The organism is Amycolatopsis jejuensis (assembly GCF_000717335.1).
GTDB classification, from domain to species: domain Bacteria; phylum Actinomycetota; class Actinomycetes; order Mycobacteriales; family Pseudonocardiaceae; genus Amycolatopsis; species Amycolatopsis jejuensis.
Window position 1 is genome coordinate 115,343 of sequence record NZ_JNYZ01000010.1, and the last position, 113,738, is coordinate 229,080.

Sequence of the window (113,738 nt, forward strand, 5' to 3'; positions counted from 1 at the left end):
CGGCGCCTGCACCGGGCTGCCCGGCACCGGAGCGCCGCCACCGCAACCGGTCACCACGACGGCCCCGCCGGCGACCGCCGCCGCGACGGCGAACGGGCGCGTCTTCGGGAACGCAACCATCGGATCCTCCCCACAACATTCGGTTACCGGCCGGGACGCCATCCTCGCGTGGGCTGTTCCCGAACGCCGGACACCGGGGGACAAACGGGCACTCAGCGTGTACGCGTGCACCATCAGCCAAGGTCACGACCACCCGAACGTGTTCGCTTACGATAGGCGGATGACTGTGCGTGGCTACAACCGCCGGGAGCGTCCCGCCAAGCCGGCGTTGAGCCGCGAGAGCATCGTCGCAGCCGCGCTCGACGTCGTCCGCCGCGAAGGCGCCGAGCGGGTCACCATGCGGCAGCTGGCGAAAGAGCTGGACACCGGCCCGGCGTCGCTCTATGTCTACGTCCGCGATACCGACGAACTCCACGCCGCCGTACTCGACGAACTCCTCGGCGAAGTCGCCGCACTCTCCCTCGACGGCGACTGGCGGACGCGCTTGTGGACAGTCCTGTCCGCCTACCGCGACGTGCTGTACCAGCACCCCGGCCTCGCCCGGGTGGCCCTCGTGTCGCCCCTGAACGGCCCGAACTACCTCACGATCGTCGACACCGTGCTCGGCCTGCTCGCCGGTGCGGGCGTTCCGGCCGGACCGGCGGCGTGGTCGGTCGACCTGCTGCTCCTGGTCGCCACCGCGAACGCGGTCGAACACGGCACCCGCCGCACGCACCCCGACGCCGACCGCAAGCACGACGCACTGGCCGAAACCGTCCGCACGATCTCCGCGGACACCCACCCGCACATCGCCGCCGTCCGCGCCGAACTGATGTCGGGCACCGGGGAATCCCGCTCGCGATGGCTGATCGACACCCTGTTGAGCGGCGCCCGCACCATCCCGCTACCGGACTGAAAACGTCCGTGAAGGGAACCATCACGGAATCAGATTCCCTGATGGTTCCCTTCACGGACAAGCAAAATCAGACCAGGTCGTACCGGTCGTTGTTCATGACCTTGTGCCACGCGGCCACGAAGTCACGCACGAACTTCTCCTTGGCGTCGTCGCTGCCGTAGACCTCGGCGACGGCGCGCAGTTCGGAGTTCGAGCCGAACACCAGGTCGTTGCGGGTACCGGTCCACTTGACCGCGCCGGTGGCGAGGTCGCGGCCCTCGAAGGTCTCCGCGTGCGGGCCTTCGCCCTCCACCGGCTTCCACTCCGTGTTCAGGTCGAGCAGGTTCACGAAGAAGTCGTTGGTGAGCGTGCCCGGCCGGTCGGTGAGGACACCCTGTGCCGACTTCTGGTAGTTCGCGCCCAGCACGCGCAGGCCGCCGACCAGCACGGCGAGCTCCGGCGCGCTCAGGTTGAGCAGGTTCGCCTTGTCCACCAGCAGGTACTCCGACGGCAGCGGGTTGGCCTTGCCGCGGTAGTTGCGGAAGCCGTCGGCCGCAGGTTCGAGCGGCGCGAACGAATCCGCGTCCGTCTGCTCCTGCGACGCGTCCGTGCGGCCCGGCGAGAACGGCACCGTGACGGCGACGCCACCGTCCTTCGCCGCCTTCTCGACCCCGGCCACCCCGGCCAGCACGATCAGGTCGGCGAGCGAGATCTTCTTGCCGCCACTCTGCGCGCTGTTGAACGCCTCCTGGACGCCCTCCAGCGTGCGCAGCACCTGGGCCAGCTCGTCGGGCTCGTTGACCTCCCAGCCGCGCTGCGGCTCGAGCCGGATGCGGGCCCCGTTCGCGCCACCGCGCTTGTCGCTGTGCCGGTAGCTCGACGCCGACGCCCACGCCGTGGACACCAGCTGTGCCACCGAAAGCCCCGACTCGAGGATCTTCGCCTTGAGGCCGGCGACATCGGCGTCGGTGACCAGCTCGTGGTCGACCGCGGGCACCGGGTCCTGCCAGATCAGCTCCTCCTGCGGCACCAGCGGGCCGAGGTAGCGCTGGATCGGGCCCATGTCGCGGTGGGTGAGCTTGAACCAGGCCCTGGCGAACGCGTCCGCGAACTGGTCCGGGTTCTCGTAGAACCGGCGCGAGATCGGTCCGTAGATCGGGTCGAGGCGCAGCGCCAGGTCGGAGGTGAGCATGCTCGGCGCGCGGTTGAGGTCACCGGTCTCCGGGTCCGGAACGGTGCCCGCGGCCGCGTTGTTCTTCGGCTTCCACTGGTGCGCACCCGCGGGGCTCTGGGTGAGCTCCCACTCGTAGGTGAAGAGGTTGTGGAAGAACCAGTTGCTCCACTTGGTCGGCGTCGGGGTCCAGGTGACCTCCAGCCCGCTGCCGACCTGGTCGCGGCCCTTGCCGCTGCCGAAGCCGTTCTTCCAGCCGAGGCCCATCTGCTCGATCGGGGCGGCTTCGGGCACCGGGCCGACGTGCACGTCCGGGTCCGCCGCACCGTGCGTCTTGCCGAAGGTGTGGCCACCGGCGATCAGCGCGACGGTTTCCTCGTCGTTCATCGCCATCCGGGCGAACGTCTCGCGGATGTCGCGCGCGGACGCGATCGGGTCCGGGTTGCCGTTCGGGCCTTCCGGGTTCACGTAGATGAGACCCATCTGGACCGCAGCGAGCGGGTTGTCGAGCTCGCGGTCGCCCTTGTACCGCTCGTCACCGAGCCAGGTGCGCTCCGGGCCCCAGTAGATGTCCTCGTCCGGCTCCCATACGTCGGCGCGGCCGCCACCGAAGCCGAAGGTCTTGAAGCCCATCGTCTCGAGCGCACGGTTGCCCGCGAACACCATCAGGTCGGCCCACGAGATCTTCTTGCCGTACTTCTTCTTCACCGGCCACAGCAGGCGGCGCGCCTTGTCCAGGCCGACGTTGTCCGGCCAGCTGTTGAGCGGCGCGAACCGCTGCTGGCCACCGCCGGCCCCGCCGCGGCCGTCGTCGATCCGGTAGGTACCCGCGCTGTGCCAGGCCATCCGGACCATCAGCGGGCCGTAGTGGCCGAAGTCCGCGGGCCACCAGTCCTGGTTGGTGGTGAGCAGCGCGTCGACGTCCCGGGTGAGCTCGTCCAGGTCGACGCTCCGGAACTCCTTGGCGTAGTCGAAATCCCCGTCCATCGGGTCCGCCGCGGGCGCGTGCTTGCGGAGGATCTTCAGGTTGAGCTGGTTGGGCCACCAGTCACGGTTGGCGGCCCCCTCGGACGGGTAGCCCATGCGTCCGGCCGAAACCGGGCACCCCACGTTCGTCTCGCCGGCAGCGGCGTCAGGCGTCTCGGACAACAGAAATCCTTCCGGGAATCGAATCTTTAGCTCAGGAACTGAGCGCGGCGGAACAACCGGGGCATCGGCCCCAGTAGACGACCTCGGCCTCGTCGATGACGAAACCGTGGGTCTGGGCAGCGGTCAGGCAGGGTGCGTCGCCGACCGCGCAGTCGACATCTTCGATGGCACCGCACGTGCGGCACACGACGTGGTGGTGGTTGTCCCCGACCCGGGCCTCGTACCGCGCGACCGAACCGGGCGGCTGGATGCGCCGCAGCAGCCCGGAGTCGGTGAGCGCGCGCAGCACGTCGTACACGGCCTGGTGGGAAACCTCGCCGAGGTCCGCGCGCACCATGCCGATGACGGACTCCGTGTCCACATGCGAATGGGTGTGCACCGCCGCGAGCACGGCCACCCGAGGGCGCGTGACCCGCAGCTGCACACCACGCAGCATCGCTTCGAATTCCGAGGTCGTCGGCACACCCGGAGTCTGCCGCATTTTCTGGAATGAATCAAGAATCTGTCACCCGGTCCGGTTGTCCTCCGCCTGGCGGTCGCTTGACAGCGCGGTCGCGCTACGGTGAGTAGACCCAGGAGACGCACGACACACCCGAGGTGACGCCAGTATGTCCGAGGCCGTCGAATCACCCAGCTCGCACCCCGTCGGGGTCGACACCACGCGCGCGAGCATCGCCCGGGTGTACGACGCAGCGCTGAACGGCACGAACAACTACGAGATCGACCGCCGCGTGCTGGAGCAGGTGGCCACCGTCGCGCCCGAGGTCAACGACCTGGCGTGGGCGAACCGCAACTTCCTCATCCGCGCCTGCCGCTTCCTCGCCACCCAGGGCAAGGTCACCCAGTACCTGGATTGCGGTTCCGGCCTGCCCACGGCGGAGAACACGCACCAGGTGGTGCAGCGGATCATCCCCGAGGCCCGCGTGCTGTACGTGGACAACGACCCGGTGGTGCTCGCCCACGGCCGCGCCCTGCTCGAGGAGAACGAGAACACGCGCTTCATCGACGCGGACATCTTCAAGCCCGAGCAGGTCCTGCAGAACGAAACCGCACGCGAGTTCCTTGACTGGACCCAGCCGATCGCGTTGCTGCAGAACGGAACCCTGCACCACTATCTGGGCGACGACTACGAAGAACTGATGCAGACCTATGTGGACGCCCTGCCGTCCGGTTCGTTCGTGGTGATCGCCCACTTCATGGACCCGCAGACCCCGGAACACAGCGAAATCGCGCGCCGCATGGAAGACAAGTTCACCCACAGCCCCATGGGCAGCGGCCTCTTCCGCACCGAGGACCAGATCGCGCACATGTTCGGCAACACGGAACTGGTGGACCCAGGCCTGGTCCTCTGCGAAGACTGGTGGCCGGACGGCCCCCGCTACACCCCGTTGAACCAGGTCCAGGAATGCATCGCAGGCGGCGTAGGCCGCAAGGCCTGACTCTTTTCACCAGCCGCCAGAAGTCCGTGAAGGGAACCATCACGGAATCAGATTCCCTCATGGTTCCCTTCACGGACCTTCACAGCCCTTCACCACCCACCCGAGCCGCACCCGTGCATCCAGCGGCCCCGGGCACCCAGACCCGGCCCTGCACCCCGATACGAAGCCGAAACACGGCCCGAGGGGGCTTGTCAAGGCATCTTTCCCGCCTTGACAAGCCCCCTCGGGCCGTAGTCACAATCCCGGCTTCGGGGTGCCCCAAACGCAACATTCACAACCGACGGAAATCCAACTCCGACAACGGCGAATCCGGATTCAACACAATCCCCACCGATCGCAAAGTGTCGTCCAGAATCGACCACACCCACCGCCCCAGAAGATCGCTCAACTCCCCCCGGTCAAACCCCCCAGGCGCGTCCAGCCAGTGTGCCGTGCTGGACTCCACCAGCCCCACCAGCCCATACGCGATGGTCTCCGCCACCCGCTGATCCGCCCCGAACAACCCCAGGTAGTACTCGAACAACACCGTCAACTGCCGGGCAATAGCCGCCTTGACATCGGCAACCACATCCCGCGGCCCGGTAACCGACTGCCGCATCAAATACTGATACAACGCCCGATGCTCGGACAACCAGCCGATATGCGCACCAATAGTCGCCTGCACCATTTCCCGCGGCGTCCCCGAAACTCCCCACAACGGCGCGAACTGTGCCCCGATCATTTCCGCCGCCCGCAGCGCAATCGCCCGCTGAAGGTCCGCAGTGTCGGAGAAGTGCTTGTAAATGCGCGTGCGAGCAACGCCGGCCTCGTCGGCGATCTGCTCGGTGGACACCTCCGGCCCGTACCGCGCGATCGCCCGCATCCCGGCTTCCACGAACTCCCGGCGCCGGCGTTCCCGCTGCCCCGCCCACCGCGTGGCCCGGCCGTCGGGCGGAGTACCTGACGACGTCATCCGCGCGAGTGTATCGCCGGGTCAGGTACCGGATACGCCGCTGTACCTGTTACTTTGTGTGGTGAGGGATGACCGTGGGTACCCGGGTTGCGTCGATGTGACCCGGATCACCGGCGGGGAGTGCGTCATCGGCACGCGGGGAGCGAGTCGCGTCGGTGGAGCGAGCGTCGCCCACACGGGTGGCGTGCAGGGAGGAACGCATGGACGGCGAACAGCACCGGCCGGAACTTTCCACCGGCCACCGGGTCACCTACCTGGTCGGCAAGCACACCGGCAGGCGGCAGCTCTGCCGGCGCGGGGTGGTCACCGGCAACCCGGTGGTGGACGAAGGCACGGCAGTCACGTGGGTCCCGGTCCAGGTCGACGGACAGGCACGGGACGCAGACCCGCAGTGGATCGCGGCCGACGCGATCATCGACGTGGTGCGCGCACCGTGACCGCCGACCAGTCCACGGCCACCCCGATTTTCGACGGGGTGGTCGCGGAGTCGGGCGTCGTGTGGACGGAGGAGGACGTGCCGAAGAAGCCGTCCGCCGACGACCAGCGCCGGGGCCAGGGCAAGTAGCTCGCCCCCGGTGTCACGCGCCGGTCCGGCAAGACCGGCGCGGTATTGCCATGCCCGGGTACGAAGTCAGCGGCGAGCCTCGTCCAGATACCGCAGCACGGCCGTCACCCGGCGGTCTGCGCGGTCGTCCGGGGGAAGGTCCAGCTTCGAGAAAATGCTGCGGATGTGTTTGTGCACCGCACCATCGGTCACGACCAGGCGTTCCGCGATCGCGCCGTTGCCGAGGCCTTCCGCCATCAGCGCGAGCACGTCCCGTTCCCGCGGGCTGAGCCGTTCCAGTCCCGAATCCGCGCGAGTGCGGGTGAGCAGCTGGGCCACCACTTCCGGGTCGATGGCCGTACCGCCGGACGCCACGCGGTTGAGCGCCTCCATGAACTCGGTGACCCGGCCGACGCGTTCCTTCAGCAGGTAACCGAGCCGCGCGCTGCCGCCGCCCAGCAGTTCCGTCGCGAAGGCCTGTTCCACGTACGCCGACAGCACCAGCACTGCGAGCCCCGGGCGGCGGCGCCGCGCTTCCACGGCCGCGACGATGCCCTCGTCGGTGTTCGTCGGCGGCATCCGCACGTCGACGACGGCCGTGTCCGGCTCGTATTTGTCCACCGCAGCAAGGAAATCGTCCGGGTTGTCGGTGGTGGCGACCACGTCGAGACCCTCTGCGCGCAGCAGCAGCGCGAGTCCCTCGCGCAGCAATGGGTCGTCCTCGGCGATCACAATCCGCATGGCAGGCTCACAGTCAGGGTGGTCGGTCCGCCGGCGGGGCTCACCAGCGAGAAGGTTCCGTCGAGCGCTTCGACCCGGCGGCGGATCCCGCCGAGTCCCGAACCACCGGTTTCGACCGCGCCCCCGTGGCCGTCGTCGGTGATCCGGACGTGCAGCATGTCCTCGTGGCGGCGCAATACCACGTGGACACTGCGGGCACCGCTGTGCTTCGCGACATTCGTGAGCGCCTCGGCAACCACGAAATACACCGAAGCCTCCACCGAAGCGGCGTAACGGCCGGGCAGTTCCGCGTCGATCGTGCACGGCACCGGGCAGCCGGCGGCAAGTGCGGTGAGCGCGTCGGCGAGGCTCCGGTCGGCCAGCACGGGCGGCAGAATACTGCGTACCACGGCACGAAGCTCGGCAAGCGCCGCCTCGGTGGCGTCCTGTGCCCGGCCGAGGATTTCGTCGACGTCGGCCGACCCGCGGGCCGCCGCCCGCCGCGCCGCACCCACTAGTACGTTCACCGCGACCAGCCGGTTCTGCGTGCCGTCGTGCAAAGCGCGTTCGATCCGCCGCAGCTCGATGGAATGCGCGTCGAGCGCGGCGGCCCGGGTGGCGGTGAGGTGGGCGATGCGCAGGGCGACGTCGGCGTCCGAGCCCGCGGGCAGCAGCCGCCGTCCGGCCAGCGCCTGCAGCCGGGCCATCGCCGGCAGCAGCGCGACCGACAGGAAAACCCAGGCAACGCCGAGCAGCGACACCGAAAACGCGCCGACCAGGTTGTGCACCGGCCACCCGAGCGACGCCGTGGCATCATCCGGCGGCAACAGGTACCAGTAGAGCGGGAAAAGCCCGTCCCGCACGGTGTTGAGCACCATCGTCAGCGCGACGAACCCGAGCGTGAAACTCGCCGGACCGTGCACCAGCACCCACAGCAGCTCACGCTGGGTCGCGCGGTCGCGCAGCGCGGCCCCCAGCCGGGCCGGGCCGGGGCCGGGGCTGATCACGTCCGGTTTCCAGGCGGTGAGCCGGATCCGCTCGCGGTCGGCGACCGCGTGCACGAAGCTCAGCATCGGCCGCGCGAGCACGAGCCCAACGCCGACGAGACACAGCACCGCGACCACGCACACGCCGACCAGCGCCACCAGCGCCAGCACCGCGGTGCCGATCCCGCCGACGAGGTGTTCCAGCGCGTCGAGGGCGGCCCTGGCCCGCGCCGTCCAGGGTCGCGGCCGCGGTTCACCGTCGGCTGACATGGCACCTCCCATGCCGCGGAACCCTAGCCGAGGGGACGCCCGCGCCGACATCGCACAGCGCGAAAGTACAGCCTGCTGTACCTCTAATTCTCCCGCGCACGGGATCGGCGCGGGGCCTGCGGATTCGTAGCGTTAGCGGCATGACGAAACCGACTCCGCAACAGCCCGCCACCGAACCGAGCAACACCCGCCCACTGCTGTGGGGCGTGCTGGTCCTGAGCGCCGGCGGCAACGCCGTCACCTCGGCACTCGGCCTGAACGTCGCCGTCAGCATCGTCTTCGGCGTGGTCACCCTCGCCGCCGGCATCGCACTCATCGCCAACTACCGCAAGCACCGCTGACCCGCTGTCCACAACGGACCCCCCAATGACCGTGCGGACCTTCGACACCACGACCAGGAAGACAGCCATGACGACCACTCCCTCGCTCCGCGCTTTCATCGGCCGGCGTCCGATCTCGAGCTTCTTCACCCTCGCAATCACGCTGAGCTGGCTCGCGTGGCTGCCCTACGTGCTCTCCGACAACGGCCTCGGCATCCTCCATTTCTCCTTCCCGAAGGTGCTCGGCACGTCCCAGATCCTCGGCATGCTGCCGGGTGCCTACCTCGGCCCGCTCGTCGCCGCCTTCGTGGTCACCGCGCTCGGCGAGGGCAGGCCGGGCCTGCGCCGCTGGGCCAGCCGGCTCCTGCGCTGGCGCGTGAACTGGCGCTGGTACGCGGTCGCGCTGCTCGCCATGCCGGTCATCGTGACGGTGGCGACCGTGCCCTTCGCGGGTACCTTCCAGGCCCCGGCCGTCTCGCTGATCATCGCCTGGGCGGTGGGTCTCGTCCTGCAGGTGATCACCACCGGTCTCGCCGAGGAGCCGGGCTGGCGTGACTTCGCGCTCCCCCACCTGCAGCCGAAGTACGGCGCACTGCGCGGCACCATGATCCTCGGCCCGATCTGGGGCATCTGGCACCTGCCGCTCTTCCTCACCGAATGGGGGCACTGGCCGAACACCTCCGTGGTGGCCGTCCTCGAGTTCATCGGCACCGCAATCGCCATCAGCTTCGTGATGACCTGGGTGTTCAACCGCAGCGGCGAAAGCCTCCCGATCGCGCTCCTGCTGCACGCCGGGATCAACAACTACATGTCCATCGCCTGGTCGGAGCTCTTCCCCGGCGTCGACCCGCGCCTCGGCGAGCACGTGCTGTTCATCGGCTTCGTGGTGGCGGCGGTGGCCGTGGTCATCGGGACCAAGGGGCGGCTCGGGTACCGCGGCCGTACGCCGGAGCCGGCGCTCGCGAGGGCCTGATCAGCCGGAAAGCCGTGGCGGACCGTCGGGGGCGCCACGGCTTTCTCCTTGCCCTGCTCAGTAATGAATAGCACCGGGGACGCCACCGCCCACCGCGATGGCGTCCCCGTTGATCGCGGCACTGCGCGGGGAAGCCAGGAACGCGATGACGTCGGCGACCTCGGCCGCCGTGACCAGGCGGCCGATGCTCACCCCGGCGACGATTCCGCGTTCCACCTCGGCCACCGGAATCCCGCGGTCCTGCGCCATCGCGGCGAACTTCTCCGGCGTCCGCTCGGTGACGGTCTGCCCCGGATGCACGACGGTGACGGTGATCCCGTCAGGACCCAGCTCGTCGGCGAGATTCTTCGTCATCGCGGCGACGGCGACGTTCCGGATCGAGCCGAAGGTGGACCCGGACAGCCGCGCGTTGAGCCCGCTGACGTTCACGATCCGGCCCCAGCCGCGGTCCCGCATCCCCGGCGCGAGCGCCCGCGCACAACGCAGGTACCCGAGCACTTTCGTCTCGATCTCGGTGCGCAAGTCTTCGTCCCGCAGGTCCTGTAGCGGCGTCCGTACCCCGCTCGACGACGGGGCCGCGCAGTTGACGAGCACGTCGGCCGCGCCGAATTCCGTGGCGACCCGCTGCGCCATCGCCGTGACGGCCGCGTTGTCCGTGGTGTCAGTGGGAATCGTGACGACCTTCGTCCCGTACCGGCCGACGCGTTCTGCCGCCGTGGCAAGGCTTTCCGCGTCCCGGGCGACGAGCGCAACGTCGGCGCCTTCGGCCGCGAGCACGTCGGCCACCGCCAGCCCGATGCCCCGGCTCGCCCCGGTGACCACTGCGCATTTGCCCTGAAGACCGAGGTCCACGTGTGCTTCCCTTCCCGATCAGCGACGACGGCGCGGCTTGCCGGGCTTCGGCGCCGGACGGCGGGCCCTTCCTGGTTTTGCCGTCGGTTTCACCTGCGGTTTTACGCCTTTCGCCCGCGCCTCCTGCTGCCCGCGGGTGCTGTTCACCGTGCGGCCACGGACGATCCCGATCAACTGCTCCACCAGCGCCGTGGTCTGGTCCTCCTGCCACGACAACGCCACCTGCGACTGCGGCGCATCGACGACCGGGCGATACGTCAGGTCACGCCGATGATGCAACCGCGCCAGCGACTGCGGTACCACGAGCAGGCCGACCCCCGCGGCCACCAGCTCGATGGCGTCCCCGGTGGTTTCCGGGCGTTCGAGCGCGGGACGGCCGGGCGGCTGCCAGCCGAGGGTGTCGTCGAGCGGGTGCAGCACGACGTCGTCCGCGAGGTCCTCAATGGACACTTCGTCGGCAGCCGCGAGGAGGTGGTCCTTCGGGACGACGACGACCGTGGTCTCGGTGTAGAGCGGGATCGCGTGCAGCCCGGTCCGGTCGATCGGCAGGCGCAGCAACGCGGCCTCGGCGGCACCCGCGCGCACGAGGTCCGCGGCCTCGGCGGCGGTGACCGCGACCAGGTCGAGCGGCACCCCCGGTTCGCGTTCGCCCCAGATCCGCACCCACTTCGCCGGGGTCGCGCCCGGGACGTAGGCGAGCCGGAACGCCGTGGGCTGGTCCGCTCCTGTCACCGGGCCAGGCTACCGGCGCGACCGCCCCGGTTACCCTGGTGGGCATGAAGACTCCCCAGACCATGAAGCCGGCCACGGCGGCCAAGAAGCTGGGCGTCTACCTCGAAGCCACCCCCGCCGAGTTCCAGGCCGGTGCGGTGTCGCGCGACGAGCTGAACGCCCTGCAGGCCGACCCGCCGGAATGGCTGCGTGACCTGCGCCGCAACGGTCCGCACCCGCGTCCGGTGGTCGCGGCGAAGCTGGGGGTCTCGATCGGCGGCCTCGCCCGCGGCGGCGTCACCGAAGCGCTCACCACCGAGCAGATCGAAGCCCTCAAAGCGGACAACCCGGACTGGCTGCGGCGCGAGCGCGACACGCAGGCCGACGTCCGCCGGGAAGCCTCGCGGCTCAAGGCCGACAAGACCGGCTGACCGTCCACTCCGGACCGGCCCCGGCCCTGCTGTTCGTCACGACGCTGCTACCGGCACCGCCCGGCCGAAATCATGCGCACGTACCTCGACGCGCTGCCTTCCGGTTCGCAGGTCGGCATTTCCCACCTGCTGGACCCGGCGAGGGACGTGACGGCTAGTGGATCCCGTCGATGGCCAGGTCCAGCAGCCGGTTCGTCTCGTCGGTGTCCGCGTTCTCCTCGGTGACCAGGGAAATCGCGTTGACGAGCGTGAGCAGGTCGCCGATCGCGACCCCGGCCCGTACCGTCCCCGCTTTCTGCGCGCGGTCGAGCAGGACCCCGCCCGCCTCGGCGATCAGCACGTGGCAGTCGTCGTCCTCCTGGCCGGAGTCCCGCAGCAACGCCGCGAGGCCGCGTGTGGTCGACGCGTAAACCCCCAGGTCACGCAGCCAGGTGGCGAGCGCCTGCCCGGGGTCGGGATCGTCGGCGTGCTCCTGGGCCCGCCGGCAGAGCACCTCCACCTCCTCGCGGAACACCGCCCGCAGCAACGCGTGCCGGGACGCGAAATGCCGGTGCAGCGTGGCCGAACCCACGCCGGCGCGCCGGGCGATGTCCTCCAGCGAGGCGTCCGCGCCGTGCTGCGCGAAGGCCTCCGCGGCCACGTCGAGGATCCGCTGGTAGTTGCGCTGGGCGTCCGCGCGTAACGGCTTCACCTCGGGGATCCTTCCGCTCGGTAAACGGGGTGCCTCCCCAGTTTATCAGGAAGCAGGTCAGAGCCAGCCCCGGTCGTCCGCGACGCGCAGGGCTTCCATCCGGTTGCGGGTACCCGTTTTCGCGATCGCGCCGGAGAGGTAGTTGCGGACGGTTCCTTCCGACAGGTACAGGCTTCCCGCGATTTCCGCGACCGACGCACCAGACCGAGCGGCGATCAGCACGTCCCTTTCCCTTGCGGTGAGCGGAGATTCGCCCGCCGCGAGGGTGGCGACCGCGAGCGCCGGGTCCACCACGCGTTCGCCGCGTACCACCCGGCGGATCGCGTCGGCGAGCGCTTCCGCGGGCGCGTCCTTCACGACGAAACCCACCGCACCCGCTTCCATCGCGCGGCGGAGGTAACCCGCGCGGCCGAAGGTGGTCAGCACGACGACGCGGCAATCCGGCACCTGCTCGGCGAGCACCGCGGCCGCGGCGAGACCGTCCAGACCGGGCATTTCGATGTCGAGCAGGGCGACGTCCGGACCGTGCTCGCGGGCCGCGGCCACCACCTCGTCACCGCGGCCGACCTCGGCGACCACGGTGAAGTCGTCCTCCAGTTCCAGTAGCGCGCTCAATGCCTGCCGGACCAGGGCTTGGTCGTCGGCCAGCAACAGCCGGATCGTCATTGCTCCCCCACGGTGACCTTGAGCCGCCATCCGCGCGGCCGGATCGGACCGGCCTCCATCCGCCCGTCTGCAGAGGTCACGCGGTCGCGCAGCCCGGAAAGTCCGTTGCCCTGGCCCGCGGCGGCGCCGATCCCGTCGTCGCGGACCTCCACGGCGGTCCCGGAAACCGTCACCGTGCAGGACGTGGCCCGCGAATGCCGGACGACGTTCGTGAGCCCCTCGCGCACGACCCAGCCGAACAACTCCTGGTGCGGCCCGTCCGCGGCAGTCGGCAGGTCGGCGGTGATTCCCGCTGCCCGCAACAGTTCCCGTCCGCGCGCGAGTTCACCGGCGAGCGTCACGTCGCGGTAGCCGGACACCGCCGCCCGCACGTCCGCGAGCGCCTGCCGCGACAGTTGCTCGACCTCCCCGATCTCGTCGACGACCCGCTCGTCCCCCTTCGCCGCCAGCCGGCGGGCGAGATTGCTCTTCACCGTGATGGCGGTGAGCGAATGCCCGAGGAGATCGTGGAGGTCGCGGGAAATCCGGGAGCGCTCGGCGTCCGCGGCGAGCCGCTGGACCTCCGCGCGAGCCTGCACCAACGCCCGGTTTGCCCGCAATGCCTCCGCGAACGCGACGACCACGAGCACGGTGAACACCATCGCGGCGGCTTGCCCCCAGCCCGGGTCGGTGTGCCAGACCGCCCAGGGCACGACGATGGTAGCGGCCACCGAGGCCACGATCACCGCGATCCCGCCGCGCGGAAGCCGCGGCGCAGCAACGGAAACGACGACGGTGAGCAGGTAGAACGCATCCGCGTGGGCAATCGGCAGGACGGCAGCGAAGAGGACGGTAAGCACCCCGGTGAGCACCCAGAAGAGGCGCCCCCGGAACGCGTACGCGGCAAATGCGGCGGCGATGTAGGCCCCGCAGAACGCCACCAGGAGCGCTACGGCGACCGGCTGCCACGCGATCTGGGTGAGGACGATGAGGGGGTAGACGAGGAGTCCGGCATCCAGCACGAGGCGACGCCAGCCCAGTACCCAGCGCTGAGCGTCGGAATCGGGGCCACGGTCCACTTCGGACACCCTACCTGCGGCTCGCCAATACCACGACGGCCAGCAGCAGCGCCCCGCAAACGCCTTGCTCGATCCGGACCCACGACGGCAGAAACCCGGGAATCACGACGATCACGACAATCGCGACGGTCATGATGGCCGTGACGATCCTGAGCCGCAACAACCCCCGCCGCGACCCGCGGGCTGCGCTGACGGCGAAGGCGAACGTGAGACATGCGCTGACCGCGACGATGGTGGCGCGCACCCAGACGACGTCGGTGACCAGGGTGTGGTCGTTACGGAGGAGAACGGCGACGCCGAGGGTGAGGATGCTGAGGGCCAGGTAGGCGGCGGTGAGGGTGCGGATGGCACGGAGGGTTGTGTGGCGGCTGGGGGTGCGGCTGGGCCCGGTGGCCGAGGCCGCGGGTGCGGTTGGTGGCCGGGGCTGCGGTTCTCCCGGCAATCGGGAGGGTGCTTTGTCGAGCGGGGGGTTGTTCGGTCACCGGGCCGGTGCCCTGCTGATCGGGGGTTTGCTTGGCAACCGGGCCAGTGCCCTGCCGATTGGGGGTTTGCTGGCCACCCGGGCCGGTGCCCATCCGATCTGAGGCGCGCCCGGCACTCCGCTCGAAAACCTTTACGGGACGCGGTTTCATGACTGTCCTTTCCGGACCACCGGCGGCCCGGCGGATCCGGAACCGCTTCACCCGTCCCATGGTCGGGCGAAGCGGCCGCGGCCCGTAGTGTCACCGCACACCGGTGCGCGGTGACATTTGTCAGAACCCGGGCATCCCCGGCGGCGGCGCAGTCGCGTTGAGCCGCGGCCCGACCGCCGCCCCCGCGACGACGATCACCGCCCCGGCCAGCAGCAGGTACGCGCCGAGCCCGATTTGGGAGAGATCGTCCCAGAACATGGTCGCGACGCCGGCGGCGTGAATGATCAGCATGACGGTCGCGCGCCCGGCGAAGACCGTCCGGTACCACCAGAAGTTGGCCGGCGTCAGTTCCCGGGTACGGATCCCGCTGAGCAGGAACGCCGACCGCTTGGTGCGCAAAGCGCCGAGCACCCACGGAAGAGTGGACAAAAGCGTAGCGGCGATGACAATGAACGCCAGAAACCGTACGTACGCCCCAGCAAAGCCGGAGGCGGCGTCGGTGAGCTTGGTGAGAATGTCGATGAAGCTCAACGACGCCGACCGCGACCCGGACGTGAACGTAATCCACGGAATGAACAACGCGACGATCTCCAGCACGACCCCGATCCCGACCGGAATCGCCCCGATGCCGACGGAGGTCAGCGGCTGCTGGGGATTCGGCGCCCCGTACCCGGTCGGAGGCGGCTGGCCGGGAAAGCCGGGTTGCCCGGGATAGCCGGGTTGCCCGGGATGTGCTTGCTGAGCAGGGTAACCGGGCTGGTTCGCTGGATAACTCGGCTGACCGGCCTGCGGCGGAGCTTGCCCTGCCCCGCCGGAGTAGGGCGGCTGACCAGAGTACGGCGGCTGGCCCGGATACTGCGACTGGCCCGAATGCGGCGGCTGGCCCGGATACTGCGGCTCGCCGGAATACGGCGGCTGGCCCGAATACTGAGCCTGCGCGGGATACGGTGCCTGCCCCGGCTGAGCGGGATAGCCTTGCGGCGCCGGATAACCCTGCGGTGCCGAGTCTCCCGGCTGTGCCGAATAACCCTGCGGTGCTGGATAACCCTGCGGGGCCGAGCCGCCCGGCTGGGCCGGATAACCCTGCGGTGCTGGATAACCTTGCTGTCCCGGCTGCCCGAACTGGGACGGCAGCCCCGCCTGCGGCGACGGGTCCTGCGGTGGCAGCCCGGGCTGCCACGCTTGCTGCGGCTGCCCGAACTGCCCACCCGGCTGCACCTGCCCACCCGGCGTCTGATCACCCGACTGCGGCTGACCACCCTGCGACTGCGCGCCCGGCTGCGGCGGCCCAGACTGCCCACCCAGCGGTGCCTGCCCACCCAGCGGTGCCTGACCGCCCGGCGCCTGACCACCCGGCTGCGGCAACGCGGGCTGCCCACTCGGTTGCGACTGTGCGCCCGACTGCCCGGGCTGCCCACCCGGCTGCGCCTGACCATCCGGCACCTGCCCACCCGGCTGCAGGTTCCGCGCCACCGTCGACTGCTCCACCGTCTGCGCCGCAGCCCCAGCATCCGCAGCCCCGGCTTCAGCCGTCGGTGGTTGCCATCCCGGTGGGGTCGTGCCCTCCTCCGGGTTCGGCGTGGCCGGTTGCTCCGTGGGACCCCCTGAGGTGCTCATGGCGGCGATCGTAGTGGTCCCGGCGCCGGGATGACGGGTGAACGGGCCCCAGCAAGCCATGACGAAGCGGAACCAAAGGGAGTCAGGCGGCGCGCAGGATCAGGTCGGCGACCGGGCCTGGCTGTGAGACCAATACCGCATGCGAAGCGCCCGGCACCGAAACGACCTCCGCATCAGCTCGTGCCGACATGAACTGCTGTGACTCCGGCGGGATGTTCTTGTCCGCGCCCGGGATCAGGCTGTACACCGGAACGTTCCGCCACGACGGGGCCGGTGCCGGTTCCTCCAGGGCCGACGCGACGATCGGGCGCTGGCCGACGGCCATCAGTTCCGCCTGGGGTGCCGGGACGTCCGCGGCGAATTGCTCGTGGAACAACTCCTGCCGCACGTACAGGTCAGCGCCACCATCCGGCAGCGGTACCTGCTCGAGCGTCTCGCCCAGCGTGCTGCCGGCGTACTTCGCCGCGAGCTGACCTGCGCTTTCTCCCTCGTCGGGGATGAAGCCTGCGACGTACACCAACGCCTGCACCTGCGGCGCGTGCACCGCCGAAATCACCGAGCCGCCATACGAATGGCCGACCAGGACGACCGGCCCATCGACAGTCGAGAGCACCGAACGTACGTAAGCCGCATCCTCCTTGACCCCGCGCAGGGGGTTCGCGACGGCGAGCACGGGGTGACCCGCTTGCCGAAGCCGTTCGATCACGCCGTTCCAGCTGGACGAATCCGCGAACGCGCCGTGTACCAGGACAACAGTGGCAGTCATTTCTTCCTCCTCGGTCAACAGCGAGAGTACAACTAAATTGCGCGCAATCAAGTTGTCCACCATGAGATTTGGATCACGGAAGATAAGCGCGAGGCGGCATCCCCAGAAGACGGCTGAACATGGTCGTGAAGGCGGCCGGGCTTTCGTACCCGAGCGTCACCGCGACATCCGACACCGCGCGGCCCGAAGCCAGCAGCGGCAACGCGTGCAGTACACACGCCCGTTCCCGCCAGCGCGCGAAGCTCAAGCCCGTTTCGGCTCGGAACAGCCGATGCAGCGTCCGCTCGCTGACGTGCAGCTCGCGCGCCCACCGCGACGGCGGATCGTGGACATCCGGACCGTCCGAAAAGGACTGACACAGCGCACGCAAGGCCTCGTCCTGCGGCCACGGCAGTTCGAGCGGCAGCGGGACACAGCGGGAAATCTCGTGCAACAACAGGGAAACCAACGTGGCATCGCGGCCCCGGCGCGCGTACTCCGGCTCGACGTCCACCGCCGCCCGCACCAGTTCCCGCAGCAGTGGCGAGACGTCCACCGTCCGGCAGCGGCGCGGAAACCACGGCACCGCAGCAGGTTCCAGGTACAGGCTCCGCGTGGTCACGTTCGTCATCACGACACTGTGGTCGGTCTCCGGCGGGATCAGCACGGCGCGCCGCGTCGGCACGGTCCAGGTGCCGTCGGCGGTCTCGACCCGCATGGAACCCGTGGCCCCGTAAAGAAACTGCGCCCGTCGATGCCGATGCCGGGGCAGCACGTGCTCCGGCGGGTAGTCGGTGCTGATCGCGAGCACGGCGCGGGGGATGGCGTCGACGTCGTCGAGTGGAACGTTGCGCATGCCGCCAAGGGTATGTCCGAAACACAAAAGAAGGTGGCAATTCTTCGAATGCGTGCCACAGCCGCCGCGACCTATCCTGGACCCAGTGATCCTCTTCCTTTTCGGCTGCCTCAGCGGCGTGACCACCGTGTTGTTCGGCTTCGGCGGCGGATTCGTCACCGTGCCGGTGGTTGCGGCGGTGACGAGCCGCGGCGACCCCATGCATGTCGCCGTCGCCACGTCTGCCGCGGTGATGGCGGTGAACTCCGTCAGCGCAACCGCCGTCCAAGCACGCGCCGGACGGCTCCGCCGCGACTACCTCTGGCCGCTCGCCGCGTTCGTCGCCGTGGGAGCCGCGATCGGCGCAATAGCCGCCACGAAAGCCGACGACAGCCTCCTGCGCATCCTGTTCGTCGTCTACCTGGCAGTGACCATTGTGGACAGTCTCGCGCGCCGCGGATTCCTGAGCCAAGGAGAACCACAGCCCCTGAGCACGTTCACCACCACCATCGGCGGGGTCGGAATCGGCGCGGTGGCAAGCTTCCTCGGCGTCGGCGGCAGCGTGATGACGGTGCCGTTGTTACGCCGCAAGGGACTCCCCATGGCCGAGGCCGCCGCGATGGCCAACCCGTTGAGCGTGCCCGTCGCAGTGATCGCGACCGCGGTGTACGCCACCTACGTGGACTTGGGCGCAGCCGCCGCCCTCCTGGCCGGTTCCCTGCCCACGATCGCGATCGTCCGCCGGTTCGCCGATCGGATGCCGGACCGGGTACACGCGATCGCGTACCTGGCCCTGCTCGCGGCCGCGCTGGTCGCCGTGGTGTGACCCGTCAGTCGTGCGCGGCAAGGCATTCCGGCTTGAGATAAGCCAGAATCCGCTCGGAAATGTCACCGATCTGGGCGACCTGCTCCGGGCCGAGCCGGTCGTAGACCAGCTCCTGCACCGCCGCCTGGTACACCTCCTCGTTCTCCGCCACCACCTGCGCCCCCGCGTCGGTGAGCCGGGCGAGCGTGTACCGGCCGTCCGCGGGATCGGGCGAACGGTCGACCCAGCCACGCTTCTCCAGCCGCGCCACCACGCGGGAAAGATGCGACGGCGTCATGCTCGCCGACGCCGCCAGCTGCCCCATGTACAGCGCCTTTTCCTCGCGCACCGACAGCCACCGCAGCACCTGGTACTCCACGTGGCTGAGGTTCGCGACCGCGGCGAGCCGCGCGTCGAGCTCCGCCGGGAGCCACATCATCACCCCGACGAAAAGTGCCCAGATGCGGTCGTCCCGGTTCGTCGCCATGGTCCCAGTGTACTAGATCACTTGCCGCGGAAAATGAAACCGGGTAGCGTTATTTTCCGTGGCAAGTAACTACGGAACGAGGGGCACCATGCGCGCAGCGCGATATCACGAGTACGGCGATCCGGACGTCCTCCGCGTCGAGGACGCACCCGAACCGCACGCTCCGGCGGGCGCAATCCGCATCCGCACCGTCGCGGCGAGCGTGAACCCGATCGACTGGAAACTGCGGGCCGGTTTCGCGAAAGAGGCCCTCCCGCTCGAGTTCCCGGTGATCCCGGGGCGCGACGCGGCGGGCGTCGTCGACGAGGTGGGCGAAGGCGTCACCGGGGTCGCCGCGGGAGACCTGGTGTTCGGGCTCGGCGGGGTCAGCGACACCACCGCGGAATTCTCCGTGCTCACGTCGTGGGCGAAGAAGCCCGGAAACTGGGACCACGGACAAGCCGCCGCCGCGGGACTCGCGGCCACCACCGGCATCCGCGGCCTCGCCCCGCACGGCGACCTCGCGGGTAAGACACTCCTGATCGAAGGCGCGGCCGGAGCGGTCGGGAGCGCCGCCGCGGTGGTCGCGCTCAGCCGCGGCGCACGCGTGATCGGCACGGCAAGCGAGCGCAACCAAGGCTTTCTGCGCGACCTCGGAGTGATCCCGACGACCTACGGCAGCGGCCTGACCGAGCGGGTGTCCGCGCTGGCTCCCGGCGGGGTCGACGCGGTCCTCGACTCCGCCGGTTCCGGTTCACTGGCCGAACTCGTGGCCATTGCCGGAGATCCGGGCCGCGTGACGACGGTGGCCGACGCGCGGCGAGCCGGTGACCTGGGTGTTCAGGCAGTGGACGCGGCGAACGAATCCGCCGTGCTGGAGGTCGCCGCACAGCTCGGCGCAGCGGGCAAATACACCCCGCGGATCGCGCAAACCCTTCCGCTGGCAAGCATTGCCGAGGCACACGCCCTCGCGCAGCAGAGCCAGCCGGGGAAGATCGTGGTGGTGCTCGATCAGGCCTAATCGAGCACGGAGCGCACAGTCTCCTCGTCGCGGGCGACCACCGTGGTGCCGTCGTCCGCGGTGATGATCGGACGCTGGATCAGCTCCGGATGCGCAGCGAGCGCGGAAATCCACCGCGAACGCTCGGAAGCCGTGCGGGGCCAGGATTTCATCGCGAGTTCACCGGCGATCTTCTCGCCGGTGCGCGTGATGTCCCACGGGTCGAGGCCGAGCCGGTCGAGTACCGCGGCGAGTTCGGCTTCGGTGGGCGGTTCGTCGAGGTAACGGCGGACCGTGTACTCCACCCCTGCCTCGTCGAGGATCGACGCCGCCGAGCGGCATTTGGAACAGCGCGGGTTCACCCAGATTTCCACCCGCACAGCATAACCGGCACCGTCCGATGAGGACTGCGGTCCGGATCACCTGCCCGGCGGGCCCCGATCGGGCGTACCGTTTCAGCATGACCTTGCCGCTGACCACCGACCGTCTCGTGATCCGGGACTGGTCGGACGACGACGCCGACGCCGCGTTCCCGATCTACGGCTCCTCCGATGTCACCCATTGGCTCACGCCGGCGATGGACCGCGTCACCGATGTCGCGGCGATGCGGTCGGTGCTGCAGGCGTGGCAGGAAGCCCAGCCCAACCTCATCCCGCCGCGCGGGCGCTGGGCGGTGCAACGCCGTTCGGACGGCAAGGTGATCGGCGGGCTCGGCATCCGGCTCCTCCCGCCGTACCAAGAGGATCTGGAGCTGAGCTGGCAGCTGCATCCGGAGGAATGGGGCAACGGATACGCCACCGAGGCGGCGCGCGCGCTGATCGAGTGGGCGTTCCGCCAGGACGACACCGACGAGCTGTTCGCGGTGGCGCGGCCGAGCAACTCCCGCGCCATCGCGACGGCCAAACGTCTCGGCATGCAGTGGGTCGGCGAGACGACCAAGTACTACGAGCTGCGGCTGCAGGTGTATCGGATCCGGCACAGCGACCTGGTGGGCGGCTGACCCGTCCGGCCGCTCACGAGCGAGCGGTGGCCGGTGCCCACAGTGCGTCGATCTCCCGTTCCGCCGACGCCAGGCTTTCCGCGGCCTTGTCGCGGAACTGGGCCAGCGCCGGGTTCACGTCGGCCAGCGTCAGCTCCGCGGTGATGAAGCGCGGTTCCAAGCCGGTGAGCGAAAGTCCGTGCGGCAGCCAGGCTTCCGCGTGGTCCCAGCCGTACCGCGGGGTGCCTTCGCCGTACCCGCCGCCGCGGCTGGCCAGCACCAGCAGCTCGCGCCCGCCGAGGGTCGCCGGGTCGTCCCCCGCCCCGGCGACCAGCCGGTCGAGCCATGCCTTCACCGTGCTCGGCACGCCGTAGTTGTAGAGCGGCAGGCCGAGCAGCACCACGTCGGCCGCGCGCACCTCGTCCGCCAGCTCCGCGCCGAACCGCGCTGCCTCGCGTTGCTCGGGCGTGTGCTCGTCCGCCGGAGCGAACCGGGCGGACCAGGCGACCGGATCGATGTGCGGCACCGGGTTCGCGCCGAGATCGCGGTAGGTCACCGTGCCCTCCGGATGGGCCGCGCGCCACGCGTCCGCAGCACGGGCGGTGAGTTTCCGGCTGACCGACTGGTCGCCGTTGATGCTCGAGTCGATGTGCAGCAGATGAGGCATGTCGCTGACCGTCCATGGATAGTTTGTGCAAGACAAACCATTTATAGCACAGCAGTGACCCGATCCGTCTCGTAGAATGGACACATGGCCCCGCTGCCGGTTTCCGGCCACACCTCGCACCGGTGCAGCGCGCTGCTCGACCACCTGGCGCGCCGGATGCGGATGCGCGCGGAAAACGTCCTGACCCCGCTCGGGCTCCGGCCGCGGCACCTGCTCGCGCTCACGGTGCTGAACACCCAGGGCAGCAGCACCCAGCAGGCCCTCGCGCGCACCCTGGAGATGGACAGCACCAACGTCGTCGGCCTGCTCAACGACCTCGAGGCCGACCACCTGATCGAGCGCCGCCGTTCGCCGGAGGACCGCAGGCGGCACGTGGTCGTGCTCACCGAACTCGGCGGCATCAAGCTGGTACAGGCGGAAGCCGCGCTGGCCGCCGTCGAGGACGACGTGCTCGTCGCACTCGACCCCGAGCAGCGCGAACAGCTTTACCGCCTGCTGCTGCAGGCCAGCGCCGGTAGCGTCGACCTCGCCGCCTGTGCGGAGGATCGCCCGACCTGCTGAGGGGAGGACCAGGCGATGGACGGTGCGGCCGAGCGGCTCGCGAAGTACCGCGCCATGCGCAACTTCTCGAAGACCGACGAGCCGTCCGGCGCGAACGCCCCGCAGACCCCCGGGTACCGCTTCGTGGTGCAGCGGCATCGCGCGCGGCGGCGGCACTACGACTTCCGGCTGGAGCTCGACGGCGTCCTCGTGAGCTGGGCGGTGCCGAAGGGTCCGACGCTGGACCCGAAGGCCCGCCGGATGGCTGTGCACGTCGAGGACCATCCGCTCGAGTACGCCGATTTCGAAGGCGTGATCCCGCGCGGCGAGTACGGCGGCGGCGACGTGATCGTGTGGGACCGCGGTACCTGGGAGCCGGTCGACACCGACGATCCGGAACAGGCGCTGGCCGACGGGAACCTGCATTTCGACCTGTTCGGGGAAAAGCTGGCCGGCCGCTTCGTGCTCATCCATCCGAAGCGCGACGACGACGGCAAGCAGTGGTTTCTTCTCCACAAACAAGACGACCACGCCACCTCCGGCTGGGACGCGGAGGACCACCCGAAGTCGGTCAAAAGCGGTCTCACCAACGACGAGATCGCCGCCGCGCCACCTGCGTTGTGGCGCAGCGATCTGCCCGCGACCGAGGCGGAAGTGCCGCTGCACCCGGTGTTCGAACCGGCGTCCGGCGAGGAACTGGCCGCGCTGCGCGACCTTGGCGGTCAAGGCACCTGGACCATCGCCGGGCAGCAGCTGAAACTCACCAACCTCGACAAGGTCCTGATCCCCGCCCGCGACGGCGAAAAGCCGATCACCAAACGGGATCTCGTCGAGTACTACACGCGGATCGCGCCGACGATGCTCCCCTACCTCGCGGGCCGCGCGCTCAACACCAACCGGTTTCCCGGCGGCCTCGGCAAACCCGGCTTCTGGCACAAAGAAGTGCCCAACCACGCGCCGAAGTGGCTGCACCGCTGGCACTACGAAGCCGCCGACGCCGACGACGTCCAGCAGTACCTGGTCCCCTCCGGCGTCGCGGATCTGGCGTGGCTGGCCAACTTCGCCGCGCTGGAGCTGCACGCGTGGACGTCGCGGACCTCCGACGTCGAGCACCCCACCTGGACGCTGTTCGACATCGATCCCGGCCCGGAGACGTCGTTCGACGACGTCCTCGCGCTCGCCCGCTTGCACCGCACCGCGCTCGACCACTTCGGGCTCGTCGGGCGGCCGAAGGTCACCGGGCAGCGCGGCATCCAGATCTGGGTACCGGTGGAGCCGCGGTACACCTACGCGGAAACGCGCGCGTGGGCGGAAACCGTGTCGAAGTCGATCGGCCGCACCGTGCCGGACCTGGTGAGCTGGGCGTGGCAGAAAGACCGCCGCGCCGGGCGGGCCCGGCTCGACTACACGCAGAACGTGCTGAACAAAACCCTGGTCGCGCCGTACAGCGTGCGGCCGAAGCCGGGGGCGCCGGTGTCGGTCCCGCTGGAGTGGGACGAGCTCGACGACCCCGATCTCACCCCCGATCGCTGGACGATCCGGACGGTGCTCGATCGCGTGGCCGCGGCGGGTGACCCGTTCGCCGTACTGCTCGACGTGCACCAGCGCCTGCCGCGGCTGTAGGGAAAATCGCCACCGCGGCAATCACGGCGAACCCGATCAGCAGATACCGCGCGGACGCCACCATCGACGGCGCACCGAGATTCACCAGCAGTCCCGCAATCGACGCGCCGAAGGCGGTCGCCATGGTCAGCACGGTCGCGATCGCGGCGGCCGCCTGCTGCCCCTCACCGGGGTCGCTCGTGCTGGACATCGCAGCGACCGACAGGTGCGGCATCGCCATGCCGATTCCGGTACCGGCGGCGAGAAGCACGAACAGCCAGGCGAGTGTTGACGCGTTCTCCTGCTGCAGCAACGCAAGCCCGGCGAGCCCGGCCGAGAGCACCGCCGGTCCGCCGAAGCAGAGCAGCCGCACCGTACGAGGTCGGCGCGCCGAAGAACCTACGATCTGTGCGACCGACCATCCGAATGACAGCGCCGCCGACAGGAATCCCGCCGCGACCGGCGGCAATCCGCCGAGCTGCTGGCCGAACAGCGGCAGAAACGATTCCACCGCAACACCGGACGCCAGGCACATGATGGTCAGGTAGATCCAGCGCAGCGAGGAGCCGGACCGATACGTCGAGGCAGGCAGCACCCGTACCGTCGCCCGCTTCTCCACCAGCAGAAACGCCAGTACGCAGGCGAATCCGAACACGATGAACACGGCCATCGCGACGACGTCCGGCAGGATGCCGGCCACGCTCACCGCACCGACCGCAGCGACGATTGCCACGAGCGAGCCGAGGGGTACCGGCGCCTGTTTCCGGTCCGGCGCACTGCGCGGAAGCCCGCGACGCACCAGCGCCGCCATCGCGACCGCGACCACTGCCAGCACGACGAACGCCAGCCGCCACGAACCGAACTGCGCGAACACCCCGCCGAGTGCGGGGCCGACCAGGTTCCCGACGCCGAACATCGCCGAGATCGCCGCAGTGCCCCGCGTCCACAGGTGCGGCGGCAGCGCGGAATGGATCACCGCGAACCCGAGACCGGTGAGCAACCCGGCGCCCCAGCCCTGAATCCCGCGCCCGGCCAGCAGCACCGGCATCGCCGGGCTCACCGCGCATACCACCGAGCCCACGGCGAACACGCCGAACCCGAGGTAGTACGACATCGTGTTCCCCCTCCGGGCAAGCACCCGGCTGACGAACATGGTGGCGACCACCTGCGCGATCAGGAACGCCGTCGTGTTCCAGGCGTAGAGGCGTTCACCGCCGATGTCGGAGACCGCCGTGGGCAGCAAGCTGGCTGCCACGTAGATGTTGACTGCTCCGACGAGCACTCCCCCGGCCAGCACCACCGCCGTACTGAAGTGCGCCCCGAGTTCCCGCCACGAACCACTTTCCACCCGCTTCTCCTCACGTTGTGGTCTTGCGGCTGCATCATCTCGGCGGGCGGCACCCCGGTAATCGGACAAATCAGACGTGAATTGCGTCACATTTTCTGCGGCGGCCGTGACCGCGCGGGTGGCGGACTCCAGGCATACCGTCGACCCATGCGATTCGGAATCTTCATCCCTCAGGGCTGGCGGCACGACCTCGTGGGCATCGATCCCGCCGAGCATTGGGCGACGATGCTCGACCTCGCCCGCCACGCCGACGAAGGCCCGTACGAGTCGATCTGGGTGTATGACCACTTCCACACCACGCCCGTGCCGAGCGCCGAGGCAACGCACGAGGCGTGGAGCCTGATCTCGGCTTATGCGGCGACCACGAAGCGGGTCCGGCTCGGCCAGATGTGCACCTGCATCGGGTACCGCAATCCGGCGTACCTCGCGAAGGTCGCCGCCACGGCGGACCACATCTCCGGCGGGCGCGTCGAGATGGGGATCGGCGCGGGCTGGTACGAGCACGAATGGCGGGCGTACGGCTACGGTTTCCCGCGGCCCGGGGAGCGGCTGGCCCAGCTCGACGAGGGCGTCCAGATCATGCGGCAGCTGTGGACCGAAGGCGAGGCTTCCTTCGACGGCAAGCATTTCCAGGTCGACGGCGCGATCTGCCGTCCGCTTCCGCTGCAGGACGGCGGGATTCCCCTGTGGATTGCCGGTGGCGGTGAGCAGAAGACGTTGCGCACGGCGGCGAAGTATGCGGCGTACACCAACTTCGTCGGAACGCCGGACGTGTTCGCGCACAAGTCGCAGGTGCTGGAGGCCCACTGCAAGGACATCGGCACGGATTTCGGCCGGATCACGCGCTCGGCGAATTACAACGTGGTGATCGGCGAAACCGGGAAGGACGTGCAAGACCGGCTCGCATGGACTCGCGCCCACTTCGCACCGCATCTGCCCGAGGCCACGCTCGAGTCCACCATGGAGCTCTACGCGGGCGGCCCGCTCGTGGGTACGCCGGAGCAGATCGTGGAACGGCTGAAGGAACTGGAAAGCCTCGGCATGACGTACGCGATCACGAACTTCATCGAAGGGGCGTACGACCGGTCCGGCATCGATCTGTTCACCAGCAAGGTGATTCCGGAGCTGCTCACCGCTTCGTGAGCACCACCAGGTAACGGCACGGCTGCCGCCCGGGGTTCTCGTAGGCGCAGTCCACCGGGCGGCCCAGCTGCAGGCAGTCACCTTCGGCGAGGTCGTGCACCGCGTCGCCCTCGTGGAACCGCAGCTGCCCGGACAGCACCCAGATCTGGTGGTCGGCGAAGAGGTAGGACCCGGCGGGGAACGCGGCTTTCGCGCCCGGCGGCAGGTCGACCTGCACGAGCTCGGTGGCGCCGTGCCCAGGCGGCGAAACCGCACGGCGCACGTACCCGGTCACCGGGTCCTGCCAGGTCGGCTGGTCAGCGTGCCGCGCGAGCTGCCGGTCGTCGCCCTCCGCACGGGCCACCAGCTCGGACAGCGTGAGCCCGAGCGCGGTCGCCAGCCGGCTGAGCAGCACGGCCGTGGGCTGCGCCTCCCCGCGTTCGATCTTGCCGATCATCGCGCGCGAGACGCTGGCGCGTTCGGCCAGCGTACCGGCGGAAAGGTCCTGGTCCTGGCGGGCTTTGCGCACCGCGGCGGCGAGGGAGACGGACAGGGGATCGGTCACAAAAGTCGACTATAGCAGCGGGCGTTGTCTACTATCGTGGACATGCTGATCCGACCTGCCGAGGAACGGGATGCCGAGGCGTGCGCGGCGATCTACGCGCCGTACGTCCGCGACACCACGATCACGTTCGAGACCGAACCGCCGTCTGCTGCCGAGATGGCCGTTCGCATTGCGCAGGCGGCGAAGTCGTACGCGTGGCTGGTGCTGGAGGTCGGCGGTCAGGTGGCCGGTTACGCCTACGGCAGCCCGCACAAGGAACGCGCGGCGTACCGCTGGTCGTGCGAGGTGAGTGTGTACCTGTCACCGGACCGACGGCGTTCGGGCGGCGGGAAAGCGTTGTACGAAGCCCTTTTCACGCGACTGGCCGAGCGCGGCTACCGGATAGCGGTGGCCGGGATGACGCAACCGAACGAGCCGAGCATGGGGTTGCACCGCGCGCTGGGCTTCGAACTGATCGGCACCTACCGGCGAATCGGCTGGAAACACGGCGCCTGGCGGGACGTGACCTGGATGCAGCGAACGCTCGGCCTCGACAGCGACGAAGCACCGGAAGGCCCGCACTAACCCAGGTCGAGCTCCTCGATGTCATGCTCGACCCGGGCCCGCCACGACCACTGCGGCTCCGTCCAGTCGGTGTCCGACGGCGGTGGTTCGCCCAGCGGGAGCGCCTGATCGGTGACGCCGTGGGTGACGCGGTAGGCCAGCGCCGAGGTCGCCGTGCGGATCCAGCGGTCACCGGCCGCGCCGGAGGGTGGGGCGACGCCGAACGCGTGCGTGAACCACACCGGCAGCAAGGCACTCGACCCGATCGCGCCGGTGATCCGCTCGCGCAGCCGGGAATGCAGGTCCTCCCAGTCTCGTTCGGCTTTCTCGATCTGCGGCAGCACGCGCGTGCTGGTGACCTCGTCGGCAGCCAGAACCTGGTGCGCCGCTTCGGCATCCTGCCGCGCCGCGGGCAACTGCCGGTCCAGTACCCCGCGGCGGCGCGCGACCACTTCGGACAGTCGCGACTCCGCGTCGTCCCGTTCCGGCGTGCCGCGTTCGGCCTTCGCCAGCACGTCCAGCACCGTAATCAGCGCCACTTCGCTCTGCGCCAACGCTTCCTGCGCCGCGGGTAGCCGGGCGACGTCCTCCTCGTACGGACGGCGCTGGCTCGGCGTGAGCAACTGCGCGGTGAGCGAATGCCGCCGTTCCGCCTCGGCGGCGAGCTGCCGCAACTGCGGTCCGACGTCGTCGAGGTCGACCACCGGCACCTTCTCCGACACCCGCACGGCGCGTTCGAGCACCAGCAATCTCTGCCGGAGCCGTTCGAGCTGCCGCGCCGTGTGGTCCAGCCGCGATTCGTGCCGGGCGTGGGTTTCGGTGAACGACTCGACGGTATCGCGCAGGTCCGACAATTCGCGGACCGTGCGGCTCTCCAGATCGTCGACCGTCTCCTGCATCCCGCCGACCGTGTCGGTGAGCGCAAGCAGCTCCGGGTCGTGTTCGACCTCCGGCTCGTCCTCGTCCGGGTAATACTCGGTGTCGCGGTAGTACTCGGAGTACGTCATCGCGCCTCCTGCACGAGGAACGCCACCGTCGCCGCGGTGGTGAGCGCAGCGACGATCACGAACACCGTCTGCACCCCCGTCCCGAAGAGCGCGACGACAGTGCACACCGCAGCGAGCGCGGAGCTGTACGCAGCGCGAAGCCGGCGGCTGACCATCAGCGGCGTCGGCCCGAGCGGGCCGAACGCGATCCGCAACCCGGCGACCAGCAGCGGCAACACCAGCAGCAGCCACCCCACGCCGAGTGCGCCGAACAGCATCAGCGCCCCGCTCACCATCCCGACCGCGACCGGCGCGACCGCCAGGTACAACGTCGTCCGCTGCGCCTTCCCGCGCCGCGTCTCCAGCCGGGCGAGCCGGACCTGCTCGATGGCCGCGTCGACCTCGTGCTCGGTGCGCAGCAGCGTCTCCGCCCGCTCGACGAGCGCGTCGAGGGTCTGCGTGCGCTCGGCGTCCGCCTGGTCCGGCAGCTGCGCCAGGCCTGCCCGCAGATCGCGGCGAAGCGCGGACACGCGGGCCATCGCGTGGTCGCGCTGGTCTTCGGCAGGCGTAGTCACCCGGCCACTGTAGGTACGAATCGCGCCCGAACCCGGGAACGACGCGACTTTTGCACCCCGGACCTCGAACTCAGGGCGATCTCCGGGGCATCCCCGAGGCAGCGCGGGCCCGGACCGGGCATCATCGAGCGGTGCGGATCGGCTTGCTGGGACCGCTCGAGGTCCGGAACGACGACGGCGCCGCGATGGAGGTCGCGGGCGCCCGGCTGCGGACGTTGCTGAGCGCGCTCGCGCTGGAGCCCGGACGCGTCGTCGCGGCCGGGCGGCTCGTCGACGCGGTCTGGGGCGAACATCCGCCGGCCACGGCGAACGCATTGCAGGCACTCGTTTCCCGGCTGCGCCGGGCGGGCGCGACCCTCGACTCCACCCCGTCCGGCTACCGGCTGCCCGAGGCGACGGTCGACGCGGCCCGGTTCGAGGAGCTCGTCACCGCAGCGCGGGCGGCATCCGGCGACGCGGCGCGCGTCCGGCTGCTGCGGGAGGCCCTCGACCTGTGGCGCGGACCGGCCCTCGGCGACTTCGCCCACGAGCAGTTCTTCCAGGCCCCCATCGCGCGGCTCACCGAACTCCGGCTCACCGCGACCGAGGAATACGCAGAGGCCGCGCTGAGGCTGGGTCAGGGCGCAGACCTCACCGGCGAGCTGTCCGCGCTGCTCGCCGAACACCCGCTGCGCGAACGGCTCGCCGCCGCGTTGATGCGCGCTCTGCAAGCAGCGGGTCGGCCCGCCGAGGCGTTACAGGTGTTCGCCCGCATTCGCGCGGCGCTGTCGGACGAGCTGGGTACCGACCCGTCCGCCGAACTTTCCGCGGTGCACACCCAGCTCCTGCGCGACACGGCCACCGCGGCGGCCGAGCCGCGCACCAATCTGCGGGCCGGGCTCACCAGTTTCGTCGGCCGGGACACCGAGGTCACGTGCGTGGCCAAGCTCGTCGCGGAGTACCGGCTCACCACGCTCACCGGCCACGGCGGCGCGGGAAAAACACGGCTGGCCACGGAAACCGCACACCGGCTGCTCGGGGAAACCGGTGGCGTGTGGTTTGCCGAACTGGCCCCGATCACCGACGGCGCCGACGTCGCGCAAGCCGTGCTCGGCGCGCTGGGTACCCAGATGCTCGCCGGGCTGCTCACCAGCGGTGCGCCCCGCGAACGCGCCGTGACGGCGTTGCGCGGGCGGGATGCGTTGCTGGTACTGGACAATTGCGAGCACGTGATCGACGCCGCGGCGGAGCTGGCCGAGTACCTGCTCGGCGAATGCCCGCGGCTGCGCATCCTGGCGACGAGCCGGGAACCGCTTGCCGTCACCGGCGAAGCGTTGTGGCCGGTCGAACCCCTCACGCTCCCGGCTGAAGGAGCGAATCCGGCCGAAGCGATGTCGTGTTCCTCGGTGCGGCTGTTCGCCGACCGGGCCGCCGCGGTCCGGCCGGGGTTCGCCGTGCACGAGTCCACTGTGGACCACGTGGTGCGGATCTGCCGGTCGCTCGACGGGATGCCGCTGGCGGTGGAGCTCGCCGCGGCCCGGCTGCGTTCGCTGAGCGTGCCGCAGCTGGCCGCCCGCCTCGACGACCGGTTCCGCCTGCTCACCGCGGGCAGCCGGACCGCCCGGCCGCGGCACCGCACGCTGCGCGCGGTGGTGGACTGGAGCTGGGACCTGCTGGAACCCGAGGAACGGCAGCTCCTGCGCCGCCTCGCGGTGTTCTCCGGCGGCGCGACGGCCGAAGCCGCCGAGGCGATCTGCGGGGGTACCTCCGACCTGCTCACCGCGCTGGTCGACAAATCGCTCCTCACCGTCTCCGGCGACCCCGAACCCCGGTACGGCATGCTCGAGACCATCAAGGCGTACGGCCTCGAACGGCTCGCCGAAGCGGGCGAACGCGACCAGCTGCGCGAGGCACACGCGGAGTGGTTCGCCCGGCTCGCGGAAACCGGCGACGAACGCCTGCGCGGCGCCGAGCAGATCGAGTGGCTGTCCCGGTTCGCGGCCGAGCAAGGAAACCTGATCGCGGCCGTGCGGGGCGCCATCGCGGCCGGAGACGCGACGACCTCGCTGCGGCTGGCGTCGTCGTGCACGTGGTTCTGGATGCTGATCGGGAACAAGACCGAGGGTCAGGAGCTGGTCAAGGCGGCGCTGGCGGTCCCCGGCGAGGTGGACGACGAGCTGCGCGCGGTCGGGTATGCGATGGCCGCGCTCCTGATCACCGCCGGGGTCACCGACGACCAGGCCGCGGACGAGTGGGTCCGGACCGCGCTGGAGCTGAGCCGGGGCAGCACGACACATCCGGTGCTGCGATTCATGATCCCGCTGTACGAGCAGCTCAGCGCCAGCCGCCGCGGTACCCCGCCGAAGATGTCCGCGCTGGACGAGCTCGTGGCCGACGAGGACCCGTGGCTGCGTGCGCAGGCCCGGTTGCACCGGTCGCGGCTGATGCTGAACATCCACCACGATCCGGTCGCGGAAGAAGCGGATGTGCGTGAATCCGTGCGGTTGTTCCGGCTGAGCGGCGAGCGCTGGGGTCTTTCGCTGGCGCTCAGCGGGCTCGCCGAGCTCCTCGCCCGGCGCGGCGATCTGGTCGAAGCCACCGCGTGTCACGAGGAGTCGATCAAGGTCGTCGCGGAAATCGGTGCGGTGGAAGACGTCATGTACGGGCGCGGCCGCCAGGCGCAGGTGCTGTGGCAGCTGGGGGACGAGGCGGGCGCGGTGGCCGCGCTGGCCACCGCGGAACGCGAAGCGGCACCGGTCGCGTTCCCCGATTCGCTGGCCTGTCTGGCGCAGGCAAAGGGAGACCTGGCCCGCTGGCGCGGCAACGCGGCGGAAGCGCGGGTGGAGCTGGACCGGGCCGAAGCGTTGCTCAGCGAAACCCCGGCACACCCGCTGTTCCGCTCGATGCTCCTGCATTCCCATGCGTACCTCGACGCGCAAGCCGGCGACCTCGCGTCCGCCCGCGCCCGGCGCCTCGAAGCGTTACGGCTGGTCTACGAGTCCGGCGAAGCGCTGTACCAGGCGACGGTGCTGGTCGGCGTCGCGGACCACGCGCTGCGTTCCGACCGTCCCGCCGCGGCGGCCGGTCTCCTGGCCGCGGCAAACGCCCTCCGTGGCGGCCCCGATCTCGGCCTGCCGGACGCGACGACCGCGGACGCCCAGGTCCGGGTCCGTGGGTACCGGCCGGAACCGGTACCCACGAGCCCGCTGGAGCTGGCGTACGACGTGCTCAGCGCACCACGTTGCGGTTGAACAGCCGCCGCGCCCACAGGTACCCGCCGAGGCTGAGGACGACGCACCAACCCAGCCCCAGCACGAGGTTCGACCCCACCGGCGTCCCGTGCAGCAACCCGCGGATCGTCTCCATCACCGGGGTGAACGGCTGGTAGTCGGCAAACCAGCGCAACCCGGCGGGCATCGAATCGGTCGGGACGAAACCGCTGCCCAGGAACGGCAGCAGGATCAGCGGCATGGGCAGGTTGCTCGCGCCCTCGACGGTCTTCGTGACCATCCCCAGCGCCACGGTGAGCCAGGTCAGCGCGAAGGAAAGCAGCACCAGCATGCCCACCGCGCCGAGCCACTGGAGCGGGTTCGCGGACGAGCGGAAGCCGATCAGCAACGCCAGCCCGAGCGTCGCCGCAACGCACAGCATCGCCTGGATGACGCTGCCCACCACGTGCCCGGTGAGCACCGAACCGCGGCTGATCGCCATGGTCCGGAACCGCGCGATGATGCCCTGGGTCATGTCCATTGCCACGGCGACCGCAGTTCCTTGTACCGCACCGGAAATCGCCATCAGGAGGATTCCGGGCGTGACGTAGTTGACGTACGCGTCTCGCCCGCCGGACGCGCCGCCCAGGCCTGCGCCAAGCGTACCGCCGAAGACGAACACGAACAGCAGCAGGAAGATCATCGGGATTGCGACCAGCAGCAGGGTCATCGACGGGTACCGCAGCATGTGTTTGAGGTTGCGGCGCAACATGATGGTGGAGTCGCGCAGGGCGTAGGTCATCGGGCGCTCCGTTCGGTGAGAGCGAGGAAGACGTCATCGAGATCGGGCAGGTGCACGGAAAGCTCGGCGACGTCCACGTCGGCGGAGTCGAGCCGGTCCAGCAGTTTCCGCAGCGAGTGGACGCCGCCGTCGCTCGGCACTTGGAGGGTGAGCGCGTCCTCGTCGCGGACGACGTCGTCGAACAGCCGCGCGCCGGTGTCGAGGGTTCGTTGGTCGGCAAAGCGCAGCAGGACGTGCCCGCCGGGGACGAGCCGTTTGAGCTCCTCTGCAGTGCCCTCGGCGACGAGCTTGCCGTCGTGAAGCACGGCGATGCGGTCGGCGAGCTGGTCGGCCTCTTCGAGGTACTGCGTGGTCAGGAACACCGTGACCCCACCGGCGACCAGTTCGCGGATGATCGACCACATCGTGCGCCGGCTGCGTGGGTCGAGCCCGGTGGTCGGCTCGTCGAGGAAGATGATGTCCGGCACGCCGACGAGGCTCATCGCGAGGTCGAGCCGCCGCCGCATCCCGCCGGAGTACGTGCTCGCGAGCCGGCGCGCGGCCTCGGCGAGGTCGAACTGCTCCAGCAGCCGGGCGACCCGCGCGCGGCCTTCGGCGCGGCCGAGGTGCCGCAGGTCGGCCATCAGTTGCAGATTTTCCTCGCCGGTGAGCAGGTCGTCGACCGCCGAGAACTGCCCGGTGACGCCGATCGCGTGCCGGACCGCATCCGGGTCACGCACCACGTCGTGCCCGGCCACGCTCGCTTCGCCGCCGTCGGGGGCGAGCAGGGTGGACAGGATCTGGACGGTCGTGGTCTTGCCCGCGCCGTTGGGTCCGAGCAACGCGAAAACCGACCCGGTTTCGACGCGGAGGTCGATGCCGTCGAGGACGGTGTGGTCGCCGTACGCCTTGCGCAGCCCGGTGATGCCGATCGCCGGGGTCGAGGTGGCCATGGTGGATTCCCCTTTCTCCACCGATCAGCGTGGCGACCCCCGCTGACACCGGGCTGACACGGCGTCACCCAGCGCGCCGGAGCACCTCCACCGGGACCTGCTCGTCCGGCAGCGGCGGCCCGGGCGGGGTGCCGTCCCCGAACGGACGGCCGCCGAGGTCCTCCCGGCCGTGCGGCGTGAGCCAGCCGGTGAGGTCGGGCCCGAGCGGGACGATGCCGGTCGGGTTCACCTGGCGATGCACCACGTAGTAATGCTCTTTGATCTGCCCGAAATCGATGGTGTCGCCGAATCCGGGTGTCTGGAACAAGTCCCGCGCATAGGCCCACAGCACCGGCATTTCTGTGAGCTTCTGCCGGTTGCACTTGAAATGCCCGTGATACACCGGGTCGAAGCGGACCAGCGTGGTGAACAATCGCACGTCGGCCTCGGTGATGGTGTCGCCCACGAGGTACCGCTGCCCGGCGAGCCGCTCGGACAGCCAATCCAGCCGGGCGAACAACGCGTGGTACGCCTCTTCGTACGCCTGCTGGGTACCGGCGAAACCCGATTTGTACACGCCATTGTTCACGTCTCGGAATACCTTCTCCGCGACGTCGTCGATCTCGTCGCGCAACGGTTCCGGATACAATTCGGGCGCGCCTTCGCGGTGGTAAGCGCCCCATTCCAGGGACAGATCCAGGGTGATCTGCTGGAAGTCGTTGGTGACCACCTGCCCGGTGGGCATGTCCACAATGGCCGGAACGGTGATGCCGCGCGGGTAGTCCGGGTACCGTGCGAGAAACGCCTCCTGCAGCCGTTCGATGCCGAGCACCGGGTCGCGCCCGCCCGGGTCGAGGTCGAAGGTCCAGCTGCGCGCGTCGTGCGTCGGACCGCAGATACCCATCGACAGCACGTCCTCGAGCCCGAGCAACCGCCGCACGATCGACGCACGGTTCGCCCACGGGCACGCCCGCGCGATCACCAGCCGGTAGCGGCCGGGTTCCACCGGCCAGCCGTCCCGTCCGTCGGCAGTGATGCGATCGGCGATGTAGTTGGTGTCGCGCTTGAACTCGCCCTGATCGGGCATCGTCACCCTGCTTTCTCGTCGTCGTCTTTGTCGTCCGGGCATTCCGGTGGTTCCAGCGCGGTGGCCAGCCGGGCGAGGATCGGACCCGCGGCGCGGACCTCCTCGGGCGAAAGGTGGTCGAACAGATGCGCACGCACGCGCGCCAGATGCCCGGGGTACGCAGCGGCGAGCTTCGCGTGACCGCGCTCGGTGAGCATGGCGTGCGCAGCGCGGCGGTCCTCCGGGCACTTCACCTTCTGCACCAGACCACGGCGCACCATGCTCTCCACGACCCGGCTGATCCGGCTGAGCGACAGCGCGGTGTCCTTCGCCAGGTCAGTGAGCCGCAGGCGGCCTTCAGGCGCCTCGGACAGCGAGACCAGCACGGTGTAGTCGGTGAGCGAGACGCCGGTGTCGTGCACGAACTGGTCGTCGAGTGTCCTGGGCAACACCGTGATGATGCGCGTGAGCGGCCGCCACAACGCCTCTTCTTCGCTGGTCAGCGGGTCTCGGTCCACCACGTGACCAGGGTACCCGACACTTGCTCGCGCAATCAGTTAATCTGCGTTACAGTGGTTGTTGAGCCCTCAATCAATCCGCACAGCAGAAGGAAGAGACATGACCAGCGCGACCACGTACCCCCAGCTCACCGGCGAGTACACGATCGACGGCGCCCACAGCCGCATCGGTTTCGTCGCTCGCCACGCGATGGTGACCAAGGTCCGCGGCTCGTTCAACGAGTTCGAGGGCACCTTCAGCCTCAACGGCGACGACCCGGCCAAGTCGAGCGCGAAGGTCGTCATCCAGACCAAGAGCATCGACACCCGCAACGCCGACCGAGACGGCCACCTGCGCACCAACGACTTCCTCTCCTGCGACGAGCACCCGACCATCACCTTCACGTCCACGTCGATCAACCAGGCTGACGAGGCGAGCTTCGACGTGACCGGCGACCTGACCATCAAGGGCGTCACGAAGACGGTCACCATCCCGTTCTCCTACGAGGGCACGGCAAAGGACCCGTTCGGCAACGACCGAGTCGGCTTCGAAGGCTCGACGGCAATCAACCGCCGCGACTACGGCGTGTCCTTCAACGCCCCACTCGAAACCGGCGGCGTGCTGGTGTCGGACAAGGTGACCCTGGAGTTCGAGATCTCGGCCATCAAGAGCGCTTGACCGTTTCGGCGTGCTGACCCCCAGTGGTCGTGCGCCTGCCCGGCCCCCCGTGGTCGACAGTCCGTGAAGGGAACCCTGCTTCGGTCAGGGTTCCCTTCACGGATTTCTGGTATCCGGTGGATCGGGTTCCGCCTCTGCTGACGCTACTTCTTGGGCCGCGCCCGTTGCGCGTGATCGCCCACTCTCACCGCGTTGTCCTGCTTTCTCTTTGCAGGACAACACACTTCCGCAGTCGACGACCCACTGCCGCAAGGAATCGCGGACGCCCCCCGCGCCACCATCTCAGGCCCCCCGCACGCCCGCTTGCGACACGGCCCGGTGTGCCCCGGTTGCGGCCGGATGCGCCCGACTGCGGCCGAATGTCCCCGGTTGCGGCCGAATCTCGCACTGAACCCGGGCCACGCAGAATCCGTTCACCCGCCCCGCACCCGCATGCCCATCGCACAGTCCCCGCGCGCTCACGCGTCCGATTCCCCATCACGCAATCCCCGCACACGCAGATCCCCACCATGCCAGCCCGCACACACCTGTCCGCAGATCCCCCACCACGCCAGCCCGCACGCACCCCTTCCGCCGACTCCCCACGCCAGCCCGCCCACACCGTTCCGCCGACTCCCCACGCCAGCCCGCCCACTCCCCTCCGCAGGATCCCACCGCGTCACCCCACCGCGCATTCCCGCTGTCCGGTGCATCAACCGCCCCTTCCCCGGCCGCCTTCCACCCCGGCACCCCGCCCCGACCTCCACGCCGACCTGCGAAACCCCACCCTCACCACGTCCACATATGTGAACATAAGTCACGTGACTGAATAGTTATCAGCCCGCATATTGATCGTCGATGGTCGGCGTGTGACGGTGTACCGCGAAGTTCCTGACGCGGCCGGTACGCCCGCAACGAGGAAAGGCCTTGCGCGGCGGGGGAATCGGCCGTTCCGCAGTGCTGAGCGCTAGCACGCCCGATGATCGCCCCACGCACCCGGCCCGGACGGCGCCGCCTCCCCGGCAGCGGACCAGGACCGGCCGCCCATCCCGGAAAGAGACGGCTCGGCACATGACACAGACAGCCGCGGCGCGGCGGCCCATCGGCAGGACGACGCTGTACTTCTTCGGCGCCCTCGGCGGCATCCTGTTCGGTTACGACCTCGGGGTCATTTCCGGCGTATTGCCGTTCATCGGCAAACTCTGGGGTCTGTCCGGGTGGGACAAGGGCGTGATCACTGCGAGCATTTCGGTGGGCGCGATCGTCGGCGCGATATTCTCCGCGCGGCTCAACGAAATACTCGGCAGGCGGCGGACGATCATGGTCGCCGCGGTCATCGTGATCGTCGGCACCGCCGCGGCGACGTTCTCGCCGACGTTCGTGTTGCTGATCGTGTCGCGGCTGGTGATCGGGGTCGGGATCGGGCTGTCGTCGTCGACGGTGCCGACTTACCTGTCGGAGCTCGCCCCCGCCCGCCTGCGCGGCGCGATGGGGGCGCTGAACCAGATTTTCATCGTGCTTGGCATCCTGATCGCGTTCCTGGTGAGCTACGGACTCGGCACGTCGGGCAACTGGCGGCTGATGTTCGCCGGTGCGGTCGTGCCGGCGGTGATCCTGGTGGCGGGCTTGGTGTTCCTGCCGGAAACCCCGCGCTGGCTGATCGCGAACGGCCAGGAGGAACAGGCGCGGACAGTGCTGGTCAGCTCGCACGGCGGCGGCGTGGATGTCGACGAGGAGGTCCGGACAATCCGCGAGGTGATCCGGCTGGACTCGGAGTCGGCGAAGACGAGGTTCCGCGACCTGCTCACGCCGATGGTGCGCCCGATGCTCGTGGTGGCGCTGCTGCTCGCGATCGGCCAGCAGTTCAGCGGCGTGAACGCGGTGAACGCGTACTTCCCGACGATGCTGATCGGGCTCGGATTCGCCACCCAGGCCGCGCTGCTGTCAGGCGTGCTGCTGGGCGTGACGAAGTTCGTGTTCACCGCGTGGGTCGTGTTCGTGGTCGACCGGTGGGGCCGCAAGCCGCTGCTGCTGATCGGCAACGTGATCATGGTGGTGACGCTGGTGGCCGCGGGGTTCGTGGTGCTGGAGGTACGCGACACCGGGACCAAGGGTGTCCTGATGCTGATTGCGATGGTGCTGTACCTGGTCGGCTACGAACTCGGCTGGGGCGCGGTGGTGTGGGTGATGATGTCGGAGGTGTTCCCGCTGAAGGTCCGGGCCGCGGGCATGGGAGTGAGCAGCGTCGTGCTGTGGGCTGCGACCGGCATCATCAGCGCCGTGTTCCCCATCATCGCGGACCCGGGAGCCCTCGGTATCGGCGGCTCGATGTTCCTCTTCGCAGGGATCAACGTGGTTCTGTTCGCCCTCACGAAGTGGCTGGTACCGGAAACAAAGGGCCGGACGCTGGAACAAATCGAACTGGACCTCCGCGGCCGCACGCACGCCAAAACCACCGCCTGACGCTCTGCCTCGACGGCGCTGTCGGCCGGGTTTCCGCTTTCGTGTTCGCCTCCCTGCCGCATTCGGCCTCCACCCCCGGTCCACATCGGACGCCTTCCGTTTGGCACCCACCCGCATCCGGTGCTGTACTGCGAAGAGCAGCCCGTCGTGGGAGGAGGTGCCCCGGCAGTGCCCGAGCCGGACCCCCAAGGGACGGACCAGTCTCCCCCAGCCCGGGCCACCCCGGGCCGATCTCCCTCGGATCCCCCCTACGCGAGCCCATCTTCGCCGGAGGATCCGCAGCCGAACTCAACTCCACCGGAGCACTCGCACCTGAGCGCAACTCCACCGGAGCATTCACAGCCGAACTCAACTCCACCGGAGCACTCGCACCTGAGCGCAACTCCACCGGAGCATCCGCAGCCGAACTCATCTCCGACTGAGCACTCGCGCCCGAGCCAACCTCCGGCGGAGGGCTCATCTCCGAGCCAAGCTCCGCCGGTTCACCGCCACCCGACGTCAGCGGAATCGCCGAGCCAGCCGGAGTCACCGGAGCAGCCCGAGCCGCCAAACGCATGGCCCCCGCTCGCCGAGACGGTGTCGCCGGACCGTCTTGCCTGGCCCGGCAACTCCGCCCCGCCCTCACCGGACCAACCCCGTCCACCGAACCAGCCGGGCACGCCCACGCCAGCCCGACCGACCACACCAGCCCGACCGATCACGCGAGAACAGCCGGGCACGCCGGAACAGGCGGGCACGCCAGAACAGGCGGGCACGCCAGAACAGCTGGGCACGCCACACCGCACGATCTCGCCAGCCCCGTCCAACGGGCAAGATCCACCGGACCAGCCGAGGCCGGGCCGTCATCGGGTGCCGGACCCCGACCCACCCACGCCACACCAGCCCGACCCACACGCAGGCCAGCAGGCTGGTCTGCCGGGGTGGCAACGGTCGGACTCAACTGCATGGCAGCAGCCCGACCCACTGTCATCGCAAGAACCCGAACCATCCGCACAGCCGACGACCAACTCGCCAACGCCGCGGCAACCGGGCCAATCCGCACCGTCAACAGCCTGGCCGCCAACGCCACAGCAATCCGAACCACCCGCAACCGTCCGACCGGGGTCGCGGCAGCCCGAACCAGCCACGCAACCCACGACCGACCCACCGACATCGCAGCAACCCGAACCAGCTGCCCAGTCCGCAGCCGACCCACTGACGTGGTGGCAGGCCGGGGCATCCGCGCGTCGGGTGTCCGAGCCACCGGTGTGGAGGGAACTCGAGCCGATTCACCGGCCCGGCATCGCAGGAACCGACTCCGCAGCCGAAACCGACACCGGCACGGGCACGGGCACGGGCACGGGCACCGGCACCGGCACCGGCACCGGCACGGGTAGCGGCACGGGCGCCAGCACGGACACGGACACCAGCGCGGGCACCGGCACCGGCACGGGCACGAGTACGGGCATCGACACCAGCACGGGCACGGGCACCGACACCAGCGCGGGCGACGAAACCGGCATCAAGCCCGTCTCAGGGATCGCTCTCGAAGGGCTCCTGTCCACCACTTCCCTGGGAAAGCGGGTGAAGGAACTGCTGCGGGAGCCGTACGCGGGTGCCTGCGAGCTATGCGTCGACACGATCGCGCTGGCTGAGCTCGCGGCTCGGCTGCAGCTGACGATCGATGCCGTCCGCGTGGTTGTCGCGGAGCTTCTCCGGGCGGAGCTCCTTCGCGCGCATGACCCGATCAGTGTTTATTCTCCGGATGACCGTCGCCGCGTGGTTGAACACCTCCTTTCTGCACTTCATCGGCTCTGACCGGCTACTCGGGAATCGACTCAGTCCGGCAGCATGGGCATCTCCATTCCTGCGTCGTGGTGCAGCAATGCGGCGCGGGTGACAGCCGCCGAGCCGAAGCGGTCTCGGACGGTGTCCATTGCTGCGTCCAGGGCTTTCGGTTCCGGCGCTGGTAATCGACCTGGTGGACGACTGCTCGTCAGGTCGATCGGCGGCCGGTCGGTGCCGTGCGCTGCTGCTCTCGATGCCAGGTCCGGGAGATCGTCCAAGGCCAGCGGTAATGCGAGCTGCACCGCGCCCCGGTCGTCGAGGTTGGCGAAGGACAGGCCCAGCAAGGTCAGTCCACAGTCGTATATCAGGGACTGCGCTACCTCCAGCAAACTGCGCGCTGCCGACAGCAGGGTTTCCGTGTGGTCGGTACTTTCCGGGAGGGTGCGGGACCTTGTCGCACGGGTGAAGTCTGCGAACCTCATCCGCAGCACCACCGTGCGGCACACGCGTGACGCGCCGCGCAGCCGTCTCGCCAAACGGTCCACAATGGACACCAGGATCTCGTCCAGCTCGGACATCGTGCGGCGACGGCGGCCGAGGGCGCGTTGGGAACCGACGGAACGTCTGCGTCTGCCGGGCTGGACCGGACGCGGGTCGCGACCGAGGGCAAGGGCGTGCAGATGCCGACCGGCGCCAGGGCCGAGCAGGGAGACCAGATCGGCTTCCGGCAGTTGCGCGACCTGCCGCACGGTGCGGATTCCGCGCTCGCGCAACTTCGCCGACGTCACCTTTCCCACTCCCCACAGCCGCTCCACCGGCAACGGGTGCAGGAACTCCAGCTCCCGGTCGGGCGGCACCACCAGGAGCCCGTCCGGTTTCGCGACACCGCTGGCGACCTTCGCGAGGAACTTCGTGCGCGCCACTCCGACCGTGATCGGCAGCCCGACCTGCGCCAGCACCTCCGCGCGCAGCCGTACCGCAATCTCCGACGGCCGGCCTGCGATCCGGCGCAGACCGCCTACATCGAGGAACGCTTCGTCGATGGACACTCCCTCCACTACCGGCGTCGTCTGCCGGAAGACCTCGAACACCGCCTTGCTCGCCGCGCTGTAGACCGACATCCGCGGCGGCACCACCACGGCATGCGGGCACAGCCGCCTTGCCTGCACACCGCCCATCGCAGTGCGCACGCCAAGCGCCTTGGCCTCATAACTCGCCGCCAGCACCACGCCACCACCGACGATCACCGGCCTGCCGCGGAGCCGGGGATCGTCTCGCTGCTCGACCGACGCGTAGAACGCGTCGAGGTCGGCGTGCAGGATCGGTCCTTCGTTCGTCACGAACATATGTTCGCATCAACCACCGACAAAAACCGGGGTTCCTTCACTCGAACGGAGTAAAAACGTCTCCCGGAGGCGGTGGCCGCGGCGCTAGTCTGGCCCGGTGCGGCTGGTGTTGTTCCACCTCGAGACCACGCTCGTCGACCGAGCCGAGGGGTTCCGGCGATGGGCGTGGGAGTTCTGCGCAGAACACCGTCTGACCAGGGAAGACGCCGACTGGCTCAGCACCGCCGACGACCACGGGCGCGCGAATCGCGCGGTGTTCTTCAAGGAGGTCCACGACCGTTTCGGGTTGCGCCACAACGAAACCGAGCTACTGGAGGCGTACCGCGAACGCCATCCGGCACTGATCCCGGCCGCTCCCGGGGTGCTCACCGGCCTGCCCCGGCTGCGCGCGGCGGGCTGGCGGATCGGCGTCCTCGGGGAGAGTGACTACCACCTGTCGACGTTGCTGTGCACCGGAATCGCCGGGCTGGTGGACGGATGGGCGCTGGCCGGGACGGAGGGAGTGTCTACATCGGACACTCGGCTGCTGGGGATTGCGGCTGGACGATGCGAGGCGCCGATGGAGGGCGGGTGGCTGGTCGCTGGCGCGGGACGGAGCGCTGATTTCGGCGGGGGCGCAAGCGCTGGTCCGGGCGCCGACCCCAGTGCGAGCCGGACCAGTGGCGGCGGGGTGAGCAGCGACAGCCCCAGCGCGGGGAAGGCGAGTGGCGGCGGAGTGAGCAGCGACGACCCCAGCGCGGGGAAGGCCAGTGACGGCGGAGTGAGCAGCGACGGCCCCAGCACCGGGAGGGCCGTTCACGGCGAGGTGAGCAGCGACCGCCCCAGCGCGGAAAGGACCAGCGGTTGGGTGAGCAGCGACTGCCTCAGCGCGGGGCGGGCTGCTGGCCTGCACACCGTCTGGGTGGGGCCGCGCACGGAGGAGGTCGTGGATCGGGCCGTGCCGGACACCGCTGCGGCGATTGGCTTGTTGCTGGGGTGACTGCGGACGTTGCGTGCTCGGATGAGCGGTCAGTTCTCGACGTCTATTTGCCACGTTCCGTTGCGCTGCAGCATGGTGTAGTTGTGGCGCTCGGTGGTCGAGTGGCCGTCGGTGCGCTGGTAGGTGATTTGGGCGCTGAGGGTGTTGTCGCCAGTGACCTTGATGTCGTTCGCGGTCACTGATTTGAACCTGGTCCACCATGATTGGTACCGGTTGAATGTCTGGTTGTGCCGGGCGCGGAAACCGTCGCTGAGCATGGCCCAGCCGCGGTCCAGGTTGCCGGGGAGGTAGGAGAAGTAGTCGCGCAGGGCGGCGACCATCGCTTCGGGGGTGGCGGGGGTGGACGGGGCGCTGCTTGGAGGGGAGGTCGGGGGTGGGGACGGCGGTGGGCTGCTGGGGGCAGGGCTGCCGGCGGATGCGGGGATTTCCGCGGCCGGAGTCGGCTGGCCCTGGTTGCGGGTGAGGACGACGGTGAGGATCACGGCCAGCACGACGATCAGTGCGCCTACTCCGGAGAAGATCATTCCGCGACGTCTTCGGTCTACTGGCGAGGCAGGGGCGGTGGAAGCGGCCGGAGTTGTTGCGGCGGAGGTTCCATCAGCCGTTCCGGGACCCGGTGTACCGGCGGAGATGCCAGAACCGGCGGCACCGGAACTGCCAGCCGCACCGGTGGCGAATCCAGCGGCGCCCGGACCAGCGGCGGCGGAATCCGTAGTACCCGGACCGCCAGCACCGGAACCAGCAGTACCCAAACCACCAGCGCCGGAACCACCGGCAGCGCTGTGACCAGCGGCACCAGAATCGCCAGCGGCACCGAAACCGGCCGCACGGGAACCACTGGCAGCACCAAGACCGCCGGCACCAAGACCACCGGCCGCACCGGCACCGTAACCGGCAGCGCCGTAACCACCGCCGGCCCCGGGACCGCCACCAGCCGCTCCGGCCGAGCCGGCAGCCGTGCCACCAGAGCCAGAACCAGAGCCAGAACCAGCGCCGGACCCAGTAACAGCGGAATCCTCACCGGAAGCACCAGAATCGGCAACGGAACCGTCGCCAGACAAGACACTCGCACCGAATCCCGCACCAGGCGTGCCGGGTACGAGCACGCTCGTCGGTACCACGGGTGGTTTCGTTTCCGGCAGGGTCGGCGGTTCGGGGACCGTCGCGACCGGGGTGACGCCTCCGTCCAGTTTGCTCAGCTCGGCGGCCACCTCGGCCATCGACGGGCGGTCCGCCGGGTTGAGTTCCAGCAGTTTCTGCAGCAGCGGTTCCAGCTTCCCGGCCTGCTTCGGCGGCGTGATCGAACCGCTGGATACCCGGTACAGCAAGGCAATTGCGTTGTCCGCGGTACCGAACGGTGGCACGCCTTCCACCGCCATGTACAGCGTGGCGCCCAGAGCGAAAACGTCCGAGGCGAAGGTTGCGTCCTCGCCGCGGGCGACCTCCGGGGCCAGGAACGCCGGGGTGCCGGAAATTTCTCCGGTGGCGGTGAGGGTGACGTCACCGACCGCGCGGGAAATGCCGAAATCCGTGACCTTCACGGTGCCGTCCTCGCCGAGGAGGATGTTGCCCGGCTTGACGTCCCGGTGCACGATCCCGGCCCGGTGCGCCGCGGTGAGCACACCGGCGAGCTGGACTGCGATCGGGATCACCTCGTCGACCGTCAGCGGGCCGTCGTCGTGCAGTTTCGCCGACAGGCTGCGCGAAGGCAGGTACTCCATGATCAGCCACGGCCGGTCCTCGTACTCGACCACGTTGAACACCGAAATCGCGTTCGGATGCTGCAGCCGGGCGGCGATGCGGGCCTCGCGCATGGCGCGGTGCCGGGCTTCGTCGACCTTCTCCGGACCCTGGTTCAGCGGCATGAGAAGTTCCTTGACCGCGACGACACGGCCGAGAATCCGATCCTCCCCGCGCCACACCATGCCCATCGCGCCGCTGCCGACCAGTTCGACGAGCTTGTAGCGTCCGGCGACCTGCCGGCTCTCCTCGGTCAACGGAAAAACCCCTCGGTGCGACATCATCCACGGACGGCGATCACCCAGTTTTCCACGGAACCACCCGGGCCGGGTCGACGCCCCACCCTGGCCCGCCGGGGTTGCTCCGGGTGGCCGGATCACGACAGGCTGAGCACATGACCACGACGGCGCCGTCCTTCCGGAAGGTCTTCGGCGTGGCCGAATTCCGGGCGCTGTGGCTTGCGCACGTACTGTCGGTCGCGGGAGATCAGCTGGCGCGCGTCGCGTTGACGGTACTGGTGTTCGACCGTACGGCGTCCGCGGGATGGGCCGCCGGGACGTACGCGCTCACCTACTTGCCCGACCTCCTCGGCGGCGCACTCGGCGGCCTCGCCGACCGATTTCCGCGGCGTACGGTGCTCGTGGTTGCGGATGTCGTACGCGCGTTGCTCGTCGCGTTGATGGCGATTCCCGGGGTGCCGTGGCCGGTCGCCGCCGGATTGCTGGTGGTGGTCCAGCTGGCGGCCGGACCGTTCCAGGCCGCGCGACAGGCCGTGCTGCCGGATCTGCTCGGCGCGGAACGGCTGGCGACCGGGCAGGCGATCCTGTCCTCGACGTACCAGGCAGCTCTCGTGATCGGGTTCGGCGCGGGCGCCGCGGTGGTTGCGTGGCTGGGAGTTTCGGGCGCGTTGTGGGCGGACGCGGTGACGTTCGCGGTGTCGGCCGCGGCGCTGCGCTGGGGTCTGCGGCCGTACCCGGTGTCGACGGTGGCGGAACGCACGCCGCAGTGGGCGTCGCTGGTGGCCGGGTGCCGGCTGGTGGTACGGGACCGGAAACTGCGGTCGTTGCTGGCAATCGCGTGCTGCTGCGGGTTTTACGTGGTGCCGGAAGGGCTCGCGGTACCGGTGGCCGCGCAGCTCGGCGGTACCGGGGTGCTGGCCTGGCTGCTGGTGGCGAACCCGGTCGGGACGCTGCTCGGGGCGTTGCTGATCAGCCGGTTGCCGCGCGCCCGGCAGATGCGGTGGCTGGGTCCGCTTGCGGTGGCGAGCAGCCTGGTGCTGCTGCCGACGGGCTGGACGCCCGCGTTGCCGGTGATCGTCGCGCTGTGGACGGTGTCCGGGATGTTCTCCGCGCACGATTTGATCACGCAGGTGCAGTACAGCCTCGCCGCGCCGCCGGAGCAGCGCGGCCAGGTGATCGGGGTCGCGATCGCGGCATTGCGCGCGGCACAGGGCCTGACGATCGCGGGCGCGGGCGCATTGGCACTGGCATTCGCGCCGACGACGGTGGTCGCCATCGCGGCGGTCGTCGGCGCCGGATGCGCTTTCGCCGCCGCAACCGCATGGACCCGCGCGGTGCGGCCCCGCCGAACTCCCCTCGACGGGGCCACCCCACCTCCCGCCCGGTGATCCGCGGGCTCGGCTCAGGTCCAGTTGTTGTCACGCACGCCCTCTCACCTCCTCGGGGACGGACCTGGGGGCGTCGGGTCAGTGAATCCAGTTGTTGTCACGCATCGCGGGTGGTCACTTCCTCTCGGTGACGTGGCGTTCGGGGGTGTGGTCAGCGGGTCCAGTTGTTGTCGCGCATCGCTTCGGGCACCTCCTTCTCGGTTGGCGTGGGTTCGGGTCGGGTCAGCGAGTCCAGTTGTTGTCACGCATTTGCGGCACCTCCTCCCGGTTGGCATGGGTTCGGGTCGGGTCAACGAGTCCAGTTGTTGTCACGCACTTGCGGCACCTCCCCTTCGGTTGGCATGGGTTCGGGTCGGGTCAACGGATCCAGTTGTTGTCACGCACTTGCGGCACCTCCCCTTCGGTTGGCATGGGTTCGGGTCAGGTCAACGAGTCCAGTTGTTGTCACGCACTTGCGGCACCTCCTCCCCGGACGACGCGGGTTCGGGTCGGGTCAACGGATCCAGTTGTTGTCACGCATAACTGCGGGCACCTCCTCTCGGGCAGGGCTCAATCGCGGGGCCTTGGTCAACGGGTCCAGTTGTTGTCGCGCATGTGGGGCACCTCCTCCCCGGTCGACGTGGGTACGGGTCGGATCAGCGGGTCCAGTTGTTGTCACGCACGGGCCACACCTCCTCTCCTGCAGACGCGGATTCCGGGCTGATCAGCGGGTCCAGTTGTTGTCACGCATAACCCGTCCACCTCCTCCACAAGCCGCATTTCCCCAGGTCACCGAGTCCAGTTGTTGTCCCGCATCTCGACACCCCCTTCCGAAATCCCCGAAATCCCCGGATCCCCCGGGCTCCCGATCACGCCTCTCCTGTCACCAGTTGTTGTCACGCATGCCGCGTCTCCCTCCGCTCACCTGGGCCTCAACCCCAGTCACTGTCACCACCCGTTGACACGTCTCAGCGCGTCCAGTTGTTGTCTCGCACCGTGGACACCTCCTCTCACGAAGAAAGAGCGAAGTCTCGACCTCCAGTCGAGACTCAACGCGGGAAAGAAGCAGCCCAGTTGTTGTCGCGCACGGTGGTCGCCTCCGTTTCAGGGTCGCTCTTCCGGGGGTTTTTGCACGTCATCGGGGGTCCAACGGTCACCGAATGTGCCCGGGATCTGCGGCCGGACGGGTGGGCCCATCCCCTGGTCCGTCACGAATTCGTGGCGGCCCGCCACTACCCACAGTGGTCACCTCCCCTCGCCGACGAGCGGGCGCTGGGCTGTCCGGGCGAAATTGCCTTGGCCACTCCCAGAGTCCGGACAACGGCCAGCACACGACGCGCCTCGTCGTTTACGGTAGAAGCCAACCGGGTGAGGTGAAGAGTGCGCGGACGAGTTGCCGGGTGGTTCACGGGCTGGCGCCTTTGGCGGTTGCCTTCCCACGTCCGCACCTACGTGCTCCTCGTGAACGCCGTCGCGGTCGGCGCGACACTGGCTACCGCCTGGCTTGCGCCCGTGCACCGGATGGACCTGATCCGCTTCGGCGTCCTCGCCGTGTGCGCGGCGCTCGCGATCGAGGCGACCCGGCACATCGAGCGACAGCGCGAATACAACCGGGCACCCACCGTGGCGTACGTCGACACCAAGGCCGTGTGGAGCATCGCCGCCGTCGTCGCGCTACCTGCCGTCCTCGCGTCGGCGATGGTCGTGTTCACCTACGCCATCGCGTGGTGGCGGATCTGGCCGCGGGAACGCCCGGTCCTGCCGCACCGCTGGATCTTCTCCGCCGCGACCGTCCTGTGCGGCACCCAAGCCGCCGTCGCTGTGCTCGCGCTCGGCATGCACGAGTACCCCGGCGTGCTCGCGCACGGCTTCGCGCCAGGGCTGCTCGACCTCGCGGTCTTCATCCTCGCCGCCGGGCTGCGCTGGGCGATCAACACCGCGCTCGTGATGGTGGCGATCGCGCTGTCGAGCCCGCCGCGGTCGTTCTCCGACCTGTTCTCCGGCTTCGGCGACCAGCTGCTCGAAGCGGGCGCAATCGGGCTCGGCCTGGTCACCGCGGCCTTGCTGCTGCTGGCCAACCCGCTGATCCTCGCCGGGGTCGTGATCGCGCTGGTGGCCCTGCACCGCGGACTGCTGCTCACCCAGTTCCAGCACGACGCCCGCACCGACGTCACCACCGGCCTCGCCACCAAACGCTGGTGGCGCACGGTCACCGAGCGGTACCTCGAACGCGCCCGCGTCACCCAGGGCACGGTCGGCGTCCTGCTGCTCGACCTCGACCACTTCAAGTCCATCAACGACACCTACGGCCACCCCACCGGCGACCTGGTGCTGCGCGAGATCGCGATGTCGCTGCGGGCCGAGGTGCGGGACCAGGACGTGTGCGGCCGCTGGGGAGGCGAGGAGTTCGCGATCGTGCTGCCGGACATCCCTAGCGCGGACCACCTCGGCCACATCGCTGACCGCATCCGCCGCCGGATCCCGCAGGTGGCCGTTCCGCTGCCGGATCGCGACACGGTGATCAGCGACCTCACCATCTCCATCGGCTGTGTGCTCTACCCGGCCTCCCACCTCGCCGGCGTCGACGACGTGCTGGTCGCCGCCGACGCCGCGCTGTACCGGGCGAAGCAGGCCGGCCGCAACCGGGTCGAACTCGCCAGCTGCTGACCGCCGGTTCCGCGTGCCACGATGGAGGGCAGCGGGGACGAGGAGGTCCGGGTGCCCGAATGGGAGCTGCCGGTCGCGCAGGCCCGGGTCGACCGGGCCGCGTCCTCCGGGCTGTCCACGTCACTGCTGAGCGTGCCCGGGGCGGTCGGCGCCGAGGCCGCCGGGTTCGTCGCCACCGGTGAGGTGATGGGCTGCGTGGTCCAGCGGCTCGGCTGGGGCTCCGGGATCGGGATCACGCCGACACAGCAGCTCTCGATGTACGGCGACGTCATGCGCACCGGCTACCGCGTCGCGCTCGAACGGCTGCGCGCCGAGGCAAGGGCCATCAACGCCGACGGCGTCCTCGGCATCCAGCTCTCGGTGACCCACCTCGACGAGACCCTGCGCGAGTTCGTCGCGCTCGGCACGGCGGTGCGGGCGCTTTCCGCGCAGCGGCCCGGTTTCGTGTTCACCACCGAGCTGTCCGGGCCGGACGCCGGCAAGCTCGTCCAGGCCGGATGGGTGCCCGCGACGGTGGTGATCGGCGTCGGCGCGCACACCACGTACGACTACAACCTCCAGTACCAAACCACGGTGTGGGCCGGAAACACCGAGGTCGACGCGCACACGAAGCTCGTCACCGACATCCGTGCGAGGGCTCGCGCCGAGTTCCGCGAAGCCGTCCGCGCCAGCGGTGCCGACGGCGCGATCGTGTCCCGGATGACGCTCGACAGCTGGCCACTCGGCGAGGTGGGCGTGGCCGGGCTGGCGAGCGTGTTCGGCACCGCCGTCGCGCGTTTCCACGCCGAGGCCGCCGTACCGACGTCCGCGCTCACCGTCCTCCCGTTGCAGTCGAAGGAGAAGCCGTGACCACCGCGCCGCAGATCCCCGACGATGCGATGCGCCGGCTCGCCGAAATGCGGCCGGGGCAGGCGACCAGTCTCTTTACCTCCGACCTGAGCGTGAACGAGTTCCTGCTCGTGCGGGAGGCCGGGTTCCGCCCGCTGGGGCTCGTGCTCGGGTCGAGCATCTACCACGTCGGCTTCCAGATGGGGCGGTGGAGCCGCAACCAGGAGCTGGACCGGCTGTCCGCGGCGATGTACCACGCGCGCGAGCTCGCGATGACCCGGATGGAGGCCGAGGCGGACCTGCTCGGCGCGGACGGGATCGTCGCGGTGCGGCTGGAAATCGAGTTCAAGGAGTTCGGCAACGACCTCGCGGAGTTCATCGCCGTCGGTACCGCGGTGAAGGCCGACGAACCCGGGGAATGGCGGACCGGCAAGGGAAAACCGTTCACCAGCGACCTGTCCGGCCAGGATTTCTGGACCCTCGTGCAGGCCGGGTACGCGCCGCTGGGCATGGTGATGGGCTCGTGCGTCTACCACATCGCGCACCAGCGATTCCGCCAAGCGGTCGGGAACATCGGGCAGAACGTGGAAATCCCGCAGTACACCGAGGCGCTGTACGACGCGCGTGAGCTGGCGATGGCGCGGATGCAGGCGGAGGCCGAGCAGCTGCACGCAGAAGGCATTGTCGGGGTACAGCTGCTGTCGCTTCCGCATCGCTGGGGCGGCCACACCACGGAATTCTTCGCGATCGGCACCGCGGTCAAGCCGTTGCGCGCGGACCATCACATCACCAAGCCGCAGCTCGTGCTGCCGCTCACGGACTGATGTCCGGCTCCGGGTTGAGCGGCCCGTCCGGCGAGTTCCACCTCCTGCTCGCCGCGCTTCGCACCGACCGCGCCGACGTCGCGTCGTACAGCCGCGTACTGTCCGAAACCCTCGGCGACGCGCTGCCACCGGGCATGGTGGAAATCGAGCGGCGGCGCAGTTTTGCCGACCGCGTCGCGGGTCGCGCGGGCCAGCCCATCGAGGTGCGCGTGCTGACGCCCGACCGGCACCTCGTGCTCAGCGCGGCAGCGGACGGCACCGTCCGCGGCGAGGTGCGGATGGTCGTGCGCGGCGTGGTGATCAGCCGCCGGGAGACCGACGTGGACGAATGGCTCACCACCCTCGTGCACGAGCTGCAAGCCCTCGCCCGGCGCGACGCCCAAGCGCGGCAAGCACTCTCGCGGCTGCTCGGCGGAACTTGACCGGCCGCGCGGGTCCCGCTAGAACTCGGGGATGGACTGGACTCTCGAGGTCGTCGTCGTTCCGGTGTCCGATGTGGACCGGGCGAAAGCGTTCTACACCGACCAGGTCGGCTTCCACCTCGACCACGACGTCACGCCCGGCCCGGGGTTGCGTCTCGTGCAGCTGACGCCGCCCGGGTCGGGCTGCTCGATCGTGCTCGGCAAGGGCGTGGTGCCGGACATGCCGCCGGGGTCGCTGAAGGGCCTGCAGCTCGTCGTCGCCGACGTGCGGAAGGCGCGGGAGGAGCTCGTCGCCCGCGGGGTCGACGTCGGCGAAGTCCAGCTGTACGGCCCGGATCCCGGCACCGGAGCGTTGAGCGACCTCGACAACATCGGGTTCGTCCACTTCAGCGACCCGGACGGCAATGCATGGGCGGTACAGCAGATTTCCGCCCGTGCCAAGCCGTGAAGGTCCGTGAAGGGAACCATCACGGAATCTGATTCCGTGATGGTTCCCTTCACGGACTTCAATCCACCAGCGCACCGCAGCTGACGTTCACTGTGGCGGCGGTCATCGTGCGGGCCTTGTCCGACGCGGCGAATGCAGCGACGGCGCCGACGTCGGACAGGGTGGCGGTACGCCCGAGCATGGTCATCTTCGCGAGCTCCGCGCCAAGAGCTTCCGCACCGGCGAAATCGGCCGGGATCGTCTCGGGTACGCCGCCGGTGCGCAGGGTCACCGTACGCACGCCGTGCGGGCCGAGCTCCGCGGCGAGCTGCCGGCGCATTGCTTCCAGCGCAGCAAAACCGACCTGCAGGCCGCCGACCGCGTGGTTGCGCACGGGTTCTCCGTCGCCGCCGAAAAGCAGCACGACCCCGGACCCCTGCCGCTTCATGTGCCGTCCGGCCGCGCGCATCGTGAGGAACGTCGTCCGCACACCGGTGACCACGGGTTGTTCGTAATCCGCCATGGACATCTCGATCATCGGCGTACCCTGGACGTCGCCGTGGGTGATCACGTTCACCGAAATGTCCAGGCTGCCGCCCGCTTCGACCACCGCGTCCGCGTGGGCGTCCACGGCCTGCTCGTCGAGCGCGTCGACCACCGCGACGTCCGCGGTTCCGCCTGCCGCCCGGATGTCCGCCGCCACCCGCTCCAGCTTCTCGCGCGTGCGCCCGGCAAGGAAAACCCGCGCGCCCTCCTCGGCGAATCCACGCGCGATCGCGCCGCCGATTCCCCCGCCACCGCCGTACACGACCGCGTTCTTGCCTTCGAGCAACATCCGACCTCCTGGTGTTCCGGGCTTCCACCAGTGCGTCGAACGGGGGACCCGGATTTCGACCAGCGACCTACGGCCGGGTCGCCCCCATCGGATTCGGGATCGGCAGCCCGCCGCTGTCGACTACCTGCCTGCTGAGCGGCGTGACCAGCTCCACTACCCGATCGACCGCCACCGGGCCGAGCGCCTCCAGCGGATCGGCCGCGAGCTGGTCCGTCATTTCCTCGATCGTGCGGCGGACGTCCGCGCCCGCCGGAGTCAGCGCGCCGCCGTCGAGAAGGCCCCGCGCGACCAGGCGTTCCGTGGCTGTTTCCCACTCGTCGTCGGTCCAGCCACGGGCCGGTTGCACCAGCTCGCGGGTGGTCGCTCCGGTCGCGATGTGCGTGAGCGACGCTTCGAGACCGCTCAACCCGGACGCCACCGCGGCCAGCACGTGACCGTCGCCGCGGTGCTCGCGCAAGGCCGCGGTCGCGAGCCACAACCGCGCCAGCGGACGGTCCGGGCGAGCTGCAGCCGCCCAGGCCGCCGCAAGCGGACGTCCGTCGAAACGGCACCCGGCGACGGCTTGCTCCAGCAGCGACACGAGCTCGTCCAGCTCGACCGGACCCAGCAGCCGGGTCAAGGCCTCCTCGACGGCCTCGATCCGGGTCCGCAATACGTCGCCGGGCGCGGCGAACGTCCAGGCGTCCGGCAGCGCCCGCGCGACCATCCGCGGGGCGAAACCGTAGAACATCGAGGTGACGGGTTCCGGCCCGATCGGACCCAGTGGCGCCGCACGGCCCGCGAAATAGCCCATCCACCAGCCGCGCAGGCCCACCGCCTTCGCAGCGGCCGCCGGTTCGGGGGCGAAGTACACCACCGCGTGCACGGGTTCGAGCGCCGCCCACAGACGCCGCGCCGGATTCGGCTCCATTCCGGTGACCCTAGGCCAGAAAACGGCCCGCCGCCCCGGGAAACCGGGACGGCGGGCCGCTGAAGAAAAAACTCAGGCGAGCTCGAGGTTGTAGGACTGCAGTTCCAGCGTCAGCGGGTAGAAGTAGCTGGTCTGGGTGTCGCCGCCGGACAGCGTGCCGAGGCCCTTCGACCCGTCGTAGGCCGGGCCGCCGGAGTCGCCGTGGTCAGTGTGCGCGGTGGTGCCGAACTCGTGGTTCAGCACGCCGACGTCGAAGTTCACCGATTCGTCGACCGACGTGACCTCGCCACTGCCACCGCCGGTGGTCTGGCCCATCTTCTGGATCTGCTCGCCGACCGTCGGCGTGCCGGCACTGGTGATCTGCTGGCCGGTGTTGATCGCGCCGGGACCGGTGCCGTTCGGGCGGGTCAGCAGGCCGGAGTCGGCGCCGGGGCAGTCGCTCTCCACGATCTGCGCGCCGGACACGTCGCCGCCGGACCAGGTACCGCCGGTGTTGGTGCAGTGGCCCGCGGTCAGCATGAACGGCTGTCCGCCGCGGGTCACGTTGAAGCCGAGCGAGCAGGTGTACTGGCCGTTGTTGATCGAATCGCCGTCGGAGATGAAGGTGGACAGCTTGCCCGCGCGGTGCTCGACCCGCGCCGCATCACCCAGCTTGGCCGCGGCCGCCGTGACCTTCGCCGCGGTGGCCGGCGAAGCGGCGTCGTAGATCTTCACCACGACCTGGTTGGTCTTGGTGTCGATCCCCCACGCCGTCTGCGGCACGTTCTTGACCGCGTCCATGCTGTTCTTCGCGCCGGTGAGCGCGGTGAAACTGTGCTTCACCAGCTTGGTCGTGAAGCCGGCGGCCTTGGCCTTCTCCTGCGCCGCGGCGTCGGTGACGTTCAGCACCGCCTTGCCGCGTTCGAGGTGGATGCCGCCGTTGCCGGCACCGAGGGTGTCGGCGACCTGGGTGGCCTGGGTGATGGACTCCGCCTGCATCTTGGCGAAGGCGAGCGGGCTGGCCGACGCGGCGTTCACGCACATGCCCGCGGTCAGCGCCGCGGCCGACAACGCGGTGAGACCCGTAACGAGCGTCTTCCGGGAAGCCATTCTTCCTCCAGGTGAGCTGGACCGACCGTGCGCGGCCGGGCCGCGCACCACGGGGGGACGCCCCACACTGTTGTTGCCCGGCAACCAACGCGGAACCGACGAAGGTTGGTTAATCACCAAGCGATGAGGACAAATCGGACCCGTTGGACCGTTCGGACCAGCGCGGATGCCCGAACAGGGTCAGTGCTCGCCCGGCCACCGGACATGCTCGGCGTACTCATCGGTCTTGCGCAGGTACCCGGCGATGAACGGGCACACCGGAACGATCACGCCGCCGCGCGCCACGACGTCGTCGAGCGCGGCCTTCGCGAGCACCTTGCCGAGGCCGCGGCCGCCGAACTCGTCCCCGATCTCGGTGTGGGTGAAGACGGTCTCGGAGTCTTTCGGGGTGAACTCGGCGAACCCGGCGAGCTTGCCGTCGGCGTACACCTCGTAGCGGTTCTCGCCGTCGTTGCGGACCACGCGGGTTTCGTCGCTCATTCCACACTCCTCGTTCCCGACCGCCCGGATGTCGGCTCGCGCTTCACCATCGAGCGACGCGGCGGTACTCAGCGCCCATCAAAACAGGCGGCCCCCTCGGCTGCACGGGCGATGGGGCGGAATCGCCCGGGTGGCAGGGGTTCCGCCACGCCGGTCGGGTCTGTTTGCCTCGGGGGGTCGCCAACGGAAGGCAAGGGATGCAGCCGTTCGTCCTGCCCGAGTTCTACCTGCCCCATCCCGCCCGGCTGAGCCCGCACCTGGCGGGCGCGCGGGCGCACAGCAAGGCGTGGGCGTACACGATGGACATGATCGACGTGCCCCAGCACGGCACGGTGATCTGGGACGAACGCGACTTCGATTCCCACGACTACGCACTGCTCTGCGCGTACACCCATCCGGACGCCGGGGCGGCGGAACTCGACCTCGTCACCGACTGGTACGTCTGGGTCTTCTACTTCGACGACCACTTCCTCGAGCTCTTCAAGCGCACTGGCGACATCGAGCACGCCCGCGGGTACCTCGACCGGCTCGGGCACTTCATGCCTGCCGCGGGGGCAATCACCGAAACGCCGCAGAATCCGGTGGAACGCGGGCTGACCGACCTGTGGAACCGCACCGTGCCGCAGCGGTCGGCGGGCTGGCGGCGGCGGTTCCGGGAGAGCACGCGCAACCTGCTCGACGAATCGCTGTGGGAGCTGGCCAATATCAACGAGGGCCGCGTTGCGAATCCGATCGAGTACATCGAGATGCGGCGCAAGGTCGGCGGCGCGCCGTGGTCGGCGAACCTGATCGAGCATTCGGTACACGCCGAGGTACCGGACGAAATCGCGGCGAAGCGCCCGATGCAGGTACTGCGCGACTGTTTCGCCGACGCTGTCCACCTCCGCAACGACCTGTTCTCCTACCAGCGCGAGGTCGAGGACGAAGGCGAGCTGTCCAACGGCGTGCTGGTGTTCGAGAAGTTCCTCGGCTGCCGCACGCAGGAGGCCGCGGACGCGGTGAACGACCTGCTCACGTCGCGGCTGCACCAGTTCGAGCACACCGCGCTCACCGAGGTACCCGCGCTGTTCGACGAGCATGGCGTACGGCTCTCCGGACGGGCCGAGACGTTCGCGTACGTCAAGGGTTTGCAGGACTGGCAATCCGGCGGACACGAATGGCATCTGCGGTCGAGCCGGTACATGAACGAGGGCGCGCTGTCCCCGCGGGGCGGGCTCGGGATGTCCGCCATCCGGATGTTCAGCTCGATCGCGTCGACGGCCCCGCAACGGGCGCGGGCGTTCACGCACCGGCCGTTCGAGCGGGTAGGACCGGTGACGCTGCCGGAAATCCCGATGCCGTACCCGCTGCGACTGAGCCCGCATCTGGCCGGAGCGCGGGAGAACGTCGTCGGCTGGGCGCGGCGGATGGGTTTCCTGTCGGAGTCGCTGTGGGACGAACGCCGGCTGCGCGCAATCGACCTGCCGTTGTGCGGCGCAGGCATCCACCCGGACGCGTCACCGGAGCAACTGGACCTCACCAGCGCATGGCTGACCTGGGGCACCTACGGCGACGACTATTACCCGGCCGTCTTCGGCGCCCGGCGCGACCTGCCCGGCGCCAAGCTGATGACCTCGCGGTTGAAACTCTTCACTCCCACCGACTGCGAGCCCGTACCGCCGCCGCTCAACCCACTGGAAGCAGGCCTCGCCGACCTGTGGCAACGCACCGCAGGCCCGATGACCCCGGCCGCGCGACGGACGTTCCGCGCCTCGATCGAGGACATGACCGAGAGCTGGTTGTGGGAGCTGGTGAACCAGGCGCAGAACCGCATCCCGGACCCGATCGACTACGTCGAGATGCGCCGCCGGACCTTCGGTGCCGACCTGACCATGAGCCTGTCCGACCACGTCGTAATCCCGCCGGAACTCCACCGCACCCGGGTACTGCAGGCCATGAAACACTCCGCGACCGACTACGCCTGCCTGGTGAACGACGTATTCTCGTACCGCAAGGAGATCGAGTACGAGGGCGAACTGCACAACGCGGTGCTGGTGGTGCGCTCCTTCCTGGACGTCGGGCAGGACCGCGCCTTCACCATCGTGGGCGACCTGATCGCCGCGCGAATGGCGGAATTCCAGCATGCGGTGGACGTCGGGCTTCCTTCCCTGCAAGCTGACGCCGCACTCGCCGAGTACGCGGAGAGCCTGCAGCACTGGATGTCCGGGATCCTTCACTGGCACCGCAACTGCCAGCGCTACGCGGAACCGCCGACCCACTTCCGTGAAGGGAACCTTCACGGAAGCAGATTCCCTCATGGTTCCCTTCACGGACCTAGATTCCGTGAAGGTGGCCTTCACGGAATACTCCACAGGTGACCCAGCGGGTGCAACCCACCACTCCGCCGAGCATTCCCCGCACCACCCCGCAATACTCGACACGTGCGCACCTTGAACCTCCACTTCCTGGGCCACGCCACCACCCGCGTGGAACTCGGCGGCCGGGTGGCGCTCACCGACCCCGTGCTCACCCGCTGGATCGGGCCCCTCACCCGGGTAGCCCCGCGCCCGGACGTCGCCGCCTGGTCCGGCGTGGACATCGTCCTCGTCTCGCATCTCCACAGCGACCACCTGCACCTCCCCTCGCTCAAACTCCTCGGCCGCAACACCCGCATCGTCGTCCCGAGGGGCGCCGGCAGCTGGGTGGCCCGGCACGGCTTCACCGGCGTCGAGGAGATCTCCCCCGGCCAGACGATCACCGACGGCGACCTCCGCGTCACCGCCACCGAGGCCGACCATTCCGGCCACCGCTGGGGTCCCCGGCTCACCCACGGACCGCAGAGTCCCGCGCTCGGTCACCTCCTCGAAGCCGACGGCAAGCGGGTCTACTCCGCAGGCGACACCGACCTCTTCCCCGGGATGGCCGACCTCGGCCCGGTCGACGTCGCGTTGCTGCCGGTGTGGGGCTGGGGTCCGAACCTCGGCCCCGGGCACCTCACGCCCGCCCGCGCCGCCGAGGCTGCCGCGCTCGTCCAAGCTCGCGCCGCGGTGCCGGTGCACTGGGGGACCCTGGCGGTACCCGGCATCCACCGCACCGCGCGGATGCGGCAGCTGCTCGTCGAACCGCCCCGAACGTTCGCGCATCACGTGCGCTGCGCCGGGCTCGAGACCGAGGTGCTGCACACCCGTCCTGGCACGGACGTCCTGCTTCCGGCGCCCGAGGAGCGCGAGTGAACTGGACGGATCCGTCGGCGATCGGGTACCCGGCGCTGTTCGGCGGAGTGCTGCTGGGCTCGGTGATCCCGATCGTGCCGACCGGCGCGGTCGTGGGCGCGGCGGCCGCGGTCGCGATGACCACCGACCATCTGTCGCTGCCGCTGGTGATCGTGCTGGCCGTGCTTGGCGCGTACCTGGGTGACGTGATCACCTTCGCCGTCCCCCGGTTCGGCAGTGAAGTGCTGCTGCGGTTCGTCGAGCGGCGGCAGCAGGCCGAGCGGCTCGCGAAAGGCCGCGAGCAGTTCGCCCGGCGCGGCTGGCAGCTCGTGGTGATCGGCAGGCTGGTCCCGGCCGGACGGATTCCCGTGCTGCTCGCCGCCGGGACGCTCGGCTATCCGTGGCGCAAGTTCCTGCCCGCCGGGCTGCTCGCGTGCGTGCTGTGGGCGGTCGCGTATGCGCTGCTGGGCATCGTCAGCGGCGGTATTTTCGACTCGCCGCTGATCGCGACCCTGCTTGCCACCGTGCTGGTGCTGGTGGTGACCGTCGTGACCACGTTGATTTCCAAGCGCCGTGCCGCACGCCAAACGGGAGGAACCCGGTGACCACACCCGCCCCGGCGAAGGGCCGGTTGCTGCGCGGCGGACGCGTCGTCGCGCGCGTGCTCCTCGTCTGGGTCGCGGTCACGGGCGCGCTGCGACTGCTCGACGCATGGCTCGACGGCTTCGCCATGCACTCGTGGTGGCAGGCCACGGTGTGCGCGCTCATCCTCGGGTTGCTCATCGCCGTGGTGTGGCCGCTCGTGCTGCGCGTGGCGTGGCCGATCGCGTACTTCACCCTCGGCGTCGGCACGTACATCCTGCTCAGCGCGGCGACCCTGGCGATCCTGCAGGCGGTACCCGGGGTGGAACTGCACGGCCTGTCCACCGCGATCGTGGTCACCGTCGCGATGTCCGCGGTGGGTGCGGTGATCTCCAGCGCGCTGGCCGTCGACGAGGACGAGATCTTCTTCCGCCGCGCGGCCCGGCGCCGACGGAAAGCCAGCCCTGACCCGGGTAAGGCCGACGAGCCGCCCGGAGTGGTGTTCCTGCAGATCGACGGGCTCGGGTACGACACCGTCCGCCGCGCGATCCGCGACGGCGACATGCCGACGTTCGCCGCGTGGCTCGCCGACGGCACGCATTCGCTCACCCGCTGGCACACCGACTGGAGCTCACAGACCGGCGCGAGCGTGTGCGGCATCCTGCACGGCTCGAACCACGACATCCTCGGTTTCCGTTGGTACGAAAAGGATCGCGACCACGTGATGGCGTGCGCGCACCCGTCCGACGCCGCCGAGATCGAGCGACGGCACAGCAACGGCCGCGGCCTGCTGTCGATCGACGGCGCCAGCCACGGCAACCTCTTCTCCGGCGACGCCGAGCACGTCAGCCTCACCATGAGTTCCGTGCCGGTGCTGGTGCCACGCAAGCTGCGCAGCCGCCGCCGGGACGGGGTCGGCGCCGGCTATCGCGAATACTTCGCCAATCCGGTGAACGTGTTGCGGACGTTGGGCGTCGCGCTCGCTGACATCGTCCGCGAGCTGTCCGCGGCGGCGAAGCAGCGTCGGGCCGGGGTGGTGCCGCGGATCCCGCGCGGCGGTTTCTACCCGCTCGCCCGAGCGGGTACCACGGTGATCGCGCGCGACGTCGTGGTGTCCGCGATCATCGGCGACATGCTCGCCGGGCGGCCGGTGGTGTACGCGGATTTCCTGGGCTACGACGAGGTCGCGCACCATTCCGGCATCGAACGGTTCGACACGCTGGAGGTGCTGCGGTCGATCGACCAGCAGTTCGCGCGGCTGCTGCGGGCCGGACGGCTCGCCCCGCGGCGGTACCACCTCGTCGGGCTTTCGGACCACGGGCAAACGCAGGGACAGGCGTTCGTCGACCGGTTCGGCGAGACGATCGAGGCGCTCGTCGGACGGCTGTGTGGCGGAGAACCCGTTGCGGAGCAAGGCAAACGGCGGCAGGCGGAGAGCTGGCAGGTGAACGCGGCGCTGGCTGAGGCAACGGCGACTGGTGGCCTGATCGCCCGACGGCTGCGCGCCCGGGTCGAGGACGCCGAATGCGCCGAGGACCGGCCGCGTACCACGAGCGGGTCGCCGGGGGAGGTCACGCGCGTGGCGCCCGGGGTGGTCGTGGTGGTGTCCGGGCATCTGGCGATGGTGTCGTTCACCGAGCACGAGGGCCGGGTGGAGCTGGAGACGATCGAACGCGAGTACCCGGATCTGCTGCCGACGCTCGTCGACCACGACGGCGTCGGGTTCCTGCTGGTCCGCAGCCGGGAGTTCGGTCCGGTGGTGCTCGGCCGCGACGGGCTCAAGCGGCTGGCCACCGGCGTGGTGATCGGCGAGGACCCGCTGGCCGGTTACGGGCCATCCGCGGCCGACCTGGTGGCGCGCGTCGACACCTTCCCGCACTGTGCCGACATCATGATCAACAGCCGCCACGACCCGGATTCGGACCAGTCGTCGCCGTTCGAGCGGCACGTCGGGTCGCACGGCGGGCTAGGCGGACCGCAGCAGCGCGGGTTTCTCTTGTACCCAAGGGAATTCCCGGCGCCCGGCGAACCCGTCGGCGCGGAGGCCGTCCACCACGTGTTCCGTGACTGGCTCACGTTCCTCGGCCACCCGCAACCCGGTACGGCGGAAGTGGCTCCGGTGCCATCGGAGGTCGCGTCGTGATCCCGCTGGGTACCCGGGTCGTGGTGCGCTACCGGATCGAAGGCGGGTTCACCGACGCGCTCGGCCCGCTCGTTGCCCGGGACGACGAAACCTGCACGGTGGAAACGAAACGCGGGCCGGTGGTCATCCCGCTGGCTGCGGTGGTCGCGGCGAAACCCGTGCCGCCACCGCCCGTCCGCCGGAAAACGAGTGGCCCGCCGACGCCGGATCTGTGACGATCACCGGATGCGCACTTTCGACGACCTGGTGGACGAGGCCGCCACCACATCCGTGTCCGGCTGGGATTTCTCGTGGCTCGACGGGCGGGCCACCGAGCAACGGCCCTCCTGGGGGTACCAGCGGGTGCTCGGCGAGCGGCTGCGGTCCGTCGAGTCCGTTGTGGACATTCAGACCGGCGGCGGCGAGGTGCTGGCCGGGGTGCCGGTGCTGCCGCCGCTCACCGTCGCGACGGAATCGTGGCCACCGAACGTCGCCAAGGCCGCCGCAGTGCTCGAACCGCGCGGTGCGACGGTCGTCGCGGACACCGATGAGCCGCCGCTTCCGTTCCGGGACAACGTGTTCGACCTGGTGGTGAGCCGTCATCCGGTCACGGTGTGGTGGGACGAGATTGCGCGCGTGCTGCGTCCGGGCGGCAGTTATCTGTCGCAGCAGGTCGGGCCGTGGAGTGTGTTCGAGCTGGTCGAGTACTTCCTCGGGCCGCAGCCGCCGGAGGTGCGCAACGGCAGGCATCCGGACCGCGCGCGGGCCGCCGCCGCGCAGGCCGGTCTCGAAGTGCTCGACCTTCGGTTCGAAGAACTGCGTACCGAGTTCCACGACATCGGCGCGGTGATTTACTTCCTGCGCAAGGTGATCTGGATGGTCCCGGGGTTCACTGTGGACGGATACCTGCCGCAATTGCGTGAGCTGCACCGGAAACTCCAGGACGGACCTTTCGTCGCCACCACCACGCGGTATCTCATCGAGGCGCGGAAGCCCGGCTGATCGCCGTTTCGATGCCGTCGGCGAGCACGGCAACCGCAGCGTCCAGGCTGAGTCGCGCCTCGTGTTCGAGGTACGAGACCCCCGGTGGAGGCGGCGTGGGGTTTTCGCTCAGCCGCGCGACGTGCGGGTACCGAGCGGCCAGGTCCGGCGCCAGTTCGCCGAGCGCCGTGGTTCTGGCGTGCCACCAGTCCTCATCGGACAGTCCGGTTTCCTTCAGCGCCTGCCGGGATTCCGCGGCGATCTGCACCGTTCCCCGCACCACGTTCAGCAGCGCACCGACCAGCCGGCGCACCTGTCCGGCGGGCAACCCGGTGGCAAACAGCACCCGCAGCACGGTTTCCTGCATCCGGAACTCCCCCGGACCCAGCACCGGGCGTGCGTACGACATCTGCAGCAGCCACGGATGCCGCAGGTGGAAGTCCCAGAGGTCGGCGGCCAGCTCGAGCATCGCAGGTCGCCAGCCCGCGGACAGGTCGTGGTCGGCTCGCAGGTCGCCGAACACCTGGTCGCACATCAGGTCGATCAGCTCGGTTTTGCTGGGCACGTAGGTGTACAACGCCATCGCCGTGCGCCCGAGGCGCTCCCCGACCGCGCGCATCGACAGCGCGGACATCCCCTCGGTGTCGGCGAGCTCGATTGCCGCCCGGACGATCAGGTCCACACTCAGCGCAGGTTTCGGCCCCGGCGCGGTGCGCGGTTCGGCTCCGGCGCGCCACAGCAGCTCCATCGAACGGCGGGCGTCACCCTGCCCCGCGAACACGACCACCGGCAGCCCCTTTCTCCTTACAGCATAAAGGACTACGTCGTGGCCGCGAAAACGAGGGAGACGAGCTCGTCGGCGAAGGTCACCACGGCGTCCGGGCTGGCGTGCCGGGCGGACGAGTGGAACAGCGCGACCCGTCCGTGCACGCCGACGAACGCGATCACCCCGGCCCGTTCGGCGGGGACCCGGAGGGCGACCCCGGCGTCGGCGCAGTTCGTGAATCCGCTGGTGAGCAGGCCGATCACGTCGATCATCGGACCACGCGGGCGCGTGCCGTTGGCGGTCATCAGCCGGTAATGTCCGGGATTGTCCATGGCGAACCGGCAGTACGAATGCAGCAGCGCACGCACGCGGGCCACGACGTCGCGCGCCGGGATGCGTGCTTCGGCGGTCTCCATCGCGGTGCGCAGCCGGGCGAACTCGTACTCGGTGAGCCCCGCGACGAGCGCCGCCCGGTCGCTGAAGTGCTGGTAAATGCTGGCCGGGGCAATGCCGACGGCCCGCGCGACGCCGCGGATGGTGAGCGCGTCCTCGCCGTCGAGCTCCGACAGCAACCTGCTGGCCGCGGCGAGGATCTCCCCGCGCAGCCGCTCGCCCTCGCCCCAGCGGTTGCGGGTGCGACCGCCGGCCTGGACCTCTCCGGACACCCGCTCAGTTCTACTACCCCCGGCGCCCGCCCGGGGCTCCGGCCCGCCGCGGATGTCGACCGTTTCGTCGCCCGGCGGCCATCCGCGGTTCACCGGGAGGGACCGGCCGGATGGATACCGTTCGCCGGTGGACGATCAAGGGTGGCTGGACGACTTCCAGCGGCGAGTGGACGACATGCAGGCGAAAAGTGTTGCCCTGCAAGAGAAACTGAACGAGGCGGAAGGCAGGGCCCGCTCGAGGGACGGCCTCGTCACGGTCGCGGTTACGCCGAACGGGGCACTCAAAGACCTGCAGATCGACGACCGCGCCCTGCGCCACTCCACCGGAGCCCGCCTGACGGCGTCGATCATGGACGCGTTCGGAAAGGCGCAACGCCAGGTCTCGCGTGACGTCCTGGCCGCGTTCGAGCCGCTCGCGGGCGGCAGCGAGATGATGGAAGTGGTGCGGTCGTTCCTGCCATCTCCGGAGGAGGATTCGGACGAAACCCCATCGGGGGATGCCGGGCAGAGTGACGGATCTCCGGCCGCCCGGCGGGGTGGAGCTCCGGTCAGTGGCCCGGGGAGCACGCCACCTGGCTACGCTCCGCGCGGCGGCACCGGGCCCCGTGACGGCACCCCGCCTGGCCACACCCCGCGCGGCAACACCCCATCGCGCGGCGGCGCCGCATCGCGTGGCAACACTGCGTCGCGTGGCGGCGCCGCACCGCGTGACAGCAACCCGCCCGGCTACACCTCGCCGCCCGGCCACACCTCGCCGCCCGGCAGCACCGGGCCGCATGGCGACACTCCACCCGGCCACACCCCGCGCGGCAACACCGGGCAACGTGACAGCAACCCGCGCGGCAACACCGGGCCGCATGACAGCTCCCCGCCCGGCCACACCCCGCGCGGCGGCACGGCATCCCGTGGCGGCGCCGCACCCCGTGGCAGCACTCCGCCGCCCGCGCAACCAGGTGGCCCCGCCGTCCCGCCGCACGCGCGCGGTGGCACCCGCCCAATCCCATCCCGTGGCACCCCTCCTGCCCCACCGACCGGCAACCAGCCCGTCCCGCCTGCGCACGGTGGCGTCCCGCCCGCGTCGCCCGGTTCGGTTTCCCCGCCGCAGCCCACCTCCGGGCCGCACCGCCGCCGGGCCCATGACGAGGACGATGACGAGTTGCAGCCGTGGTGACCTGCCTGTCAACCCGTCGTTGGTGTTGGTAAATCACCATTTGCCGGACAGTACGAAAGTCGGGTCACAGTTTCGGATCTTCTGCCTACGTTGGGTCGAGCGCGCGCAAACCAGGCAAACTCCCCAACCCCCAGGAGCTTTCCGATGTCCAGGAAGTTCGTGCTGTCCGGCGCGGTCGCACTCGCCTTCGCCGTCACGCCGGTCGCCGCCACTGCCGCCACCGCGGCCCCGGCCGCGACCACCACGGTGTACTACACCACGTCGGGCGCACCGACGTTCCGCGCCGAGATCAACGCGGGCGCGGCGAACTGGAACCGCGCGGTGAGCAACGTCAAGCTGGTGGAGAGGTCGTCCGGGGCGTCGCTGGAGTACGTCGAGGGCAACGACCCGCAAGGCTCCTACGCCCAGACCGACGGCCACGGCAACGGCACCATCTTCATCGACTACACCCAGGCCCAGCAGTACAACAAAACCCGCATCACCGCCCACGAAACAGGGCACGTCCTAGGCCTCCCGGACCACTACTCGGGCCCGTGCTCGGAACTCATGTCAGGCGGCGGCCCCGGCCCGTCCTGCACGAACGCCAACCCGAACGCCCAGGAAACCGCCCGCGTGCAACAACTGTGGGCCAACGGATTCCGCACCGCAGGCGGCCCACAGGAACGAATTTACGAGAAGCTCCCCGCCCCGGTCGGCTGATCCGACTCCACAGCCGATCGGTACCGCGGCGGCCGGGCAAATCCCGGCCGCCGCAGCCATCTCCACCCCGCAAGACCGGCGACCCCCGGCCGCCGCTGCCACCGCCACTGCCCGAACCGGCGACTCACGACGGCCGTTGCCACCTCCGCTGCCCGGTGCCGCGAACCCCGGCCGCACTGCCACCTCCACCGCCCAGGACCGGTGAACACCAACCACCGCTGCCATCTCCACCGCCCGAGACCGGCGGTCCCCGCTCGCCACCTCCACCAACCGAAACCGAACGCCACCACCCCACCGCCCAGCGCCCGCGAACCCCAACCACCACCCGAGACCGGCAAACCCCACCCGCCACCTCCACTAACCGAAACCGAACGCCACCACCACCCCCACCGCCCAGCACCCGCAAACCCCAACCACCGCAGCCGCCGCAGCCGCCGCCACCTCCACTAACCGGGACCGGCGAAACCCAACCACCGCCGCCCTCTCCACTAAGGACCGGCGAACCCCAGGCCCCAGCGAACGGCAGATCCCGCCCCGGCACCGCAACCGCAACCGGGGCGAAAATCGCTTGCCCCCCATCAACCCCACCGCGCAGAATTCCCACCATGACCACCGAAACCACCCCGCCCTTCCCGACCCGCCGCGACGCGGAGTGCGGGAAGCAGCAGCGTGGCGGCGAAAGGACCCGTCTGGCGCATCGATGAGCGCCGCGGTCGTTGCGGGGCTCGTTGCCGGGTACGGGATCGCCATGCCGGTCGGTGCGGTGGGCGTCTACCTGGTCGGCCTGACTGCGCGTACGTCGTGGCGGGTAGGCGCGGCCGCGGCGATGGGGGTGGCCACTGCGGACGGGGTGTACGCCATCATCGCGACCGTCGGCGGCGCCGTGCTCGCTCCGCTTCTCGCGCCGGTCACTACACCACTGCGCTGGATCTCCGCCACAGCGCTCTTCGTCCTTGCCGCCTGGACTGCAACGAGGGCCGTCCGCCGTTACCGGGCCACCGAAAACCCCATCGCGGCAACGGATCCACGTCCGCTCCGCGCGTACGCGACCCTGCTCGGCCTCACCCTGTTGAACCCGGCGACGATCGTCTACTTCACCGCACTCGTGCTCGGCGAGGTACCGGCGGACGGCGTCGTGTTCGCCGCCGCCGCCTTTGCTGCGTCGGCGAGTTGGCAGCTGCTGCTTGCGATCGGCGGTGCGCTGCTCGGCCGCACGCTCACCGGCGCGCGCGGGCGGCTGATCACCGCGTTGCTGTCCAGCGCAGTGATCATCGTGCTGGCGGCCCGACTCGTCACCTGAGGACCGTGCTTTCCCTGATCTCCAAGGAAAACGGCGGCTGTACCTCGCGTGGTGGAGCGTTCTCCGTACCGGTGAGCCTGCCGTGGATGAGGTCGATCGCGGCCTCGGCGATGGCGGCCTTGTCCGGCGAGATCGTGGTGAGTGCGGGCAGGCTGAACGCGCTTTCCTCGGTGTTGTCGAACCCCACGATCGCGATGTCGTGGGGTACCCGGAGACCGTGCTCGGCCACCGAACGCAACGCGCCGACGGCCAGCAAGTCGTTGAAACAGAACACCGCATCCGGCGGTTCTTCCCGTGCCAGCAACCGTTTCATCGCCGCCGCGCCCTCCGACCGGTGATACTTCGCGACCGGCTCAACGAGCGACTCCGACGAAGGCAGACCAGCATCCTCCAGCGCCGCAAGGTATCCCGCCAGCCGGAGCGACGACGTACCCCGCTTCGGGTTCGCGCCGATCGCCGCGATCCGCCGGTGGCCCAGCGAAACCAGATGCGACACGGCCAGATGCGCGGCCTGTACGTTGTCGATCGCCACCCGGTCGAGCGCGACGTCCACCGCGTGCTCGCCCAGCAGCACCAGCGGAATCTCGCCGTCCGGGAAATCCCCTGCCTCAAGGGCTTCCGGATGCAGCAACGCACCGTCGACGAGATGCGGACCCAGTGAGTCCACAGTGGCCCGTTCCCGATCGCGGGTACCTTGCGTCTGCTCGATCAGCACACTCCAGCCGCGTCGTTGCGCAGCGGTGATCACCAGCCCGGCCATCTCGCCGAAGTACGGAATGCTCAGCTCCGGCACCATCAACGCGAGGAACCCGGTCCTGCCGCGGCGCAGGTTCCGGGCGCCGACGTTCGGCCGGTAACCCGTCGCGGCCAGCGCTTCCTCGACCCGCCGCCGGTTCTCGGGCTTCACGAACGCGTACCCGTTCACGACGTTCGACACGGTCTTCACCGAAACGCCCGCCATCGTCGCGACGTCTTTCAGGGTCACGGCCACGCCGACTCCTCATCTTCTCGCCCAGAGCCCACCACGAGCCCGCGAGGCTTCCGGCACCAGCCCCGGCGACCACGAAGTGTAGCGACGTTTTGCCTGTTTACAACGTTGTTCCAACGATGTAAAAATAGCGCCAGCTCGGTGCCGTGACGACGATCACGGCACTGAGCGGGTTACCCCAGTCGCCGGCTGTGAGGAGTCCGCCGTGTCCCCGTCCGTCCCCGTCCGCGCCGCCCTGGTCGCCGGTACCGCCACGGCACTCGTGCTCGCCGGGTGCACCAGCCGCGAGGAAACGCCCGCCGCGCAGAGCAACGGCGCAGGTCCGGCGGCGTCGGCTGCCTCGAACGCGCCGAGTGCCGACGGCTGCACGCTGGCCAAGACCGGCTACCCGAAGGTCGACCCGAAGACCGCGGTCATCGGCTTCTCGCAATCGGAGAAGGAAGCCAACCCGTTCCGCATCGCCGAGACCCAGTCGATCCGCGACGAGGCCAAGAAGCTCGGCATTCCGGCCGACCACCTGCTCACCACCAACGCGCAGAGTGACCTCAACAAGCAGATCAGCGACATCAAATCGCTGCTCGACAGAGGGGCGCAGCTGCTCGTCGTGGCGCCGCTGAACTCCGACGGCCTGCAACCGGCCCTCGACGCGGCGAAGGCGAAGAAGGTCCCGGTGATCACCATCGACCGCAAGGTCACGTCGAAACCGTGCACCGACTACCTCACCTTCATCGGCTCCAACTTCGTGGAACAGGGGCAGCGCGCGGCTGCCGCGCTGGTCAAGGCCACCGGCGGCAACGGGAAGGTCGCGATCCTGCTCGGCTCGTCGGGCAACAACGTGACCACCGACCGCACGCAGGGCTTCAAGGACGAGCTGGCCAAGACCCCCGGTCTCACCGTGGTCGCCGAGCAGACCGGCGAGTTCGACCGGTCCAAGGGCCAGTCGGTGATGGAGCAGCTGATCCAGAGCCACCCCGACCTCACCGCGGTGTACGCGGAGAACGACGAGATGGGCATCGGCGCGGTCAACGCGCTCAAGACCGCGGGCAAAAACCCCGGCAAGGACGTCAAGGTCGTGTCCATCGACGGCACGCGCAACGCGGTGCAGCTGATCGCCGACGGCAGTTACAACGCGGTCATCGAGTCGAACCCGCGGTTCGGGCAGCTGGCGTTCCAGACGTTGCAGCAGTTCGGAGACGGGCAGGCCATCCCGCCGAGCATCGTGATCACCGACGACGCCTACGACGAGTCGAACGCGGCGCAGAAGGTCGGGAACGCGTACTGATGACGAGCACGGCCGACATGGACGTGACCACCACGACCGCACCGGTCCTCGAGGTGACCGGGGTGACCAAACGGTTCCCCGGCACCGTCGCGCTCGACGACGTATCCTTCGCCCTTCGCCGCGGCGAGGTCCACGCGCTGGTCGGCGAAAACGGCGCCGGAAAGTCCACTTTGATCAAGGTACTGACCGGCGTCTACCGGCCCGACGAGGGCGAGATCCGCCACCTCGGCGAGCCGGTGGAGTTCCGCCGCCCGATCGACGCGCAGCGGGCCGGGATCTCCACGATCTACCAGGAGGTCAACCTCGTCCCGCTGATGAGCGTGGCGAGCAACGTCTTTCTCGGCCGGGAACCGCGTACGCGCGCCGGGCTGGTGAACTGGTCGGCGATGAACGAGCAGGCCCGCGAACTGCTCGGCGGGTACGGTATCGACACCGACGTGCGACGGCCGCTGCACACGCTCGCGGTCGGCGCACAGCAGATGGTCGCGCTGGCCCGCGCAGTGTCCACAAAGGCCGGTGTGGTCGTGATGGACGAGCCGACGTCGTCGCTCGAACCGCGCGAAGTGGACACGCTGTTCGAGGTGCTGGCGCGGTTGCACGCGCAGGACATCTCGGTGATCTACGTGAGCCACCGGATGGACGAGCTGTATCGGGTATGCGACAGCGTAACCGTGCTGCGGGACGGCCGGGTAGTCCACAGTGGACCGTTGAAGCCGTTACCGCGCATCGAACTCGTGTCGATGATGCTCGGCCGGGAGATCCGGCAGATCCGCGCCGAGGGCGTCACCGCGTTCGGCGAGGAGCATCACGCCGAGGCGGAACCGTTGCTGCAGGCGGAAAACCTGTCCGGCGGTCACAAGCTTCGGGGCGTTTCGGTGAGCGTGCGGCCGGGTGAGGTCGTCGGGCTGGCCGGGCTGCTCGGGTCCGGACGCAGTGAAACCGCCCGCGCGGTGGTCGGCGCGTTCCCGCTCGACGGCGGGTCCGTGCTGCTCGCCGGGAAACCCTTGAAACGCGGGCGGATCTCGGCCGCGATGCGCTCCGGCATCGCACTGCTGGCCGAGGACCGTAAGGCCGACGGGATCATCCCGAACCTGTCCGTGCGCGAGAACATCGTACTCGCTGCCCTGCCGCGACTGTCCACTTTGGGCTTCGTCAACCGGTCCAAACAGGACCGCGTGGTGAAGACGTTCATGGATCGCTTGCGGATCAAGGCGTCGAGCCCGGAGCAGAAGGTGTCCGAGCTGTCCGGCGGCAACCAGCAGAAGGTCCTGCTCGCGCGCTGGCTCGCCACCGGGCCGAAGGTGTTGCTGCTGGACGAGCCGACGCGCGGCATCGACGTCGGCGCCAAAGCCGAGGTGCAGGCGCTCATCGACGAGCTCGCGCAGGAAGGCTTGGGCGTGCTGCTGATCTCGTCCGAGCTGGAGGAGCTGCTCGACGGCGCCGACCGCGTGGTCGTCCTCCGCGACGGCGCGGTGGCCGGGGAGCTGACCGGCGAGGCCGTCACCGAGGACAACGTGCTGGCCGCCATTGCCGCAGGAGGTGACCACGATGTCGACACTGACGAGACCTGACCGAGTCCGCCTCACGAGCTGGCTGCAGAGCTACGGCGTGTACCTGGCCGTGGTCGTCCTGCTGCTGTTCAACATCGCCTTCACCGACAACTTCCTGTCCGGCGCCAACTTCCGCACGCAGCTCGTGCAGGCCGCACCGGTGTGCATCGTCGCGCTGGGCATGGCGCTGGTGATCGGCACCGAGGGCATCGACCTGTCGGTGGGCTCGGTGATGTCGGTCGCCGCCGCGCTCATCCCGCTGTACCTCGGCGCCGGTCCGCTCACGGCAATCGTCGTCGCGCTGATCGCCGGAGTGGTTTCCGGGCTGTTCAGCGGTTTCCTGGTGGCACACCTGGGGATTCAGCCGATCATCGCTACCCTGGCCTTGCTGGTCGGCGGGCGCGGGCTCGCTCTCGTGATCGCGCACGGACAGCTGGTCCAGCTGCACAACGCCGACTTCCTCGCCCTCGGCACCGGTGACCTCTTCGGCATCCCGATCATGGTGCTGGTCGCGGCAGTTCTCGCGGTGCTGGCCGGTTTGCTGGTACAACGCACCACTTTCGGCCGCCACCTGGTCGCAGTCGGCGGCAACCGGCCTGCCGCAACGCTCGCCGGGCTGCCGGTGAAACGCGTGCTGATCGGCGTGTACGCCATCTCGGGCGTGCTGGCCGCAATCGCCGGAGTGCTGGCCACCGCGCGACTTGGTGCAAGTGACCCCAACGATCTCGGGATGCTGATGGAACTTTCCGCGATCACCGCCGTGGTGGTCGGCGGGACCCCGCTCACCGGTGGACGCGTGCGCGTGGTCGGCACGGTGTTCGGCGCGCTGCTCATGCAGCTGGTGCACGCCACGCTGATCAAGCACAACCTGCCCGATTCCGCCGCGCAGATGGTGCAAGCCGCCATCATCGTCGCCGCGGTGTACGTCGCCAGGGAACGGAGCACGCGATGACCGCGACCACCGCGCCGCCGTCGGAACGCAACGCGACGTTTGCGGCGGTCCTGCAACGGCAAGGCGCCGCGGTGGTGCTCGTGCTCGGGGTGCTCGCCGCGTGGTTTGCCTTCCCGCGCTTCGGATCCGCGGACAACCTCCGCGACCTTGCGTTGCAAAGTTCCTTCCTGGCCGTGGTCGCGCTGGGGATGACGTTCGTGATCATCTCCGGCGGGATCGACCTCTCAGTCGGATCGGTGTACGCGCTCGGCGGCGTGCTGGCCGCGTACGGCTCGCGGTACGGCCTGGTGGTGGCGATTCTGTTGCCCCTGGCCGTTTGCGGGCTCATCGGGTTCATCAACGGCCTCCTCATCGCCCGTACCCGAATGGCGCCGTTCATCGTCACCCTCGCGTCGCTACTGTTCGCCCGCGGCCTCCTGCTCGCGCTCACCAACGAAGGCGCGACGACGTACAAAGTGGAGCCTGGCTCGGCCCTGCTTTGGCTGGGGCAAGGCAAAATCCTCGGCGTCGGCGTACCGGTGTACCTCGCTTTGGTCCTTTTCGGACTCGGTGGCGTACTGCTTCGCCGGACCCGGTTCGGGCAGTCGGTGTTCGCGCTCGGTGGCGCGGAGCAGTCCGCGCTGCTGATGGGACTTCCGGTGGCCCGCACCAAAATCACCCTCTACACCCTCAGCGGCACGCTCGCCGGGTTCGCCGGGGTGCTGACCGCGGCGTACCTGCAGTCCGGCGTCACCGTGCTCGGCGTCGGCATGGAACTCGACGCGATCTCGGTCGTCGTGATCGGCGGCACCCTGCTCACCGGCGGCGCCGGCACGGTCATCGGCACGCTCGTCGGCGTGCTGCTGAAGACTCTGATCCAGAACGTCATCAACCAGGTCGGCACTCTCGATTCCAACTACCAGACGGTGGTCAGCGGGGCATTCCTGCTGGTCGTCGTCGTGATCCAGCGGCTATTGGCTCGTTCTCGCCGTTCCTGACCCCCGCAAGAGGAGGTTCGACGATGTCCCGTCCTGTCCGCAGACCCGGCCGCTTGGCCACGGTGGGCGCCGCGCTCGCCGTGGTCGTGTCCGGGTTGTCGAGTATTCCGGCGTCCGCCGCCGACCCACCACAGTGGCACCGGCAGAATCCGCCGCTGACCACGCCGTGGACCGACCAGGTGTCCCCCGGCAACGCCCTTCCCGAGTACCCGCGGCCGCAGATGACCCGCGACCAGTGGCAGAACCTCAACGGGGTATGGGAGTTCGCCGCCGCCAAACCGGGTGACTCGCCGCCCTTCAAACGCGGTCTCGGCGAACGCATCCTGGTGCCGTACCCGGTGGAATCGGCGCTGTCCGGGATCATGCGGCACGAGACGTCGATGTGGTACCGGCGCACGTTCCAGGTCCCGCAGAACTGGCGCGTCGGCCGGGACCAGCGGCTGATCCTGCACTTCCAGGCGGTGGACTACGACACCACGGTGTGGGTCAACGGCCGCCAGGTCGCCCGCCACACCGGCGGGTATGACGCGTTCTCCGCGGACGTCACCAACGCACTGACCACCGCGAAGGACCAGGAAGTCGTCGTCGGCGTCACCGATCCGAACGACGCGGGCGAACAACCGCTCGGCAAACAACGCAAGCCAGGTGACGGGATTTTCTACACCCCGTCCTCGGGAATCTGGCAGACCGTGTGGATGGAACCGGTGACCCCGGCGCACATCTCGCGCGTGGACACGACTCCGGACGCGGCGAGCGGCACGGTGACGGTGAACGCGCAGGTGGGCGGCCCGATACCGCAACGCGTGGAAGCGGTGGCGTATGACCACGGCCGCGTCGTCGGCCGCGTGTCCGGACCGGCGAACACGCCGTTGAAGCTCAAGGTGAACCGGCCGCACCTGTGGTCACCGGACGATCCGTTCCTCTACGACCTGCGCGTGTCACTGTCCTCAGGAGACAGTGTGGGCTCGTACTTCGGGCTGCGGTCGGTGTCGATCGGCAAGACGGCCGACGGCAGGCAGCGGATGATGCTCAACGGCAAGTTCGTGATGCAGCTCGGCCCGCTCGACCAGGGCTTCTGGCCGGACGGCATCTACACCGCGCCCACCGACGCGGCGCTGCGGTTCGACCTGGAGCAGACGAAGGAACTCGGCTTCAACATGGTGCGCAAGCACATCAAGGTCGAACCGGATCGCTGGTACTACCACGCGGACAAGCTCGGCCTGCTCGTGTGGCAGGACATGCCCGCGATGAAGGACGACATCGATGCTTCGCCTGCGGCACAGGCGAACTTCGAGTCCGAGATGCACCGGATGATCGACCAGCACCGGAGTTTCCCGTCGATCGTCACGTGGGTGCCGTTCAACGAGGGCTGGGGCGACTACGCCGTCGGCCGGATCGCGGACCAGGTCAAGGCCTGGGATCCGACGCGGCTCGTCAACGCCGAATCCGGGGTGAACTGCTGCCGGTCGGAACCGGACAGCGGCCGCGGTGACCTCTTCGACGACCACACCTACACCGGTCCCGGCACCCCGTCGCCGGACGCGACCCGAGCGGCCGTCGACGGCGAGTACGGCGGGCTCGGCCTGAAGGTCGACGGGCACCAGTTCGATCCGGCGGGCAGCTTCGCCTACGAGATGGAACCGGACAGCGCCACGCTCACCCGGCGGTACGGCGAGCTGCAGCAACGGCTTCTGCTCGCCGGACGGCAATGTGGGGTGTCGGCAGGCGTGTACACGCAGACGACGGACGTCGAGAAGGAGGTCAACGGCTTCCTCACCTACGACCGCCGGGTGAAGAAGATGGACTTCGCAGCCGTGCGGGCGGCGAACCAGTCGGTGATCAAGGGCGTCGACGGCGCACCGCAGCAAGGTCCGGTGATCCCACCGGGCACACCGGGCATCGACGGCATCGCGGCGTACCCGTTCGACGAAAACACCGGTACGAAGGCCGCAGACGCAGTGGGCGACCACGACGCGACACTGATCGGCGGCGCTTCCTGGACGGCCGGGCACCGGGGTTCGGCACTGGCGGTGAACGGGTCAGGGCAGTTCGCCGACGCCGGTGCGCCGCTGGTCAAGACCGACCTGAGCTACAGCGTGTCGGCATGGGTGAAGTTCGCGTCGGTCGGCGACGGATTCCAGACCGTGGTGAGCCAGGACGGCAACGACCACAGCGCGTTCTACCTGCAGTACTCGGGCGCGGATCACAAGCTGGCGTTCAGCTTCATCGGCACCCGGGCGCTGGCGCCGACAACGCCGGAGGCCGGGCGTTGGTACCACCTGGTCGGCGTACGTGACGCCGCAACCGGGCAGCTGGCCCTGTACGTGGACGGCCAGCTGGCGGCCACCCGGAACGTCTGCCTCGGCGAAACGTCGAGCGGACACACCGTGATCGGCCGCGGCAAGTACGGCGGCAACCCGGTCGACTTCCTGAACGGCGCAGTCGACCAGGTGCACGTGTACGACCGGGCCCTCTCCGCCGGGGAGGTGAGCCAGCTCTACACCTCAGGCGCCTGAGGTCGTGAGAAGTCCGTGAAGGGAACCATCAGGGAATCTGATTCCGTGATGGTTCCCTTCACGGCTTTCGCTCGCGCTGCCGGGCAGGAGCCGGGAGTTGACGGCACACTGGGTTGATGGGAGTCGGCAAGCCGGTGCGGCGGGTGCTCATCGCGGGTGCCGGTGGCGTGCTCGTGGCGGTCGGGGTGGTTTTGCTCGTGTTGCCCGGACCTGGGTTGTTGCTGGTACTGGCCGGGTTGCTCCTGCTGGCAGCGGAGTTCCCGGCGTTGGAGCGATACGTCGACCCAGTACGGACGCGGGCGATGAAAGCCGCGGAGGACAGCGTCGCTTCTCCCTTGCGGATCGCCGGTTCCGTACTCGCCGGGCTGGCGCTGCTGGCCGCGGGCGTCGTATGGGGGACGGTGCGCTGGCTGCCACTGAGCGGCTGGAGCACCGGAACCAGCCTGATCCTCTCCAGCGTGATTCTCTTCGCCCTGCTGATCTGGAGCTACCGCCGGGTACACGCACGGCGCAACCCGTGACGCTCACTCGCCAGCCAGCAACTCCTCGAACGACACCGAAGAATACTCGTCCGCCGGTTTCGCTTCGGGAGCAGCCGAAACCACCTCCGCCAACTCCCGGGCGGCCCGCTCCACCCGATCCTGCAACGCTCCGCTTCCCCAATCCGACGAAGCCGCGTACACGCCCGTCGCAACCGGCGTCGCGCGAAGGTACGCGAAGAGCGGCCGCAGCGCGAAGTCCAGTACGAGCGAATGCCGCTCCGTACCGCCGGTCGCCGCCACCAACACCGGCTTACCGTCGAGCGCGTCCTTGTCCAGCACGTCGAAGAACGACTTGAACAACCCGCTGTACGAAGCCGTGAACACCGGCGTGACCGCGATCAACCCGTCGGCACGCGTGACGGTGTCGATCGCCGCCCGCAACTGCGGACTGGGAAACCCGGTCACCAGATTGTTCGCCACGTCCACCGCCAGATCACGCAGCTCGATCACCTCGACGCGAACGTCATCCAGAACGGCCGCAGTGGCCTCGGCGAGCCGGTCGGCCAGCAGCCGCGTGGACGACGGCTGGCTCAACCCGGCACTGACCACCGCAATACTCCGCACCGCCATGATCAACCGACCCTTCAACCGACCGGCAAGGCCGAAGCCTTGAGCGACTCGTGCGTAGGCGCATCCGGCACCCCTGCCGGACGCATCGCGGCCAATTCCTTGCGCAGCACCGGAACGACCTGCTCGCCCAGCAGATCCAGCTGCTCCAGCACCGTCTTCAACGGCAACCCGGCGTGGTCGAGCAGGAACAGCTGCCGCTGGTAGTCGCCGAAGTGCTCGCGGAACGTCAGCGTCTTGTCGATGACCTCCTGCGGGCTGCCGACGGTAAGCGGCGTCTGCTCGGTGAAGTCCTCCATCGACGGGCCGTGCCCGTACACCGGCGCGTTGTCGAAGTACGGCCGGAACTCGTTCCACGCGTCCTGCGACCGCGGCCGGATGAACGCCTGGCCGCCGAGCCCGACGATCGCCTGGTCGGCCTTGCCGTGCCCGTAGTGCTCGTAGCGCTTGCGGTAGAACGCGATCAGCTGCTGGAAGTGCTCCTTCGGCCAGAAGATGTGGTTGGCGAAGAAACCGTCGCCGTAGTACGCGGCCTGTTCGGCGATCTCCGGGCTGCGGATCGAGCCGTGCCACACGAACGGCGGCACGCCGTCCAGCGGGCGCGGCGTCGAGGTGAAGCCCTGCAGCGGGGTGCGGAACTTGCCCTGCCAGTCGACCACGTCCTCGCGCCACAGCCTGTGCAGCAGCGCGTAGTTCTCGACCGCCAGCGGGATGCCGTCGCGGATGTCCTTGCCGAACCACGGGTAGACCGGGCCGGTGTTGCCGCGGCCGAGCATCAGGTCGAGCCGCCCGTCGGACAGGTGCTGCAGCATGGCGTAGTCCTCGGCCAGCCGCACCGGGTCGTTCGTGGTGACGAGCGTTGTCGACGTCGAGAGGATGATCTTCTTCGTCTGCGCGGCGATGTTCGCGAGCAGCACCGGCGGGTTGGCCGGCGCGGCGAACGGCGGGTTGTGGTGCTCACCGGTCGCGAAGACGTCGAGCCCGACCTCCTCGGCCTTGAGCGCAATCGCGACCATCGCCTTGATGCGCTCGTGCTCCGTGGGCGTGACGCCCGTGGCAGGGTCCGTCGTGACGTCGCCCACCGTGAAGATTCCGAACTGCATGACCGCTCCTCAGCCGGTTCCGTTTCTTCCTTGCCAGCACAACTACTCGTGCGCAAGATGTATTCCTCCAGGACCATACCGGTGACCTGGGACACGCTGTCCGGCCACATCCGGGACAGAGCACCCCGATCCTGTCGGGGGGTGCGGATATCCTGCAGTACGGTGTCGGCCCGGGGCCCCCGCTCCCGCCGCCCGTTAGCCTGCCCACAGCTCGCCTCGATCCAGGAGAACGCCCTCGTGACCGCTGAGACTCTGTACGGGGCCGACGACCTGACCCACCTCGAAGGACTCGAGGCGGTCCGCAAGCGTCCCGGGATGTACATCGGCTCCACCGACAGCCGGGGCATCAACCATCTCTTCACCGAGGTCGTCGACAACTCCACCGACGAGGGCGTGGCCGGACACGCCACGCGCGTCGTCGTCACCCTGCACGCCGACGGCAGCGTGCAGGTCGACGACGACGGCCGCGGCATTCCCACCGGGGTGCACGCGAAGTCCGGATTGTCCGGCGTCGAGCTGGTGCTCACGCGGCTGCACGCGGGCGGCAAGTTCGGCGGGTCGGGGTACAAGACGTCGGGCGGCCTGCACGGCGTCGGCGCGTCGGCGGTCAACGCGCTGTCGCACCGCTTCGACGTCACGGTGAAGCAGAACGGCAAGGTCCACCAGATGTCGTTCGCGCACGGCGTGCCCGGCGTGTTCGACGGACCGGGTCCCAAGGCGAAGTTCACCCGGCACTCGGGGCTGAACCTCGTCGGCAAGATGAAGCGCGGCGAGCGCAGCGGCACGTCGATCAGGTACTGGTACGACACGCGGTACTTCGAGACCGGCGCGGCGCTCGACGTCGACGGTGTCCGCGCGAAGCTGCGGCACACGGCGTTTCTCGTGCCGGGTGTCACGTACGTGCTGCGTACGGCGTTCGAGGACACCATCAACGAGGAGACCTTCCACTACCCCAGCGGGCTGGCGGACATGGTCGAGTTCCTCACGCCGACCGGCGAGAAACCGGTGTGCGGCACGCTGATCATCACCGGCGAAGGCACGTACAAGGAGAACGCGGCCGACGCCAACGGCGTGATGCAGTCCAATGTGGAGCGGCACGCGGAGATCGAGGTCGCGCTGCGCTGGGGCACCGGGTACGAGCGCACGGTGGAATGCTTCACCAACACCATCCGCAACGTGCACGGCGGTACCCACCGCCGCGGTTTCGACCGCGCGGTCACCAGGGCGTTGCAGGACACGATCGGCAAAACGCGCGGGCTGCTCAAGCCCAAGGAAGACCCGCCGACGCTCGAGGACGTCCTCGAAGGCATGACCGCGGTGATCCACGTCCGGCTGCCGGAACCGCAGTTCACCTCGCAGACCAAGGACGAGCTGTCCACGGCGGGCATCACGCGGGTGATCCAGGGCGTCGTGGACAAGAAGATCCGCGCCTGGACCGAGGACCGCAAAACCAAGTCCGAGGCGAAGATCGTGCTGCAGAAGGTGGTCGACGCGGCGCGCGTACGGCTCACCCAGAAGCAGCAGAAGGACGCCGCCCGCCGCAAGACCGCGCTGGAAGGCGCGGCAATGCCGCCGAAGCTGGTGGATTGCCGCACCACGGGCGTGGCGCGCAGCGAGCTGTTCCTGGTGGAGGGCGACAGCGCCCTCGGCTCGGCGCGAATGGCGCGGGTGTCGGAGTACCAGGCGCTGCTTCCGTTGCGGGGCAAGATCCTCAACGTGCAGAAGGCGTCGCTGGGGGACACGCTCAAGAACGCCGAGATCGCGTCGATCGTGCAGGTGCTCGGGGCGGGCACCGGGCGCACGTTCGACCTCACGACGATGCGGTACGGCCGGGTGATCCTGATGGCCGACGCGGACGTCGACGGCTCGCACATCCGCACGCTGCTGATCACGCTGTTCGCCAAGTACATGCGGCCGGTCATCGAGGACGGCAGGCTTTACGCCGCCATGCCGCCGTTGCACAAGATCACCACGAAGGGCCGCGGGTCGGAGACCGTCTTCACGTTCACCCAGCGGGAGATGGAGCAGAAGCTCGCCGAGCTGGAAGCCGCGGGCAAGCAGGTCGTCACGCCGGTACCGCGGTTCAAGGGCCTCGGCGAGATGGACGCCGACGAGCTGTGGGAAACCACGATGAACCCGGCCACGCGCTCGGTCCGCCGCATCACGCTCGAGGACGTGGAGGCCGCGGAGCTGGCGCTCGAACTGCTGATGGGCGAGAAGGTGGAGCCCCGCCGCAACTGGCTCGTCGAATCCTCCGACCGCGTCGACCGCGACGCCATCGACGTCTGAGTTCTCTTTAGGCACAAGGAGTTTCTGCCGTGGCACGCCGCAAGGGCCCCACCACCAAGGTCGACCCGTCCGCGTTCGACTCCGCGGGCGCACAGGTCTTCGACAACCCGCTGAAGACGGAAATCGAGGACTCGTACCTGGAGTACGCGTACTCGGTCATCCACTCGCGAGCCCTCCCGGACGCCCGCGACGGCCTGAAGCCGGTCCACCGCCGGATCCTCTTCTCGATGAACGAGAACGGCTACCGGCCGACGCATGCGTACGTGAAGTCGTCCCGCGTGGTCGGCGACTGCTTCGTCCGCGGCGCGCTGGTGTCGACGCCGGACGGCCTGCGGCCGATCGAAAGCATCGAAATCGGCGACCGGGCGCTCGACAGCCACGGCACTGTCGTGCCGGTCACCGAGGTCTACGAGAACCCGCCGGCCGAGCTCGTGCGCGTGACCTGGTCGAACGGCCACACGATGACGGTCACCCCAGGCCAGCGCTTCCGCACGGTGGCCGACGATTCCACCCTCACGTGGACCGCCGCACGCGACCTCCCGGGACGGCTCACGGTCGGATACGGCCGAGGGCGCCGCGCCGCTCTGCCGGTAGGCGGCGATCGCTACGGGTACCTGCTCGGCCTGATCACCGCCGAAGGATTCGCCGTCGACCGGAGCCGTGCGGCGGACGGCCGAGTCCGCATCCACATGTGTGACCTCGAACCGCTCGATGCGGTGTACGAATGGGCGACGGCCAACGGAGTGGGTGTCACGCGGGGAAGGCGCGCTGCGGCGAAACCAGGGTGGCGTGATCAGGACATTCTCACCTTCTCCCGGCATGACGGCCTACTCGCGGCCGGAAGCCCGCTCAGCGATGCGAAGCAGGTGCCCGCCGAGGTTCTCGCTGACCGATCGGCCTGGGCACCATTCCTCGCGGGCCTGTTCGACGGTGACGGCTACATCCGGAAGAGCCACCGGGAGATCGTCTACGTCAGCACGAGCAGCGAGCTCATCCGGCAGGTCTACGCAGTCCTCGCGGACCTCGGCATCCACGGCCACCATTGGCGCAACGCCAAGCAGGACGGCCACAAAACCCTGCTGGGCCTGTCCATCAGCGGAGCCGACGCGGCGGAGCTGGCACGCGTTCTTCTCCCGTGGATCACGATCGGCTACAAGAAGAGCAGCCTCGAAAAGCTCACCGAAATCGCCTACGGCTACGGCGGTAAGCAAGGTAACGACCGGCTGCCGAACAAACAGATCATGGCCGAATTCTCCGGCGCCCACCTCGGCGGTGGCTGGTTCCGCGACACCGCCGGAAACGCATTCCGGGCGTCGCTGTCGGCGGTGAGCGGGGCCAAGGTCCGCTATGGGAAGGACCGGCACGGCACGGCGCTGGCTGAGCGTTCGTTCCCGCTTTCCCGGGCGTACCAGGACGGATGGATCGACAAACTGCGCCGCATCGGTTCGCCCTTCGCGGAGCGGCTCGATGCGCTGAACGGGTTCTCGTTCCTCGAAGTGGTCGCAGTCGAGCAGGTCGAACCGGACGTCACCTACGACATCCAGGTCGGCACCGCGGAACACGAGTTCACGGTCGAAGGCTTCGCCGTCCACAACTGCATGGGCAAGTACCACCCCCACGGCGACGTGGCGATCTACGACGCGATGGTCCGGCTGGCACAAGACTTCTCGCTGAACGCGCCGCTCATCGACGGGCACGGAAATTTTGGGAGCCCAGACGACGGACCGGCGGCAAGCCGTTATACCGAAGCGCGGATGTCCCCCGAAGCGATGCTGCTCGTCGGGGAGCTGGGCGAAGACACGGTCGACTTCCGGCCCAACTACGACGGTTCCCTCGAAGAGCCATCGGTGCTCCCCGCGGCGTACCCGAACCTCCTGGTCAACGGCACTTCCGGCATTGCCGTCGGGATGGCCACCAACATGATTCCGCACAATCTCGGTGAGGTCATCGGGGCCGCACGGTGGCTGATCAACCATCCGACGGCCACGCTCGACAAGCTGATGGAGTTCGTTCCCGGACCCGACCTGCCCACCGGTGGGTCGCTGCTCGGGCTCGACGAGGTGCGCAAGGCGTACGAGACCGGGCGCGGGGTCGTGCGGATGCGGGCGAATGTCGAGACCGGGCCGCTCGAAGGCAGCCGTGGGCGGCAGGCCATCACGGTCAGCGAGCTGCCGTACGGCGTGGGTCCCGAGAAGGTGATCGAGAAGATCACCGACGAGGTCAACAAGTCCAAGCGGCTCACCGGGATCGCGGACGTCAAGGACCTCACCGACCGCGAGAACGGCACCCGGCTCGTGATCGAGTGCAAGGTCGGGGTCAACCCGCAGGCGCTGCTGGCCGACCTGTACCGGCTCACGCCGCTGGAGCAGTCGTTCGGCATCAACAACCTCGTGCTCGTCGACGGGCAGCCGCAGACGCTCGGCCTCAAAGCCCTGCTCGAGGTCTTCCTGCGGCACCGGTACGAGGTCGTCACGCGGCGCACGCGGTACCGCCGCCGCAAGCGCGAAGAGCGGCTGCATCTCGTCGAGGGTCTGCTCATCGCGCTGCTGAACATCGACAAGGTCATCCGGCTCATCCGCGAGAGCGAGAACGCGCAGGCCGCCAAGGACGGCCTGATGAAACGCTTCAAGCTCACCGATATCCAGGCCACCTACATCCTCGACACCCCGCTGCGCCGGCTCACCAAATACGACCGGATCGAGCTGGAAAGCGAGCAGGACCGGCTGCGCGAAGAGATCGCGGAGCTCACCACGATCCTCGACGACGAGTCCGTGCTGAAGAAGCTCGTGTCGGCCGAGCTGGCGAAGATCGCCAAGGACTTCCCCACCGAGCGGCGCACCCGGCTCATCGACGGTGACCTCAAGGAGGTGCTGGCGGCGTCCAAGCCGTCCGGTCCGCTGGAGGTCGCCGACGATCCGTGTCAGGTGATCCTTTCCGCCACCGGTCTCGTCGCGCGGACGGCGGCGGAATCCGAGGAGGCGTCGGAGGTTCGCCGTCGCAATGGCCGGGTCAAACACGACACCGTGTCCGCATTGGTACATACCACCGCACGCGGGCAGGTTCTGCTGATCACCAGCCGCGGACGCGCGTTCAAGACCGAAGTGCTGCCGTTGCCGGTGCTGCCGGAACAAGCGGGCACGGTCTCGCTGCGCGGCGGAATGGCCGCGAAAGAGCTGGTGCCGCTGGAAAAGGGTGAGCACGTCGTCGGCATTGCGCCGCTGGGGGAACAGGCGGCGGGCTCGCCGGGGCTGGCCATTGGTACCCGCGGCGGCGTGGTGAAGGTGTGCGCCCCGGAGTGGCCGGTCCGCTCGGACGAGTTCGAGGTGATCAGCCTCAAACCGGGTGACGAGGTCGTCGGCGCCACCTGGCTCACCGACGGCAACGAAACGCTGGCCTTTGTCTCGTCCGACTCGTCGATGCTGCGGTTCACGGCCTCGCTCGTCCGCCCGCAAGGCGTCAAGAGCGGCGGGATGGCAGGCATCAACCTGACAAAGGATGCGAACGCGGTCTTCTTCGGCGCCATCCGCACCGACGACGAGGAACACGGCGAACCGATGGTCGTCACGGCCACCGGGCAAAGCGTGAAGGTCACGCCGTTCAGCGAGTACCCGGCGAAGGGGCGGGCGACCGGCGGGGTACGGGCGCACCGGTTCCTCAAGGGGGAAACGCAGGTGCTGGTCGCGTGGATCGGGCCGCGGCCGGCCGGGGCAGCGCGGAACGGCGACCCGGTGGAGCTGCCGGAAATCGACCTGCGCCGCGACGGTTCCGGGCACGCCCACCCCGGTCCCGATGTGGTGGGCCACGTCATCGAACGCGACTGAACCCGGGATATCCGGGCACCTCGGGTTCCCGGACAGGCGCCATCTCACGCTCGGTGCCTGTCCGGACACCCTGGCGGATCATAGGATGCGGGTACTGCATGACGTACCGCACTGTCCGCACGAAGAGGAATGCTTGATGTCGCAGGCAATCGGCTGGAACAACTTCGTCGACACCACGGCGCTGCCGGAGTATCGGCGCCTGCGGCTGCTGGAGGAGCTTTTCGACCCGTTCAGCCTCCGGCAGCTGGACTGCGTCGGCATCCAGCCGGGCTGGCAATGCCTGGAAATCGGGGCCGGTGCGGGATCGATCGCCGAACGGCTGGCCGAGCTGGCCGGGCCGGCGAACGTGGTGGCGACCGACCTCAACCTCACGTTCCTCGACCCGATCGCCGACCTCGGGGTCACCGTCCTGCACCATGACGTCACCGTCGACGAAGCGCCGGGGCGGTTCGACCTCATCCACACCCGGTTCGTGCTCGATCACCTCCCCGAACGTGAGGCGGTGATCAGGAAACTCGCGTCCTGGCTCAAGCCCGGTGGCTGGCTGATGCTGGAAATCGGCACCACGCTCCCCGCGCTGTCGTCGCATCCGGCGAACCAGCGGTCGATGACCGTGCTGGCCGACGTGATGGCCGAACGGGTCGGGACCGCCCCGGAGTGGGCCCGTACGCTGCCGGTGCCGCTGGAGGAGGCAGGTCTGACCGACTGCGCCGCGGAAGGCATGATCATGCCCGCGCGGGGCGGCGGACCGCTCGCGCACTGGCTCAAGTGCACCACGAAACTCGTCGAGGAACACGCCGTCGCCACCGGGATGATCACCCGCGACGAGCTGGCCGAGGCGTACGCGAACTACGATCAGCCGTCCTTTGTGGACTACACCTGGATGACCGTGGCGGCCCGGGGGCGCCGGGTCTGAGCTCAGGCCGCCGGGGTCAGCCGCACGGGCAGATGCCGGACCCCCCAGGTGAAGTTCGACGCCGTGTAGGCCGGTTCCCCGAGCTGCTCGACCGACCCGACGCAAGCGGACAGCTCCGCCAGGAACACCGCGAGCTCCATCCGGGCGAGGCGGGCGCCGAGGCATTGGTGCCGTCCGCCGCCGAACGCGAGATGCTGGTTCGGGGTGCGGCCGAGATCGAACCGCTCCGGGGCCGGGAACGCAGTCTCGTCCCGGTTGGCCGAAACGTTCCATACGGTGACCCGGTCCCCGGCCGCGATGTCGGTACCGGCAATCCGCGACGGCCGGGTGGCCGTACGCAGGACGTGCACCCCCGGGGTCGTCCATCGGAGCACTTCCTCGACCCCGTTCCGCACGACGTCGAGCCCTCCGGCGCGAAGCACGTCCCACTGCGCCGGGTTCTCCAGCAAGGCGAGTACCGCTCCGGCGGCCGAGTACCGGGTGGTCTCGTTGCCCCCGGCGAGCACGCCGTTGCAGTTGACGACCACCTCCTCGTCGGTCAGCAACCGGGTCTCCCCCGGGACCTTGGTGGACCGCCGGCTGTGCGCGAGGTGGCTCACGAAGTCGTCTTCCGGGGATTTCCGCCGCTGCTCCACCAGATCCGAGAAGTACAGGAAGATGTCCGCGTGCGCGGCGCGCCGGCTCGCCGCGTCCGCCCCCTCGAACGCCGCGTTCATCGTGCCGCCCAGCCAGTCCCATTCCGGGCGGGGAACGCCCATCAGCGCGCAGACGACGCGAGTCGGGACCCGCCGCACCACCTCGACGATGTCCACCTCCCGTTCCCGCACCGCCTCGGCGAGCAGTTCCCGGACCACCCGCCGGACCAGATCCTCGGCATGCGGAATCCGGGCGGCCGAAAACCCTTGCGCCAGCACGCGTTTGAGGTGCGAGTGGTCGGGCGCGTCCGACACGATCAGCATGCGCTGGGTCACCGCGGCCACCGCCTGCGGGTTCGTGTCCAGCCGCATCCCGTTGCGGGAACTGTAGGTCTCGGAATCGCGGTAGACGCTCAGCGCATCCGCGTACCTGGTCACCGCCCAGAAACCCGGCCCGCCGGGTTCGCGATGCCAGTGCACCGGATCGTTTTCCCGCAGCCAGGCCAGCGGCTTGCGGTAACCGGTGCCGGAGAACGCGCGGTCGTCGGTGAGATCGATCAGCACGCCGGTACCCCGAGCAGCTTCGCCAGCGCGGGAAGGGTGGTCTCGGACAGCTCGGTGCCGAACATGTGGCCACCGTCGAACTGGCGCCGGGCGAACTCCCTGGTGGTGTAGCCACTCCAGCCATCGAGGGACGCTGCGGTGACGAGCTCGTCGGCGTCTCCGCCCCACGCGTGCACCGCGAAGTCCAGGCGGTGTTCCGGGGGAAGATCGAAGGTCGCGGCCAGCGCGCCGTCGCGGCGCAGCAGGGTCAGCACGTAGTTCCGGGTGTCCCGATCGAGGTCCCGGACCGTGGCGGAACCCGCGTCGAGAAGCCGGTGGAGGACTGCCTCGCTGCCGTAATCATGATGGGTGGACGCCCACTCGTGCGGAGGTTCGCTGGCCGCGACGACGAGTGCGACGGGCGGCCGTCCGCGTTCGCCCAGCCGGCGGGCGACCTCGTAGCCCAGCAGACCGCCGAAGCTCTCCCCGAACACGACCAGCGGCGCAGCCGGCTCGATCAGGCCGGCGACCTCCGCGACCACGGCTTCGGCCGCGTCGGCCAAAGTGTCCGGATGCTTGTCCGGCCACCGGTTCTCGCGGCCGGGCAGCTGGACGCCGACCACCGACACGCGGTCGCCGAGCCGCTCCTGCCACGGCCGGTATCGCCCGCAACCCGCGCCGCCGTGCGGCAAACACAGCAGCGTCGGCCGCCGGGCGGGCTCCGGATGCCAGGTGACCAGCCAGGAACCGGGACGGCCGGTCCCGGACCCGGTCGCCGTCCCGGTCCGCCGGTCGAGCTCCCGCGCCAGCTTGGCCGGGGTCGGATGGGACAGCAGCACGGTGATGGAGAACCGGATCCCGGTCGACCGGCGCAGTGCCGCCACGGCCTGCGCGGCGAGCAGCGAATGGCCGCCCAGCTCGAAGAAATCGGCATCGACGTCGACGACCGGACGTTCCAGCAGCTCACTCCACGCCGCACAGACTTCCGATTCCCGCGGCGTACTCGGCGCTCTCCCGCCGCCGGTACCCGTTGCGCCAGACGCCTGGCTGAGCGCGTCGCGGTCGACCTTGCCGTTGCCGGTGGTGGGCAGTACCAGCACGAGGTCGACCACCGACGGAACCGCGTGACCGGGCAGCTTGGCGAGACAGTGTTCGCGGATCGCCCCGGCATCAATGTGGTTCCCGGGCGCGACGACGGCAGCAATGCCAAGCGCCGCACCGGATTCCAGGACGAACGCGGCCGCCGACGTGATCGCCGGAAGCTCTTCGACGACCTGCTCCACCTCCGCGAGCTCGATCCGGAAACCACGCACCTTGACCTGGTCATCGGTGCGGCCGAGGTAGTCGAGCTGACCGTCCGGGCGCGCCGAGACCAGGTCGCCGGTCCGGTAAAGCCGTTCGCCACCGGCAATCCCCGGCACCGGGCCGAACCGGTCGGCGGTGAGCGCAGGCTGGTTGCGGTACCCGCGAGCCAGCGCAGGCCCGCCGACGTACAGCTCACCCGGTGTCCCCGGCAGCACCGGACAGCGGTGCTCGTCGAGCACGAACGTCCGGTACCCGGGGAGTGCGCGGCCGATGGTGACCGGGTCGTCGCCGCAGGCGGTGTCGGCCCAGGTCGCGGCGATCGTGGTTTCGGTCGGCCCGTAGACGTTGAGCATCCGGCGGCCGGTCGCGAGCCGTTCGGCGAGGTCGCCCGGGCAGCGTTCGCCTGCAGTGACCACGAGCTCCACTGTGGACAGTGCGTCGGTACAGGTGGCCAGCAGTGATGGCGTCAGGCACACCGTACGCGGTTTGATCGCGGCGAGGTGTCCGGCAAGGTCGGTGTCGTCCGCGGCAAGGTCGATGATGGCGGTGCCCTGTCCGTGCAACAGGTGCAGCAAGGTGCACCACAGCCAGCCGTCGAAGGCCGGGGACAGCGCGTTCACCCCCAGCCCACCGGGCGGAATTGACAGTTCGGCCAGCGCTGCCACCAAAAGGTCCAAACCACGATAGGTGACCTCCACCCCTTTGGGCCGCCCGGTGGTACCAGAGGTGTAGACCAAATAGGCGAGGTCACCAGCGGCAGGCGGCGGTGCCGGATTTTCCGTTGCGCCAACGGGATCAACTCGAATGAGCCCGGTCGTCGTAGCGAATTCTTCCGTCGCCAGAAGCACTTCCACCCCGGCGTCGTCGAGAACGAAGTTGAGCCGTTCGGCCGGATGCCGTTCGTCCAGCAGGACCGCCGTCGCGCCGAGCCACCACGCGGCCAGCAAACTGGTTGGGGCGTAACAGGATCGTCCGGTGGCCACGCCGACCATCGTGCCCGCCCCGGCCCCGGCGGCGGCCAGCGCGGCAGCCGTCACCCGGAATTGCCTGGCCTGCCCTCGGAAATCGAGGGTGCCGTCGGATGCGGTGAAGGCGACCGCGGAAGGAGTTTCGGCAGCCCACCGGTCGGCTGCGGCAAACAGGCGAACCGGCATCGGGGCAGCAGTAACGGACATCCGGTCTCCCGCTCAGTAATGGACGGAACCGGCGAACCGCGCCGGGAACAATGCCCGACAGAGTACGGTCCGGCCACCGGGAAAACAACGGAGCACCGGATCCTGTCCACCCGGATTTCCGGACAGCCGCCCGAAAATGGTGCTGCCGTGAGGGATTCCCCCCTTCTTCCCTCGAACCGGATTGCTCATTCGTTTTTCGGTCCGCAAAAGAATTGCTCCCCTGCTCAGGTGAGCACCCGCTATCGATCCGGATCGAATCTCGGATCGAGCAGGCACGACGGCGCCGGATCCCGGATCGGAGCGGTGTACCCCAGCCCCGATCCTTCGGCGTGCGGACGGACGCCGAGCAGGATGGTGTAGCCGTCCGGAACCTTGCCGATGGTCACGGTGCCGGCGCGGTCGACCCGGAGCCCCAGGTTGCTGCCGCGGTACGTTTCGGCGCGGTCGAGGCTCGCGCAGTCCGGGGTCATCGGCACCGCCTTCGCCCGCACCCCGAACTGCCGGAGCTTCGCGTTCGCCGGACCGAGCGCCTCGACCTCCCGCACCGACACAGTTACCGAGCCGTCGGTATTCCGGGTCACCGCGTAAGCCTGCGGAACGGCCCCGCACAAGACAGCGAGCACGACACCCGCGGCCCCGGCAATCCAGTGCGGACCCCGGCGGACCCGCTTCCGGCGAACCTCTTCGAGCCCGGCGCCGTACCTGGTCAGCAGGTCGTCGAGCAACCGATCCTCGAAGTCACTCATCACCGGCTCCGACCAGCTTGCGCAGCTTGCCGCGGGCCCGGAACAACCTGATCCGCAGGGCACCGGGCGACACCTCGAGCACCTTCGCCGCCTCGCTCGGCGTCAGGCCGGTGAGGTCGACCAGCTCGATCGCTTCCCGGTCGATCTGCGGCAAAGTCTGCAGCAGGTCGATCAAGGCGCGGCCGGCGCGCTCCGCGTCGATCCGGGCGTCCAGTTCGGCGAGTTCGTCCGGACCGAGCACGCGCCGCCCGCCGAGCCGGACCACGACGTCGCGTCCCCTGGTCACCGCCTCGCAGTGCCCGGCGAAAACGCGGCGGGCGATCCCGAAGAGCCAGGCCCGCGCAGTGCCCTTCGCCGGGTCGAAGGTGCCGAACGAGGTGATCGCCGCGACGAACGTGTCCGCGGTGAGGTCCGCGGTCGTCTGCGGGTCTCCGGTCCGGCGGGCGAAGTACGCCGTCACCACGCCGACCTGCGCCCGGTAGATCTCTTCGAAGGCGCCCGCCGTGCGCCGCACCCGGCGGGCCGGGGCGTACCGCAGTTCGGTCATGGGACGGCTCACTCCTCCTGGTTGCCGGTTTCCGGGAAGTGCGTTACACCTTCGCCGGTGCCGGTCCGCGCCACGTAACGGAACCGTCCGCAGCCCGCAACAACCGGATATGACCTTCACCAAAGCTGTCGGCATCGCTCTGCTCAGCGCCGCTCTGCTACCGATAGCCGCACCGGCCGCCCGGGCGGACAGCGTCTCCTGGTCGCCATGCGCGGAGGACCAGACCGCGGAATGCGGAACCCTGACCCTGCCCGTCGACTGGGCGAAACCGGCCGGGGAGAAGTTCCGGCTCGCGGTGGCCCGCCGGAAGGCGACGGATCCGTCCCGCCGGATCGGCGTCCTCCTGGTGAACCCCGGCGGACCGGGCGGGCTCGGGCGGAGCTACGCGATTTTCGGCGGCAAGCGCTTCGGCCCGGAAGTACAGGCGAGATTCGACATCGTCGGATGGGACCCCCGGGGCGCCGGGGAGAGTACGCAGATCAAGTGTTCCTCGGACCTGTTCTACAAGCAGGTCTCCGAGTACCCCGCGGACGCGGCCGCGTTCGACGCGCTGGTCCGGCACAACCGGGAGCTGCGCGACGACTGCCGGGCCCGCAGCGGCCCGATCGCCGACCACGCCGACACCGGGTCGACCATCCAGGACATGGACGCGCTCCGGCAGGCCCTCGGCGAACAGCAGATCAACTACTACGGCCTGTCTTACGGAACGCTGTTCGGCGAGCAGTACGCCGAGCGCTACGGCCGGAAGATCCGGTCCATGGTCCTCGACAGCACGATGGACCACAGCCAGGGCGTGGCCCAGTTCGCTGCCTCGGCCGCGGAAAGCTCGGAGGCTTCGTTCACCGAGTTGGTCAAGTGGTGCGAACGAACCACTGCATGCGCCCTGCACGGCCAGGACGTCCGGAAGTTCTGGGCCGACCTGCTCGCCGACGCCGACCGCGGGCAGGTCCGCGACCCCGAAGATCTCAGCCGCCCGCTCAGCTCCCGCACGATCATCGGACTGACCTCGGACGCCTTCTACGGTCCGTCATTCGGGGAACTCGCGACGTGGCTCAAGGGCCTTCGCCGCGGGACGCCGGTCACCCTGCGCGCTGCCGGAGGGGAAACCGCGGTCCCGGGACCAGCGATCCTCTGCTCCGACTGGAACCTCTCGGTGAACGATTTTGCCAGCTACCAAGCACTTGCCGCGCTGGAAAACGCCCGTGCCCCGCAGATGCGCGGCGGTGCCATCGGGCACCGTTCGATCGCGCAATGCATCGGCCGCGCGGCGGACGTGAAGAATCCACAACGCCCGCTCGTCATCCGAGACGCGCCGAAGATCCTGATGCTCAACTCCCGCTTCGACCCGGCAACGCCGTACTCGTGGGCGAAATCCGTGCACGAACAGACCGCGGATACGACAGTTCTCCTTACCTACCAAGGCTGGGGACACGGGATCTACCACCGGAACAAGTGCACCGAAACCGCCGTCGACACGTATTTGACAACCCTCAAGACTCCCGCACCGGAATGCGCGGCAGTGGAACCGAACTGACGTTTCAGCGGTCGGAACGCAACGTCGCCGGGTCGAAGGATTCCCAGTCGTCGTCGGCAACCGGAGCGCGCGGAAACCGCCGTTCCCCCAGCCGTTCGGCACGCAACCGCTGGAACTCCGCCACGGTCATCCCGGGATCGTCGTCGGCGGCACGGGCCGGGGCAGGCTGCCCGGACAGCTGTTCCACCAGCTGAGCCTGCTCCTCGCCCAGCCGCAACGCGACCTTGTTGTAGCAATCCTGCGTCGCCTCGGCCATCGCGACCCGCACGACCTCCAGCACCAGCGCCGCCACCCGCGACGGATCGCCGTTGACCACCGAAGGCGCGAGCCACAACCGCTGCAACGCCCCGAGCGCATCCACGGTGACCTCGACCGTGCCATCCAGCGCATGCGCCGACCCGCGCGCCTCCGCCATCAACGACGCCACCTGCGACAGCGCTTCCTCCCGCGCCCGCGCCTGCGCGATCAACTCCCGCGTATTCACGGCATCTCCACCGCATCGTCATAGTCCGGATCATCCGGGGTCAGTGCGGCGTACCCGAGCGCGGCCAACTGCCCAGGCTCCAACACCGGCGACAACACCTCGTACATCCGATCCCCCGCCCGCCGCGTCGCGCGGCGCGACAGCTCCATGACCTGCGCCGCCACCGCGTCCGAGCCGCTGCGCAGCGCCGACCGCGTCAACGTGAGCCCGGTGAGCAACCCGCCGGGCGCGACTTCCACCGACACCCCGGGGGCCGAAGCTTTCCCCACCACCGGCCCGGAGCGCGCGAACCGGGCCGCGGCGTCGTCGCCCGCGCGCTCGGCCCGCTCCGTCATCCGCTGTACGGCGAGATCCACGTCGAACTCAGTCACCATTCACCCCGTCGGCCGGTAGAACCCGATGAACTGCTGCCCGGCATTCGTGGTGCGGATCTTGCTGATCTGCACCGGATCCCCGGCCTCGACCATCTGCCCGTCGCCGATCACCATCGCCACGTGCCCGGACCACACCACGAGGTCACCGGGCAACAGCTGGTCGATGGACGGCACTTCGGCGCCGACGGTCTGCTGCCGGGCCGTGCGCGGCAATTGCAGCCCGGCATCCTGGTACGACGTCATGGTGAGCCCGCTGCAGTCGAGCCCCTGCCCGCGCGCGGTGCCGCCCCACACGTACGGCACGCCGAGCTGCGACAGCGCCGCCCGCACCGCTTTCGCCGCGGTTTCGTTGGGCGCCATCACGGTTTTCCCGCCCGGCAGGTTGATCCCGACCCCGCTGCCCGGCTGCGGCGGGACGGCCACCGGCAGCCGTGGCTTGATCGCAACGCCACCACCGCCGTCTCCCCCACCGCCGCCGCTGGGAGCCACGTGCGCGCCATTGTTGTTGTACGCCTGGGGAACTGTGGTGGCGGACGAGGTGGTGGTGGCATCCGACCCGCCGAGCCGGGTGCCGAGGTCGGTGAGCTTGCCGAGCGTTGCCTCGGTGAACGTGGCCGCCTGACCGGTGAGCTGCCCGATTTTGGTCTGCAGCTGCAGCAAAATCTGCCGCGCCGCCGCCGCGCGGCTCTCCGGCGGCTGGATGCCGTTCACCGCCGCGAGGGCTTTCATCGACGATGCGAGCTCGCGCAGGATCTGGTCGCGGACCTGGTCGTTGCGGATCTCGCCGACGTGCAGCGTCTCCGCTGCCTCGGCCACCGCCCGCTCGATTTCCGCGCTCTCGTCCAGCAGGTCCTGGACTTCCTTCTCCAGCCCCTTCGACGTCGCGACGGCGCGGTCGGTGGTGGCGCCGGAACTGGCGCCCGCCAGATTCACCCGCTGCCCGCCCGCGTGCGCATTGGCCTGCCCGACGGACGCCTGTAGCGCGACATGCCCGTCGCGGGCGCCGCCGATGGCCGCCGGGTCGTGCTTCAGCTTGACGGCGAACTGGTTCGTGGTTTCCAGGCTGCCGCGAACCAGATGGTCGACCGCGTTCACGTAAGCCTGCGCAGTGCGTCGCCGTGTTCCTGCTCGACCGCGGCGTAGTTGCCCTGGGTGCGCCGCGCCGCCTCGCCGACCTGGTGCCAGCCGCCGCCGAGCGCGTGCAGCCGTTCCTGCAACGCCCGCATCCGCGCGCCGTACGCACCGGCGAACCCGGATTCGTCGCCGATCGCCGAGAATCCATGGCCGGACAGCGTCACGTGCGGCCCGACGTGCTGCCACGCGGCGGCACGCACCTCGTCGCCGAGTGGATCGACCTGCCGTGCGTAGCGCTCATACGCGCCGTCATCGACGTGAAAACCGGACACAACCCGCCCCTCCCCTGAGCCGTAAGCCCAGGTTAGCGGACGGGTTGTGGTCGATCAGGCGAATTGACCGGATCAGGCGGTGCCGTCGAGGACCTTCGCGAGCCAGTCGCCGGAAGCGGAGATGGCCTTGCCGTTCACTGCGACCGTGGGCGTACCGAAGCCGACCTGGCCGCCGCCGAAGTCCTGCTTGAGCTTCGGGTCGTTCTCGATCTGCTGGAACGCGGCCTGCAGCTGCTGGTTGTACGTGCCGGCGTTGACCGTCTGCGCGAACTTCGGGTCGGTGATCCCCAGGTCCTGGCCGAGCTTGACCAGCTGGGCCTTGTCGTACCCGCGACCGCCTTCGGTTGGCTGGCTCTTGAAGAGCGCGTCGTGGAACGCGGTGAACTTCTGCTCGTCCGCAGCGGCGAGCGCGGCGTTGGCCGAGTCCACCGAGTACCCCGGCGGGTCCGAACGCTCGTTGAGCAGCGTCACCATGTGGTATCGCACGGTGAGCTGGCCGTCGTTGATCGCCTTCTCCATCCGCGGCCCGTAGTCCTTCTGCAGCTGAGCGCAGTACGGGCACAGGAAATCGGCGTACACGTCGACCGTCTTCGGCGCACCCGGCTTGCCGACCGACACCACGACGCCGTCCCGCTTCTCCACCACGCCCGGGCCGAGCGTGGCGGTGCCAGCCGGGATGGCGCTGTCCTGTGTCGCGTTCTTGCTCGAGTTGATCCACAGCACGCCGCCGATCACGAGCCCGGCGAGGACCACGACGGCCACCACCACGGCGATGACCTTCTTGCGGTCCCCGCCCGACGAACCCCTCGCCTGGGCGACCGACCTCGCGGCTGCCGCCTGCTGCCGGCTCTTCCGCGCGCTGCGCTCCGCTCCACCCACTGTTACCGATTCCCTTCCGCGATGCTCGTGGGGTAGTCGTCCGAGACCTCACCGGAGTTCCCGGGCTTCTTCCCACGGCCCCACCCGAGCCAGCCGTCGAGTGATGCCCAAGTGCGCGGCCGTACCAGCAGCCACAGCGCGAGCAGGGCGAAGCCGGTGTCCCGCAGGATTTCCTGCGGGTACTGCGTCTGCCCCGCGGCCACCCGTCCGCCGCCGCCGAAGCACCCGCAGTCGATGCTGAGCCCGCGGGCCCACGACTGCGCGATCCCGGCGATGAGCACAGCCAGCAGCAGGAGCGAAACGCCCGCCACCCAGCGCGTGGCCAGCCCGGCGAGCAGCAGCAGCCCGAGGGCCAGCTCGAGCAGCGGCAGCGCGGTGGCGGCCGGTCGCACGAGCGCCTGTGGCAGCACGTCGTAGGCCTGCACGGCGATGTACGTCTGCCCCGGATCGGCGATCTTCACGCCCCCGGACACGAGCCACACGGCAGCCAGCCCGAGACGGGCCAGGGTGCCGATGGTGTCGAGCACGGGTTGGGGCAGACGGCGCACGAGCCTAGGCTAGCCGTCTGACCTGAGAACTCTGTGAGCAGGCAGGCTGGCGTCGGGGAGGCGGACATGCGGGCACGGCGAGCGCTCGCCACGCTGTTCGTGCTGGTCACGTGCGTTTCGTGCGGGGCGGGGACGGTGTCGCGCGACGATCCGCTGCCCACCAGGGCGCGTGACGGCGACCACCTGACGATCGGCATCCGGTTCGACGCACCCGGCCTTTCACAGCGGACCATCGACGGCCGGTTCACCGGATTCGACGTCGACGTCGCCACGTTCGTGGCCCGTGAGCTGGGCGTGGAGCCGGACCGGATCACCTGGCACGAGACCACGCCGGCCAGCCGCGAGACCGACCTGTCGTCCGGCGCGGTGGACCTCGTGGTGGCCACGTACTCGATCACCGACAAGCGCAAGCAGCAGGTGACCTTCGCCGGGCCGTACTTCGTCACCGGACAGGATCTGCTGGTGCGGCGCACGTCGGCGGACATCACCGGCCCGGAGAGCCTCAACGGACGGCGGCTGTGCTCGGTGACCGGGTCGACGCCCGCGCAGATGGTGAAGGACAGGTTCGCGCAGCGAGTGCAGCTCGTCGAGTACCCGCGGTACCCGGACTGCGTCACCGCGCTGCTGGCCGGCCAGGTCGACGCGGTCACCACCGACGCGGTGATCCTCGCCGGGTACGTCGTGCAGAACCCCGAGCTGCTGCGCGTCGTCGGACGCACGTTCTCCACCGAGCGCTACGGCGTCGGCCTGCGCAAGGGCGACACCACCGGGCAGCGGGCGGTGGACGACGCCATCCGGAAGATGGTGTCGAGCGGCGCGTGGCTGAAGTCGCTGCAGGCCAACATCGGCCCGTCGAACTACCCGCTGCCGAACCCACCGGAGATCACCGAGCAGTGACCGACCTGCCTGACCTGCCTGTTCGCGCGGTACTGCCGTCGGTGCTCGCGGCGCTCGACGACCACGGCACCGCGGTGCTCGTCGCGCCGCCCGGTACCGGCAAGACCACGCTCGTGCCGCTCGCACTGAACCGCGGCGACGGACGCGTGGTGGTGGCCGAACCGCGGCGGCTGGCGGCCCGAGCTGCCGCCTCGCGCATGGCAGCCCTGCTGGGCGAACCCGTCGGCGAGACGGTCGGGTACGCGGTGCGCGGCGACCGGAAGGTGTCGGCGCGCACGCGGATCGAGGTCGTGACGTCGGGCCTGCTCGTACGACGGGTGCAGCACGATCCGGAGCTGGCCGGGGTGTCGACGGTGCTGCTCGACGAATGCCACGAACGCCACCTCGACGCCGATCTGCTGCTCGCCCTGCTCCTCGACGTCCGCGCCGGACTGCGGGCCGACCTGCGGCTGCTCGCGACGTCGGCGACTGTCGCGGCCGGACGGCTCGCCACACTGCTCGGTGACGCGCCGGTGATCACCGCGGTTGCCCGTACGTATCCGGTGTCGTTGACCTATGGCGCGCGGGGTGAACGCATCGAAGCCACGGTGGCGTCGACCGTCCGAAAAGCACTGTCCGAAGGGGACGGTGATGTCCTCGCCTTTCTACCTGGCGCTGGGGAAATCGCGCGTACCTCGGCGTTACTGGGCTCGCTCGATGCCGACGTGCTACCCCTGCACGGACGGCTTTCGGCGGCCCGGCAAGACGAAGCGTTACGACCACGTGAGCGTCGCCGAGTCGTGCTGGCGACGGCCGTCGCGGAGTCGAGCCTGACGGTTCCGGGCGTGCGCGCGGTGGTGGATTCCGGCCTCGCGCGGGTCCCGCGGGTCGACCATCGGCGCGGTCTCGCCGGGCTGGCCACCGTGCGGGTTTCGGCGGCGGTGGCCGAACAACGCGCCGGACGGGCCGGGCGGGAGGCGCCGGGTCGCGCGTACCGCTGCTGGCCGGAGCACGAACAGGCGACGCTACCGGCGTATCCCGAGCCGGAAATCCGGACCGCCGAACTTGCGCGGTTTGCGTTGGAGCTGGCGTGTTGGTCCACTCCGGACGGTAGCGCGCTGTCCTGGTGGGACCCGCCCGGCGAAGGCGCGCTCGCCGCCGCGCGAAAGCTGCTGCACGCCCTGGGCGCGACCACCGCGGACGGCGCCATCACGCCACGCGGCCGGAAGATGGCAGACCTGGGCCTGCATCCCCGGCTGGCACGCGCATTGCTGGACGGCGCCGCCGCGGTGGGCGCGCGAACGGCCGCGGAAGTGGTGGCACTGCTGGATGCGGGGTCGACCCTCACCGACGTAGAAGCCGAATTGCGGCGGCTCCGCTCCGCGCCCGACGATGCCGCCCGACGGTGGCAACGCGAGGTCCGGCGGCTCAGCAGGTTGGTCGATTCCGGAGGGGCTTCTTCGGACGCTGCGCTGGTCGTCGCGCTCGCGCATCCGGAACGCTTGGCGCGACGGCGAACCGGGTCCGCGCCGGTGTACCTGATGGCCAATGGCACCGCGGCCGAGCTGCCGGGCAGCCTGGGTAACGCGGAATGGCTGGCCGTCGCCGAAGCCACCCGTGACCCGGGCCGCGCGCACGGCACGATCCGGCTTGCCGCGACAGCCGACGAGGCACTCGCCGTCCGCGCGGCGCCGACGCTGGTGTCCGAAGTGGACGAAGTGCACTGGGACGGCGATGTGGTGGCACGGCAGGTCCGGCGGCTGGGCGCGATCGTGCTGTCCGAACGGCCACTGCGGAATCCGGACCCACAGCTGGTGCACGATGCGGTAGTCGCCGGGTTGCGCGCGGAAGGCCTCGGATTACTGCGCTGGAGCCAGGACGGTACCCGGCTGCGCGAGCGGCTGGCGTTCCTGCACCGGGTACTGGGTCCGCCGTGGCCGCCGGTGGACGACGAGACGCTGCTGTCCTCCATGGACACCTGGCTGGACCTTTCCCGGGTCCGCCGTCGTGCCGACCTGGCCGCCCTCGACGCCGGTACCGCCCTGCGCGGCCTGCTGCCATGGCCCGAGGCGGCGCGGCTCGACGAACTCGCGCCGGACCGGCTGGCAGTCCCGTCGGGTTCGCACTACCGCGTGGACTACCGCGGCGACCAGCCGGTGCTCGCGGTGAAACTGCAGGAGACATTCGGCTGGACCGCGACGCCGTCGCTCGCCGGAGTGCCGATCGTGCTGCACCTGCTGTCCCCGGCGGGCCGTCCGGCCGCGGTGACCGCCGATCTGGCGTCCTTCTGGCGCACCGGGTATCCCGCAGTCCGCGCCGACCTGCGTGGCCGTTACCCGAAACACCCCTGGCCGGAGGACCCGGCCACCGCCACCCCCACGCGGCACACCACCCGCCGCGCGTCGTCGTGACCCCTGCCGAAAGTCGGGGTCGGGCCGGGCCGGTCGGCTGATGTCCGCGATGGCCGTGCGGGCGCAGACTTCACCCTATGATCACGTTTCGCGGAGTGACGAAGCGCTACGGCCGGAAGACGGTGGTCGACCGGCTCACCTCGGTGGTCGAACCGGGCGCGGTGACCGGGTTTCTGGGGCCCAACGGCGCGGGGAAGTCCACCACCATGCGGATGACCGTCGGGCTCGACCACCCCGACTCCGGCGACGTCCTGATCCGTGGCAAACCGTATGCGGAACTACGGTTTCCGCTGCGCGAGGTCGGGGCGTTGCTGGATGCGAAAGCCGTCCATCCCGGCCGGAGTGCGGGCAAGCATCTGCTCGCGATGGCGCGCAGCAACGGGATTGCCGCGAGCCGCGTCGAGGAGGTGCTGGCGACCGTCGGGTTGAGCGACGTCGCAGGCAAACGCGCTGGGACGTTCTCGCTCGGCATGAGCCAGCGGCTCGGCATCGCGGGCGCCCTGCTCGGCGACCCCGGCGTGCTGATGTTCGACGAGCCGGTGAACGGCCTCGACCCGGACGGCGTCCGCTGGGTCCGGCAGCTCATGCGCTCGCTCGCCGCCGAGGGGCGCACGGTGTTCGTGTCGAGTCACCTGATGAGCGAAATGCAGCTGACGGCCGACCATCTGCTGGTGATCGGCAAGGGCGCCATCCTCGCCGACGCGGCAATCGGCGACTTCATCGCAGGCAACTCACGCAGTTCAGTGGCCGTGCGGGTGCCGGAACCGGGCGAGCGCGAGAAGCTCACCGCACGGTTGCGCGCCGATGGTCGTGCGGTGCGGTTGGGCGAAGACGGCGAGTTGCTCGTCGATGACGCCGTTTCCGCCGAAGTCGGGGATCTGGCGTACGAACTGGGGATCCGGCTGCACGGGCTGGGCGAGCGGACTGCGTCGCTGGAACAGGCGTACATGGAACTCACTGCGGGATCGGTGGAATACGGGGTGACGGCATGACGAGGCTCGCGATTTCCGCGGAGTGGACCAAGTTCTGGTCGGTCCGCGCGACATGGTGGTGCCTGATCGGCGGGGCCGCGCTGATGACGATGTACGCCGTGATCGCGGCGCTGTCCGACCCGAGGCCCCCGCACGCGATCGTCGCCGGCGGGGCGGTGTACCTGGTCGAATTCTGCGTGATCTCGGTCGCGACGCTCTTCGTGACCAGCGAATACACGAGCGGCTCCATCCGATCGACCCTGCAGTGGGTACCAGTGCGCTCACGCGTGACGGCCGCGAAAGCCGCGGTGCTGGTGCCGGTGCTGTTCGCGTACGGCATCTTGACGGCGATGCTGGGCATGGCGGTGTCGAAGATATTCGCCTGGGACGGTGCGTCGACGTCATTCTCGCAAGGCACGATCGCCGCACTGGGAATGGGCGCGTACTTCGCGTTGCTCGGCGTGCTCTGCCTCGGCGTGGCCTTCGCCCTGCGCAGCGCAGCAGGCACCCTGGTGACCGTGATGGTGCTGCTTCTGCCGTTGCCACTGCTGCTCGCGTCGGCCATTTCCCCCGCGATTGCCACGGTTTTCCCGTCTTTTGCGGGGATGAACGCAATGGTCCCGCCCGGCGAACCGAACGCGGTGATCGGCGGATTGCCCCCGTACGGCCCCTGGGTAGCCGTGCTGATCTGCGCCTGCTGGGCAGTAGCCGGAGCCATCGGCGGCACCACGATCCTCAACCGCCGCGACGCCTGACCCGGTTGCCCGGCAGGATGGGGTCGTGCCTGAGCCGCTGACCCTGCCCGAAGAGTTCGCCCTGCTGTCGCTCTCCAGCAGCGGCAAGGTGATCGACGCAGGTCAGGCGGAGGTCGGCTGCGCAGTCGCCGAACTGGCCGAACTGGCCCTCCGCGGGCGGTTGGTGGTCGAGGCACGGAAGTCGCGGGTCTTGGGCCTGGACGTACACCACCTGCGCAACACCACGATCACCGTCCTCGACCCCACCCCGACCGGCCTGCCGTGGGCCGACTCCGCACTGTCCGCCCTCGCTACGCCGACGGCCCCGCACAAATGGGTGCGGGCCGCTCGGCGTTCCCCCGCCACCGGGGCGCCCTGCTCATCCGAGGCCTGCTCCACCAGGTCCCAGGACGCGGCTTGCTCCACCGCGACCGCTACCCACCGGACCCAGTGGTCTGGACCAGCCTGATCGAAACGATCGCCGCCACGACCCCGTCCCCGCCGGACGCACACCTGATGTTCCTGACGGACCTGGCCCTGTCCGGCGAGCTGTTCAAAGACCTCGGCCTCCCCCGGCCGTCCTGGAAACAGCTCCGCTCCCTGATCCCGCCCCGCACCCGCCACCACGACAGCTGACCGCAATGCCCATGTCCGTGAAGGCCACCTTCACGGAATCTGATTCCCTCATGGTTCCCTTCACAGCCCTTCACCCAACGCACCGCCGCGCACCCCGGTGCCGCTAGTCGGCCAGCAGCGCGCGGAGCCGGGGAAAGAGGTCGAGCGCGGAGCCGCGGGCGACCTGGTCGAACTGGTCACCGGTGAACCCGCGGTAGTCGCGCAGGCCGTTCGCGTTCTCCAGGGCCAGCTCGGCGGGCATGAACGGGAAGTCGCTGCCGAACAACATCTGGAGCGGGTCGACCAGCTCCCGCAGCCCGTGCAGCTGCCCCGGGTTGGCCGACACGGCCAGGTCGTAGTGCAGCCGCTGCAGTGAGGCGAGCACGTCCGTCGAGGGGTTCTCGCGCAGACCTGGATAGATCACCGACGAGAGGGCGAACCGGTGCGCCAAGGCGGGGATGGCCCCGCCGGCATGCGTAAAGATCAGCTGAAGGCCTGGGTGCCGGTCCAGGGTGCCCGAGAACAGGACGTTGGCCACCGCCCTGGTGGTCTCGATCGGGAACTCCAGCACCGAACCAGGCAGCGAGTGCGGCACGCCGCCACGCTCCGGCAGCGCGGGGTGGACAAAGACCGGCACCCTTCGTTCGGCCAGCACTGACATCAGCGGCTCGAGCCGGGGGTCGCCGAGGTAGAGCCCCCCGGCGTTGGTGTACATCCCGACCCCATCCAGCCCGAGCTCGTCGAGGGCGTACTCCACCTCGCGCACTGCCCCGTCCACGTCCGGCAGCGGCAGCAGCGCGAACGCGCCGAACCTGGCCGGATAGCGCGCCACCAGCTCGGCCAGGTAGACGTTCACCATGCGGGCGATCCGCCGGGCATCCTCGCCGCGCACGCCCGCCATTCCGGGAGCGATGGAAAGGATCGCGGCCTGGATACCGCCCTTTTCCATCAGGGCCAGGCTGTCCTCGGGCGTCCAGGCCGGAAACGGGACGCCGGGGATCGACGATTTCACCCCGGCCTCGGACAACGCCGTGACATAGTCCGCCGGGATGGCGTGATGATGCAGGTCGATGAGCTGTTGTCGTTCCATCGGTCGCCTTTCGCCGGGGCGCCGTCGAGCGCCGTCAGGGTCAACTCGGTGGTCCGCGAGAGGCGAGCAGGGCCACCGCTCAGTCGACACCGCCCTCACCACAACGCAAGCCTACTTGCGATAAAGCCAAGAACGCAAGGAGACTTGCGTTGAATCTTCCCTGGTCTTATCGTCGACCAACATCGCAGGTCGACTTGCGATAGGCGTGAACGGTGCGCCGGACATGGAGGATCGCGAAATGACATCCAGGCACGCCACCGTCCTCGGCGGGGGAATCGGCGGGTTGACCGCCGCCGCCGCGCTCGCCCGCCACGGATGGAGTGTCCGTCTGCACGAGCGTCAGCCGGAGATCCGCGCGCTGGGCGCGGGAATCTACCTGTGGGACAACGGGCTTTTCGCCCTGGACACGATCGGCGCGCTCACCGAGGCGGCCGATGGGGCGCACAAGGGGCCCGCGTTCGAGGTACGGGCGGGTTCGGGCAAGCAGCTGTATCGCATCCCGGTCAACGGCGAAGGCCAGCCTCGCAACTACGCACTGCTGCGCGACAAGCTCATCACCGCCCTGCACAAGGTCGCTCGTGACGTCGGAGTGGACCTCGTGACCAGCTCGGCGGCCGTCGCCGCACGGCCCGACGGCACCGTCGAGTTCGAGGGCGGCGGGTCCGAGTCCGCCGATCTGGTCGTCGTTGCCGACGGGGTGCATTCCCGGGTCCGGGACAGCCTCGATCTGCCCTACCGGCGGATCCGCATGACGCAGGGCGCGGCCCGCGCCCTCGTGCCCTCATCGCCGGACTACCTTCCCCAAGCGGATGCCGCGAAGTCCCTCGAGTACTTCCACGGACGCCGCCGCTTCCTCTACACGCCGATGACCTCGGAGTCCGCCTACCTGGCCTTCACCTGCGACCAGAACGACGCGGCGATGGCAGGCGGACACCTCGATGTCCGCGCGTGGAGCCGCAGCTTTCCGCAAGCGGCCCGCTTGGTCGAGGCCGCGGCGGAGGTCCCGCTTCGGTGGGACACCTTCGAGTTCATCCAGCTCGCCGGCTGGTCGCGCGGCAAGGTGGCCCTGCTCGGGGATGCCGCGCACGCCCAGCCGCCGTACCTCGGCCAGGGCGGTGGTACGGCGATGACGAACGCGATCGCGCTGGCCGAGAACGTGAGCCGGCGCCACGTGTCGCTGAACGAGGCTCTCCGGTCCTGGGAAGCGAGCAACCGGCCTGCCGTCGAGAAAACGCAGCGCTCCTCGTACCGGATGCGCCTGCTGAATCCGCTGCCGGACCGGCTGCGTGATCCGTTGCTGACCGCGATCGGCAGGTCACGAGGGTTCATCGATTCGCAGGTGCGGTCCTCGCACATGCGGCCCCGGTCGAGCGGCAACTGAGAAGAACCGGCTGGCGCTCAAGAACATCACCCTGCTCACCGTCAACGAAAGCCGTCCAGCACATCGCAAAGGAGCGACGATGCCGACGACACCATCCGGATCCCTGCCCACCGATGGGGAACCCACCGAAGTCCCGCGCGACCAGCCCGTCGAACCGACGTCACCAGCGCCGCGCCGTCCAGCCGGGCAACGGAGAACGTTGCTGGCCATCGGCCTGGGAACGTCCATCGAGTGGTTCGAGTTCGGCCTCTACTCCATCTTCGCCCCCTTCTTCGCAGGCCAGGTCTTCTCCTCGGCCGACCCGGCGGCGGCGCTGCTGGCGGCATTCGCGGTGTTCGGTGCCGGTTTCGCGATCCGGCCGTTCGGCGGATGGCTCTTCGGCTGGCTCGCCGACCGGCACGGGCGGCGGGTTTCGCTGCTGTGGTCGGTGGTGTGCGCGACCTTCGGCACGCTCCTGATCGCGGTCGTGCCGACCTACGCGTCGGTCGGCATCCTTGCGCCGATCGTCCTGCTCCTGGCCAGGATGCTCCAGAGCATGGCGCACACCGGAGAGGCCAGCGCCGCTTACACCTACATGTCGGAAGCCGCCCCGGACCACCGCAGGGGCCTCTGGGCCAGCTCGATCCTCTGCTTCGGGGTCGGTGCCTCGCTGGTCGCCTCCCTCATCGGCGCCGCATTGACCTCGCTGCTCAGCCATGACCAGATGACGGCGTGGGGCTGGCGGCTCCCGTTCGTACTCGGCGCACTGGTCGGTCTGCTCACGGTGTTCCTGCGGCGCGGACTGCAGGAGACCACGGCATTCACCCGCGAGACCCAGGCCAGCGGCCTGGCGCGGCGGCCGTCGTTGCTGCGGGTCCTGTGGCTGCACCGCATCGCCGTCGGCAAAGTCTTCCTGCTGATGGGCGCCGGTGGGGTGCTCTACTACTCCTGGGCGGTCGCCCGCCCCGCCTGGGCGATCAGCGTCCTGCACCTCGACCCGTCCGCGGTGTACCTGGGCAGCGCACTCTCCGACCTGCTCTTCGTCATCTTCCTCCCGATCTGCGGTGCCTTGTCGGACCGTTTCGGCCGGAAGCTGAACTTCTACTTGTTCGCGATCGGCGTCGTAGCACTGTCGTTCCCCCTCGAAGCGCTGTCCCGCGGGGGCGCGGTGTGGCAGTTCGCCCTCGCCAAGGCGATCGCGCTGATCGTCTTCGCACTCGCCGGGTCGGTCACTCCGGCGATCCTGGCGGAACTTCTCCCGACCGGCGTCCGCGGCATCGGCATCGGCATCCCGTACGCGTTCGCCGCGATCGTCTTCGGCGGGTTGACGCCCTATCTCTGGACGTCGCTCGACCGCGCAGGCCACTCCAGCCTGTTCCTGATCTACGCATCGGCGGTCGCGGTGGGCGGAGCACTCGTCATGTACTTCGGCCGCGAGACGCGCGGCATCGACCTCTCGGACGTGCCCACCAAAGGCAATTAGCTGCGGGGAGCGATACCGGTCAGCACGATGTCGACCGCCGAGACCAGCGACGAATGTTCCAGCTTGGCACTGACGTGCGTGACGTGGATGTGGATCAGCCCGCCGAGAAGGTAGAGGACGAGATCGGTGTCGGTGTCCGGGTCGACGTCGCCTCGCTGCTTGCCGCGCTCGATGATCGCGCCGGCCGCCTCGAACCGGCGCGTGAAGAACTCGCTCAGCGCTTCGTTGACCTCGGGATCATTGGTCGAGAGCATGAAACCGGTGAACACCGTCGCTCCCGTCGGGTCCCCGGCGAGCGAGTTCAGCTCCTCGAAGAAGGTCAGCAGGTCGGTCCGGGTGGAGCCGGTGTCGGGCACTGGAACCGAGCGCTGGTGGTAGGTCAGCACCGCATCGGCGAGCAGCCGGGGTCGCGTCTTCCAGCGCCGGTAGATCGAGGTTTCGTGAACGCCGACCGCATCGGCGATGTCGGCAACCTTCGTGTCCTCGGCGCCGACGGCCTGGATGCGGGCCACGGTCGCGTCCAGCACCGCATCGTGCAACCGCCGCCCTCGCAGCGCGCGGGTGGGCGAGCCGGCCGATGTCGACATGAGTCCCCCGCCACGTTGGTCCTTGCCCGGTATCTCCCGGGCACCATCGACGATACCAACATCGCAACTCCAGTGGCGTTCCAGGAAGCGTCGCCATCATCGGAGCGGGCGTGCGCGGTGGCGGCGGCGCACGGAGAGGTCCATCGGGATCACGAGCCCGCGTAGGTCACCCTGCCACCGGCCATCGTCCAGGTCACCTCGGTGTCCGGCAGCGCGTCCGGGTCCCGCACTACGTTGTGGGACAGGCAGGTGAGGTCGGCCGCCCGCCCGGCCGACAGAGTCCCGACATGGTCTTCCTCGAAGGCGCACCACGCGCTCGACGAGGTGTACATGCGCAGCGCCTCCGCCACAGTGATTGCCCATTCCGGCCCGACGACGCCCGCGGACCTGGTGGAGCGCGTGACCGAGCTCTGAATCCCGAGGAGGGGGCTGAACGGTGCCACCGGGCTGTCCGATCCCCCGCCCACCGGGAGCGAAACCTCGGTCAGATACTGGCGCAGCGGCTCGATGTCGTGCGCTCGCTCGGCACCGAGGTAGTGCTGGAACCCGGCGGCCAAGGCGTAGTGCAGCGGCTGCTGCGCCGTGACGGTGAGGCCAAGGGCGCGGACGCGGGACCAGTGGTCCGGCCGCGGGTACATCATGTGGATGAGCGTCCAGCGGCGGTCGGCAATGGAATGCGTGCGGTGCGCAGCCTCGAACGCCGTGAGCACCTCGTCGATCGCCGCATCTCCCACGCAGTGCACGCCCACGTGCCAGCCGGTCGGCGCGGCCGCCTCACACAGTTCCCGGAGCTCCTCACCCCCGATGAGTGCCTTGCCGTGTGGATGCTCCGGGTCGTCGGGGTGCTCGTACGGGTCGCGATAGCATCCGGTCTCCACGCCCCCGTCGACCCCGACCTTGAGACCGAAGAGACTGGTCCAGTCCTCCCGGTACGGCTGCGGGCCGATGCCGTACCGAACCGCCCGCACTGCTTCGCCGATGTCCCTGTTGCTCTGGGCCACCCGCCACATCATGCGAACCCGGAGCGGGAGCGCCCCCTCGTTTCCGAGCCGCCGGATGAGCTCGATGTCGCCGGGCTGCAAGCCGGGCTCGATCACGCTGGTGATCCCCGCCCTGGCGTAGGCCTCCCCGGTCGCAGCAAGCGCCTGCCGCTTGCGGAGTTCCGGCACGGCAGGCAGCCGGGCCGCCAGCCGAGCGACGTAGGCGGTACCGACCACGTGGCCGGTCGGGCGGTCGCCGGCACCGCGCACGACGGTGGTACCCGGCTCCTCGCCGCTGGTCCGCTCCACCTCCAGCACTTCGAGCGCGCGGGTGTTGAGGACGACGTTGTGCCCCCCTCTCCGCATGAACACCGGGCGGCCGAGGGACACGGTGTCCAGTTCCTCCGCGGTGGGCATCCGTTGCTCCGCAAGGGCGGATTCGTGCCAGGCGGCGGAGGTGACAATCCATTCACCGGGCGCACCGGTACCGGCTGCCGACCGGACCACGTCGAGAATCTCCGCGATCGAACGGCACTCCGCAAGGCTGGGCTGGAGCATGGCCATGCCCGTCATGAGCAGGTGGTTGTGCGAGTCGAAGAACCCGGGAACCAGCAGACCCCCGAGCCGCTGCACGTCCGTTTTCGGGCCCCGCAAAGCATGCATCTCGTCGAGCCGCCCCAGCGCGAGGATGCGGCCGTCCCGGATGGCAACGGCATGGTCCGGCAGGACATCACCCGGTGCGACCACCGCGTCGGCCGCCACGATGGTGTCCGCTTGCTGAGTTTCCACTGACCTCTCCTGTTGTCATCAGCACTACTGGCCCGGGATCAGCCTGCTGAGGATCGGGTACAGCACGCCCGCGACGACGCCTGCACTCAGCCAGCTCAGGTTGACCCCGTTCGCCAGCATGCTCCACGGCCCGCTGAAAACTGAACTGCGGTAGAACATCAGACCTACCACGCTTCCGGCCACCCACGCCGTCATCCCCGCCGCGTTGACTCCGCCCCAGTACCAATACTTTCCGCCACGGCGTCCCTCGTTGAACACTTGGAGGTCCCGGACGTCGTAGTCGCCTCGCTGGCGAATCAGGCCCGCGATGACGATGCCCGCCCACGCGGCGGTCACGACACCGAGAATGGTCACCAACGCTTCGACGCTGCTCTTGATATTCCACACCAGCCCGCCGAGGTAGACGAAAACGACGGCGACGCCGCTGAGGATCAGCGTGGCGACCGGGCGGCTGATCCGGCGCAGGATCGACGCCAGATCGAGTCCGCTGCCGTAAAGGCAAAGCGCCCCCTGGCCAAGCGTTCCAGCGAACCCGATGAGGATGACGGGGACCATGAACGCTGTCGGCGTAATGCCCATCAGGCCGGAGATGTAGTCCGAATTCAGGTTCCCGATCGCATAAGCGGTGAAGGCGCCGAAGGTCATGGAGAAGGCGACGCCGAGAAAGCCGCCGAGCCCGAGGGCACCGGCCACCCGAAGGTCGCTGTGCCGCCGGCGGGAGATGTAGCGCGTCCAGTCATTGGTGAAGATGGAGTAGCCGAAGACCGATGCGGCGCCGATGGTCATCGCCAAGGTCCAGGTCGGCCAATAGCCGCCGAGAGCGTAGCTCGGCGAAAGCTGGTGGTTGTGGAAACGACCGGCGTAGACGAAGAACCCGATCAGTATCAAAGTGCCTGCGGTCGGGATCAGCCACCTGTTCAGCCGCACCAGGTGATCGTGGCCCACGATGGTCGTGTAAGCGCAGACGATGGCCATCAATGCGTAGCTGATCGCAAGCGCGACCTTGCCGTCGGACATGCCGAAGAGCTGGTGGCCGCCGTAGACGATGACCTGCCCGCCGGTCCATACCGAAATGGCGAAGAAGCCGACCGAGGCGCACACCGAGATCAGCGTGCCGTTGAGCCGCCCGATGACGCCGAAGAAGACCCCCGCACTGACCGGACCGTTCGTACCGGTCCGTGGCCCGAGAAGTGCTGTCGGGGCAAGGATCACGGCGCCGACGGCAGTCCCCGCGATGATCGCGGAGAACGTCGCCCACCAGGAGAGCCCCAGCGTGGCCTGGACGTAGCCGAGGAGGATGGCGGCAAAGGTGAGATTCGAGCCGAACAAGTTGGTGAAGAGGTTGAGGGGCCGGGATGTGCGATCCTCCTCGGGGATGTATTCCACGCCGTACTGTTCGACCGCAGTGCGTGCTCGATCGTCGGTGTCTGCGGACATCATTTTGAATCAGCGCAGGGATTCGACGAAGCGACCGAGCTCGACGCACACCGTGTCGGGGAGCTCGACCGTGGGGAAATGCGTCACGCCATGCAGCCGCCGCCAGCTGAACCACGGATTCCCGGCCGCGAACTGCTCGTGCAGCTCGTCGTACCCGGACGCCGGCTCCTGGGAGAAGAGGTGCCGGATCGGCCGCGGCGAGGCGATCTTCTCCATCCGCGCCATCGGCGAACCCCAGGTGACGTAGGCCTTCTCCACGGCCTTGTTCCCGCTGAGCCACGTTTCGAAGCTGTGCCCGGGGAATGTGTTGCTGAGCCACATGTCCTGCAACGCCGGGTGCGTGGTCCCGCCTGCCCACTGAGCGAAGATCTTCGCCCGTGCCTCCCGCCACGTCTCGCGATGCTGCATCGCGTGCACCAGCTCGATGAACTCTTGCGGCGGTGAGGTCATGATCAGGTCGACGAGCATGACCCCCGGGACCCGCGCGGCTCCGAGCTGATCGGCGATGTCCAGCGCCGCCCACCCGCCCTGGGAGATCGAGACCGGCACGAACCGCTCCACCTCGAGGATGTCCAGCAGGGCCACGGTGTCAGCGACCTGCTCCTCCCTGCCGAACTCGGCGATCGGTGTCCGGTCCGGCCCGTGCGCCCGCCAGTTCACCCGGATCACGCGATACCCGGCGGCGATCAACGGAGTCATCATGCGGTCGAAAACGCGGTGATCACCGCCCCAGCCACTGAGGAGCACCAGCGCCGGCCGTTCGAGGTCGTGGCCGTGCTCGTCGAAGGCGATCTGCATCCCGTTGATCGTCATCGTGTACAGCATCAGAATCGTTCTCCCATCACTCACCGGCGAACACATCCCGCGTATCGCAGGTCGACTTGCGATACGGGCAGAAAGCTAGCACCTGGGCAGCTCGCTTCGCAAGTAGACTTGCGTTCGGGCCAAACCGTCGCGCAGGCGAGCCGGAATGCAGCCGCGAGGACGGCGAGAATTCTCTTTGCGTGCCGGGGAAGTCGGGCTTGGACAAAGGGGCCGGTTTTCCCGATATGAAAGGCATCCCGTGGTCGCGCGTCCGGCCCCCGACGTGGTAGGTCTGTGGCATGACGACGCGCATCGACCGGGTGGCCGGATTCGACCTGCCGGTGTGGCTGCCCGAGGGCGGCACCGGACCCGGACTGCTGCTAGTGCATGAGATCTTCGGGCTGGACGGGTACCTGCGCTCAGTGGCCGAGGAACTGGCCGCCGACGGGTACGTGGTGGCGGTGCCCGACCTGTTCTGGCGGACCCATCCGGGCTGGTCCTCGGCGCACGACGACCAGGGGGTGGCCGCCTCGATGGCCGTGGCGGACAAGTTCGACCATGCCGACGGGATCACGGACCTCACCTCGGCACTCGCGCATTTGCGCGGGCTGCCGGAGGTCTCCGGGAAAGTGGGCGCCCTCGGGTTCTGCCTTGGCGGCTCGCTGAGCTTCCAGCTGGCCGCGCAGGCCGACCCGGATGCAGTGGTGTCGTACTACGGCTTCACGGTGTCGGCCAACCTGCACCTGCTGCCCCAGATCAGTTGCCCGGTGCAGATCCAGTTCGGCGGCAAAGACCAGTTCATCCCGCGCGACGCAGTCGCCGAGGTGGAGCGGGCGGTCGCAGGCCGGGCGAACATCGAGATGTACGTGGAGGAACTGGCCGGGCACGCCTTCCTCAACCACAGCGCCCCGCAGTTCCACCAGCCCGAGCCGGCCGCGCGCGCGTGGCAGCGCACTCAGGAGTTCCTGACCAGGACCCTGAGGTCATGAAGGTGCGGGACACCCAGATCCCCAGCCGCTGCCCTGGTCGGTCGTGGCGCCACGTTCACCGCGCACGCCACCGACGTGCGGTCGGCCGGCTTCGGCTACGGTTCGTTCATGGACCTTGTGCGCCGCATCGACCGCGCCACGGGTGAGTTCCTGCTGTTTGCCCTGACGCCGCCGCGCCTGGCCACCGCTCACGCACGCGTTCAAGAGATCGCCGACGCCACCATGGCTCGCTTGCGCCCGTTGAATCTCGACGGCCTGATCCTCTACGACATCGACGACGAAGCAGCTCGTAACCCCGCACAGCGCCCGTTCCCGTTCTCGTCGACCCTCGACCCGGCGCACTATCTCGCGAACAACTTCACGAGCTGGCAGACCCCGGTCATCGTCTACCGAGCGGTCGGAAAGTACGCACCGTCGGAGCTGCGGTCATGGTTGGCGGCCCAGGACCCGGCGCGCGTGATGACAGTTCTCGTCGGCGCGTCGTCCAGCAAGGTCGACGGCCGGACCTCACTCGCGGATGCTCAAGCACTGCGACGGGACGCCAACCCCGGTATGTCGCTCGGCGGCGTCGCGATACCAGAACGGCACAGCCGCCGGGACGACGAACATCTGCGACTGCTGGCGAAGCAGGCTGCCGGTTGCCGATTCTTCGTGACTCAGGTGGTCTACGACGTCAACGCAGCGAAGAACCTCGTCTCCGACTACCACTACGAATGCGTCGCACGCGGACGAGCACCCGTTCCGATCGTCTTCACCTTCTCGGTCTGCGGATCGTTGAAAACACTCGACTTTCTGCGGTGGCTGGGCGTCGATGTACCGCGGTGGATAGAGAACGACCTCAGGCACGCGGCCGACACCCTCGAAATGTCGTATCAGGTGGCCGTCGCGGCGGCTACCGAACTGATGACCTACTGCCGCAGCCTGAACGTTCCGTTCGGCATCAACGTCGAAAGCGTCTCGATCAGGCGCGAAGAGATCGAAGCATCCGTGCGACTTGCCGCACAACTTCGGACGGAGATCAAGGGCTGATCGCGGGTCCGGCTGAAACTCTCAGGCAGAACCCAGCCCAAGCCCGCTCAACACAACCCGAGCCCCCCGGACCAGCTCCTCCTCATCAGGCGGCCGTACCGACCCGGTCCCGGCCAGTGCGTCGAAAATCGACCCCTCGATCCACCCGATCACCACCCGCGTATCCGCCTCCGGCGTCAAAGACCCAGCCGCCGCAAGGACTTCCGCGCACCGACGCCGAAGCTCGGCCCCACCCGCGTCATACCGCCCCCGCAACTCCGGCCGCCGGGTGGCCTCGAGCGCGAACTCGTACCGCGCCAGCATCCGCGTCCGCCCACGGGTGATCGACGCATGCACCACCCCACCGAGAAACTCCGCCAACCGCCCCGCCGGCGGCGCCACCGCCACCTGGTCAAGCTCGACCATCCGATCCGCCGCCAGCTCCAGCAACGCCACCCGGGTCCGCGCGTAATACGACGTCGACCCCGCAGGCAACCCGGCCGCCCGATCGACCGCCCGATGTGTCAGCCCCCGCATCCCCTCGGCCGCGATCACCTCGAGCGCCGCGTCACCAATGACCGCAATGCGTTCCACCCCCAGGACACTACCGGTGTAGAGTCCTCTACAAAAGTAGAGGAGGTCGGCAATGGCACGGCACGCAGTAGTGGTCGGCGGCGGCATCGGCGGTCTGGGCGCAGCAATCGGCCTGCACCGCGTCGGCTGGCAGGTCACCGTGCTGGAACGCGCCCCCGAACTCATCGCCATCGGAGCAGGAATCTCGTTGTGGCCCAACGCGCAACGCGCCCTTACCGCACTGGGTGTAGCCGCCCGAATCGAACCACAGCACGGCGGCGGCCTGCTCGACTGGCGCGGCCGCCGCCTGGCCCGCTGGAACGCCGACGCATACGTGCGCCGCCACGGCCTCCCCCTCGGCGCGATCCACCGGGCAAACCTCATCGATGCCCTGCGGTCGGCATTGCCATCGGACTGCCTCAAGACCGGCGTCGAGGTGACGAGCGTCGAACCGGACGGCGTGGTACACCACGCTTCCGGCTCACTCGAAGCCGACCTGGTCGTAGCCGCCGACGGCATCAACAGCCCGATCCGCCAGTCGTTGTATCCATCCGCCCGAGTCACCTACTCAGGCGGCGCCGCCTTCCGCGGCGTCGCCCGGCTGCCGACGACTCCGCAACTGAGCACAACCTGGGCCGCCGGAACGGAAATCGGCGTCCTCCCCCTGCCTGACGACCAGGTGTACTGGTGGGTCTCCGAAGCCCGCCCGGCCGGAATCCGCCACGACGACGTCCGCGAATACCTGGCCACGAAGTACGCCAGCTGGCACGCCCCGATCCCGCAACTGATCGCCGCCACGAAGGAAATCCTGCTCCACGACACCCACCACCTGGCGACCCCGCTACCCACCTACGTCCGCGGCCACGTCGCCCTCCTCGGCGACGCCGCCCACGCCATGCCCCCATTCCTCGGCCAAGGCGGCTGCCAGGCCTTGGAAGACGCCGTGGTACTGGCCAGCGCCGCTGCGACCGAGTCCACAGTGGACAATGCGCTGCGCCGTTACGACGCGGAACGCCGCCCCCGCAGCCAGCACGTCGCCCGCGCATCAATCAAGGCCGGAGCCAGCGGACCACTGCTGCGCAACCCGGTCGCCGTCACTCTGCGCGCCGGGCTCACCCGGCTCCTCCCGGCCACCATCACCACGCGCGTCGGGTCGGGCATCAGCCGCTGGCAACCCCCAGTCCTCACGCCAGCCCAGCCTCATACGCCGTAACCGCCGCTCGCACCCGATCAGCCGCCGCCCCTCACACCAGCCCAGCCTCATACGCCGTAATCGCCGCCTGCACCCGATTCCGCGCGTCCAGCCGGGTCAAGATCGTGCTCACATGCGCCTTCACCGTGCCCTCCACCACAAAAATCCGAGCCGCAATGTCCGCATTGGACAGTCCCTCGGCCAGCAGCGCCAGCACTTCCCGCTCGCGCGTGGTCAGCGCGTCCACCCGCGAACGAGCCGTCGCGGCACGGCTCAGCCTGCTGCCGGACAAGCGGGTGATCACCCGGTGCGCGACCTTCGGCGAAAGAAACGCCGCGCCGTCCGCCACCGCGTGCACTCCGGCCAGCAGCTCGCGCGGATCGCCTGCCTTCAGAAGGAATCCGCTCGCGCCGAGGGCCAGCGCGCGTTCGATGTAGTCGTCCTCGCCGAAGGTCGTCAGGATCAGCACCCCGGTGTCCGGCAGCAGCCGCCGGATCTCCTCGGCTGCGGCCAGCCCGTCGAGGCCGGGCATGCGGATGTCGAGCAACGCGACGTCCGGCCGGTTCGCCCGCGCCAGCTCGATCGCCTCGCGTCCGTCCGCGGCCTCTGCGACCACCTCGATGTCCTTGTCCGACCCCAGAATCGCGGCCACCCCGGCCCGGATCATCGCTTCGTCGTCGGCGAGCAGCACACGGATCACTGGGTGTCCTCACTGTAGAAGTCCTTGCTGACCAGCTTTCCATCGGCGAAGCACAGCCGGTACGCGGCATACTCCCCGTCGACCCACGACCGTCCCGTCCCGTAGTACTCGCATGTCGCCCCCGGCGGCTGCGGCGGTTCCGGGTACGGCCGCGCGCTGCGTTGCCGCTTGGGCAGCAGCGCGGCGAAATCGGCCCGCGGGGTGCCGACAGTGATCCGCGCGTAGTCCTCCGGCGACAGCTCGGACGTCGACCACTGCACGAGGAACGTCACCCCGGCGCCGCCGAGCACCACGCCGAACAGCAACAGCGGCACCACGATCGCCTGTACCAGACTCCACCGCACGCTGCGGCGGGCGAGCTCGAGCTCCCGCGCCGCCTGCCCGACCACCTCGTCGTCCGGCTCCGGCGCGGGCGCTGCGTCGTGCGGCAGCCGCGCAGCCACTTCGAAACCACCGCCAGACGGTTCCGCCTGCAAGCTTCCGCCAACCAGCCGTACGCGCTCGCGCAACCCGATCAAGCCACGTTGCCCCGACGCACCAGGCAGCGGACCCGCGGGCGGCGCGGCGTTGCGTACGCGTACGTCGGTCGCTTCGGCGGTACTCGTGACCGTAACCGACACCGCGGCACCAGGCGCATGCTTCGCTGCGTTGGTGAGCGCTTCCTGCACAACGCGATACACGGCGCGCGCGACCATCGGAGGGGCACCGTCGAGACTGTCAAGCCGCGCGTCGATCTCGATCCCCGAAGCACGCGCGCGGTCGACAAGCTCCCCCGGGTCGCCCTGCACCGGCTCGACCGGCGCGGCGTCCTCGCGCAGCACGCCGATGATCTCGCGCAGCCGTTCCGTCGCTGTCGCCGCGCCCGCGCGCAGTTGACCCGCGGCCTCGCGCTGATCGTCATCGAGTCCGCCGGCCACCTCCAGCGCGGCGGCCCGCACCGCGATGAGGCTGAGCTCGTGTCCCAGCGAATCGTGCATGTCGCTGGCGATCCGCGCGCGTTCACGCAGCCGCGCTTCCTGCGCGACGAGCCGGTGCCGGCTCTCCATCTCCCCGGCGCGTCGCCATCCGGCGCGCGCGAGTTCCTTCCGCAGCCGCACGTGCCGGCCGAGCAGACACGGCGCGACGCCCGCGAACGCGAGCACGCCGAGCATCGCGCCCCAGGCGTCGAACCCGGCCGGAGGCAGCAGCAACGACAGGAGCAGCCCGCCGACCGCAAACACGAAGAAGCTGAGCACGACCGCCCGCACGCGGGTCAGCCGCAGCCCGGCGAGGTAGGACACCACGACCATGAGGAAGAACTCCCACACGGCCACCCGCCCGCCCCAGCCGAACGCGACGACCAGCGCCGTCGCCATCCCCACTGCCAGCGAAAACGCCGGGTACGCGCGAGCGGTGACCATCGCCAGCGTCACCGAGACGAGGCCGTAGACGAGCTCCCATGGGTGCGGGTTGAGTGGCGCGTCGAGCGCGACGCAGCCGCTCAGGAACGCCCAGAGCAGCACGTCGAACGTCACGCGCCACCGGCGCCGGGTCACCTCCCTCATCCCGTCGACGCTACAAGGGCCGCGCGTGTCGTCACCACTG

At 69.3% G+C, this 113,738-nt stretch carries 110 protein-coding genes (1 of these 110 cut by a window edge); 55 read left to right on the top strand and 55 right to left on the bottom strand.

Annotated features, from left to right (window positions below):
• Positions 1-120 carry the 5' end (the start) of a hypothetical protein gene (locus OO71_RS14165; RefSeq protein WP_033290220.1) on the bottom strand. Its footprint begins 519 nt before the window's first position, so only the first 120 of its 639 coding nucleotides appear in the window; its start codon is at positions 118-120; its stop codon lies beyond the left edge, outside the window.
• A 160-nt stretch (positions 121-280) separates the two neighbouring features.
• On the opposite strand from OO71_RS14165, the gene OO71_RS14170 reads away from it, so the two are divergent.
• Complete coding sequence (locus tag OO71_RS14170) at positions 281-955, top strand: TetR/AcrR family transcriptional regulator (protein ID WP_033290221.1); 675 nt, start codon at positions 281-283, stop codon at positions 953-955.
• A gap of 67 nt (positions 956-1,022) precedes the next feature.
• On the opposite strand, the gene katG is transcribed toward OO71_RS14170, so the two are convergent.
• Together katG and OO71_RS14180 are read right to left on the bottom strand one after the other, a co-directional pair.
• On the bottom strand, positions 1,023-3,254 hold the full coding sequence (gene katG, locus OO71_RS14175; protein WP_033290222.1) for a catalase/peroxidase HPI: 2,232 nt from the start codon (positions 3,252-3,254) through the stop codon (positions 1,023-1,025).
• Between the two features lie 31 nt (positions 3,255-3,285).
• Positions 3,286-3,735, bottom strand: coding sequence for a Fur family transcriptional regulator (locus OO71_RS14180; RefSeq protein ID WP_425388676.1), 450 nt, complete (start codon positions 3,733-3,735; stop codon positions 3,286-3,288).
• A gap of 127 nt (positions 3,736-3,862) precedes the next feature.
• Here OO71_RS14180 and OO71_RS14185 point away from each other — a divergent pair, with 127 nt between their 5' ends.
• Positions 3,863-4,693 (top strand): SAM-dependent methyltransferase, encoded by an 831-nt coding sequence (locus tag OO71_RS14185; RefSeq protein ID WP_033290223.1) that lies wholly within the window; start codon positions 3,863-3,865, stop codon positions 4,691-4,693.
• A gap of 271 nt (positions 4,694-4,964) precedes the next feature.
• Here the strand turns inward: OO71_RS14185 and OO71_RS14190 are convergent, their stop codons facing one another.
• Positions 4,965-5,645, bottom strand: a complete 681-nt coding sequence (locus OO71_RS14190; protein WP_033290224.1) for a TetR/AcrR family transcriptional regulator — start codon at positions 5,643-5,645, stop codon at positions 4,965-4,967.
• A gap of 200 nt (positions 5,646-5,845) precedes the next feature.
• On the opposite strand from OO71_RS14190, the gene OO71_RS14195 reads away from it, so the two are divergent.
• A complete protein-coding gene (locus OO71_RS14195) occupies positions 5,846-6,082 on the top strand; it encodes a hypothetical protein (protein WP_051791540.1) in 237 nt (78 codons plus the stop codon).
• Positions 6,079-6,210, top strand: coding sequence for a hypothetical protein (locus OO71_RS52935; RefSeq protein ID WP_281178415.1), 132 nt, complete (start codon positions 6,079-6,081; stop codon positions 6,208-6,210). The genes OO71_RS14195 and OO71_RS52935 overlap by 4 nt, the downstream gene beginning before the upstream one ends.
• A gap of 66 nt (positions 6,211-6,276) precedes the next feature.
• Here OO71_RS52935 and OO71_RS14200 read toward each other — a convergent pair whose 3' ends face one another.
• Positions 6,277-6,930 (bottom strand): response regulator, encoded by a 654-nt coding sequence (locus OO71_RS14200; protein ID WP_033290226.1) that lies wholly within the window; start codon positions 6,928-6,930, stop codon positions 6,277-6,279.
• Positions 6,918-8,165, bottom strand: coding sequence for a sensor histidine kinase (locus OO71_RS14205; RefSeq protein ID WP_033290397.1), 1,248 nt, complete (start codon positions 8,163-8,165; stop codon positions 6,918-6,920). The genes OO71_RS14200 and OO71_RS14205 overlap by 13 nt, the downstream gene beginning before the upstream one ends.
• 140 nt (positions 8,166-8,305) lie before the next feature.
• Here OO71_RS14205 and OO71_RS14210 point away from each other — a divergent pair, with 140 nt between their 5' ends.
• Positions 8,306-8,506, top strand: coding sequence for a hypothetical protein (locus OO71_RS14210; RefSeq protein WP_033290227.1), 201 nt, complete (start codon positions 8,306-8,308; stop codon positions 8,504-8,506).
• Positions 8,507-8,573: 67 nt separating this feature from the next.
• Positions 8,574-9,458 (top strand): CPBP family intramembrane glutamic endopeptidase, encoded by an 885-nt coding sequence (locus OO71_RS14215; protein ID WP_033290398.1) that lies wholly within the window; start codon positions 8,574-8,576, stop codon positions 9,456-9,458.
• Positions 9,459-9,515: 57 nt separating this feature from the next.
• Here OO71_RS14215 and OO71_RS14220 read toward each other — a convergent pair whose 3' ends face one another.
• Together OO71_RS14220 and OO71_RS14225 are read right to left on the bottom strand one after the other, a co-directional pair.
• Complete coding sequence (locus tag OO71_RS14220; protein ID WP_033290228.1) at positions 9,516-10,310, bottom strand: SDR family NAD(P)-dependent oxidoreductase; 795 nt, start codon at positions 10,308-10,310, stop codon at positions 9,516-9,518.
• 18 nt (positions 10,311-10,328) lie between these two features.
• Positions 10,329-11,042, bottom strand: coding sequence for a LysR family substrate-binding domain-containing protein (locus OO71_RS14225; protein WP_033290229.1), 714 nt, complete (start codon positions 11,040-11,042; stop codon positions 10,329-10,331).
• 62 nt (positions 11,043-11,104) lie between these two features.
• Between OO71_RS14225 and OO71_RS14230 the strand changes: the two genes are divergently transcribed.
• On the top strand, positions 11,105-11,452 hold the full coding sequence (locus OO71_RS14230; protein ID WP_033290230.1) for a DUF5997 family protein: 348 nt from the start codon (positions 11,105-11,107) through the stop codon (positions 11,450-11,452).
• Between the two features lie 154 nt (positions 11,453-11,606).
• Here OO71_RS14230 and OO71_RS14235 read toward each other — a convergent pair whose 3' ends face one another.
• From OO71_RS14235 to OO71_RS14265, 7 genes are all read right to left on the bottom strand, one after another.
• A complete protein-coding gene (locus OO71_RS14235) occupies positions 11,607-12,143 on the bottom strand; it encodes a TetR/AcrR family transcriptional regulator (RefSeq protein ID WP_245633664.1) in 537 nt (178 codons plus the stop codon).
• A gap of 57 nt (positions 12,144-12,200) precedes the next feature.
• On the bottom strand, positions 12,201-12,809 hold the full coding sequence (locus tag OO71_RS14240; RefSeq protein WP_033290232.1) for a response regulator transcription factor: 609 nt from the start codon (positions 12,807-12,809) through the stop codon (positions 12,201-12,203).
• The gene (locus OO71_RS14245; RefSeq protein WP_033290399.1) at positions 12,806-13,867 is read right to left on the bottom strand and encodes a sensor histidine kinase; all 1,062 of its coding nucleotides are present in this window, start codon (positions 13,865-13,867) and stop codon (positions 12,806-12,808) included. The genes OO71_RS14240 and OO71_RS14245 overlap by 4 nt, the downstream gene beginning before the upstream one ends.
• A gap of 10 nt (positions 13,868-13,877) precedes the next feature.
• The gene (locus tag OO71_RS14250) at positions 13,878-14,309 is read right to left on the bottom strand and encodes a hypothetical protein (RefSeq protein WP_342669929.1); all 432 of its coding nucleotides are present in this window, start codon (positions 14,307-14,309) and stop codon (positions 13,878-13,880) included.
• Positions 14,310-14,619: 310 nt separating this feature from the next.
• Positions 14,620-16,116: a hypothetical protein gene (locus OO71_RS50060; protein ID WP_156096295.1), complete on the bottom strand. Its 1,497-nt coding sequence runs from the start codon at positions 16,114-16,116 to the stop codon at positions 14,620-14,622.
• An 82-nt stretch (positions 16,117-16,198) separates the two neighbouring features.
• Positions 16,199-16,882 carry an alpha/beta fold hydrolase gene (locus tag OO71_RS14260; protein WP_033290233.1) on the bottom strand — a complete coding sequence of 228 codons (684 nt, stop codon included), beginning with the start codon at positions 16,880-16,882 and terminating at the stop codon, positions 16,199-16,201.
• Between the two features lie 73 nt (positions 16,883-16,955).
• A complete protein-coding gene (locus OO71_RS14265) occupies positions 16,956-17,717 on the bottom strand; it encodes an AraC family transcriptional regulator (RefSeq protein WP_033290234.1) in 762 nt (253 codons plus the stop codon).
• 85 nt (positions 17,718-17,802) lie between these two features.
• Between OO71_RS14265 and OO71_RS14270 the strand changes: the two genes are divergently transcribed.
• Positions 17,803-18,522 (top strand): sulfite exporter TauE/SafE family protein, encoded by a 720-nt coding sequence (locus OO71_RS14270; protein WP_245633665.1) that lies wholly within the window; start codon positions 17,803-17,805, stop codon positions 18,520-18,522.
• Between the two features lie 4 nt (positions 18,523-18,526).
• Here OO71_RS14270 and OO71_RS14275 read toward each other — a convergent pair whose 3' ends face one another.
• Complete coding sequence (locus OO71_RS14275; RefSeq protein WP_033290236.1) at positions 18,527-18,988, bottom strand: MarR family winged helix-turn-helix transcriptional regulator; 462 nt, start codon at positions 18,986-18,988, stop codon at positions 18,527-18,529.
• An 88-nt stretch (positions 18,989-19,076) separates the two neighbouring features.
• On the opposite strand from OO71_RS14275, the gene OO71_RS14280 reads away from it, so the two are divergent.
• Complete coding sequence (locus OO71_RS14280; RefSeq protein WP_033290237.1) at positions 19,077-19,988, top strand: NADP-dependent oxidoreductase; 912 nt, start codon at positions 19,077-19,079, stop codon at positions 19,986-19,988.
• Here the strand turns inward: OO71_RS14280 and OO71_RS14285 are convergent.
• Complete coding sequence (locus OO71_RS14285; RefSeq protein WP_033290402.1) at positions 19,985-20,341, bottom strand: ArsC/Spx/MgsR family protein; 357 nt, start codon at positions 20,339-20,341, stop codon at positions 19,985-19,987. The genes OO71_RS14280 and OO71_RS14285 overlap by 4 nt on opposite strands.
• Positions 20,342-20,427: 86 nt before the next feature.
• On the opposite strand from OO71_RS14285, the gene OO71_RS14290 reads away from it, so the two are divergent.
• Positions 20,428-20,967: a GNAT family N-acetyltransferase gene (locus tag OO71_RS14290; RefSeq protein ID WP_033290238.1), complete on the top strand. Its 540-nt coding sequence runs from the start codon at positions 20,428-20,430 to the stop codon at positions 20,965-20,967.
• A 13-nt stretch (positions 20,968-20,980) separates the two neighbouring features.
• Here the strand turns inward: OO71_RS14290 and OO71_RS14295 are convergent, their stop codons facing one another.
• Entirely contained in the window at positions 20,981-21,613 is a 633-nt protein-coding gene (locus OO71_RS14295; protein ID WP_033290239.1) for an FMN-dependent NADH-azoreductase, read from the bottom strand.
• 84 nt (positions 21,614-21,697) lie between these two features.
• On the opposite strand from OO71_RS14295, the gene OO71_RS14300 reads away from it, so the two are divergent.
• Entirely contained in the window at positions 21,698-22,174 is a 477-nt protein-coding gene (locus tag OO71_RS14300; RefSeq protein ID WP_033290240.1) for a MarR family winged helix-turn-helix transcriptional regulator, read from the top strand.
• A 15-nt stretch (positions 22,175-22,189) separates the two neighbouring features.
• On the top strand, positions 22,190-23,776 hold the full coding sequence (ligD, locus tag OO71_RS14305; RefSeq protein ID WP_033290241.1) for a non-homologous end-joining DNA ligase: 1,587 nt from the start codon (positions 22,190-22,192) through the stop codon (positions 23,774-23,776).
• Here the strand turns inward: ligD and OO71_RS14310 are convergent.
• Positions 23,670-25,103 carry an MFS transporter gene (locus tag OO71_RS14310; RefSeq protein WP_033290242.1) on the bottom strand — a complete coding sequence of 478 codons (1,434 nt, stop codon included), beginning with the start codon at positions 25,101-25,103 and terminating at the stop codon, positions 23,670-23,672. The two genes, ligD and OO71_RS14310, sit on opposite strands and share 107 nt — an antisense overlap.
• A 147-nt stretch (positions 25,104-25,250) precedes the next feature.
• Between OO71_RS14310 and OO71_RS14315 the strand changes: the two genes are divergently transcribed.
• Positions 25,251-26,246, top strand: coding sequence for an LLM class F420-dependent oxidoreductase (locus OO71_RS14315; RefSeq protein WP_033290243.1), 996 nt, complete (start codon positions 25,251-25,253; stop codon positions 26,244-26,246).
• Here the strand turns inward: OO71_RS14315 and OO71_RS14320 are convergent.
• The gene (locus OO71_RS14320; RefSeq protein ID WP_033290244.1) at positions 26,233-26,790 is read right to left on the bottom strand and encodes a helix-turn-helix domain-containing protein; all 558 of its coding nucleotides are present in this window, start codon (positions 26,788-26,790) and stop codon (positions 26,233-26,235) included. The two genes, OO71_RS14315 and OO71_RS14320, sit on opposite strands and share 14 nt — an antisense overlap.
• Positions 26,791-26,832: 42 nt before the next feature.
• On the opposite strand from OO71_RS14320, the gene OO71_RS14325 reads away from it, so the two are divergent.
• On the top strand, positions 26,833-27,354 hold the full coding sequence (locus OO71_RS14325) for a GNAT family N-acetyltransferase (RefSeq protein ID WP_211260524.1): 522 nt from the start codon (positions 26,833-26,835) through the stop codon (positions 27,352-27,354).
• Here the strand turns inward: OO71_RS14325 and OO71_RS51610 are convergent.
• Together OO71_RS51610 and OO71_RS14335 are read right to left on the bottom strand one after the other, a co-directional pair.
• A complete protein-coding gene (locus tag OO71_RS51610; RefSeq protein ID WP_051791543.1) occupies positions 27,351-28,340 on the bottom strand; it encodes a hypothetical protein in 990 nt (329 codons plus the stop codon). The genes OO71_RS14325 and OO71_RS51610 overlap by 4 nt on opposite strands.
• Positions 28,337-28,894: a hypothetical protein gene (locus tag OO71_RS14335; RefSeq protein WP_051791544.1), complete on the bottom strand. Its 558-nt coding sequence runs from the start codon at positions 28,892-28,894 to the stop codon at positions 28,337-28,339. Before OO71_RS14335 ends, OO71_RS51610 begins: the two co-directional genes overlap by 4 nt.
• Before the next feature lie 131 nt (positions 28,895-29,025).
• Between OO71_RS14335 and OO71_RS14340 the strand changes: the two genes are divergently transcribed.
• Positions 29,026-32,124 (top strand): AfsR/SARP family transcriptional regulator, encoded by a 3,099-nt coding sequence (locus OO71_RS14340; RefSeq protein WP_051791545.1) that lies wholly within the window; start codon positions 29,026-29,028, stop codon positions 32,122-32,124.
• On the opposite strand, the gene OO71_RS46395 is transcribed toward OO71_RS14340, so the two are convergent.
• The 4 genes from OO71_RS46395 to OO71_RS14360 form a co-directional block, all read right to left on the bottom strand.
• Entirely contained in the window at positions 32,102-32,884 is a 783-nt protein-coding gene (locus OO71_RS46395) for an ABC transporter permease (RefSeq protein WP_156096296.1), read from the bottom strand. The genes OO71_RS14340 and OO71_RS46395 overlap by 23 nt on opposite strands.
• The gene (locus OO71_RS14350) at positions 32,881-33,816 is read right to left on the bottom strand and encodes a daunorubicin resistance protein DrrA family ABC transporter ATP-binding protein (RefSeq protein ID WP_033290246.1); all 936 of its coding nucleotides are present in this window, start codon (positions 33,814-33,816) and stop codon (positions 32,881-32,883) included. The genes OO71_RS46395 and OO71_RS14350 overlap by 4 nt, the downstream gene beginning before the upstream one ends.
• Before the next feature lie 64 nt (positions 33,817-33,880).
• Positions 33,881-34,882: a glutathione S-transferase family protein gene (locus OO71_RS14355; protein ID WP_033290247.1), complete on the bottom strand. Its 1,002-nt coding sequence runs from the start codon at positions 34,880-34,882 to the stop codon at positions 33,881-33,883.
• A 2-nt stretch (positions 34,883-34,884) separates the two neighbouring features.
• Positions 34,885-35,382, bottom strand: coding sequence for a MarR family winged helix-turn-helix transcriptional regulator (locus OO71_RS14360; protein WP_033290248.1), 498 nt, complete (start codon positions 35,380-35,382; stop codon positions 34,885-34,887).
• A gap of 97 nt (positions 35,383-35,479) precedes the next feature.
• Here OO71_RS14360 and OO71_RS14365 point away from each other — a divergent pair, with 97 nt between their 5' ends.
• The 3 genes from OO71_RS14365 to OO71_RS50070 all read left to right on the top strand — a co-directional run bounded on the left by OO71_RS14365 (position 35,480) and on the right by OO71_RS50070 (position 40,276).
• The gene (locus OO71_RS14365) at positions 35,480-36,037 is read left to right on the top strand and encodes a YceI family protein (protein WP_033290249.1); all 558 of its coding nucleotides are present in this window, start codon (positions 35,480-35,482) and stop codon (positions 36,035-36,037) included.
• A gap of 936 nt (positions 36,038-36,973) precedes the next feature.
• A complete protein-coding gene (locus OO71_RS14370; RefSeq protein ID WP_281178421.1) occupies positions 36,974-38,479 on the top strand; it encodes a sugar porter family MFS transporter in 1,506 nt (501 codons plus the stop codon).
• Between the two features lie 1,230 nt (positions 38,480-39,709).
• The gene (locus tag OO71_RS50070) at positions 39,710-40,276 is read left to right on the top strand and encodes a DUF742 domain-containing protein (protein ID WP_033290250.1); all 567 of its coding nucleotides are present in this window, start codon (positions 39,710-39,712) and stop codon (positions 40,274-40,276) included.
• Positions 40,277-40,296: 20 nt separating this feature from the next.
• Here the strand turns inward: OO71_RS50070 and dinB are convergent, their stop codons facing one another.
• A complete protein-coding gene (gene dinB, locus OO71_RS14380) occupies positions 40,297-41,592 on the bottom strand; it encodes a DNA polymerase IV (protein ID WP_033290251.1) in 1,296 nt (431 codons plus the stop codon).
• Positions 41,593-41,689: 97 nt separating this feature from the next.
• Between dinB and OO71_RS47370 the strand changes: the two genes are divergently transcribed.
• Positions 41,690-42,571 carry an HAD family hydrolase gene (locus tag OO71_RS47370; RefSeq protein WP_051791546.1) on the top strand — a complete coding sequence of 294 codons (882 nt, stop codon included), beginning with the start codon at positions 41,690-41,692 and terminating at the stop codon, positions 42,569-42,571.
• Between the two features lie 29 nt (positions 42,572-42,600).
• On the opposite strand, the gene OO71_RS53110 is transcribed toward OO71_RS47370, so the two are convergent.
• Positions 42,601-44,568, bottom strand: a complete 1,968-nt coding sequence (locus tag OO71_RS53110; RefSeq protein ID WP_342669930.1) for a serine/threonine-protein kinase — start codon at positions 44,566-44,568, stop codon at positions 42,601-42,603.
• A 137-nt stretch (positions 44,569-44,705) separates the two neighbouring features.
• On the opposite strand from OO71_RS53110, the gene OO71_RS14400 reads away from it, so the two are divergent.
• From OO71_RS14400 to OO71_RS14425, 6 genes are all read left to right on the top strand, one after another.
• A complete protein-coding gene (locus tag OO71_RS14400) occupies positions 44,706-45,938 on the top strand; it encodes an MFS transporter (protein WP_033290252.1) in 1,233 nt (410 codons plus the stop codon).
• A gap of 1,359 nt (positions 45,939-47,297) precedes the next feature.
• Positions 47,298-48,584 carry a GGDEF domain-containing protein gene (locus OO71_RS14405; RefSeq protein WP_051791548.1) on the top strand — a complete coding sequence of 429 codons (1,287 nt, stop codon included), beginning with the start codon at positions 47,298-47,300 and terminating at the stop codon, positions 48,582-48,584.
• 51 nt (positions 48,585-48,635) lie between these two features.
• Positions 48,636-49,433 (top strand): heavy metal-binding domain-containing protein, encoded by a 798-nt coding sequence (locus OO71_RS14410; protein ID WP_033290409.1) that lies wholly within the window; start codon positions 48,636-48,638, stop codon positions 49,431-49,433.
• Entirely contained in the window at positions 49,430-50,236 is an 807-nt protein-coding gene (locus OO71_RS14415) for a heavy metal-binding domain-containing protein (protein ID WP_245633666.1), read from the top strand. The genes OO71_RS14410 and OO71_RS14415 overlap by 4 nt, the downstream gene beginning before the upstream one ends.
• The gene (locus OO71_RS14420; protein WP_033290254.1) at positions 50,236-50,658 is read left to right on the top strand and encodes a hypothetical protein; all 423 of its coding nucleotides are present in this window, start codon (positions 50,236-50,238) and stop codon (positions 50,656-50,658) included. Before OO71_RS14415 ends, OO71_RS14420 begins: the two co-directional genes overlap by 1 nt.
• Positions 50,659-50,689: 31 nt before the next feature.
• Positions 50,690-51,106 (top strand): VOC family protein, encoded by a 417-nt coding sequence (locus OO71_RS14425; protein ID WP_033290255.1) that lies wholly within the window; start codon positions 50,690-50,692, stop codon positions 51,104-51,106.
• A 58-nt stretch (positions 51,107-51,164) separates the two neighbouring features.
• Here the strand turns inward: OO71_RS14425 and OO71_RS14430 are convergent, their stop codons facing one another.
• From OO71_RS14430 to OO71_RS14445, 4 genes are all read right to left on the bottom strand, one after another.
• Complete coding sequence (locus tag OO71_RS14430; protein ID WP_033290256.1) at positions 51,165-51,920, bottom strand: SDR family NAD(P)-dependent oxidoreductase; 756 nt, start codon at positions 51,918-51,920, stop codon at positions 51,165-51,167.
• Positions 51,921-51,987: 67 nt separating this feature from the next.
• Positions 51,988-52,830 carry an SCO6745 family protein gene (locus tag OO71_RS14435; protein WP_033290257.1) on the bottom strand — a complete coding sequence of 281 codons (843 nt, stop codon included), beginning with the start codon at positions 52,828-52,830 and terminating at the stop codon, positions 51,988-51,990.
• 72 nt (positions 52,831-52,902) lie between these two features.
• Positions 52,903-53,919, bottom strand: a complete 1,017-nt coding sequence (locus OO71_RS14440; protein ID WP_033290258.1) for a S1 family peptidase — start codon at positions 53,917-53,919, stop codon at positions 52,903-52,905.
• A 180-nt stretch (positions 53,920-54,099) separates the two neighbouring features.
• Entirely contained in the window at positions 54,100-54,399 is a 300-nt protein-coding gene (locus tag OO71_RS14445; protein ID WP_033290259.1) for a GNAT family N-acetyltransferase, read from the bottom strand.
• Between the two features lie 197 nt (positions 54,400-54,596).
• On the opposite strand from OO71_RS14445, the gene OO71_RS14450 reads away from it, so the two are divergent.
• The 6 genes from OO71_RS14450 to OO71_RS14475 all read left to right on the top strand — a co-directional run bounded on the left by OO71_RS14450 (position 54,597) and on the right by OO71_RS14475 (position 61,296).
• Positions 54,597-56,756 carry a terpene synthase family protein gene (locus OO71_RS14450; protein WP_245633667.1) on the top strand — a complete coding sequence of 720 codons (2,160 nt, stop codon included), beginning with the start codon at positions 54,597-54,599 and terminating at the stop codon, positions 56,754-56,756.
• A gap of 63 nt (positions 56,757-56,819) precedes the next feature.
• Positions 56,820-57,611, top strand: coding sequence for an MBL fold metallo-hydrolase (locus OO71_RS14455; protein WP_033290260.1), 792 nt, complete (start codon positions 56,820-56,822; stop codon positions 57,609-57,611).
• Positions 57,608-58,195, top strand: coding sequence for a DedA family protein (locus tag OO71_RS14460; RefSeq protein ID WP_033290261.1), 588 nt, complete (start codon positions 57,608-57,610; stop codon positions 58,193-58,195). Before OO71_RS14455 ends, OO71_RS14460 begins: the two co-directional genes overlap by 4 nt.
• Positions 58,192-60,315 carry a phage holin family protein gene (locus OO71_RS14465; protein ID WP_033290262.1) on the top strand — a complete coding sequence of 708 codons (2,124 nt, stop codon included), beginning with the start codon at positions 58,192-58,194 and terminating at the stop codon, positions 60,313-60,315. Before OO71_RS14460 ends, OO71_RS14465 begins: the two co-directional genes overlap by 4 nt.
• A complete protein-coding gene (locus OO71_RS14470; RefSeq protein ID WP_245633668.1) occupies positions 60,312-60,530 on the top strand; it encodes a putative acetyltransferase in 219 nt (72 codons plus the stop codon). The genes OO71_RS14465 and OO71_RS14470 overlap by 4 nt, the downstream gene beginning before the upstream one ends.
• A gap of 10 nt (positions 60,531-60,540) precedes the next feature.
• Complete coding sequence (locus OO71_RS14475) at positions 60,541-61,296, top strand: class I SAM-dependent methyltransferase (protein ID WP_033290264.1); 756 nt, start codon at positions 60,541-60,543, stop codon at positions 61,294-61,296.
• On the opposite strand, the gene OO71_RS14480 is transcribed toward OO71_RS14475, so the two are convergent.
• Together OO71_RS14480 and OO71_RS14485 are read right to left on the bottom strand one after the other, a co-directional pair.
• On the bottom strand, positions 61,271-62,062 hold the full coding sequence (locus OO71_RS14480; protein ID WP_033290265.1) for a TetR/AcrR family transcriptional regulator: 792 nt from the start codon (positions 62,060-62,062) through the stop codon (positions 61,271-61,273). The two genes, OO71_RS14475 and OO71_RS14480, sit on opposite strands and share 26 nt — an antisense overlap.
• A 32-nt stretch (positions 62,063-62,094) precedes the next feature.
• A complete protein-coding gene (locus OO71_RS14485; RefSeq protein WP_156096297.1) occupies positions 62,095-62,706 on the bottom strand; it encodes a TetR/AcrR family transcriptional regulator in 612 nt (203 codons plus the stop codon).
• A gap of 127 nt (positions 62,707-62,833) precedes the next feature.
• Here OO71_RS14485 and OO71_RS50075 point away from each other — a divergent pair, with 127 nt between their 5' ends.
• The 3 genes from OO71_RS50075 (at position 62,834) to OO71_RS14505 (ending at position 65,876) form a co-directional block, all read left to right on the top strand.
• Positions 62,834-63,877: a YbaB/EbfC family nucleoid-associated protein gene (locus tag OO71_RS50075; RefSeq protein WP_051791550.1), complete on the top strand. Its 1,044-nt coding sequence runs from the start codon at positions 62,834-62,836 to the stop codon at positions 63,875-63,877.
• A gap of 144 nt (positions 63,878-64,021) precedes the next feature.
• Positions 64,022-64,576 carry a snapalysin family zinc-dependent metalloprotease gene (locus OO71_RS14500; RefSeq protein WP_033290266.1) on the top strand — a complete coding sequence of 185 codons (555 nt, stop codon included), beginning with the start codon at positions 64,022-64,024 and terminating at the stop codon, positions 64,574-64,576.
• Between the two features lie 700 nt (positions 64,577-65,276).
• Entirely contained in the window at positions 65,277-65,876 is a 600-nt protein-coding gene (locus OO71_RS14505) for a LysE family transporter (protein WP_033290267.1), read from the top strand.
• Here the strand turns inward: OO71_RS14505 and OO71_RS14510 are convergent.
• Positions 65,869-66,867, bottom strand: a complete 999-nt coding sequence (locus OO71_RS14510) for a LacI family DNA-binding transcriptional regulator (RefSeq protein WP_033290268.1) — start codon at positions 66,865-66,867, stop codon at positions 65,869-65,871. The two genes, OO71_RS14505 and OO71_RS14510, sit on opposite strands and share 8 nt — an antisense overlap.
• Before the next feature lie 202 nt (positions 66,868-67,069).
• Here OO71_RS14510 and OO71_RS14515 point away from each other — a divergent pair, with 202 nt between their 5' ends.
• The 6 genes from OO71_RS14515 to OO71_RS14540 all read left to right on the top strand — a co-directional run bounded on the left by OO71_RS14515 (position 67,070) and on the right by OO71_RS14540 (position 74,662).
• A complete protein-coding gene (locus OO71_RS14515; RefSeq protein ID WP_033290269.1) occupies positions 67,070-68,146 on the top strand; it encodes an ABC transporter substrate-binding protein in 1,077 nt (358 codons plus the stop codon).
• The gene (locus tag OO71_RS14520) at positions 68,146-69,717 is read left to right on the top strand and encodes a sugar ABC transporter ATP-binding protein (RefSeq protein WP_033290270.1); all 1,572 of its coding nucleotides are present in this window, start codon (positions 68,146-68,148) and stop codon (positions 69,715-69,717) included. Before OO71_RS14515 ends, OO71_RS14520 begins: the two co-directional genes overlap by 1 nt.
• Entirely contained in the window at positions 69,695-70,648 is a 954-nt protein-coding gene (locus OO71_RS14525; RefSeq protein ID WP_033290271.1) for an ABC transporter permease, read from the top strand. Before OO71_RS14520 ends, OO71_RS14525 begins: the two co-directional genes overlap by 23 nt.
• Positions 70,645-71,625 carry an ABC transporter permease gene (locus tag OO71_RS14530; protein ID WP_033290272.1) on the top strand — a complete coding sequence of 327 codons (981 nt, stop codon included), beginning with the start codon at positions 70,645-70,647 and terminating at the stop codon, positions 71,623-71,625. Before OO71_RS14525 ends, OO71_RS14530 begins: the two co-directional genes overlap by 4 nt.
• A 23-nt stretch (positions 71,626-71,648) precedes the next feature.
• A complete protein-coding gene (locus tag OO71_RS14535; protein WP_033290273.1) occupies positions 71,649-74,141 on the top strand; it encodes a glycoside hydrolase family 2 in 2,493 nt (830 codons plus the stop codon).
• A 116-nt stretch (positions 74,142-74,257) separates the two neighbouring features.
• Positions 74,258-74,662 carry a PGPGW domain-containing protein gene (locus OO71_RS14540; RefSeq protein WP_033290274.1) on the top strand — a complete coding sequence of 135 codons (405 nt, stop codon included), beginning with the start codon at positions 74,258-74,260 and terminating at the stop codon, positions 74,660-74,662.
• A 3-nt stretch (positions 74,663-74,665) separates the two neighbouring features.
• Here OO71_RS14540 and OO71_RS14545 read toward each other — a convergent pair whose 3' ends face one another.
• Both OO71_RS14545 and OO71_RS14550 read right to left on the bottom strand, forming a co-directional pair.
• Positions 74,666-75,253 (bottom strand): FMN reductase, encoded by a 588-nt coding sequence (locus OO71_RS14545; RefSeq protein WP_033290275.1) that lies wholly within the window; start codon positions 75,251-75,253, stop codon positions 74,666-74,668.
• A gap of 14 nt (positions 75,254-75,267) precedes the next feature.
• On the bottom strand, positions 75,268-76,353 hold the full coding sequence (locus OO71_RS14550) for an LLM class flavin-dependent oxidoreductase (RefSeq protein WP_033290276.1): 1,086 nt from the start codon (positions 76,351-76,353) through the stop codon (positions 75,268-75,270).
• A 237-nt stretch (positions 76,354-76,590) separates the two neighbouring features.
• On the opposite strand from OO71_RS14550, the gene OO71_RS14555 reads away from it, so the two are divergent.
• From OO71_RS14555 to OO71_RS14565, 3 genes are all read left to right on the top strand, one after another.
• Positions 76,591-78,642, top strand: coding sequence for a DNA gyrase/topoisomerase IV subunit B (locus OO71_RS14555; RefSeq protein WP_033290277.1), 2,052 nt, complete (start codon positions 76,591-76,593; stop codon positions 78,640-78,642).
• Positions 78,643-78,671: 29 nt separating this feature from the next.
• Positions 78,672-82,463 carry a DNA topoisomerase (ATP-hydrolyzing) gene (locus OO71_RS46405; RefSeq protein WP_034263151.1) on the top strand — a complete coding sequence of 1,264 codons (3,792 nt, stop codon included), beginning with the start codon at positions 78,672-78,674 and terminating at the stop codon, positions 82,461-82,463.
• Positions 82,464-82,548: 85 nt separating this feature from the next.
• Positions 82,549-83,379 carry a class I SAM-dependent methyltransferase gene (locus OO71_RS14565; RefSeq protein WP_051791551.1) on the top strand — a complete coding sequence of 277 codons (831 nt, stop codon included), beginning with the start codon at positions 82,549-82,551 and terminating at the stop codon, positions 83,377-83,379.
• A gap of 2 nt (positions 83,380-83,381) precedes the next feature.
• Here OO71_RS14565 and OO71_RS14570 read toward each other — a convergent pair whose 3' ends face one another.
• The 4 genes from OO71_RS14570 to OO71_RS14585 form a co-directional block, all read right to left on the bottom strand.
• On the bottom strand, positions 83,382-84,578 hold the full coding sequence (locus OO71_RS14570) for a cytochrome P450 (RefSeq protein WP_033290278.1): 1,197 nt from the start codon (positions 84,576-84,578) through the stop codon (positions 83,382-83,384).
• Entirely contained in the window at positions 84,572-87,016 is a 2,445-nt protein-coding gene (locus OO71_RS48215) for an AMP-binding protein (RefSeq protein WP_063740065.1), read from the bottom strand. The genes OO71_RS14570 and OO71_RS48215 overlap by 7 nt, the downstream gene beginning before the upstream one ends.
• 260 nt (positions 87,017-87,276) lie before the next feature.
• Positions 87,277-87,783, bottom strand: coding sequence for a hypothetical protein (locus OO71_RS14580; protein ID WP_033290279.1), 507 nt, complete (start codon positions 87,781-87,783; stop codon positions 87,277-87,279).
• Positions 87,776-88,330 carry an RNA polymerase sigma factor gene (locus tag OO71_RS14585; protein WP_051791552.1) on the bottom strand — a complete coding sequence of 185 codons (555 nt, stop codon included), beginning with the start codon at positions 88,328-88,330 and terminating at the stop codon, positions 87,776-87,778. Before OO71_RS14585 ends, OO71_RS14580 begins: the two co-directional genes overlap by 8 nt.
• A gap of 109 nt (positions 88,331-88,439) precedes the next feature.
• On the opposite strand from OO71_RS14585, the gene OO71_RS14590 reads away from it, so the two are divergent.
• Positions 88,440-89,864, top strand: coding sequence for an alpha/beta hydrolase (locus OO71_RS14590; RefSeq protein ID WP_051791553.1), 1,425 nt, complete (start codon positions 88,440-88,442; stop codon positions 89,862-89,864).
• A gap of 4 nt (positions 89,865-89,868) precedes the next feature.
• Here the strand turns inward: OO71_RS14590 and OO71_RS14595 are convergent, their stop codons facing one another.
• The 6 genes from OO71_RS14595 to OO71_RS14620 all read right to left on the bottom strand — a co-directional run bounded on the left by OO71_RS14595 (position 89,869) and on the right by OO71_RS14620 (position 93,534).
• The gene (locus tag OO71_RS14595; RefSeq protein ID WP_033290280.1) at positions 89,869-90,348 is read right to left on the bottom strand and encodes a YbaB/EbfC family nucleoid-associated protein; all 480 of its coding nucleotides are present in this window, start codon (positions 90,346-90,348) and stop codon (positions 89,869-89,871) included.
• Positions 90,345-90,722, bottom strand: coding sequence for a hypothetical protein (locus OO71_RS14600; RefSeq protein ID WP_033290281.1), 378 nt, complete (start codon positions 90,720-90,722; stop codon positions 90,345-90,347). Before OO71_RS14600 ends, OO71_RS14595 begins: the two co-directional genes overlap by 4 nt.
• Positions 90,723-91,817: a C40 family peptidase gene (locus OO71_RS14605; protein ID WP_033290282.1), complete on the bottom strand. Its 1,095-nt coding sequence runs from the start codon at positions 91,815-91,817 to the stop codon at positions 90,723-90,725.
• Positions 91,814-92,128, bottom strand: coding sequence for a hypothetical protein (locus tag OO71_RS14610; protein WP_033290283.1), 315 nt, complete (start codon positions 92,126-92,128; stop codon positions 91,814-91,816). The genes OO71_RS14605 and OO71_RS14610 overlap by 4 nt, the downstream gene beginning before the upstream one ends.
• A 72-nt stretch (positions 92,129-92,200) precedes the next feature.
• The gene (locus tag OO71_RS14615) at positions 92,201-93,007 is read right to left on the bottom strand and encodes a DsbA family protein (protein ID WP_033290284.1); all 807 of its coding nucleotides are present in this window, start codon (positions 93,005-93,007) and stop codon (positions 92,201-92,203) included.
• A gap of 2 nt (positions 93,008-93,009) precedes the next feature.
• Positions 93,010-93,534, bottom strand: a complete 525-nt coding sequence (locus OO71_RS14620) for a MauE/DoxX family redox-associated membrane protein (protein ID WP_033290285.1) — start codon at positions 93,532-93,534, stop codon at positions 93,010-93,012.
• An 87-nt stretch (positions 93,535-93,621) separates the two neighbouring features.
• Here OO71_RS14620 and OO71_RS14625 point away from each other — a divergent pair, with 87 nt between their 5' ends.
• From OO71_RS14625 to OO71_RS14650, 6 genes are all read left to right on the top strand, one after another.
• Positions 93,622-94,452 (top strand): glutamate ABC transporter substrate-binding protein, encoded by an 831-nt coding sequence (locus OO71_RS14625; RefSeq protein WP_033290286.1) that lies wholly within the window; start codon positions 93,622-93,624, stop codon positions 94,450-94,452.
• Entirely contained in the window at positions 94,449-96,842 is a 2,394-nt protein-coding gene (gene hrpB / locus OO71_RS14630) for an ATP-dependent helicase HrpB (RefSeq protein ID WP_033290287.1), read from the top strand. Before OO71_RS14625 ends, hrpB begins: the two co-directional genes overlap by 4 nt.
• Positions 96,843-96,919: 77 nt before the next feature.
• Complete coding sequence (locus OO71_RS14635) at positions 96,920-97,834, top strand: ATP-binding cassette domain-containing protein (protein ID WP_033290288.1); 915 nt, start codon at positions 96,920-96,922, stop codon at positions 97,832-97,834.
• Positions 97,831-98,568 carry an ABC transporter integral membrane protein gene (locus tag OO71_RS14640; RefSeq protein ID WP_033290289.1) on the top strand — a complete coding sequence of 246 codons (738 nt, stop codon included), beginning with the start codon at positions 97,831-97,833 and terminating at the stop codon, positions 98,566-98,568. Before OO71_RS14635 ends, OO71_RS14640 begins: the two co-directional genes overlap by 4 nt.
• A gap of 25 nt (positions 98,569-98,593) precedes the next feature.
• Entirely contained in the window at positions 98,594-99,016 is a 423-nt protein-coding gene (locus OO71_RS47385) for a GPP34 family phosphoprotein (RefSeq protein ID WP_051791554.1), read from the top strand.
• On the top strand, positions 98,998-99,183 hold the full coding sequence (locus OO71_RS14650; protein WP_033290290.1) for a hypothetical protein: 186 nt from the start codon (positions 98,998-99,000) through the stop codon (positions 99,181-99,183). Before OO71_RS47385 ends, OO71_RS14650 begins: the two co-directional genes overlap by 19 nt.
• A gap of 103 nt (positions 99,184-99,286) precedes the next feature.
• Here the strand turns inward: OO71_RS14650 and OO71_RS14655 are convergent, their stop codons facing one another.
• A complete protein-coding gene (locus OO71_RS14655) occupies positions 99,287-100,252 on the bottom strand; it encodes an amidohydrolase family protein (protein ID WP_033290291.1) in 966 nt (321 codons plus the stop codon).
• A gap of 238 nt (positions 100,253-100,490) precedes the next feature.
• Between OO71_RS14655 and OO71_RS14660 the strand changes: the two genes are divergently transcribed.
• Positions 100,491-101,633 (top strand): FAD-dependent oxidoreductase, encoded by a 1,143-nt coding sequence (locus OO71_RS14660; RefSeq protein ID WP_033290421.1) that lies wholly within the window; start codon positions 100,491-100,493, stop codon positions 101,631-101,633.
• A gap of 79 nt (positions 101,634-101,712) precedes the next feature.
• Complete coding sequence (locus OO71_RS14665) at positions 101,713-103,095, top strand: MFS transporter (RefSeq protein ID WP_084144945.1); 1,383 nt, start codon at positions 101,713-101,715, stop codon at positions 103,093-103,095.
• On the opposite strand, the gene OO71_RS14670 is transcribed toward OO71_RS14665, so the two are convergent.
• The 4 genes from OO71_RS14670 to OO71_RS14685 form a co-directional block, all read right to left on the bottom strand.
• Positions 103,092-103,682 (bottom strand): TetR/AcrR family transcriptional regulator, encoded by a 591-nt coding sequence (locus OO71_RS14670; RefSeq protein ID WP_033290293.1) that lies wholly within the window; start codon positions 103,680-103,682, stop codon positions 103,092-103,094. The two genes, OO71_RS14665 and OO71_RS14670, sit on opposite strands and share 4 nt — an antisense overlap.
• A gap of 149 nt (positions 103,683-103,831) precedes the next feature.
• Complete coding sequence (locus OO71_RS14675) at positions 103,832-105,451, bottom strand: amidohydrolase (RefSeq protein WP_033290294.1); 1,620 nt, start codon at positions 105,449-105,451, stop codon at positions 103,832-103,834.
• 24 nt (positions 105,452-105,475) lie between these two features.
• Positions 105,476-106,888 (bottom strand): purine-cytosine permease family protein, encoded by a 1,413-nt coding sequence (locus OO71_RS14680; protein ID WP_162186071.1) that lies wholly within the window; start codon positions 106,886-106,888, stop codon positions 105,476-105,478.
• A gap of 9 nt (positions 106,889-106,897) precedes the next feature.
• A complete protein-coding gene (locus OO71_RS14685; protein ID WP_245633669.1) occupies positions 106,898-107,737 on the bottom strand; it encodes an alpha/beta fold hydrolase in 840 nt (279 codons plus the stop codon).
• A 254-nt stretch (positions 107,738-107,991) separates the two neighbouring features.
• On the opposite strand from OO71_RS14685, the gene OO71_RS14690 reads away from it, so the two are divergent.
• Complete coding sequence (locus OO71_RS14690) at positions 107,992-108,681, top strand: dienelactone hydrolase family protein (protein WP_033290295.1); 690 nt, start codon at positions 107,992-107,994, stop codon at positions 108,679-108,681.
• A gap of 108 nt (positions 108,682-108,789) precedes the next feature.
• Complete coding sequence (locus OO71_RS14695; RefSeq protein WP_033290424.1) at positions 108,790-109,710, top strand: methylenetetrahydrofolate reductase; 921 nt, start codon at positions 108,790-108,792, stop codon at positions 109,708-109,710.
• A 21-nt stretch (positions 109,711-109,731) separates the two neighbouring features.
• Here OO71_RS14695 and OO71_RS52175 read toward each other — a convergent pair whose 3' ends face one another.
• Complete coding sequence (locus OO71_RS52175) at positions 109,732-110,226, bottom strand: TetR/AcrR family transcriptional regulator (RefSeq protein ID WP_051791572.1); 495 nt, start codon at positions 110,224-110,226, stop codon at positions 109,732-109,734.
• A gap of 109 nt (positions 110,227-110,335) precedes the next feature.
• Here OO71_RS52175 and OO71_RS14705 point away from each other — a divergent pair, with 109 nt between their 5' ends.
• Positions 110,336-111,475 (top strand): FAD-dependent monooxygenase, encoded by a 1,140-nt coding sequence (locus tag OO71_RS14705; RefSeq protein WP_084144946.1) that lies wholly within the window; start codon positions 110,336-110,338, stop codon positions 111,473-111,475.
• A gap of 31 nt (positions 111,476-111,506) precedes the next feature.
• Here OO71_RS14705 and OO71_RS14710 read toward each other — a convergent pair whose 3' ends face one another.
• Together OO71_RS14710 and OO71_RS14715 are read right to left on the bottom strand one after the other, a co-directional pair.
• Entirely contained in the window at positions 111,507-112,154 is a 648-nt protein-coding gene (locus OO71_RS14710; RefSeq protein WP_033290297.1) for a response regulator, read from the bottom strand.
• On the bottom strand, positions 112,151-113,698 hold the full coding sequence (locus OO71_RS14715; protein ID WP_033290298.1) for a sensor histidine kinase: 1,548 nt from the start codon (positions 113,696-113,698) through the stop codon (positions 112,151-112,153). The genes OO71_RS14710 and OO71_RS14715 overlap by 4 nt, the downstream gene beginning before the upstream one ends.
• Positions 113,699-113,738: the final 40 nt, after the last annotated feature.

Coding starts and splice junctions, on each gene's coding strand:
- OO71_RS14170 (WP_033290221.1), top strand. CDS start 281: ATGACTGTGCGTGGCTACAACCGCCGGGAGCGTCCCGCCAAGCCGGCG.
- OO71_RS14180 (WP_425388676.1), bottom strand. CDS start 3,735: ATGCGGCAGACTCCGGGTGTGCCGACGACCTCGGAATTCGAAGCGATG.
- OO71_RS14185 (WP_033290223.1), top strand. CDS start 3,863: ATGTCCGAGGCCGTCGAATCACCCAGCTCGCACCCCGTCGGGGTCGAC.
- OO71_RS14190 (WP_033290224.1), bottom strand. CDS start 5,645: ATGACGTCGTCAGGTACTCCGCCCGACGGCCGGGCCACGCGGTGGGCG.
- OO71_RS14195 (WP_051791540.1), top strand. CDS start 5,846: ATGGACGGCGAACAGCACCGGCCGGAACTTTCCACCGGCCACCGGGTC.
- OO71_RS14200 (WP_033290226.1), bottom strand. CDS start 6,930: ATGCGGATTGTGATCGCCGAGGACGACCCATTGCTGCGCGAGGGACTC.
- OO71_RS14205 (WP_033290397.1), bottom strand. CDS start 8,165: ATGTCAGCCGACGGTGAACCGCGGCCGCGACCCTGGACGGCGCGGGCC.
- OO71_RS14210 (WP_033290227.1), top strand. CDS start 8,306: ATGACGAAACCGACTCCGCAACAGCCCGCCACCGAACCGAGCAACACC.
- OO71_RS14215 (WP_033290398.1), top strand. CDS start 8,574: ATGACGACCACTCCCTCGCTCCGCGCTTTCATCGGCCGGCGTCCGATC.
- OO71_RS14230 (WP_033290230.1), top strand. CDS start 11,105: ATGAAGCCGGCCACGGCGGCCAAGAAGCTGGGCGTCTACCTCGAAGCC.
- OO71_RS14240 (WP_033290232.1), bottom strand. CDS start 12,809: ATGACGATCCGGCTGTTGCTGGCCGACGACCAAGCCCTGGTCCGGCAG.
- OO71_RS50060 (WP_156096295.1), bottom strand. CDS start 16,116: ATGAGCACCTCAGGGGGTCCCACGGAGCAACCGGCCACGCCGAACCCG.
- OO71_RS14260 (WP_033290233.1), bottom strand. CDS start 16,882: ATGACTGCCACTGTTGTCCTGGTACACGGCGCGTTCGCGGATTCGTCC.
- OO71_RS14265 (WP_033290234.1), bottom strand. CDS start 17,717: ATGCGCAACGTTCCACTCGACGACGTCGACGCCATCCCCCGCGCCGTG.
- OO71_RS14275 (WP_033290236.1), bottom strand. CDS start 18,988: ATGGCGACGAACCGGGACGACCGCATCTGGGCACTTTTCGTCGGGGTG.
- OO71_RS14280 (WP_033290237.1), top strand. CDS start 19,077: ATGCGCGCAGCGCGATATCACGAGTACGGCGATCCGGACGTCCTCCGC.
- OO71_RS14290 (WP_033290238.1), top strand. CDS start 20,428: ATGACCTTGCCGCTGACCACCGACCGTCTCGTGATCCGGGACTGGTCG.
- OO71_RS14295 (WP_033290239.1), bottom strand. CDS start 21,613: ATGCCTCATCTGCTGCACATCGACTCGAGCATCAACGGCGACCAGTCG.
- OO71_RS14300 (WP_033290240.1), top strand. CDS start 21,698: ATGGCCCCGCTGCCGGTTTCCGGCCACACCTCGCACCGGTGCAGCGCG.
- ligD (WP_033290241.1), top strand. CDS start 22,190: ATGGACGGTGCGGCCGAGCGGCTCGCGAAGTACCGCGCCATGCGCAAC.
- OO71_RS14315 (WP_033290243.1), top strand. CDS start 25,251: ATGCGATTCGGAATCTTCATCCCTCAGGGCTGGCGGCACGACCTCGTG.
- OO71_RS14325 (WP_211260524.1), top strand. CDS start 26,833: ATGCTGATCCGACCTGCCGAGGAACGGGATGCCGAGGCGTGCGCGGCG.
- OO71_RS51610 (WP_051791543.1), bottom strand. CDS start 28,340: ATGACGTACTCCGAGTACTACCGCGACACCGAGTATTACCCGGACGAG.
- OO71_RS46395 (WP_156096296.1), bottom strand. CDS start 32,884: ATGACCTACGCCCTGCGCGACTCCACCATCATGTTGCGCCGCAACCTC.
- OO71_RS14350 (WP_033290246.1), bottom strand. CDS start 33,816: ATGGCCACCTCGACCCCGGCGATCGGCATCACCGGGCTGCGCAAGGCG.
- OO71_RS14355 (WP_033290247.1), bottom strand. CDS start 34,882: ATGCCCGATCAGGGCGAGTTCAAGCGCGACACCAACTACATCGCCGAT.
- OO71_RS14365 (WP_033290249.1), top strand. CDS start 35,480: ATGACCAGCGCGACCACGTACCCCCAGCTCACCGGCGAGTACACGATC.
- dinB (WP_033290251.1), bottom strand. CDS start 41,592: ATGTTCGTGACGAACGAAGGACCGATCCTGCACGCCGACCTCGACGCG.
- OO71_RS14400 (WP_033290252.1), top strand. CDS start 44,706: ATGACCACGACGGCGCCGTCCTTCCGGAAGGTCTTCGGCGTGGCCGAA.
- OO71_RS14420 (WP_033290254.1), top strand. CDS start 50,236: ATGTCCGGCTCCGGGTTGAGCGGCCCGTCCGGCGAGTTCCACCTCCTG.
- OO71_RS14425 (WP_033290255.1), top strand. CDS start 50,690: ATGGACTGGACTCTCGAGGTCGTCGTCGTTCCGGTGTCCGATGTGGAC.
- OO71_RS14430 (WP_033290256.1), bottom strand. CDS start 51,920: ATGTTGCTCGAAGGCAAGAACGCGGTCGTGTACGGCGGTGGCGGGGGA.
- OO71_RS14435 (WP_033290257.1), bottom strand. CDS start 52,830: ATGGAGCCGAATCCGGCGCGGCGTCTGTGGGCGGCGCTCGAACCCGTG.
- OO71_RS14440 (WP_033290258.1), bottom strand. CDS start 53,919: ATGGCTTCCCGGAAGACGCTCGTTACGGGTCTCACCGCGTTGTCGGCC.
- OO71_RS14445 (WP_033290259.1), bottom strand. CDS start 54,399: ATGAGCGACGAAACCCGCGTGGTCCGCAACGACGGCGAGAACCGCTAC.
- OO71_RS14450 (WP_245633667.1), top strand. CDS start 54,597: ATGCAGCCGTTCGTCCTGCCCGAGTTCTACCTGCCCCATCCCGCCCGG.
- OO71_RS14475 (WP_033290264.1), top strand. CDS start 60,541: ATGCGCACTTTCGACGACCTGGTGGACGAGGCCGCCACCACATCCGTG.
- OO71_RS14500 (WP_033290266.1), top strand. CDS start 64,022: ATGTCCAGGAAGTTCGTGCTGTCCGGCGCGGTCGCACTCGCCTTCGCC.
- OO71_RS14505 (WP_033290267.1), top strand. CDS start 65,277: ATGAGCGCCGCGGTCGTTGCGGGGCTCGTTGCCGGGTACGGGATCGCC.
- OO71_RS14520 (WP_033290270.1), top strand. CDS start 68,146: ATGACGAGCACGGCCGACATGGACGTGACCACCACGACCGCACCGGTC.
- OO71_RS14525 (WP_033290271.1), top strand. CDS start 69,695: ATGTCGACACTGACGAGACCTGACCGAGTCCGCCTCACGAGCTGGCTG.
- OO71_RS14530 (WP_033290272.1), top strand. CDS start 70,645: ATGACCGCGACCACCGCGCCGCCGTCGGAACGCAACGCGACGTTTGCG.
- OO71_RS14535 (WP_033290273.1), top strand. CDS start 71,649: ATGTCCCGTCCTGTCCGCAGACCCGGCCGCTTGGCCACGGTGGGCGCC.
- OO71_RS14540 (WP_033290274.1), top strand. CDS start 74,258: ATGGGAGTCGGCAAGCCGGTGCGGCGGGTGCTCATCGCGGGTGCCGGT.
- OO71_RS14545 (WP_033290275.1), bottom strand. CDS start 75,253: ATGGCGGTGCGGAGTATTGCGGTGGTCAGTGCCGGGTTGAGCCAGCCG.
- OO71_RS14550 (WP_033290276.1), bottom strand. CDS start 76,353: ATGCAGTTCGGAATCTTCACGGTGGGCGACGTCACGACGGACCCTGCC.
- OO71_RS14565 (WP_051791551.1), top strand. CDS start 82,549: ATGCGGGTACTGCATGACGTACCGCACTGTCCGCACGAAGAGGAATGC.
- OO71_RS48215 (WP_063740065.1), bottom strand. CDS start 87,016: ATGCCGGTTCGCCTGTTTGCCGCAGCCGACCGGTGGGCTGCCGAAACT.
- OO71_RS14580 (WP_033290279.1), bottom strand. CDS start 87,783: ATGAGTGACTTCGAGGATCGGTTGCTCGACGACCTGCTGACCAGGTAC.
- OO71_RS14585 (WP_051791552.1), bottom strand. CDS start 88,330: ATGACCGAACTGCGGTACGCCCCGGCCCGCCGGGTGCGGCGCACGGCG.
- OO71_RS14590 (WP_051791553.1), top strand. CDS start 88,440: ATGACCTTCACCAAAGCTGTCGGCATCGCTCTGCTCAGCGCCGCTCTG.
- OO71_RS14600 (WP_033290281.1), bottom strand. CDS start 90,722: ATGGTGACTGAGTTCGACGTGGATCTCGCCGTACAGCGGATGACGGAG.
- OO71_RS14625 (WP_033290286.1), top strand. CDS start 93,622: ATGCGGGCACGGCGAGCGCTCGCCACGCTGTTCGTGCTGGTCACGTGC.
- OO71_RS14635 (WP_033290288.1), top strand. CDS start 96,920: ATGATCACGTTTCGCGGAGTGACGAAGCGCTACGGCCGGAAGACGGTG.
- OO71_RS14640 (WP_033290289.1), top strand. CDS start 97,831: ATGACGAGGCTCGCGATTTCCGCGGAGTGGACCAAGTTCTGGTCGGTC.
- OO71_RS14655 (WP_033290291.1), bottom strand. CDS start 100,252: ATGGAACGACAACAGCTCATCGACCTGCATCATCACGCCATCCCGGCG.
- OO71_RS14660 (WP_033290421.1), top strand. CDS start 100,491: ATGACATCCAGGCACGCCACCGTCCTCGGCGGGGGAATCGGCGGGTTG.
- OO71_RS14665 (WP_084144945.1), top strand. CDS start 101,713: ATGCCGACGACACCATCCGGATCCCTGCCCACCGATGGGGAACCCACC.
- OO71_RS14670 (WP_033290293.1), bottom strand. CDS start 103,682: ATGTCGACATCGGCCGGCTCGCCCACCCGCGCGCTGCGAGGGCGGCGG.
- OO71_RS14680 (WP_162186071.1), bottom strand. CDS start 106,888: ATGTCCGCAGACACCGACGATCGAGCACGCACTGCGGTCGAACAGTAC.
- OO71_RS14690 (WP_033290295.1), top strand. CDS start 107,992: ATGACGACGCGCATCGACCGGGTGGCCGGATTCGACCTGCCGGTGTGG.
- OO71_RS14695 (WP_033290424.1), top strand. CDS start 108,790: ATGGACCTTGTGCGCCGCATCGACCGCGCCACGGGTGAGTTCCTGCTG.
- OO71_RS52175 (WP_051791572.1), bottom strand. CDS start 110,226: ATGCGGGGGCTGACACATCGGGCGGTCGATCGGGCGGCCGGGTTGCCT.
- OO71_RS14705 (WP_084144946.1), top strand. CDS start 110,336: ATGGCACGGCACGCAGTAGTGGTCGGCGGCGGCATCGGCGGTCTGGGC.
- OO71_RS14715 (WP_033290298.1), bottom strand. CDS start 113,698: ATGAGGGAGGTGACCCGGCGCCGGTGGCGCGTGACGTTCGACGTGCTG.